The organism is Nonomuraea soli (assembly GCF_013761175.1).
Taxonomy (GTDB): Bacteria; Actinomycetota; Actinomycetes; order Streptosporangiales; family Streptosporangiaceae; genus Nonomuraea; species Nonomuraea soli.
In genome coordinates, this window is the sequence record NZ_JACDUR010000008.1 from 257546 (window position 1) to 368459 (window position 110914).

The window sequence follows — 110914 nt, forward strand, 5'->3', positions numbered from 1 at the left end:
CATCGCCATGGGCCTCATGGGCAGCCCGAAGCTGATCGTCGCCGACGAGCCGACCACCGCGCTCGACGTGACCGTCCAGGGCCAGATCCTCAAGCTGCTGCGCGAGGTGGTCGACCAGACCGGCTCGGCGGTGCTGTTCATCTCGCACGACATCGCCGTGGTGGGCGAGCTGTGCGACCGCGTGGTGGTGATGTACGCGGGCCGGGTGGTCGAGGAACTGCCGGTCAAGGAGCTGGCCGCCGGAGCCGCCCATCCGTACACCCGCGCGCTGATCGCCTCGCTGCCCGACATGGAGACCGACCGCTCGCGGCCGCTGGCGAGCATTCCCGGCCGCCAGCCGGCGCCCGCCGACGTGGGCGAGGGCTGCGCCTTCGCGCCCCGCTGCGCGCTGGCCACCGAGCGCTGCGCCGCCGAACGACCCCCGTTGACCGTGTACGGCCCGGCGCACCGGGTCGCCTGCTGGGAGGCCTGATGCGCATCGAGAACTTGACCGTCCGCTACGGCTCCTTCGTGGCCGTGGACGATGTCAGCCTGGAGATCCCCACCGGCTCCATCGTCGGGCTGGTGGGGGAGTCGGGCTCCGGCAAGTCGACGCTGGCACGCGCGGTCAGCGGGCTGGTGCCGTACACCGGAGCGCTGACCGGGGCCGAGCGGGTCCAGATGGTCTTCCAGAACCCCTACGCCTCCCTGGACCCGCGCATGACCGTGGGCGGGTCGGTGGCCGAGGCGCTGCTGCGCCTGCCGTCAGGCAGGCGCGCGGCGGAGGTCGAGCGGCTGCTGGACCTCGTGGCGCTGCCCGGCTCGGTGGCCGGGCGCTACCCGCGCGAGCTGTCGGGAGGTCAGCGCCAGCGCGTGGCGATCGCCCGCGCCCTGGGCGCCGAGCCGAGCCTGCTGGTCGCCGACGAGATCACCAGTGCGCTGGACGTGTCGGTCCAGGGAGCGGTGCTCAACCTGGTCCGGTCGCTGCGCGAGGAGCTGGGCCTGTCGATCCTGTTCATCTCGCACAATCTCGCGGTCGTGCGCTACGTGTGCGACTCCATCGCGGTGATGCACCGCGGCCGCGTGGTGGAGGCGGGCCCGACGGATCAGGTGACCCTCGAGCCCGCCCACGACTACACCCGCTCGCTGCTGTCTGCCGTGCCGCGGCTGACCACGTAGAACTGCTTGGCGTGGAAGCCGGTCACCCGGCCGCCTTCCGCGATCAGGCCGCCGAGCACCTCACGCACGGCCAGGCGCCAGGCCTTGGCCGTGCCGGGCTCGCTCCTGCGCAGGCTCTCGATGTCCTCGGGCACCGCCACGAGCACGGTCGGGGCGTCGGAGCCGAGCGTGACGGGCCTGCCGCCCTCGTCGGCCAGGACGACCGCGGCGTTCTCCAGTGACATCTCCGGCTTGCGCCCGCGCAGCTCCCAGACGGCGAGCAGCCGGTCGGAGTCGTCGCCCTGGTTGATCGAGTCGGCCATCTCCCCGTAGAAGCTGGGCAGGTACTCGTGGGGCAGGGCGCCCAGCTTGGCCAGGTTGAAGTGCGCGTTGCGCCGCACCAGCGGATCGTAGGTCCACGTGATGCGCGCCAGGCCGCGCTCCAGCGCCCATTCGCGCTGGTGCAACTTGAGCTCGTGGCCGATGCCGCGGCCCACGCGGGCGCCGGTGATGTGTGAATGCAGCGCGTTCCCCGTCGCCAGGAAGCCCACGGAGCCGCCCACGAGGCGGCTGCCGTCGAAGGCGCCTGACACGTAGCCGCCCGCGTGAGACAGGGCCCGCATGAGCTCCGGGGTCACCGGCATGCTGTCGGCGTCGAAGTGCCAGATCGCCTTGAAAAGCTCGGTGACCTCGGCGAACTCCTGAATACTGCGCAACTCTCGCACGTTCACAGCGCGACGCTATGCCAGTGCGGCGGGGCCCGGATTCGTGCGGCTTCACCAAATGCCGGGCCCCTCTTTGTGGTGCCGCTAGAGGGTGATCCACTCGCTGGAGGTCGTGACCTCGTCGAGGATCGCGGGGATCGGCTCGACGCCGAGGCCGGGGCCGGTCGGCACGTTCAGGTGGCCGTCCTGGAGCTCGAACGGCTCGGTGATGTCGGTGGCGTAGTAGCGCCGTGATCCCGAGGTGTCGCCGGGCAGCGTGAAGCCGGGAAGCGCCGCCAGCGCGACGTTGGCCGCGCGGCCCAGGCCCGTCTCCAGCATGCCGCCGCACCACACCGCGATGCCGTGCGCGCGGCACAGGTCGTGGATGCGGCGCGCCTCCAGGTAGCCGCCGACGCGGCCGGGCTTGACGTTGACGATCGAGCAGGCGCCCATGGAGATGGCGGCGGCCGCGTGCTCGGCCGACTCGATCGACTCGTCGAGGCAGATCGGGGTCTTGAGCTGGGTGGCGAGCTGGGCGTGCTGGGCCATGTCGTCGTTGGCCAGGGGCTGCTCGATCAGCAGCAGCCCGAAGTCGTCGAGCTTGGCCAGATGACGGGCGTCGGCCAGGGTGTAGGCGGCGTTGGCGTCGACCTGCAGCAGGATCTCGTCGCCGAACCGCTCGCGCACCGCGCGGACCGCCTCGACGTCCCAGCCCGGCTCGATCTTCAGCTTGATCCGCACGTAGCCTTCGGCGAGGTAGCCCTCGACGGCGTCGAGCAACTGCGGGATGGCGTCCATGATGCCGACCGAGACGCCGCACGGCACCCGGTCGGCCGCCGCGCCCAGGAACTGGCCGAACGACTCGTTGTTCGCGCGCAGCTGCGCGTCGAGGATCGCGGTCTCCAGCGCCGCCTTGGCCATGCGGTGGCCCTTGATCGGCTCCAGGTGCCGGGCGACCGCCTGGGCGTCGACGTCGCCGGGCAGCGAGGGCAGGAGGAATCGCTTGATCACCGCGGCGGCCCCGTCGACGTACTCGGAGGAGTACAGCGGTTCGGACATGGCCACGCACTCGCCCCAGCCCTCCGCGTCGGGGGTGACCACCCTGACCAGCAGGACGTCGCGGGACGTCTCGGTGCCGAAGGAGGTACGGAACGGCGCCACGAGCGGCATCGCGATGCGGCGCAGCTCAACTCCAGTGATCTTCACGCTTTCTCACTTCCCGGGTTGGAGAACCTCATTCCCCGATGACCATATGGCGACGTTATGTCAGCAGAAATCGTCGAGCACGCCGAATCGCCGACGCTGTCTTGTTTCCGGCTCCAGCTGGAAGTTAGGAAAGGTTCCTAAAAAATGGGCCTCCCTTTCATGTCCGACCTCATGACAACCTGTGGGCACCTGGAGCAAGGCACCCCCTCCCACCGAGGAGCATCATGTCCTTACGAAGGTCACTGACCTGCGCTCTGGCCCTGGTCGCCGGCCTCATGGTCCCCGCCGCCGCCCACGCCGCACCCACCCGCCACGAGGCCGAGAACGCCACGATCGTGCAGGGCGCCGTCGAGTCCAACCACGCGGGATTCTCCGGCACCGGCTTCGTCAACGGCGAGAACGTGGCCGGGCCGTACGTGCAGTGGACGGTCAACGCCCCGGCGGCGGGCACCGCCACCCTCACGTTCCGTTACGCCAACGGCACCACCTCCCCGCGGGTCGCCGACCTCGCGGTCAACGGCGCCGTCGTCGCCGACGACCGGAGCTTCGCCCCGACGGGCGCCTGGTCGACCTGGGCCACGGCGACGATCACCGCGCCGCTGAACGCGGGCGCCAACACCGTGCGCGCCACCGCGTCCGCCGCCGGCGGCAGCCCCAACTGGGACTACCTCGACGTCGAGGTCGCCGCGCCGGTCACCTCCTACCAGGCGGAGAGCGCCACGATCTCGCAGGGCGTGGTGGAGTCGAACCATGCCGGCTACACCGGGTCGGGCTTCGTCAACTACGACAACGTCGCGGGCGCCTACGTCGAGTTCGGCGTCAGCGCCGCTGCCACCGGCCCGCAGACGCTGACCTTCCGCTTCGCCAACGGCACCACCACCGACCGGCCGATGTCGATCACCGTCAACGGAGGCGCCGCGGTCACCCGGAGCTTCCCCGGCACCGGAGCCTGGTCGACCTGGCAGGAGATCGCCGTGCAGGCCACCCTGCAGGCGGGCGCCAACACCGTGCGCGCCACCGCGACGACCGCCAACGGCGGCCCCAACCTCGACCGGCTCTCCGTGACCGGACCAGGAGACACCCAGGCGCCCACCCCGCCGGGACAGCCCGCCTGCGACCAGTTCACCTCCAGCGGCATGCGCCTGACCTGGCCCGCCTCGACCGACGACATCGGCGTGGTCGCCTACGACATCTTCCACCTGGGCACGCAGATCGGCACCGCCGCCGCCTCACCGCACACACTCACGGGCCTGCAGGCGAACTTCACCTACACGATCTCGGTGTTCGCCCGCGACGCCTCCGGCAACGTCTCGGCCAGCAGCCCCGAGGTGACCTGCCAGACCCAGCCCGCCCCGCCCGACAACCCGCCCACCGCGCCCGGCCAGCCCGCCGTCAGCGGCGTGCAGCCCACCCAGGCCACCGTCACCTGGGGCGCCTCGGCCGACGACAACGGCGTCAGCGCCTACCGGATCGTCGACCAGTCGGGCTTCCAGCTCAAGCAGGTCGCGGGAGACGTCACGAGCACCGGCGTCGCGCTGCAGTGCAACACGACCTACCAGCTGCGCGTGATCGCCGTCGACACCGCGAGCCAGACCTCCGCGCCCAGCGCGGCCTCGGCCTCCTTCACCACCGGCGGCTGCGGCACCGTGCCGCAGACCCCGGCGACCGTCGCGGGCTCGTGGGACGTGCCGTGGGACGTCTCCTGGGCGCCCGACGGCTCCTTCGCCCTGGTCACCGAGCGCGACACCTTCCGCGTCTTCAAGCTCACCCCGTCGGGGACCAAGACCCAGGTCGGCACCGTGCCCGGCACCGTGACCACCGACGGCGAGGGCGGCCTGATGGGCGTGGCGCTCTCCCCGACCTGGAACGGCGGCTCCGACCAGGAGGTGTACTTCATGCACACCGCCTCGGAGGGCAACCGTGTGGCCAGGATGAGCTTCAACGGCACCACGCTGTCCGGATACGCCTCGGTGCTGCAGGGCATCGCCAAGAACCGCTACCACAACGGCGGGCGCCTCAAGTTCGGCCCCGACGGCTTCCTCTACGTGACCACCGGTGACGCCCAGCAGACCAGCCACGCGCAGAACCTCTCCTCGCTCAACGGCAAGATCCTGCGCATCACCAGGACCGGAGCGGCCGCCCCCGGCAACCCCTTCGGCACCCGCGTCTACAGCTACGGCCACCGCAACCCGCAGGGCATCGCCTGGGACTCGGCCGGACGGCTGTGGTCGTCGGAGTTCGGCAACGCCACCGCCGACGAGCTCAACCTGATCCTGCCAGGACGCAACTACGGCTGGCCGACCTGCGAAGGCACCTGCGCCGTCTCGGGCATGACCAACCCCAAGCGCACCTGGACCACCGCCGAGGCCTCCCCGTCGGGCATCGCCATCGTCAACAACACCGTGTTCATGGCGGCGCTGCGCGGCCAGCGGCTGTGGCGCATCGTGCTCAACGGCGAGAACGTCTCGACGGTCAACTCCTACTTCAACGGCACCTACGGCAGGCTGCGACTGGTGGAGAAGGTGCCGGGGGCCAACGCCCTGTGGTTCGGCTCCAGCAACTCCGACAACAACGGCAACGGCAGCGCCGACGTGATCAGGCGCTCGGCCATCCAGTGAACAAGACGCCTCTCACAGGTTTCTCACGTTCGTCCAGGACACTCGGGGCGTGCATGACACCGTGACGGGGGAGAGCGTCGCGCCCGCGCGGCCGTCGAGGCGGCGGCGCGGGCGCTGGTTCTCGTGGACGATCGTGACATTCCTGGCGGCGTGGGCGCTGGTGCGCCTGCTCGGATGGGAGACGGGCAGCTTCCTCACGCAGCTGATGACCATGACGCCGTACGCGGCCGCCTTCGCCCTGGTCATGGGCCTGTTCCTGCTGGTCAGGAGGGCCTGGCGCCCGGCGGTGGCGGCCCTGGCCGTCTGCGCGGCGCTCGCCGCGGCCGTGCTGCCGCGCGCCGTGACAGGGAGTACGGCAAGCGGGACGGAGCTTCGTGTCCTCGCGCTCAACATGTTCGGCCGTGCCGACCCCGAGGCCGTCGTCGACCTGGTGCGCCGCCACCGGCCCCACGTGCTCAGCGCGCTGGAGCTCACCCCGGGCCAGGTCGAGCGGCTCGACGAGGCCGGGCTGAAGGAGCTCATGCCGCACCGGGTGCTCGAGCCCGAGTACAGCGCCTCCGGCAGCGGCCTGTACTCCACGCTGCCGCTGACCAGGCTCGACGGGCTGTTCACCCCGATCGGCCACCACATGCCCGCCGCCTCGCTGGCGCTGCCGGGCGCGGGAACGGTCCAGGTCGTGGCCGTGCACCCCAATCCGCCGCTGGGCCGGATGACGGCCGAGTGGAACGCCTCGCTCGCCGCCCTGCCGCCGCCGTCGGCCTCGGAGATCCGGGTGCTGGCCGGAGACTTCAACGCCAGCCTCGACCACCGCGCCTTCCGCGACCTGCTCGCCCGCGGCTACGTCGACGCCGCCGACCAGGCGGGCAAGGGGCTGGTGCCGACCTGGCCCAACAGCAGGCGCCTGCCGGTGCCGCCGTTCATCACCATCGACCACGTCGTCGCCGACGCGCGCGTCTCGGTGGCGGGCGTGGAGGTCCACGACGTGCCGGGCACCGACCACCGGGCCGTCTTCGCCGATCTGCGGCTGCCGCGCGGGTGATCGCCAGGGCAGGATGTCGGGAGACGTCCCCCTGAGGAGAGGCACCCCCATGCAGGAGACCCAGGCTCCCTGGCCGCCCCGAGACAACCTCACGATCACCCGGGTGCGCGCGATCGTGACGGCGCCCGAGGGCATCCCCCTGGTCGTGGTGCGCGTCGACACCTCCGACGACGGCCTGTACGGCCTGGGCTGCGCCACCTTCACCCAGCGCTTCCACGCGGTGGCGGCCACCGTCGACGAGCACATCGCGCCCATGCTGGTCGGCCGCCATCCCGCCGACATCGAGGACATCACCCGGCTGATCCACCTGTCGTCGTACTGGCGCACGGGGCCGGTGCTGAACAACGCCCTGTCGGGCGTGGACATGGCGTTGTGGGACATCGCGGGCAAGCGGGCGGGCATGCCCGTCTACGAGCTGCTCGGCGGGCGGGTGCGCACCGGCGCGCCGCTGTACCTGCACGCCGAGGGGGCCACGGTCGAGGCCACGCTGGAGCACGCCACGCACCTCATGGAGCAGGGTTACACGCACGTGCGCCTGCAGACCGGCCAGCCTGGACTGGGCACCTACGGCGCGCCGGGGAGCGCGGGCGCCTACCCGCGGGCGCCGCATCCCGACGGATGGGACAGGCGGCAGTACCTGCGCACCACGCCCGCGCTGTTCGAGCGGGCCAGGCAGGTCCTGGGCGAGGAGGTCGAGCTGCTGCACGACGTGCACAGCAGGCTGACGCCCAAGGAGGCGGTCGTGCTGGCGCGCTCGCTGGAGCCGTACCGGCTGTTCTTCCTGGAGGACGTGATCGCGCCCGAGAACTACGACCGGCTGCCGGAGGTGCGGGCGGCCTCGCCGGTGCCGCTGGCCGTCGGCGAGCTGCTGGTGTCGGCGCAGGAAGCGGCCAGGATCGTCATGGACAGGGGCGTCGACCTGCTGCGCTGCCACATCTCCGCGATCGGCGGGCTGACCCCGGCACGCAAGCTCGTGGCGTTGTGCGAGCTGACCGGCACGCGCACGGCCTGGCACTCTCCCGGCGACGTCTCGCCGATCGGGGTCGCCGCCAATCTGGCTCTCGACGTGAGCACCAGCGCGTTCGGCATCCAGGAGGCGCACGTCTATCCCGACGAGGTGTGCGAGGTCTTCCCCGGCACGCTCAACCCGGTGGGCGGCTACCTGTACCCGTCGGACCGGCCGGGCTGGGGTGTCGAGCTGGACGAGAAGCTGGCGGCGCACTACCCGCCGGAGACGCACCGTCACGAGCGGTGGGCGGCCCGCGTGCGCCGCCCCGACGGCGGGCTCGAGGTGCCGTAGGGAAGAGCGGCGGCCCCCGCGCTGTTGCCGCCTGTGTGACCGTGGAGATCGAAGCCGTCGTGATCGGCGCCGGGCAGGCGGGCCTGTCCAGCGCCTTCCACCTGCGCCGCCTCGGCGTGCCCGCCGTCGTCCTCGACGCGGCCGACGGGCCCGGTGGCGCGTGGCGTCACCGTTCTCCCTCGCTCACCATGGACAAGATCCACGGGATCTTCGACCTGCCGGGCGTCACGTGGGAGGAGTCGGGGCTGCTGGAGCCGGGGGCCGCCGACGCGGTACGGCAGGCGGGCCACGGGCCGCTGCCGCGCGAGCAGGCCCGCGTGGTCGTGCCGCGCTACTACGGCGACTACGAGCGGCGCACCGGGCTGGAGGTGCTGCGGCCCGTGACGGTCTCCTCCGTCACGCGGACCGGGAGCGGGCTGCTGGTGAGCGCCGACGCGGGGCAGTGGGCGGCGCGCGCCGTCGTCAACGCCACCGGCACCTGGAGCCGCCCGCACTGGCCGTACTACCCGGGCCTGGCGGACTTCCGCGGACGGCAGCTGCACTACGCCGGCTACGACGGGCCTGACGGCTTCGCCGGGCGCAGGGTCGCGGTGGTCGGCGGGGGAGCGTCGGCCATGCACGTGCTCTCCGAGGTCGCCGGGGTGGCCGCCACCGTGCTCTGGGTGACCAGGCGCCCACCGGTGTGGCGCGAGGAGTTCGGCGAACAGGCCCGCCGCGAGGCGGTCGCCAGGGTCGAGGCCCGGGTGCGTGCCGGACTGCCGCCGACCAGCGTCGTCGGCGTCACCGGGCTCGGCTCCACCGTGGTCGTCCGCGAGGCGCTGGCCAAGGGGGCGCTCGGCCGCCGGCCCATGTTCAGCAGGCTCCTGCCGTACGGCGTGGCCTGGGCCGACGGGAGCGTCGCCGAGATCGACACCATCGTGTGGGCCACCGGCTTCCGCTCCGCGCTCGACCACCTCGCCCCGCTCAAACTGCGCGAGCCGGGCGGCGGCATCAGGGTCGACGGCACCGCCGTGGCCAAAGAGCCGCGGCTGCAGCTCGTCGGCTACGGCCCCTCGGCCAGCACCGTCGGCGCGAACCGGGCCGGACGGGCCGCCGCGCGGCGGGTGCGCGACCTGCTGAGAGCCGAGGCCCTGCCCGCCGCGTGATCGCGGTCAGTGGTAGGCGTGGACGACGGCGTGGCCTTTGCCCTTGCTGATGATCCACTTGTTGATCGGCCAGGTGACGAGGAAGGCCACCACGAAGGCGAAGGCGAGCGCGCCCCAGAACAGGGCGCTGGCCAGGCCCGCCTCCATGGCGCCCGGCACGACCAGCATGACGCCGTTGTCGACGATCTCCATGATCGCGATGGAGATGGTGTCGGCGGCCAGGGCGACCTTGAGCGCCTGCTTGAAGCCGAGCCCCGCCTTCATCACGCCGCGCATCGTCAGCGCGTAGCCGAAGACGAACGCCAGGGCGACGGCCAGCACGATGGTGGCCAGGTTCGACCAGCCGAGCGCGGTGCCGATGACCATGCCCAGGACCTCGCCGATGGCGCAGCCTGTCAGGCAGTGGAGGGTCGCCGAGGCGGCCATGCCCCAGGTGGTGCCGCCATGAGAGGCGTGCTGGTCATGGTGCTCGTGATGGTGGTGCTCATGCTGTTGTGACATCGGTCTTTCACTCCTGCTTTCGATTCATGGGTCACCGTATACCCCTATAGGGTGTGTTGCGCAACCGGCAAGATCCGGTTAGCGTCCTGACATGCTGCTTCCTGGCTACACGGAGATCCGGGAGCTCGGCCACGGCGCGTTCGGCACGGTGATGCTGGCCACGCGCGACGCCGACGGCGCCCAGGTGGCGATCAAGCACCTCGGCCGCGACGCCGGCTTCCTGGAACGCTTCCGCGAGGAGGCCTCCGTGATCGCCGCCCTGGACAGCCCCCACGTCGTCAGGCTGCTGGAATACGCGGAAGGCCCCGGCGGAGCCGCGATCGTCATGGAGCTCGTCGAGGGCGTCACGCTGAGGCGATTACTCCAGCAGGAGGGGCCCACCGGGCCGGAGGCGGCGCTCGCCGTCCTCAAGGGCTCGCTGCTCGGCCTGGCCGAGGCCCACCGCGCCGGGGTGGTGCACCGCGACTTCAAGCCCGAGAACATCCTGGTCACCGGCGAGGGATGCAGCAAGCTCGCCGACTTCGGCGTCGCCGTGCGCACCGGCGACGACGGGCACCTGGAGGGCACGCCCGCCTACATGGCGCCGGAACGCTGGGAGGAACTCCCGGTCGGCCCCGCGAGCGACATCTACGCCGCCGCCGTCGTCTTCTTCGAGTGCCTCGCCGGACGCAGGCCCTTCACGGGGGCGAACGTCGCCGCCCTGGCCTACCAGCACCAGCATGCCGAGCCGCCGCTGGAACTGGTCGACGAGTCGATGCGGATCCTCCTGGCCCGCGGCCTGGCCAAGGAACCCGCGGCGCGGCCCGCCTCGGCCGAGGAGTTCCTGGAGGAGCTGGAGGAGCTGGCCGTCGCCGCCTACGGCACCGGATGGGAGGTGCGGGGGCGCGCCGGGCTGTCGGCACTCGCCGTGCCGTACGCCGCGCTGGTCCGCACGGGCGAGCCCGTCGCGCGCACCGGCACCACGCTGGCCCGCAGCCTGATCACCGGCGGGATGGTCGCCGCGACCGCCGCGGCCGTGGCGACCGCGTTCACCGTGTGGCGCGACGCGCCCGCGCCAGTGGAGCGGGCGCAGCCGCCCGTCCCGGCGGTCACGGTCGTGACACCGGCCCCCGCCGTGACAGCGACCGTGACGCCGGTTGAGACGCCGGCTGTGACGCCCGCTGTGACGATCACGCCCGGCCCGGTCGCTGAGGCGCCGCCGAGTGTGCGGCCGGTGACGCTCGTGCAGGCGGGGGAGCCCAGTCCGGCGGGCACGACCACGGCGCGGCCTCCCGCTCCTGAGCACACCCCGACGAGGGCGCCCGCCAAGCCCACGGGTGAACCGGCCAAGGAACCCGAGCCGTCGCCAGCCCAACCCTCTTCGCAGCAGCCGCCGCCGCCGGACAGTCCCCCCGCGACCGAGGCTCCCTCGAAGGAGCCGCTGGTGGACATCACGCTCGACGTCGACCTGCTCGACGACGACGAGCTGGTGGGCGTCGACATCGGCGTGGACGTGAACCTCGGCGGGATCCTGTAACGATCAGACGGACCGGGTAGTCCGGGCATAACCTCTCCAACTGACCGCTACTATCGTCCATCGGACAGTCAAGTGCGGGCAAAGGAGAAGCGTGGCGGTTGGGTGCCTTCGAGCGCTCGTCGCGGCCGTGGTCGCCATCTCCCTGCTGGCGGGACCCGCGCAGGCCGACCCGAAGCCGTCGCTGAAGAAGCTCAAGAGCGAGCTGACGGCGCTGCAGAAAGAGTCCGACCGGCTGATCGAGGACTACTACCAGGCCCGGATCCAGCTGGAGAAGGTCGAGCAGGCCGACAAGGACGCCCAGGGGCAGCTCGACGAGGCGCAGGCGGTGCTCGACCACGAATCCGGACAGCTCAAGCGCATGGCCGTCGAGCACTACATGAACGGCAACGGCGAGACGGCCGCGCTGACCATGATCTCCGGCGGCGTCGACCCGCAGACGCACCTGCGGCGCCTGACCATCAACCAGCACATCCTCGAGGAGGAGGCCGACCGGCTGGCCGGCTTCAAGGCCGTGCGCGACAGGCACCAGGCCGCCCAGACCGAGGCCTCCGAGCGCGGCAAGGCGCTCAAGGACTCGATGAAGGACCTCGACAAGCGCAAGAAACGCGCCGAGAAGCTCATCGAGCAGATCCGCGACAAGATCGACCTGGCCCACGACGCCCCCGGATTCCGCAGGTCCGACGGCACCTGGGTGCCCCAGCTGCCCACCGGCTCCGACCACATCACGCCGCGCATGCGCCTGGTCCGCGACCTGATCGTCGACCGCTTCGGCACCGGCGGGTACGGCGTCGGCTGCTACCGCGCCTTCAACGACGGCGGCGAGCACCCTCTGGGACGGGCGTGCGACTTCATGCTCAGCACCGGCGGGCAGATGCCGTCGAAGGAGCAGGTGGATCGCGGCCACCGGATCGCCGCCTGGGTCGTCAAGAACGCCAAGCGGCTGGGCATCATGTACGTGATCTACCGCCAGCGCATCTGGCACGTCCGCACCGGCCAGTGGCGCGTGATGTCCAACCGCGGCGGCAACACGGCCAACCACTACGACCACCCGCACGTGTCGGTGTACTGATCACACCTGGCCTCCAGGTGGGGTCGCGGTTCTGCAAGCCCGCTGCAAGGAGGAACCGCATAATCCAGGCATGCCGTCGTATACACCGCGCAGGCCGGAAGACCCCGAACGCCTCGGAGGCTACGAACTCCGCGGCCGGTTAGGCGAGGGCGGCCAGGGTGTCGTCTACGTCGGCGCCGACGAGCGAGGGGAGCTCGTGGCCATCAAGTGGCTGCGCCCCCACCTGTCGGGCGACACCGTCGCCGCCGAGCGGTTCGTCCGCGAGGCGTCGGTGGCCCAGCGCGTCGCGCCCTTCTGCACGGCACGCTGCCTGTCCACCGGCATGCAGGACGGGCGGCCCTACATCGTCAGCGAGTACATCGACGGGCCCACGCTCCACCAGGTCGTCACCCAGCAGGGCCCGCGCAGCGGACCGGCGCTGCACCGCCTGGCGATCGGCACGGTGACCGCGCTGGCCGCCATCCACCAGGCGGGCATCGTGCACCGTGACTTCAGCCCGGCCAACGTGCTGCTCGCCTCCGAAGGGCCCCGGGTGATCGACTTCGGGATCGCGCGAGCGCTGGACATGACGTCCATCACCTCCTCGCCGGTGGGCACACCCTCCTACATGTCGCCCGAGCAGATCATGGCGCATCCCGCCGGGCCGCCCTCCGACATGTTCGCGTGGGCCTCGACGATGGTGTACGCCGCCACCGGGCGCGGGCCGTTCCCGGGGGACTCCGTCCCGGCGATCATCCACCAGGTGCTCAACAACGAGCCCGACCTGTCGGGGCTGAGCGGGACGTTGCGTGAGCTGGTGGGGGCGTGCCTGAGCAAGGACCCGGCGCGGCGGCCGACGGCCGAGCAGGTGATCATGGCGCTGGTGGGGCAGCCGATGCAGCTGTCGGAGGCGGCGTCGGTGGCCAGCGGGCAGGGGCCGCTCCCGGGCGCGCCGATGGTGCCGCAACACCACTCGTGGCCGCCGTCGGGCACGGGGCAGCCGTCGCCGCAGCAGGCGCCCCAGTCGTGGCCGCCGTCGGGCGGCGGCCCGCAGGCGCCGCACACCTGGCCGCCCGCGGGAAGCGGGGCCCAGGCCCCGCACACCTGGCCGCCGGCCGGGGGCGGCCGGCCCGCACCCCAGTCGTGGCCGCCCGCCGGGAGCGGGCCCCAGGCGCAGCAGGCATGGCCGGGCGCGGAGGGCGGCGGGCAACCGGCGCAGCAGGCCTGGCCCTCGCCCTCCGGGGGAGCGCAGCAGCAGTGGCATCAGCCCGGGCACCAGGAGCAGGCGTGGGCCTCGCCCGGTGCCACCGCGGCAGGGAACGCGCCCTGGTCCGTCCCGTCCGTCCCGGAGCGCCGCAGCCGCGGGCCCGTGGTGGCGGGCATCGCGGCGAGCCTGGCCGTGGTGGCCACCGTCGTGGCGGTCGTGGTCGCCGTCCAGAGCAACCGCGGCACCCCCACCCCGAGCCCCAGCCCGATGGCCGCCGGCTCCCAGGCGACGCCGTCGCCCTCCGAGACCACGCAGGCCACCCCCAGCCCGTCCCCGACGCCGCAGCGGATCAGCACCACCGGCCTGGTCACCGTGGACCTGCCCGACACCGGCGTGAAGATCTACGAGCACCCGTCGGACGCCGTGCGCCTGACGACCTACACCGTGCGCGACTCCGTCAGCAAGAACGCGATCTACTACCCGCGCGAGTCGCTCACCGGCGGCTTCACCCGCCGCGGCGACGACTGGGAGGCGCTGCTGTCACCCGACGGCCGCTGGGAGGCCTCGCGCGGCAAGCAGTACACCCAGAACAACCGCGACAGCGTGAAGATCACCGACAAGGCCAGCGGCGAGAGCTTCGTCGTGGAGACGGCCAAGAAACCGCAGAGCGGTTACCTCGAGATCTGGTCGAAGGACAGCGGCAAGCTGCTGGTCAACATCGGCAAGCCGGTCAAGGACGGCTGGCAGTCGACCGGCTTCGCCATCGTCGACATCGAGTCGCGCACCGCCCAGGTCGCCACCCTGCGCGAGAGCTCGCTGCGCGACATCCGCTACGGCTTCGACGGCGAGCAGGACGGCGTCGTCGCCCTGCACCCCGACACCGACACGCAGGCCCTGCGCTTCTTCGACAGGAGCGGGCAGCGGGTGCGCCGGGTGCCGAACGTGGGCTCGTCCGTGGCCGGGTTCCTGTTCTCGCCGTCGGGCAGGCTGTTCCAGACGACCTGCCCGGGGCTGGGCTCCAGCGACCACTGCGTCTACGACGCCGCCACCGGCGGCGAGGTCGAGCGCTTCGCCTCCGCCTGCACCGGCGACTCCTGGTGGTACGACGAGCAGCACCTGGTCTGCTGGGCCGGGCTCAGCGGCGGCGGCTCGGAGATCCGGGTGATCGACTTCACCGGCGAGAAGGTGCGCGTGCTCGCCGAGCTCTCCAAGACCGACGACAACGTCTCGGTCTTCTACACCTTCCGCTAGCTAGCCCAGGCGCCCCCGCGCCTTCAGCCGGGCGTTCGGCAGCGCGGGGGCCGGCAGCCGGTCGCCGTCGAACCCGTCGACGGCGCCGAACAGGCTGCCCTCGGCCCACTCCTTGCGGTAGGCGGCGATCTCCTCGTGGGTGCGGGCCACGAAGTTCCACCACATCACCAGCTGCTCGGCGAACGGCTCGCCACCGATGAGCAGCACTCGTCCGGACCCGGCCAAAGTCAAGGAGGTACGGCCGGGCGCCAGGTAGCGAAGGCTGTCCATCAGGCCGGGCTGACCGGTCGGGCCGGTCTGGCTGTGCGGGCCGGTCTGGCTGTGCGGGCCGGTCTGGCTGTGCGGGCCGGTCAGCCACAGCACGCCGTGCTCGAAGGCCGGGTCCAGCGGCACCTCCAGCTTCCCGTCGACGGCGATCTCCGCGCACACCAGCGGCGTGTAGGCGGTGGCGGGGGAGCGCAGCCCGCCCAGCGCGCCCATCACGACCCGGACCCCGCCCTCGTCGGGCAGCGCGGCGTGGTGCTCGAAGTGCGGCGCCACGTGCCGGTCGGAGCCGGGCAGCGCCACCCACAGCTGCACGCCGTGCAGAAGGGTGCGCGGCGACTCCTCCGAGTGGGAGATGCCGCGTCCGGCGGTCATCAGGTTGAGCTGCCCCGGCAGGACGCGCTGCACGCTGCCGACGCTGTCCTGGTGCAGCACGTCGCCCTCGACCAGCCAGGTGACCGTCTGCAGGCCGGTGTGCGGGTGCGGCGGCACGCGCATGGTGCAGACCTCGGGGCCGTAGCTGTCGAGGAAACACCAGGCGCCGACCATGCGGCGGGCGCGGTTGGGCAGCACGCGGTTGACGTTCATCATGGCGCGCGGGCCGCCGAGGGCCACCCGGTGCCCGGTGAGCACCTCGCCTTCGCCGCCTGCCGTACAAACCAGCTCTTCAGGGTGGTCGTCAACATTGCTCACGTATTCGAGGGTAGTGGTCCGACTCATGGCAGATCCCATAGAGAGCCGCCGTGGGGAGCTCATCGCCTCCGCACAGGCGCGCTGGATCTCCGCCCTCACCGACCTGGGCGGACGCAACACGCTGCTGTACTACAAGGACCGCCGGGCGGGCACGCTCGACCTGGCGGCTGCCGAGCCCGCGATGCTGGAGCGGTTCCTGCGCACCGGCTCCATCCGCCTCTCGCGGCTGTTCACCGACGCCGACGAGCGCGCCGACGCCATCCGCCGGGTGCAGACCATCCACCGCAAGGCGCGTGAGCTGCTGGAGGAGCGCGGCATCAGGGCCGCCTACCTGGCCGTCGGGCTGGCCCGCTGGGACGAGCTGTTCCTGCAGCCCGCCGCGCCGGTGCTGTTGCGGGGGCTCACGATCACCCCGACGCGTGCCCGGCACGACGACTTCGAGCTCGGCCTCGACGACGAGAGCGAGGTCAACCCGGTGCTGCTGCACAAGCTGGCCACCGTGTTCGGCGCCGTCGCCGAGCGCGCCGAGGACCTGCGGGCGGCGGCGACGGCGGCCGAGGTGCCGGGCTTCGCGATCGAGGACCGGCTGGTCATCGGGACGTTCACCTACGCCAAGCTGCCGATGGTGCGCGACATGCAGGCGGCGGGCGACCTGCTCGCCGACAGCGACGTGGTCGCCGCCATCGCGGGCGACGCCGAAGCGCAGGAGCTGCTGTCGGCCGACGGCGGACACGTCGCCGCGCTCGACTCCCCGCAGGACGACTACTCGGTGCTCGACGCCGACTCCTCCCAGCGCAGCGCCATCGCCGCCGTGCTGTCAGGGCGCAGCCTGGTCGTGCACGGGCCGCCGGGCACCGGCAAGAGCCAGACCATCGCCAACCTGGTCGCCGCCCTGGTGGCCAGGGGACGCAAGGTGCTGTTCGTGGCCGAGAAACGCGCCGCCATCGACGCGGTGCTCTCCCGGCTCAAAGGGGTGGAGCTGGGCGACCTCGTCCTCGACATCCACGAGGGCACCCGCGACAGGGCGGGCATCGCGCGCGACCTGGGCCAGACGCTCGACCTGGCGCAGAGCCTGGCGGCGGGGCCCGCCGAGGACCTCGACGACCGGCTGGTCGACCGGCAGCGGCGGTTGTCGGACCACGTCGCGGGCCTGCACGAAAAGCACCCGCCCTGGGGGCTTTCGGCCTTCCAGATCCAGTCGTCGCTGCTGGGCATCCCGGACCAGGCCCGCACGCCCGTGCGGCTCGTCCCGCCCGACCGCATCGACCGGGCGGCGGCCGAGCTGTTACGCGACGAACTGCGCGAGTTCGCCCATCTGGGCGGCTTCTCGCTGCGGCCGCGGGCGACGCCCTGGTACGGCGCGGCGCTCCGCGACCCCGAGCAGGCGCGGCAGGCCTGCGCGCTGGCCTCCCGTCTGCACTCGCACCTGCTGCCGCTGCTGGCCTACCGGGTGGACCGCTCGTGCGCGGAGGCGGGGCTGACGCCGCCCTCCGACCATCCGTCGAGGGTCGAGCGGGTCAGGTTGTTCGCCGGGATCGCCGCCACGCTCGCGCGGTTCTCGCCCCGGGTGTTCGGCAGCGACCCGGACCTGCTCGCCCAGGCCACGGGAGGGGCGGGGACGTTCGGTCAGCGGGCGGCGCGCAAGCAGGCCCGCGCCTTGTGGCTGGGCCAGGACAAACCGGAGCGGGAGCACCTGCACGCGGCGTTGTCGCAGGCCGCCGATCAGCTGCGGGAGTGGAACAGGCTCCGCGCGGACGGCCCCGCGGAGACCGCGTCGCCCGGCGGGGGACACGCCACCGGATCCGCGCCGTCGCCGCCGCCCGACCTGCCCGACCTGCTGCGCCTGGTGGGCGAGTGCGAGGCCCAGCTCACCTCCCTGCGGGCCTACGTGCGCCTGCCCGACGACCCGGCCGACACCCTGGCCGCTCTCACCGCCGACCAGGACACGGCCTGGAAGCTGCCCAGGCTCTACCAGCTCGGCACCCGCTTCGACGCCCTCGGCCTCGGGCAGCTGCTCGACGAGCTGGCCAGGCGCGAGGCCGGGGCCGACCTGGCGGCCGCCGCCTTCGACCACGCCTGGTACGCCGCCATCCTCGACCACATCCGCGTCCGCGACCCCCGCTACGCCGCCCACCGCGGCGAGGCCCTGGACGAGATCTCCGGTGACTTCCGCGAACGCGACGTGCGGCACCTGTCCGCCAACCGCACCCGGGTACGGCACGCGTGGGCGGCACGCCTGCGCGAGGCGGAGGACCGCCATCCCCTCCAGGCCAGGGTCATCCGCAAGCAGGCCGCGCTCAGGCGAGGCCACCTGCCGCTGCGCCGCCTGCTCGACCAGAGCGGCGACGTGCTGTTCGCGCTCAAGCCGTGCTGGGCCATGTCACCGCTGATCGTCAGCCAGGTCCTGCCCGCCACCCGGCTCTTCGACGTGGTCATCTTCGACGAGGCCTCGCAGATCGTGCCCGCCGACGCCGTGCCCGCCATCATGCGCGCCCACCAGATCGTCGTGGCGGGCGACGACAGGCAGCTGCCGCCGACCAACTTCTTCCGCCAGGTCGGCGACGGCCTGTCCGAGGGAGAAGAGGACGAGGACGACCTGGTGTCGTTCGGCGCCGGCTTCGAATCCGTCCTCGACGCGCTGCGGCCCCTGCTGCCCACGTGGCCGCTGACCTGGCACTACCGCAGCCGCGACGAGCGCCTGGTGGCCTTCTCCAACACCCGCATCTACGGCGGCGCCCTGACCACCTTCCCCGGCGTCTTCCGCGGCGACTGCCTGCGCCACGTCGTCGTCGCCCAGACCCCGGGACCCGGCCAGGAGACGTCCGTCACCGCCGAGGTCGACAAGGTCGTCGAGCTCATCCTCGACCACGCGCGGGCCCGTCCCGGCGAGTCGCTCGGCGTCATCGCCCTGGGCATGCGTCACGCCGACCGCATCGACGCCGCCCTGCGCCAGGCGCTCGCCGTCCACCACGAGCTGGAGGACTTCTTCGCCGAGGACGCCGCCGAACCGTTCTTCGTCAAGAACCTCGAACGGGTCCAGGGCGACGAGCGCGACGCGATCATCCTGTCCATCGGGTACGGCAAGCATCCCGACGGGCGCATGCGCTACCAGTGGGGCCCACTGCTGCGCGACGGCGGCGAGCGGCGGCTCAACGTGGCCGCCACCCGCGCCAAGCACCGCCTCACCCTCGTCAGCTCCTTCTCCAGCCACGACGTCGACCGCGACCGCGTCACCAAGGCGGGGGCGCGGCTGCTGGCCGACTACCTCGAATACGCGGGATCCGGCGGCACCCCCGTCGACGCCGGCGGCGCGTCGGCGCTCGACCCGTTCGAGGCCAGCGTGCGCGACCGGCTCGCCCTGTTCGGGATCACCGTCGTGCCGCAGTACGGCGTGGGCGGCTTCCGCGTGGACTTCGCGGCCACCCATCCCCGTGACCCGGGGCGCATGGTGCTGGCCATCGAGGCCGACGGGCCGTCCTACCGGGACTCGCGCAGCACCAGGGACCGGGACCGGCTGCGCAAGGAGCACCTGGAGCGGCTGGGGTGGAGCTTCCACCGGCTGTGGTCGACGAACTGGTTCCACAATCCGCAAAGGGAGATCGCCAAGCTGAGGGCGGCGTACGAGCGGGCGGTGGAGGAGACGCCGATGGCCGCGCCGGGTACGGACCTCGAACGCCGCCCATCACCCCCAGGAGGCCCTTCCGACCCCTGACCTGGTGCGGGTGAGCAGGGCCGCCGCGCTCGACAGGAGGGGCGGCCCCACCACGACGGCGAGTACGAACAGCCACGGGACGGCGATCGTGGCGGGGTCGCCGGCTCCGTGCGTCGTCATGGGCCGGGCCAGCGCCACCCCCATCACGGCTCCAGCACCCAGGCCGACCAGCGCACCGAGCCCGGAGATGTAGAGCGCCTGCCCGGCCACGACCATCCGCAGAGTCCTGCGCGGGGCGCCGATGGCCGTCATCGTCGAGCGCTCAGGGCGCATGTCGGCGGCGGCCAGGCCGGTCGCGGCGAGTGTCCCGCCGACGACCAGGATCAGGGCGCCCGCGAGCCAGCCCCACAGACCGGGATCCGGCAGGTTGCGGTAGCCCTCCTCGGAGGCGACGGTCACGCGCGGGCTCACCTCGGCCAGGTCGCCCGCCAGCGTCGATCCGGCGGGCGGCCGGTGCATGGCGTAGAGCTGACGCTCCACCGTCGAGAATCCCGCCTGCTCGACCAGGCCGCGCGGCAGCACGAACCCTCCCTGGTGCTCCTCGGCGGGCGTGGCCACGACCGCCGGCACCTCCAGGGTGCGCGCGGGTCCCGAGGTGGAGCCGGCCCGCAGCCTCAGCCTGCCGTCGCGTACCGCGGACGGGTCGAACACCACGGCCTTGCCACTGGCCAGGGCCGCGGCGGCCCGCGGGTCGTGGCGTCCTTGCAGGAGCCTCAGCAGGTCCTGGCCGCCGACGGCGGCCGTGCGGCGGGTGCGGATGCCGTTCCACCGCACGGTGTACCGCAGGGCGTAGCGGTGGCGGCCCGTGGTGTCCCGCACCTGGTAGCCGGAGGCCAGGGAGACGCCGGGCAGGCGCCGCACCGCCTGCGCCCTCAGCTTGTCCCACGTCTCGTCGGCCATGGTCCCGCCCCAGATCGCCAGCATGCCGGTCGGGCGGGCCGAGGTGTAGGCACGCTGCCGGTCCAGGTGCTCGCTCTGGGCGCCGATGCCCACGGCGACGACCGTGGCCGTGACGCCCATGACGGCGGCCACGGCGCTCGCCGTACGGGCGCGGTGGCGGACCGCGTCGCGCACGGACAGCCGCAGCGGCAGGCGCAGCCGGGCGGCCGCGCGGCCGGTGAAGCGGACCAGCCACGGGGTCAGCATCACCAGCCCGACCATGATCACAACCGCCGTGGCCCACACCCACGTGGAGCCCTCCTGGCGGCGCGCGACCGCGATCGCTCCCAGCCCGGCCAGCACCAGCACGAGGCCCGCCAGCGGCAGGGCGCGCCGCTCGCTCCGGGCGGCCACGGAGGGTGCGCGGCCCGCCAGCACGCTGACGGTGTCCTGCCGCGCCGCCTGGACGGCGGGCACCAGCGCGGCGGCGAGCCCGGAGAGCAGCCCCAGCGCCGCCACGCCCAGCACCGGCGCCCACGGCACGTCGGGAGGGCCGACCTGCCCGCCCCATCGCGCCACGATCGAGGCGCCCAGGACGCCGGACCCGATGCCGGCCGCCGTCGCCAGGACGGTGGCAGCACCGCCCAGGACCAGGCCGTCGGCCAGCACGATCATCCGCAGGTGGCGGGCGGAGCCGCCCTGAGCCGCGATCTCGGCCAGCTTGCGCCGCCGCCTCCGGAGGCCGACGGCGAAGGCGGGCCCGGCCAGCAGTGCGGTCTCCAGCACGACCATGATCACCATGGTGCCGAGGCCGATCGCGTGCTGGACGTTCGCGGGGGAGTACCGCGACCCTGCCGCCTCCTCGAACATGGGGCGGGAGGTGACGTGCAGGCCGGCCGCGTTCAGAGCGGGCACCTCGCTCCAGGTCACCGGCCGGGTCGTGGCGGCCAGCCAGCCGGGGCCGAACTCGCCGGGCGACCAGAACCGCTTCGGCTGGACGAGCGGAAGGTCGGGGCCCACGACCTGCCGGAGCGAGGGCCGGTGCGGATGCTCGACCACCCCGACCACGGTCAGCGGCGCCGCGCCCACCGGCCGCAGGACGTCGCCGGGCCGCAGGCCGGACGCCGGCGTCACCGCGACCTCGCCGGCGGAGGGGAACCTGCCCTCGGCCAGGGTCCTCACGCCCGCGGTGAGGGGGTCGCGCAGGTCGGTGCTCAGGGCTTCGACGGGGCCGGTGGGCAGGTGGAGCTCGCCGGTGCCGAAGGGTGTCAACCGTGCGCCGGGCGGCAGTAACCGCGCCACCTCGGCGGCGCCGAGCGCGGGTCCGCCGTCGTCGCGCCCGCCCGTGGACCAGCCGCCCCCGCGCGGGTCCTGGTGGAGCTCCGTGCCCGCGGGAACCCGCGTCAGGCGGGCGTCGGCCGCGCCGAGCTCGGCGACCAGGCCCTCCCGGCCCGTGACGGCCATGGTCTCGACGAGGGTGAACATCGCCGTGATGACCAGCACCGGCAGGCCGATCATCACCATGATGAGCGCGCTTCGCCCCCGGGACCGCCACGCGGTACGGCGCGCGATGCGCAGCGCGGCGCGGGCGGCGCTCATCGGGCGCTCTCCGTGAACACGGGCGTGTGATCGGCGATCATTCCGTCGCCCTTTCGCCGTGAACCCCGGCCACGTCGGCCAGCCGTACGAACGTCATCGTTCCTCCATGAGAACGGCCCCGGAGCACGAACCGCTCGCGCCGCGCTCTGCCGCTGGGTGATGCGTCGTGCCTGGCGGCGACGGCCGTGGCCGGCTTGATGACCGGTTCGTCCCGCGGCCGGTCGGAGTGGACGACCGCTCCACTTCCGTCCGGCCGGCCCCTGTGATCGTGCGGACGATCCGGCATGAGTACTCAGTATGCATACGCAGTATGCACAACTCAAGGGGCTATGCCCGTTCCGTGCGGAGGGCGGCGGGGCTCGGCTCGCCGGCGCGGCGGCGCGGTGCTCCTGCGGGCTGATGCCGTACACGCGCTTGAACGCTGCCCCACGTGCGCTCGCCGAGCGACATGCGCTCGCGCAGGTCGACCCCGTTGAGCGTGACGCACACCAGGCACGACCACGGACGAGCACATGACATTGGTCCTCGGCGGCACCGGCAGGATCGGGCGCCGGGTGGCCAGGCGGCTGGTCGAGCGAGGCGTGAACGTGCGGGTCGGCTTCCGCGCGGGCGAGCCGCCGTTCGACTGGGAGGATTCCTCGACCTGGGCCGGCGCCTTCGCCGGGGTCAGGTCGGCCTATCTGATGTACTACCCCGAGGTCGAGTGGCCCGGCGGGGCTCGCGGTCGAGGCCGGGGTGCGCCGCCTGGTGCTGCTGTCGGCCCGGAACCAGGACGAGGCGACGCGGTGCGAGGAGGCGGTGACGAGCCTGCCGGTGGAGTGGACCGTCGTCGCCCCCGCCTCGTTCAACCAGAACTTCGACGAGGGCGTGTTCCTGGAGCCGCTGCGCCAGGGGGTGCTGGCGCTGCCCGCCGGTGACAACGCCGACCCGTTCGTCGACGCCGAGGGCGGCCCGCGCGCGTTCGCCGAGCCACGCTGATCTCGGAGTTCTTCGACGGGCGCAACAGCTCGCTGGCCGACGGCGTCGAGCGGGCGTTGAAGCGTCGGCCTCGCGACTTCGCGGACTGGGTGGCGCAGATCGCCCCCAGCGGCGTGTGGGGCTTTGCGCCGACGTGGTCCGGGTGCCGACGCGGCCCGGGTTGGCCGGGGCCGCGGCGGCCGCCTGGGCTAACCGGGGGGCCGCGGTAGCCGCTCGGGGCGGGACCAGCCGCCCCAGCCGCGCTCGCGCAGCAGCTCCAGCAGCCGCCGCGACCGCGGATCCGCCTCCACGAGCAGCGAGTCGATCAGATCGTGCGCCACGTCGTCGCCCCACTCCTCGCTGGAAGGGGGCGCCCGCTCGGCCAGCGCGGCGAGGATGTCGGCCAGTTCCACCAGGCGCGGATCGTCCACCGTGCCGTCCTCCAGCAAAGCCGACCCCACCTGGTAGAGCCGCACCATGAGCGGGTCGTCGAGCTGGGCGTGCTTGGCCGGCATGATCTCGCCCAGCTGGTCGCGCCAGCGGGCCGCGATCAGGATCCACCCGTCACGCTCGGCCTCGACCATGCGCTCCGAGGCCCCGATCTCCCGCAGCCGGTCGAGGAAGGCGACCACCTCGGGCGGCAGTGCCAGGCTGTCCCCGGCTGCGAGCTGCGCGATCTGCTTGCGGCTGGCCTCCAGCCGTTCGATCTCGTCGCGCAGCCGGTCGTCGATCTTTTGTACGGCCTGCGCGAAGCTCGCCGCGTCGGCCCCGAGCATGTGCCCGATCTGCGACAGCGGCACCCCCGCTTCGGCCAGGCTGCGGATCTTGATGAGGGCGATGACGGCCGTCGCGCCGTACTGCCGGTAGCCCGCGGCGTCCCGCTCGGGCTCGGGCAGGAGCCCGATCTGGTGGTAGTGGCGCACGGCGCGGACGGTGACGCCGGTGTAGGCGGCCAGTTGACCGATCGTCAGCATGCTCCGATCATGCCTCCTACGCCACCTTGCGGCGGTACACCACCGTGGCCAGGACGTAGGCGACGGCGAGGATGCCCGCGCACCAGGCCAGGGCCGTCCACAGCCCTGGCCCGGCCGGCTGCCCGGTGAGCAGGTTGCGGAGGGTGTCGATGACGGAGGTCACCGGCTGGTTCTCCGCGAAGGCGCGCACCGGCCCCGGCATCGTGGCGGTGGGGACGAAGGCCGAGCTGATCACCGGCAGGAAGATGAGCGGGTAGGAGAATGCGCTCGCGCCGTCGACGGTCTTGGCGGTGAGGCCGGGGATGACCGCGATCCAGGTCAGCGCCAGCGTGAACAGGACCAGGAGGCCCGCGGCCCCCAGCCACCCCGTCACCCCGGCGTCCGGGCGGAAGCCGATGAGGAAGGCGACGCCGACGACGAGCACGAGCGAGATCACGTTGGCCGCCACCGAGGTCAGCACATGCGCCCACAGGACCGACGAGCGGGCGATCGGCATGGACTGGAACCGCTCGAAGATGCCGCCCTGCATGTCCGTCATCAGGCGCATGGCCGTGTAGGCGATGCCGGAGGCGATGGTGATGAGCAGGATGCCGGGAAGCATGTAGTTCACGTAGGGGACGGGCCCGGTGTCGACCGCGCCGCCGAAGACGTAGACGAACATCAGCATCATGGCGATCGGCGTGATCGCGGTCGTGATGATCGTGTCGAGGCTGCGCGTGACGTGGCGCAGGGTGCGTCCGGTGAGGACGGCGGTGTCGCTCAGGACGTGCGTGGCCATGATCGATCTCCTCAGTTTCCGACGACGGCGAGGAAGACGTCCTCGAGTGAGGGCTGCTTCTCGACGTACTCGACCTTCGCGGGCGGCAGCAGTCGCCTGAGCTCCTCCAGGGTGCCGTCGACGATGACGCGTCCCTGGTGGAGGATCGCGATCCGGTCGGCGAGCTGTTCGGCCTCCTCCAGGTACTGCGTGGTGAGCAGCACGGTCGTGCCGCCCTGGGCGAGGGTTCGTACGGCCTGCCACACCTCGATGCGCGCCTGCGGGTCGAGCCCGGCGGTCGGCTCGTCGAGGAAGACGACGGGCGGATCGGCGACGAGGCTCATCGCGATGTCGAGGCGGCGGCGCATACCGCCGGAGTACGTCGCCGCCCTGCGGGATGCCGCCTCGGTCAGGGAGAAGCGCCGCAGCAGGTCGTCGGCCACGGCGCCCGGGTTCTTGAGATGCCACAACCTGGCCACCAGGACGAGGTTCTCGCGCCCGCTCAGGATGCCGTCGACGGCCGCGAACTGGCCGGTCAGGCTGATGGAGCCACGCACGCCGGCGGCCTGGGCCGCGACGTCGAAGCCGTTGACTTTGGCGGTGCCCGCGTCGGCCTTGAGGAGCGTCGACAGGATCCTCACCAGGGTGGTCTTGCCCGCGCCGTTCGAGCCGAGCAGGGCGAAGATGCTGCCGCGCGCCACCTCGAGGTCGACGCCGCGCAGCACGTGCAGCTCCTTGAACGACTTCTCCAGGCCGCGCACGTGGATCGCCGTGGGTGTTGGGGGATTGCTCATGGCGCCAGCATGAGGGGTTGACGCTGCGTCAGGGTCAAGCCCCGGTGTCGCCCGGCATACTGGACTAGCCCGGTACTGGACTAGTCCAGTATGGTGCCTTCATGACCGCGACCGCCTACCTTGACGCAGCCGCCCGGATCATCGACCGGACGATCTCCACCCAGCTGGAGGCCATCGAGGCGGCCGGCGCCCTGATCGCCGGCGCGCTGGCGGGCGGGCACCGGCTGTGGGCCTTCGGGACCGGCCACTCCCATCTGCTGGCCGAGGAGCTGTACGCCAGGGCGGGCGGGCTGGCCGACGTGCACGCCGTGCTCGAACCCGCCCTCATGCTGCACGAGGGCCCGGAGAAGAGCTCCGCTCTGGAGCGGCTGCCCGGCCTGGCGCGCGTCCTCATCGAGACGCGCGACATGCGCGAGGGCGACGTCGTCGTCATCGCCTCGAACTCCGGGCGCAACGCCGTACCCGTCGAGTTCGCCGAGGAGTGGCGGGCGCGCGGCGGCACGGTCGTCGCCATCACCTCGATGGCCCACACGGCCTCGGTGCCGTCGAGGGCGCCGTCGGGGCGGCGCCTGTGCGAGGTCGCCGACGTGGTCATCGACAACGGGGGCGTTCCGGGCGACGCGCTCGTGCCGATCGGCGGACGGAGCGCGGGCGCCACCTCCACGGCCATCGGCGCGCTGATCGTCCAGGCGATCGTGTGCCACGTCGCCGCGCTGCTGGACGCGCGCGGGCTCGACCCCGGGCTCCTGCGCAGCTTCAACCTCGACCCGCGGGAGGATGAGCCGGCTGCTCAGCGCCAGACGTCGGCCGTGACGTCGTAGCGGTCGCCCCGGTACAACGACCGGCTCGACTCCATGATCACCCCGGCGGCGTCCCTGGTCGGCCCCTCGATCTGGAAGCACGGCTGCGCGCCGCGCACCCCGAGCAGCCCGGCCTCCTCGGGGGAGGGCAGCACCGCCGAGATCCGCACCTGCGTGCTGCTCGGCCGCATCCCCCAGCGTGCGCCCAGTTCCTCGTAGAGGGAGCGGTCGGTCCAGTCGAGGGCGTCGATGCCCGGGTAGCGCTCCATCGGCAACGTCGTGCGCTCCACCGCCATCGGCAGATCGTCGGCGGTGCGCAGCCGCACCAGCCGCAGCACCGGCGAGCCCGCCGCGACCCCCAACCTCGCGGCGAGCAGCGGCGAGGCGCTCTCCGTCGAGCACTCCAGCACCCGCGCTCCCGGCCGCATGCCGCGTGCCCGCATGTCCTCGCTGAAGGAGGTCAGCAGGTCGGCCTCGACCTGCCGCGGCTCGGCCACGAACGTGCCCAGGCCGCGTCTCTGGACGACCAGCCCGTCGGCGACCAGGCGGTGGATCTCCTGCCGCACGGTCATGCGCGCCACGCCGTACCGCTCGGCCAGCACCCGCTCGGAGGGCAGCAGCGTGCCGGGGCCCAGGGCGGCGACGAGCGCTTCGAGGATCTCGCGGAGCTGGTCGCCCTTGGGCCGGTCGCCGATGAGCTCGTCGGGGACGGTGGCCGACGCGTCGACCTCGTGCTTGAACCGCGGCATGGGCCCAAAATACCGGGCTAGCCCGCCTCCTCCGAGGAGGTGGCGGCTCCGGTCAGGAACAGGGTGACGATCGCCGACGCGGCGTCCTCGACGCCGAGCGACACCAGCGGCTCGTAGGTGAGCGATCCGGCGATGAGGGTGCCGAGCAGGGCGCCGAGCTGGTCGGCGGGCAGGTCGGTGCGCAGTGAGCCCGCCTCCTGCGCCCGGGCGACGAACTCCTGGATCCACTGCCCCACCTGCTCCTCCTCCGGCCACAGCGAGGCGTGGCGCGGGCTGAGGGCCCAGTAGGCGCGGCCGGTGGTGAGCAGGGCTCGTACGGCGCGGGCGAGGGTCTCGGGCAGCGGCAGGTGCGGGGAATCGGCGCCCGCCTCGTCCAGCACCCGCAGCGACTCGGAGGCGGAGAAGCGCGCCAGCTCGGACAGCAGTTCTTCGCGGGTGGCGAAGTAGCGGTAGAGCGTGGCCCGGCCGATCCCGGCGGCCGTGGCGATCTCGGCCATGCCGGCCGCGGGATCCAGGCGCAGGGTGGCGGCGGCTCCGCGCAAGATCGCTTCCCGGGTGAGCTCGGAATATCTCTGCGCCATGAGACGTATAGTACTCATAGTGAGACAGAGATGTCTCGCTTCACCGGAGGAACGCCATGGAGCACATCTACGACGTCGTGGTGGTGGGATCGGGAGCCGCCGGGCTCACCGCCGCGCTGACGGCCCGGCTGCGCGGGCTGACCGCGCTCGTGATCGAGAAGACCGGCAGGTACGGCGGGTCCACCGCGATCTCCGGCGGCGCCCTGTGGGTGCCGGGCAACCACTACCTGGACCACCAGGGGCTCGGCGAGTCGCGCACCAAGGCCGAGCAGTACCTGGAGGCGACCGTCGGCGACCGGGTGCCGTCCGAGCTGAAGGCCGCCTACCTCGACCGCGGGCCGGAGATGCTCCGCTTCCTGCGCGACAAGACCCGCCACGTGCGCTTCCAGTACGCCAAGGGCTACTCCGACTACTACCCCGAGCGCCCGGGAGGCTTCGGCGCCGGGCGCTCCATCGAGCCGCCCGTCTTCGACCTGCGCAAGCTCGGCCCGCTGCTCGGGCAGATGCGCCGCTCGGAGCTGCCCACCTACGGCATGGTCATGACCTCGACCGAGTTCAACAAGGTCAACATGATGATGCGCACCTGGGCCGGCAAGGGCACCGCCGTCAAGATCGGCCTCAGGGCGGTGAAGTCGCTCCTGACCGGGGCCAGGCCCGCCTCCCTGGGCGAGTCGCTGGTCGCCCGCCTGCGCCTGTCGCTGGCCGAGGCGGGCGGCGACGTGTGGGTGTCGACGCCGCTCAAGGACCTGCTCGTCGAGGAGGGCAGGATCGCCGGGGTCGTCGCCGAGCGCGAGGGCAGGCCGGTCACGATCCGCGCCCGCCGCGGCGTGGTCCTGGCCTCGGGAGGGTTCTCGCGCAGCCAGGAGATGCGCGAACGGTTCCTGCCCGCCCCCACCGACGCCTCCTGGACCTCGGCCGCGGAAGGCCAGAGCGGCGACGTCATCGACGTGGCTCTCGCTCAGGGCGCCGCCCTCGACCTGATGGACCGCGTGTGGGGCATGCCCTCGGCGGTGCCGCCCGGCGAACGGCCGGTCTTCCTGGTCACCGACCGGGCCGTGCCCGGCCTGATGATCGTCAACGGCCAGGGCGAGCGTTACCTCAACGAGGCCCTGCCGTACGCCGAGTTCGTCGACCGCATGTACGCCGCGGGCGCCGTGCCCTCCTGGATGATCATCGACAGCCGGACCAAGAGCCGCTACCTGGTGCTCAACCACTTCCCCGGCCAGCCGTTCAAGAAGGCCTGGCTGAAGAGCGGCTTCGTGAAGAAGGGCGGCAGCGCCGAGGACCTGGCCGACCAGATCGGCCTGCCGGCCGCAGCCCTGCGCAAGACCTTCGACCGCTACAACAGCCTCGCGCTGCGCGGCAGGGACACCGACTTCGGCCGGGGCGACAGCGCCTACGACAACTACTACGGCGACCCCACCCTGCCCAACCCGAACCTCGCGCCGCTGGACAAGCCGCCGTTCTACGCCATCCCGCTCGTGCCGGGCGACATCGGTACCAAGGGCGGGCTGGTCATCGACGCCCGCGCCCGGGTGCTGCGCGAGGACGGCTCGTCCATCGACGGGCTCTACGCCGCGGGCAACGCCTCCGCCTCGGTGATGGGGGAGACCTACCCCGGCGCAGGAGCCACCATCGGACCCGCCATGACCTTCGGCTACATCGCCGCCATGGACCTGTAGGAGATCATCGTGAAGCGTTTCGCTGACAAGTCCGTCCTGCTCACCGGCGCCGCCACCGGCATCGGACGGGCCACCGCCGTGCGGCTGGCGTCCGAGGGGGCGAGCGTGTTCGCCGTCGACGTCAACGCCGAAGGCCTGGCCGAGACCGTCAAGGAGGTCGAGGCCGGAGGCGGCACGATCATGACGCGGGTCGTCGACGTCACCGACGAGGCCGCCGTCTCTGCGGCCGTGCAGGCCGCCGTCACCGCCTTCGGCGGGCTCGACGTGCTGGTCAATGTGGCCGGCATCCACCGGGTCACGCCGCTGCCGTCGCTCACCGTCGCCGACTTCCGCAAGCTGCTCGACGTGAACATGATCGGCACGTTCCTGTTCGTGCGCGAGGCCATGGCGCACCTCGTGGAACGCAGGGGCGTCGTGATCAACACCGCGTCGACGTCGGCCACCCACGCCCACCCGTGGATGACGGCCTACGCGGCCAGCAAGGGCGCGGTGTTGTCGTTCACCCTCAGCCTCGCCGCGGAGTACGGCGCGCAGGGCGTGCGGGCGGTGGCGGTCTCGCCCGGCGGGGTGGCGACCCCGCTGACCCAGGCCGTGTCCTTCCCCGACGGCACCGACCAGGCCTGGTACGGCCGGATCATGCCGCAGGTCGGCCAGGAGTTCGGGCCCTACAGGTTCGGCCGGCCCGAGGACGTGGCGGGGACCATCGCCTACGCCGCCTCCTCGGACGCCGCCTACCTCACGGGTGTGGAGCTGCGCGTGGACGGCGGCTCACACAACTAGATGGAGTGCGGGGCCGCCCGGCCCCGCACTCTCACGTTCAGCCGAGGGTCTCCCACCAGCCGTCGACCTCGGGCGCAGAGCCGGCCTCGACCAGCTCGCCCGGCCGCGGCACCACGATCGACACCTCCCGCGCCTTCGCCTCGCTCCACAACCTCCTGACCGGCTCCGCCCACGGGTGCAGGGCGAGCGTGAAGGTCGCCCAGTGCACCGGCAGCATCAGCTTGCCGCCCAGGTCGAGGTGGGCGTTGACCGCCTCCTCCGGGTTCATGTGGATGTCGGGCCAGGCCGGGGAGTAGGCGCCGATCGGCATCAGCGTCAGGTCGAACGGGCCGTGCGCGGACCCGATGCCCTTGTAACCCTCGAAGTAGCCCGAGTCACCCGCGTAGAAGACCTTGTGCGCGCGCCCGGCGACGACCCACGAACCCCAGAGCGTGTCGTTGCGGGTGAGGGAACGCCCCGAGAAGTGGCGCGCGGCGGTCGCGACGAAGCGCAGCCCCGCCACCTGGGCCTCCTCGTCCCAGTCGAGCTCGATGATCCGGTAGGCGGGCACGCCCCAGCGCTCCAGGTGGGCGCCGATGCCCAGCGGCACCAGGAACGGCGCCTTCTGGGTGCGGGTCAGCGACTGGACGGTCACCATGTCGAGGTGGTCGTAGTGGTCGTGGGAGATCACGATCGCGTCGACCTGAGGCAGCCGCGCCAGCTCCACCGGCAGCGGATGATGCCGCTTGGGGCCGAACAACTGCGACGGGGAGACCCTGCGGCTCCACACCGGGTCGAACAGCACCCGCTTGCCCTCGATCTCCACCAGTGACGACGCGTGGCCGTACCAGACGACCGAGAGGCCGTCGGGGTCCGGCTCGCGCACCGGCGGCACCAGCAGCGGGATCATGCCCTTGGGCCTGCGCGCCTCGCGGTCCCTGGCCAGCTCGCGCAGCAGGCCGGGGGAAGGGGCGCCGACCTGGGTCGGCTCGGGCATCGGGTTGTAGAAGACGCCGTCCTTGAACTGCGGCGAGGCCTTGATCCGCGCCTCGCGCTCCGGCCCCGACCCCAGGGGCCGCACCCCCAGCTCGGCCGGTACCTTCCGCGCCGCCCACGCGGCTCCCGCCAGCGCCGCACCCGCCACGATCAGTGATTTCCGCATTCCGCCCCCTGCACCATCAGTTCACTCTCTGAGTCAACTGCCCGGATACTCCGGCATGTTCCCGGATCGGGCCCACTGACTGGGCGGCGACCCGGACCATTTGGTGAAGGCATGGGTGAAGGCTGCGGTTTCGCTGTACCCCAGCCGCCTGGCGGTGGCCTCGACCGTCATGCCGCAACCCAGGTACTGCTCGGCCAGGCCGCGCCGAACCTCGGTCACCAGGGCGCGGTAGCTGGTGCCCTCCTCCTCCAGGCGGCGGCGCAGCGACCGGGCCGAGGTGTGCAGCGCGGCGGCGGCCCGCACGATCGTCGGCATGTCCGCCGGATCCTTCAGCAGCAGCTCGCGCACGTCGGCCCGGCCGCCGGGACGGCGGTGGCGGCGGGCGCTGAGCTCCATGCAGCGCTGCGCCGCGATGGCGTGCATGGCCGCGTCGGCCTGCGGCAGCGGCAGGTCGGCCAGGTGCTCGTGGTAGACGATGCGGTTGGCCTCGGCCTCCCACGACACCGGCACGCCCAGGACCTCCGAGACGTGCTCGGCGTACGGCCCGCGCGGCAGCGCCAGCTCGATGCGCTCGACCGGCGAGGAGCTGACCAGCAGTTCCCATCCGAAGGCCGCCGTCGCCACCATGTCACGCCACAACACCAGCTCCCGCACGTCCTCCGGCAGGAGAGAGGCGTCGAACACGAGCGCGGCCCTGCCCGGCTCGACGGAGACCGCGCAGAAGCCGAAGGTGAGCCCGAGATGGTCGGGGCCGAACGTGATGGCCCGGCGCAACGTCGGGCTGGTCGCGATCGCCCAGCCCCACACGCCGTGCGTGCCCAGGTGGTAGCGCAGCCCGGCGGCCAGGCCCAGCTGGGTCTCCCCGGGTACGGCGGCCGCCAGCGCGCGCAGCGCCTGCAGCTCCTGCTCCCCGGTGATCTCCGCGCCCGGCCTGCGCGCGCTCTGCTCGTCGAGCCCCGCGGTCGCCAGCAGCCGCTCGCGCGGCACGCCGTACTCCTCGCCGAGCCGCGCCATGATGAGCAGGCTCGTGGTCGCGCGGCGGTCGTCGGGCATGCGGGGCGCCTCCTGGGTGGATGCCGGCCCTTGAGTGGATGTCGGCCTTGGGTGGATATTGGCCGAAAGTATCAAATCCCTGGCCGTGTAACGCCTGGGTTACCCACCGGTCACACTCCTACTGTCTGGCCATGAGCCTGACTGACGCGCAGCGCGAGGTGCTGCGAGCTCTGGTCGACACGGTCGTGCCGGCGCTGGAGCACCCCGACGACCCCTCAGGGTTCTGGGCCACCCCGGGCAGCGCGCTGCCCGTCGCCCCGGCCATCGAGGAGATCCTGGCCCAGGCCGAGCCCGAGCAGCAGGCCGGAGTGGCCCAGCTGCTCGACGCGCTGCGCATGGTGGGCTTCGTGCACGGCTCGCCCGCCGTACGGGAGTCGCTGCTGGCCACGGTCGCGCGCCTGTCGCCCGAGGCGGCGCAGGGCGTGGCGACGCTGCGCTCGGGCGCGGCGCTGTACGCCTACTCGATGACGGGCGACGACGGGCGCAATCCCTTCTGGGCGGGCGCCGGCTTCCCCGGACCCCAGGCCGCGCCGTCCGGTCCCGTCCACGAGGTGCTGCCGATCACCGAGCCGGACGGAGACCTCGAGGCCGACGTGGTGGTCGTCGGCTCGGGCGCGGGCGGCGGCGTCGTCGCGGGCGTGCTGGCCCGTGCGGGCCGCCGCGTGGTGGTGCTGGAGGCGGGGGAGTACTTCCACGAGGGGCACTTCGCCCAGCAGGAACGCTGGGCGAGCGAGAACATGTTCTACCGGGGCGGCGTCGCCGGGACCTTCGACGGCAACGCCGCGCTCCTGGCCGGGCGCACCCTCGGCGGCGGCACCACGATCAACTGGCAGAACTGGATCAGGCCGCGCGACCACGTCGTCGCCGAATGGGGTCTCGACCCGGCCGAATGGGACAGGCAGGTCACCGAGGTCAGCGCCCGCGTGCTGGCCAACGCCGGCTGCTCCGACCTCAACGGGCCGCACCAGCGCATGACGGCGGGAGCCGCCGCGCTCGGCTACTCCTTCCACGGCACCACGCGCAACGTCGACCCCGGCCGCTACGACCCGAAGATCGCCGGGTACACGCAGTTCGGCGACCAGGGCGGCTCCAAGCAGTCGACCGTCGTCACGTTCCTGCGCGACGCGGCCGACGCGGGAGCGCGGATCGTCACCGGCGCCACCGTACGGCGTGTCCTGGTCAGCCAGGGACGCGCCGCAGGCGTCGAGGCCGACGTGCGCGGCGCGACCGTCACCGTGCGCGCCCCCGTCGTCGTGCTGGCGGCCGGAGCGCTGGAGACGCCCGCCGTGCTGCTGCGCAGCGGCATCGGCGGACCCGCCGTCGGGCGCCACCTGCGGCTGCACCCGTCCTCACCCATGTTCGGCGTCTACGCCGACGAGCTCGACCCCTGGTGGGGGCCGCCGCAGGCCGCCGTCGTCGACCAGTTCGCCGACCTCGGCGACGGGCACGGCTACCTGGTCGAGGGCTCGCAGTACTACCCGGGCATCTTCGCCCACCAGTTCACCGCGCAGTGCCGTACCGGGCGCGAGCACAAGCGGGCCATGGCCGCCCTGAACAGGACCGCCGACTTCCTGTTCATCCTGCGCGAGCACGGCGGCGGACACGTCGACCTCGACGCGGCCGGCGAGGCCCGCCACCACTACCTGCTGTCCGACCCGCGCGACGTGGCGAACTTCCACCACGCGCTGGGCACCCTGGCCCGCCTGCACGAGGCCGCGGGAGCCGTCGAGATCAGGAGCGCCGCCCCGCAACTGCGGCCCTGGCGGCGTGGCCAGAACCTGGAGGCCTGGATCGAGGCCCACCGCGCCGTCCCGATTGACGCGAACGGCATCAAGATCGGCTCGGCCCACCAGATGGGCACCGCCCGCATGGGCGCCGACCCCGCCACCTCCGCGGCCGACCAGGACGGCCAGCTGCACGACACCCCCGGCGTGTGGATCGGCGACACCAGCGCCTTCCCCAGCGCCTCCGGCAGCAACCCGATGCTGTCCTGCATGGCCCTGGCCCACCGCACCGCTGAGAGGATCCTCGCGTGAGAACACCCGTCAAGAGCTGGGACTCCCACTGGATCGACGGCCGCTGGGTGCAAGGCTCCGGAGCCATCGAGGTCACCGACTCCCACACCGAGGAAGTCATCGCGACCGTCCCCGAGGGCACGGCGGCCGAGGTGGACCTGGCCGTCGACGCCGCCCGCCGGGCCTTCCCCGCCTGGAGCGCCACCCCCACCAAGGAACGCGCCGCGATCCTCCAGGCCGTCGCCGACGGCATGCACGAGCGGCAGACCGAACTGGCCACGCTCATCAGCCGCGAGGTGGGCACCCCGTTCATGCTCGCCAACCTCGTGCAGACCGGGCTGCCCAACGTCTCCTTCTCCTCCATGGCCGAGCTCCTCGACGGCTGGGAGCCCGACAGCAGGCAGGGCAACTCGATCATCACCCGCGAGCCCGTCGGCGTCGTCGCCGCGATCACCCCGTGGAACTACCCGCTCCACCAGATCGCCGCCAAGATCGCCCCCGCGCTGGCCGCCGGATGCACCGTCGTGCTCAAGCCGAGCGAGGTCGCCCCGCTCAACGCCTTCGTCCTCATGGAGATCCTCGACGCCGCCGCAGTGCCCGCGGGCGTCGTCAACCTCGTCTGCGGCACCGGACCCGTCGTCGGCGAAGCCCTCGCCGCCCACCCCGGCGTCGACATGATCACCTTCACCGGCTCCACCGCCGCCGGACGCCGCGTCGCCGCCGTGGCGGCGCGGACCGTCAAGAAGGTCGCGCTGGAACTGGGCGGCAAATCGCCCCTGGTGGTGCTGCCCGACGCCGACATGGGCAACGCCGTCCTGCGCTCGCTCACCGGCTGCTTCATCAACTCCGGCCAGACCTGCTCGGCGCTGACCCGTCTGGTCGTGCCCGCCTCCCGCGCCGCCGAGGTCGAGGAACTCGCCGGCGGATTCGCCGCCTTCGCCACCGTCGGCGACCCGTTCGACCCCGCCCACCAGCTCGGCCCGCTCGTCTCCGCCCTCCAGCGCGACCGCGTGCGCGCCCACATCAGCCGCGCACTCGACGAGGGCGCCAGGCTCCTCGCCGGAGGCGTCGAACCTCCCCACGAGAGCGGCTTCTACGTCCAGCCGACCGTCCTCGGCGGCGTCACGCGCGACATGGCCGTCGCGCAGGAGGAGGTCTTCGGACCCGTCCTCGTCGTGCAGTCCTACGACGACAGCGGCACCGAGCAGGAGCAGGACGACGCCGCCGTCGCCGTCGCCAACGACACGGTGTACGGCCTGGCGGCAGGAGTCTTCGGCGGCGACCCCGAGCGTGCCCTGCGCGTCGCCCGCCGCATCAGGGCAGGACAGGTCGAGGTCAACGGCGGCGCGTTCAACCCGGTCGCCCCCTTCGGCGGCTACCGCCAGTCGGGCGTCGGCCGCGAACTGGGCAGCTTCGGATTCGAGGAGTACCTGGAGGTCAAGGCGATCCAGCTCTAGGCCGCGCTCCTCGGGTAGGGCCACGGGTTGGGCCGGCAGCCGCCGAGCGACTTGCTCTGCTGCGCCATCACCGGCGCCTTCGCGCCCCTGCGAGGGCACGAACGGTGACCGTGGCCCAGGCCGTGGCCCACCTCGTGGCTGATCACGTACTGCCGGTAGGCGCCCAGGTCCGCATACTGCGGCACCCCCTTGGCCCACCGGACCGCGTTGATCACCGAACGGGAGCCGTTCCAGCACGACAGGTCGCCGCCGGTGTTCAACGGCAGGCACTGGCGGTTGGTCGTGGCCGGGCTCGACAACGCCACGCTCAGCCGGACGGGGCCGCTGTCGACGCGGCGGAAGCGGCCCCAGCCGCGCGGATCGTTCAGCGTCCTGTGCACCTGGGCGGCGAACTCCTGGCCGCGGTACGGCAGGCCGCGCTCGACCTCCACCCGGTAGCGGATCACCGGCCCGCGCCCCGCCCGCGGCGCGTCCTCGCCGCGCACGGTGACGTACCGCCCCGAGGCCTCGTACGGCACGCGCACCCTGGCGGGCTTGCGCGGCGTGTCGGCGGCGGGCCTGTCCACCCGAGGCACCACGGGCTCATCGCCGACCTGACGGGGCACTTGGGTGGTCGCCTGCTTGGGGGCCTGCTTGGTCGCCTGCTTGGGAGCTGCCGTTGGAACCCCACATCCCGCGACCAGGACAATCGCCACCAAAACCCCCGGTGCGCGCATGACGCTTCCCCTCATGATCGTGCCGGGGGAGCGGCTAGATCATATACGGCTCCGGATCGATCGGCGGACGCTCCCCGACAACGATCGCCGCGGCCATCAACCCGGCGTACGGCCCCGCCGTCAGCCCATACGCGCTGAGCCCGGTTGCCACGACCACCCTGTCGCCGACCGCCGCGATGAGCGGCCGCCGCCCGTCGCCGTACACCGGCCGCAACCCCACCCGCGCCTCCACCACCGTCGCCCCGGCCAGCCCGGGCGCCACCCGCAGTGCCCCACCCAGCACCTCGGCCAGCCCGGCGGCGGTGACACGCGGATCGAAGCCGACCCTCTCAACGGTCGCCCCGACGACGAGCCGGCCACCCTCGAACCCCACCATGTACGGCCCGGCCTGCGGGAGAACCATCGGCCACTGGGCGGTGTCGTGGCCTTGGAGCTGCAGGTGGAGGATCTGGCCACGCCTGGGCCACACCTCGAGCCGCACGCCCAGGGGCCGGCACACCTCACCACTCCACGCCCCGGCGGCAACCACGACGCCGTCACACGGAATCACCCGACCACCGTCACCGCGCCCACCGCCGACGCCGTCGTCCTCGCCTCCCCGGTCGCCGTCGCTGTCGGTCCCGCTGCCTCCCAGACCCACCTCCATCGGGCGTGGGTGGTGACTGACGACAACCTCGCCATCGGGCCGCAGGGTCGCCTCGCCGGGCATCACCGTGGCGCCGAGCCGTACGGCCTCGGCGAGCAGGGCGTCGCGGACCACGCGGCCGTCCACCCGCGCGGCGCCGGGCACGTACAGCGCGGCCAGGCCGGGAGCGAGCACCGGGACGCCACGCCCGCCGAGGCCGGGCCGCTCGACGTCGACGATCTCGCCCATCTCGGGCGCTCCGGCGCGTCGCCGTTCGAGCAGCTCGCGAACCCGACGCAACCCCTCGCTGCCACCCCGTCCAGCGCCGCCGGACAGCTCAGCGGCGCCGGTCGTGGAGCCGTCGATGGCAAGGTCGTCGCCCACCACCAGCGCCCCTGCACGCGCATACCCCCGGCCCAGCAACCCGGCCAGCTCGCCGTAATACGCCGCCCCAGCCCGAGCCAGCGCGTACCAGCCCGCATCGTCCTCGTGGTCGACCCACGGGCACACGATGCCCGCCCCCGCGGCCGTCGCCTGCCCGGTGTGCCCGCCATCGACGACCGTCACCTCGACGCCGCGCCCAGCCAGATGGAACGCGGCGCTCGCCCCGACGATCCCGCTCCCGATCACTACAACACGCATGCCCGACATGATCGCACTTGTCCGATCGCGGGTGACGCTGCGACCACCTGGAGCGAGGCAGACCTCAGAGGCTCGTGCGGCGCGACACGATCACCGGGGCCGCTCGCTCAGGAGTCCCGAACCTCCGTGCGCGCCTGCTCGATGTCCCCACCCGCCGCGATGGCGCCGCGTCCCGGCGCGCTGACGGTTGGCCCGCTGGTTCCCGACGCGCCGGTGCCGGGTGCGCCGGTGGTCGGTGCGTTGGTTCCCCGCGCGTCGGTGCGTGGTGCGGGGTCGACGGCCTGCGAAGCCCGCGGCGACGTCGTGCTCTCGACCCGTGTGCTGACCCCCGTGATGTTCCCCGCCGCCGCGATCGATCCGTCGCCGGAGGCCGTCACCCGGTGTCCCTGCTCACCCTGCTCACCCTGTCGCGGGGTGAGCCACCACTGGAGGCCGAACCCGGTCAGGGCGAGGGCCAGCGTGCCGCCGGCCGCCCACCACCCTGCGGCGCGGTCGTCGGTGATCAGCGAGGTGGCCACGTTCACCGCCGCCGCGACGGCCAGGGCGGCGCCCGCTTTCGCGGCGCGGGCCAGCGCGGGGGTCATGCCTCGTCCCGCAGGAACGGCAGGGATTCGCGGAGCGAGCGTGCGGACGGGTGGTCGGGGCCGAGAGTGAGATCCAGGTCGAGGTCGATCCGGGCGCCCAGCGGCCGCAGGCGGTCGGTGTCGCCGGTGGAGACGCAGGCCAGGACGAGCTGGGAGCGCACGGTGATGGCGCTGTCGTGGTCGAGGCCGAAGCGGCCGGCCTTGTGGGCGTGCTCCTCTTCCAGGAGCGGGATCGCGGGCGTGAAGTCGCGTGCTCCCATGTAGGCGTCGATGAGCCGGGCGCGGGCGGTGCTGGTTCTGGGGTCGTCGGCGCCGTGGTCGCGCAAGCATGTGGTGTAGGCGTCTTCGAGCAGCGGGATCGCGGACGATCCTGTCGTCCGCGGACGAAGCTCGGCGAGCTTTTCCGTGATCCGCTGGAGCAGGTGGTGGCCGGGTCCGAGAACCGGCGCGGCTTCGGCGATGATCCGTTCGAACAGGGCGGCGGCCTCATCGGACCGCCGGGCCGCATGAAGGGCGTCGGCCAGGTTCACCCGCGCCTCGATGGCGAGCGGAGCGTCGGCGCCGAATTCGGCGGCGTAGCGGGCCATGCGCTCCCTCAGGAACGCGAGCGCGGACTCATGGTCACCCAGGCAGCCGTGGGCGACGGCCAGGTTGTTCTCCAGCTGGAACAGGACCTCGCGCGACTCCTGGTCCACCCAGGTGTGACCGGCGTCCAGGGCGCGCTCGAAGACGACGATCGCCTTCTCGTGCTGGTTCCAGACGAGGAACTGGGAGCCGACGATACCGAGCAGGAGCACCATGTCCGAGGTGTCGTCCTCGGGCGGGAAGTGCTCCAAGAGCGCCTCGGCGTGCGGGACGAACGGGTTGAGCAGGCGGAAGGCCTGAGGTTCGCCCATGAGCGGCTCCGTCGCCTCCCGCAGGAGGTGGAGCGCCTGGTCGCGGGCTTGGGCGATCTCCTCGGGGCTGCGGCGGGGACCCGGCGTGCGGGCGAGCGCCTGCACCCGCCTGTGCACCGAGATGGTGCCGTCCGCGAGAGAGATCAGGCGGTAGTCGGCGAGCGTGTCGAGCGCGGCACCGAGCACGGGTTCGGGAAGGAGCGGGGTGAGGAGCGACCGGGGGATGTCGTCGGGGCTCCACCACGCGAGGACCCGCAGCAGGCGGGCGGCCTCCGGGCTGAGCCGGTCGAGGGTGATGTGCCACAGGCGGGTGACGGCGTGTTCGGCGTCGCTGTCGAGCGGCTCGGAGGTGTCGAGGAGCCGCAGGGACTCCGCGGGGCTCAGACCGGTCTGCAGCAGGTACGCGCCGACCTGTTCGATGGCGAGCGGCAGGTAGTCCAGGTCGGCGCACAGATCGGCCGCGCCGGCCAGGTCGGTGACGTCGGAGACCCGCCGGAGTAACTCCACCGCCTCGTCCGGCCGGAGGACGTCGAGCCTGACGGGGACGGCGATCTGCCGCCAACCTCCGGTGCGCTGCGTGGTGATGAGGAAACGGCCGTTGCGGGCGGTCGCCAGGAGGGCACGGACGTCGGCCTGGTCGGCGACGTTGTCGAGGATCAGGAGCCACTCGTCGTGGCTGGACAGCCAGCTGGTCGCCCAGGACGCGGCGCTCTCCTCGGGCCACTCCGCCAGGGCGGGCTGCAGGGCGACGGCCAGATCGGCGAGGCCCGTGGCCAACGACGCGGGCGAGTCGGCGGTGATCCACCACATGATGCCGGGGTCGGTGCGCCGCCGGTCGGCCCAGTGGGCGGCCAAGGCACTCTTGCCGATGCCGTCGAGGCCGTGCGCGGCGTAGATGACCGCACTTCCCGGTCCGGCGAGCGCCTGGTCGAGCAGGGCGAGTTCTGCGGTGCGGCCGACGAAGGTCCGCAGATGGAACGGCAGCCGCACCAGTCGTTCCGGACCGCGGACGTCACCGGCCGCCCGGACGGAACCGGGGGAGAGGTCGTAGTGGACGCTGGTGCTCACGTCGGTGGCCTTGGCCGCCACGACGCTGGCGGGCCCGATGGCGGCGAGGTTCTGTGGCTTCGGCTTCCTGCGAAAGATCATGCACCACCCCTTGGTGTCGGACCCGCTGACGCCAGTATCGCGGGATCCGCCTCGGGCCGCCCTTCTCTTCGGCATCCCACCTCGCTTCGGCATCCCACGTGTCCCACGCGTCCCATGTGCCCCCGCGTCCCAAGTGGTCCCGAGGCATCCCCCGGACCGCCGCAGCCCTAGTGGTACGGCACGGCGCCCGCTGGTGGGTGACGCCGGGGCACGCGTTGTCGGTTGCCGAACTCTCACCCCGAAGTCTCAGGCCGAAGTCTCAGGCCGAAGTCTCAGGCCGAAGTCTCACGCCGAAGTCTCACGCCGTCGGGCCTGCGTCACGGGCTGCCGAAGCCACACGCCGCCGCGCCGCCATCGCGGGGCCGCTGATTCCTACGGCGACGGCTTGCCTCGCGGGCTGCTGGGCTGAGGGCGTCAGCGATCTTCATGCGCGCCGCTCGCCCGTCATCACAAGCGAAGGGGGCGTCGGCTAGCCGTCGGCGGCCCAGCCGTGGGTGCGCTTGAGTCGGGCCGCGACACGGGCGAAGCGCTCGGGGTGCAGGACCGCGCCCTCGCGCCTGATGTCGTCCTCGTCGAGCACGAACACTCTGTCTAGTCGCAGGTAGGAGACGCGGCCGTCGTTGCCCCAGGAGCCCAGCTCCAGCCAGTCGGGTCCGTCGTCGCCCTTGCTGGACAGCATCATGCCCAGCAGCCTGCGCCCGGCGCGGCCGACGATGAGGAGCGGGCGGTCCTTGCCGCGCGCCGGGTCCTCCTCGTAGGGCACCCAGGCCCAGACGACCTCTCCCGGGTCGGCCATGCCGTCGAGGTCGGGCGTGTAGGCCAGCGAGGCGGCGCGGTCGATGGAGTAGATCTCACGGACCGCGCCCCGCTGCGGCCGGGGATCGTCTTCGTAGAAGCCCACGGAGGGAGCCTAAGGGTGATCAGCCGTCGATCTCCAGCGGGAGGGGGTGGTGGGGAGGTGAGGGTGCGGGGGTCAGGAGGCGGCGCAGGGCGGTGGGGGTGTGGCCGAGGTGGTGGCGGACGGTGCGGGTGAGGTGGGCCTGGTCGGCGAAGCCGAGGTCGGCGGCGAGCAGGGCGAGGCTGGGTTCGCCCTGCTCCAGGCGATCGAGGGCGCGACTCACGCGCACGCGGTTGCGGTAGTGGGTGAGGGAGACGCCGAGCGTGTGGGTGAAGGCGCGGCTGAGGCGGAAGGGGGAGACGTGGAGGTGATCGGCGAGGGGGAGGAGGCCTTCGGCGGCGGGGTGGCCTTCGATTAGGGCTTCGCGGGCTCGGTCGACCAGGCTCGCCGTCGCCGTCGCCGTCGCCGTCGCCGTCGCCGTCGCCGTCGCCGTCGCGGTCGCCGTCGCGGTCGCCGTCGCGGTCGCCGTCGTCGCGGTCGCCGTCGTCGCGGTCGCCGTCGTCGCGGTCGCGGTCGTCGCGGTCGTCGTCGCCGCATGCGTCGTCGCGGTCGATGCTGTCGATCCCGATGGCGACCGTGTCGATGCGGGTGATGCTGGAGGCGTGGACGAGGTGGGTGGCGCGGATGGCCCTGGCGATGTGACCGGTGACCCGGACGCAGTGGATGAGGCGGGCGGCGATGCGGGCGGCGATCCGGGCCGCGTGGATGACCTGGCTGGCGCCGATGACCTCGGCGGCCGGGTGCCTGATCCCCCAGAGCCGCCCGAACTCCCCGGCGTCGGCCCGGTGGCCGTCTGTTCGAGGGTGTGCTCCAGGAGCCCCAGCAACGCCTCCACCAGCCCGTAGGACACGTCCCCAGAACCCGCCGCCCGCAGCAGCCGCCGGTGGGCCAGCTCCAGGTGCCCGTCGACGTAGAAGGTCGGCAGCGTGGGCCCCTCCCCGGCCAGGCGCCGCCACAGCTCGGGTGACATCGCCAGGGACGTGCACACGTCGCCCCCGCATGGGTGCGCGAAGCGTTCCTCCTCGCCGGGCAGGCTGAGGTAGCCCATCGTCGTGTCGAGGTCGGCGGGGCGGGTGCCGGTGAGGCGGCGGAAGCGGCCGCGGCGGACGAGGACGAGCTGGTGGTCGCCCGAGGATTGCGCGGGCGTGGACCAGCCGCGGTGGTCGTCGACACACGTCACCGCGTGGAGGCGGAAGCCCGGCCCGGAGGCCAGGGGTACGGCGGAGCGCACAGCAGGGAACCTACGCCCGCCCACCGACAGTTTCGCGGCCGCAAGGATGTTCAAGACCGGGCGCGCCCGCCGGGGCGAGGCTGGGGGCATGAACACGATCTCAGCGTTGGTCATCGACTGTGCGGCTCCCGACCGGCTCGTGACCTTCTACCAGAAGGTGCTCGGCGGAGAGGTCAGCAGCGACCCGGACTTCTCTTCGCTCAACACCGGCCGGATGAGCCTCAGCTTCCAGCGGGTCGACGGCTACGAGCCGCCGGCGTGGCCGGGCGGGGGCAAGCACGCCCACCTGGACCTGGCGGTCGACGACGTGCAGGCGGCCGTCGACGAGCTGGTGAGCCTGGGCGCCAGTAGGCCGGAGCATCAGCCGGGCGGCGACGGCTGGGTGGTGCTGCGCGATCCGGAGGGGCATCTGTTCTGCGTCGCGCAGAATTCCTGAGCGGGAGACGGAGTCCGCGTTCTGCCCTGGATGAGGGGCTCACACTCTCCGCTTAGATGGAGGGGTGATCGACGAGCTGGAGTCCCTGTCGCACCCCGACCGCTGCCGTCGTCTGTCCGAGCTGGCCAGGTCCGGGGAGCCGCTGCCGCTCGGCGAGCTGGCGGGCGGCGGGCCGTACGAGCGGGGCATCGCCCTGACCCTGGCCGTCCACCGTGCCAGGACGGGGACGGGCGGCACGGACGTGGTCGTGGCGGCCGTCAGGGATCCGGATCCGCGCATCGCCGCCAGGGCGATGCGCGCCGCCGCGGCCCTGGGCAGGATGGACGCGCTGTTCGAGGTGGTGGCGACGGGTTCGGCCGCCGCGCGGGAGACGGTCTACCGCGTGGTGCGCGGCCGCCGCGACAGCGAGGCCGCAGGCGCCCTGATCGATGTGGTCAGACCCCGGTGGGGCGACGGCGAGGCCGCCGTGCTGCTCCCGGCCTGCGACGGGGACCGGGCCGGGCGGCTCGTGGACGAGCTGGCCCACGCGGTTCGTAACTGGGGCGCGGTGGCCAGGGCGCATCCCGACGTGTTCCTCGATCACGCCGCCCGCACGCTGCGCGTCCTGCCGGGCAGCCTGCTCCGGGAGTGGTGGGAGCGTCACGGCGCGGCCGTGCAGGTGGCGGCGAGGTCGCGTCCGTCCGCGACTCTGGAGCTGATCGAGGCGTACTGGGTGCCTGAGGCCTGGCCGCGCGATCCCCGGCCGCTCGTGACCGCGGAACCGGACCGGGTGATCGCCTTCCTGACGCACCCGGACAGGAAGGCGTTCCTGACGCGTACGGTGCGCGACCGGGGGGTGGTCAGGCGCCTGGCCGTGCTCGCCGATGACCGGCTGGCCCCGGTGGCGCGGGCTCTCGCCGACGACCCCCACGTTCTGGCGCGGCTGCTGGCCGGGATCGCGCCGAGCCGCCGCGCGCACCTGTTCGACGTGGCCATGACCGGCCGCGACCTGTCCGAGGCGCACCTGATCGACGAGATCATGGACGTCCTGCCGTACGAACGCAGGAGTGCCGAGGCGCGCAGGATGGCGGGCACGCGCGCGGTGGCCGACCGTCCGCAGAGCCGGGTCGCCGTGGCGGCGTTCCTGCCGTACGCCGAGGCCGAGACGGTCGTGCGCCCCTGGACCCGCCGTCCCGACGCGGAGGAACGGGCACTCGGATACCGAAGCCTGATCGCCGCGGCGGGGCGTCAGCGCGACCCGGCAGTCCTCGCCCGGCTGCTGTCGTCAATGGACCGCCTGCGCAACGAGCAGGATCCGGTGCGCCAGGCGGCGCTCGACGAGCTGACGAGGGTGCCGCCGAGCCTGTTCGGCCCCGAGCACCTGCCGGCGCTGGAGCGCCTGACGCGCGACGCCCTCGGCGCCCGGGACCTGTCGTATGGCACCAGGTACAGCCTGACGCGCCTGGGCGACAGGATCTTCGCCCAGGGGGCGGCGGGCGGCCACGGTGAGCTGGTGGAGTTCGCCCTCCATGCCACCGAGCTGCTGACCGAGCACGCGGGCAGGCTGACGATCGGCGATCTGCGCCCGCTGCTGCGGCGCGGCCAGGAGGCCGGACTGGTCGGGCGCCTGACCCCGTGGCTGCGCTCCCAGGCCGCCCGCGACGAGCACGAGCTGGCGCTGAGCCTGGCCAGAGGCCTCGGCAGGCGCGGCCACGGGCTGGCGCCGCTGCAGGAGGCGCTGGAGCAGGCCACCCGTTCCCGCCACGACGGCGTCGCCAGGGCGGCCGTCAGGGCGTGGCTGGAACCGCCGCACACCCGCGAGCCGCGCGCCGAGGCATTGATCGCGCGCGATCCCTCGGCGGCCGTCCTGCCCGAGGTCTTCGCCGTCCTGGCCCATCGCCGCACCGACCTGCTCGGCGTGGTCCTCGGCGCGCAGGCGCCCACGGGACGCTTCGCCAAGGTGCGCGTGCTGCCCGTCGCGAGCGACGTGGCGCTGGCGCGCTGGACGGCCCGCCAGCGCGCCAGGTACGCCGAGCTGCTCGTCGGCTTCGCCACCCGGCGCGCCGTCCCCGACACCGAGCGGGCCGCCGCGATCAGGCGGCTGGGCGAGGTCGAGGCGCTGCGGCCCTTCCTCGACTCCGGCCACGACCTGCTGCGCCGCGCCGCCCTCACCGCCCTGCCCTGGACCTCGAGCCCGCAGGACGCGCTGACGCTCCTCCTGGAACGCATCGCCGGCGTCGACGCCCACGTGGCCGCCTCCGCCGCCGCCCGCGCCGCGCGGTTCGTGCCACCGGCCGACCTGGCCGCCCCGCTGGCCGCGGTGCTCGCCGGGGGCAAGGTGACCGCCCGCAAGGAGGCCGTACGGCTGGCCGCCCGCTTCTCCGTGCCCGGCGTGGTGACCTGGGACGACTCCCAGCACATCGACGTGCGCAGGGCGATGGCCTCCTCCGCCGCGCAGTACCTGCTCGACCGCGACGAAGGCTGGCAGGTGCTGCGCCGCGCCACCGAGGAGGGCCTGGCCGACGTCCTGGGCGAGCGCCGCCCCCTCGACCTGCCCCCTGCCGCCCGCGAGCGGTACGCCGACCTGCTGGCCGCGGCCGTGCGCGAGCAGCCGGAGAAGGCCGAGGTGCTGACCGCCCTGTCGAGGTTCGCCCCGTTCGCCCCGCGAGCGCTGGAGATCCTGGGGACCCTCGCCCGCGACCTGGAACGCTCGCGGCTCCCGGAGTCCGCCCTGCTGGCCCTGGCCGGGCTGGCCGCCGGGGGAGTCGGCGGGCGCGAGCTGGTCGAGACGATCGAGGCCCTGGCCGGGGCGCATGACCAGCCCGACGCGGAGCCGGGGCGCGACCTGCCGGCCCTGCGGCGCCTGCGCTCGCTCGTCACGGTGTCGATCCAGCTGATCCACAACCGGCCGTGGCCGATCGCCGGGCTGATCGCGCCCGCGCTCCCCGCCGACCTGGGAGCCGAGCTGCTGGCCGCCTCGGTGCGCTGGGAGGCGCCCGACCTCGACGCCATCCGCCCCAGCGGGGTGCTGGCCGCGCTGGAGGTGGGCGGCGCCCTGGCCGGTTCCGCCGGACGCGTCAGCCCCTCCCTGGTGCTCCCGCACGCCAGGCGGCTCGCCGAGGGGCCGGCGACGACGGCGTTGCTGGCCTGCGCCCTGGTCGAGAGCTGCGGCCCTCGCGTGTCGTGGCCGCGGCCGTGGCGCGACCTGCTCAGGACCCTGCGCGCGCACCCCGATCCCGAGGTGGTCTACCGGGCCCGCCAGATCTTCACCGCCGCCGAGGTCTAGCGGCGCGAGAAGCCGGCGAACGTCCCGCCGGAGCCGTGGGCGAGCGAGACCCCTATCCCCAGGAGAGTGCCCCGGTCGGGCAGCCGGTCACCGCCCGCCGTACCTCGGGCACGCCTGACGCCTCCGCCAGGAGGATCACGCGGCCGTCGTCGGGATCCTGGCCGAAGAACCGCGGCGCCCAGGTGACGCACTGGCCGGCGGCGGCGCAGCGCTCGCGGTCCACGACGATCACCACGTCACCTCCAGCCGGTGCACGCCGTAGATGGCCATCTGGTCGCGGAAGGGCACGCTCGACAGCGGCACCGCCAGGCGCAGCTCCGGCAGCCGCCGCAGCAGCGCGGGGAAGGCGATGTCCAGCTCCATGCGGGCCAGGTTCTGCCCGAGGCACTGGTGCGCGCCGAACCCGAACGCCAGGTGGTGGGTGCGCGGCCGGGTGACGTCGAGTTCCTGCGGCCGCTCGCACACCGACGGATCCCGGTTGGCGGCCCCCAGCGACGAGGTGACGAACTCGCCCGCGGCCACCTGGCGCCCGCCGATCTCCACCGGCTCGGTGGCCAGCCGGTACAGCCCGACGTCCACCACCGACAACCATCGCAGCAGCTCGTCGACCGCGTCCGGGGCCTTGCCCTCCCTGACCAGCTCCAGCTGGGCGGGATGCTCCAGCAGGGCCAGCGTGCCCAGGGCGAGCACGTTGGCGGTGGTCTCGTGCCCGGCCACCAGCAGCAGGACCGCCAGCCCGACCAGTTCCTCCTCGGTCAGGCCCGTGCCGATCATGTCGGCCAGCAGGCCGGGGCCGGGCGGCCGGCGCAGCAGCTCGACCAGGTACGCCGACAGGTCCAGCAGGGCGGCGTCGCTCTGCTCGGCGGTGGTGTCCATGCGCATCAGCTCGGCGCCGGCCCGCTGGAACCGCTCCCGCTCGGCGTACGGCACGCCGAGCAGCTCGCAGATCACCAGCGACGGGATGGGCAGCGCGAAGTGCGTGACCAGGTCGGCGGGCCGGGGCTGGGCGGCCAGGTGGTCGAGCTGGTCGGCGACGATCTGCTCGATCCTGGGCCGCAGCGCCTTCATGCGCTGCACGGTGAACCGCCCGGTGACCAGGCGGCGCAGCCGGGTGTGGCGGGGCGGGTCCATCTGGATGAACATGCCGGGGATCGGCTCGGTCCTGTGCAGCGGGACGCCGTGCGAGCCGCCGTCGATCTCGGAGCTGAACCTGGCGTCGCCGTACACCTGCCTGACCAGGTCGTGACGGGAGACGAACCAGATCTCGTCGCCGGTGTCCAGCCGTACCTTGGTCATCGGCTCGTCGGCGGCGCCGTCGGGCGGGCCGAACGGGCACGATCGTGTGGTCGGAAGCTCTCTCATGCCTCAACGGTGCGCCGCGGCGCTGGCACAGCCCGCACGCGGCGCTGACACGAGTCGCACGATCTGCGCACGCGACATCGCCGCGCCCCTGACGTAGGCGTCGTCGGTGCGTGTGCCCGGCACGCCGCGCAGCGCCGCCGCGGCGCCTTGGAGCAGCGCGGCCCGCTCCCCGGCGGGCTCCAGCGCGGCCAGGCCCTCGACGGCCTCGGCCGCGGCGGGCAGGTCCAGCGTGCGCATGAGCACCGCGAAAGCCTCCCTGTGCAGTCCCGCGTCGCCGGTGACCTGGCCCAGGCCGATGAGGATGCGGGCGCGCACCTCCTCGGCGCCGACCCACAGGGTCTCGCACCCGGCCAGCGCCTGGCCGTACAGCTCCAGGGCCTGTTCGGGCTCGCCGCCGAGCCTGGCCACCTCGCCCAGCCCGAACAGGGCGATGGCCAGCATCTCCTCGGTCTCGCGGGTCCGCGCGACCTCGGCCGCCTGCAGCAGGTCGCGTCGTGCGCCGTCGAGGTCGCCGCACCGGGCCAGGGCCAGGCCGCGGCTCGACAGCGCGCCAGAGGTGTCCTCGGTCGCCCCGAACGGCGCCGTGAGCGCCAGCGCCTGGTCGGTGATGGCCAGCTCGGTCCGGTGGTCGCCGCGCAGGCCCGCGATCAGGGCCTGCTGCAGCATGGCCTGCGCCGCGCCCCAGCGGTCGCCGGCCAGCCGGAAGGCGGTCAGCGCGCTGTCGAGGTGCCGGTCGGCCCGGGCGAGCTCGCCGCCGCCCGAGCGCAGGAGCCCGAGCATGAGCTCGGCGAAGCCGCGCAGCCACGGCTGAGGTTCGGTGCTGGAGCGCAACAGGGCGGGGATCAGCGCGGCGTAGTCGCCGTCGATGATCGCCGTCATCGGGTGGACCATCCGGACCAGCGGGTGGTCCAGCCCGGCGGCCAGGCGTTCGGCCACCTCCATCAGGGGCCTGATCACCGGCTCCGGAGGTCCGGCCGAGACCACCTGCAGCACGCTCATCACGTAGTGCTCGCCGCACTGATCGGCGCCGGGCAGGTCCAGCGCCCGCAGCGACAGCCGGGCGCCGTGGTGGCGCAGGCCGCGCAGCCACCAGTAGAACCACAACGAGCCGGTCATCCTCAGCGCGATGCCGGCGTGCCCGGCGCCGATCGCCCAGTGCAGGGCGGCGTTGAGGTTGTCGTGCTCGGCGGCGAGCTCGGCGAGGGCGGCGAGCTGGCGGTGGTTGCGCAGGTACGGCTCGGCCTCCTCGGTCAGGCGGGCGAAGAACTCCGCGTGCGCCTGCCGTACCGGATCGTCGCCGAGCTGCTCGGCGCAGAAGGCGCGCACGGTCTCCAGCATCCGGTAGCGGCCGCCGTCGGCTTGGACCAGCGATTTGTCGACCAGGGCGGCCAGCAGGCCGGGCGTCGCACCGCACACCTGCTCGGCGGCGGCGAGCGTGGCGCCCGACGGGAAGATCGACAGGCGGGCGGCCAGCCGCCGTTCGCGCGGGCACAGCAGCTCCCAGCTCCAGGAGACGACCGCGCGCAGCGTGCGATGCCGTGGCGGCGCCGTACGGCTGGCCAGCAGGTCCAGGTCGAGCCGGTCGGCCAGGTCCTCGGCGCTCAGCGCGCGCAGCCGGGCGGCGGCCAGCTCGATCGCCAGCGGCAGCCCGTCGAGCGAGCGGCAGATGCGCGCCACCGCTTCGGAGGGCTCGAAGTCCGGACGTACGGCACGCGCCCTGTCGACCAGCAGGCTCTCGGCGACCCGCGCGGGCAGCGGCTGGACGGGCAGCACGCTCTCCCCGTCGAGCCCGAGCGGTTCCCTGCTGGTGGCCAGCACCCGCAGGTCGGGGCAGCCGTCGAGCAGCCGAGCGACCAGCCCGGCCGCCTCGGCGAGGACGTGCTCGCAGTTGTCGAGCAGCAGCACCCCGCTCTCGCCCGCCAGCGCGTCCACGGGATCGCTGCCGCCGCCGGCGGCGGCCAGCACGGCCGGTGCCACCTCGGTGGCGGGGGCGAGCTCGACCAGCACGACCCGGCCGCCGGAGCGACCCCCGCCCGCCTCCAGGCGCCTGGCCGCCTCGACGGCCAGGCGCGTCTTGCCCGCGCCTCCTGGGCCGGTGAGCGTGACCAGCCGCCGCCGCGCGAGCAGGTCGCCGAGCGTGGCCAGCTCGGCGTCGCGGCCGACGAAGCTGGTCAGCGGCGCCCGCAGCGACGGCCGCCGCCCGTGCTCGCCGCGCAGGATCTGCACGTGCAGCCGCTGGAGCTCGGCCGACGGATCGGCGCCCAGACGCTCGCCGAGGAGGCGGCGGCCCTCCTCGAAGGCGCTCAGCGCCTCGGCCTCCCGGCCGTCGCGCGCCAGCGCCCGGATCAGCAGCACCCGGGGCCGCTCGCGCAGCGGGTGCTCCCGCACCAGCTCGCGCAGTTCCTCGACGACCGGCGCGCCCAGCCTCAGGTCGGCTTCGACGCGGTGTTCCATGGCCCGCTGCCTGGCCTCGTTGAGCCCGTCGAGCGCGGCCTCGCCCCGCCACAGGTCCAGGGCTTCGCGCAGCAGGCCGGCGGCGTCGGCGGGGCGGCCCGCCCGCAGCGCCCGCTCGCCTTCCGCGGCCAGGCGGGTGAAGAGGTGGGCGTCGACCTCCTCGGGGTCGGCGGGCAGCCGGTAGCCCGCCGGGGTGCGCTCCACCGGCACGAGCTTGCGCAGCCGGGAGATCTGCGACTGCAGGGCGTTGGCGGTGGCGCCGTCGTGGCGCAACCGCTGCTCGGGGACGGCGGCGCCGCCCGCCATGAGCAGCTCCGACAGCAGCATCTGCAGGCCGCGGCCGGGGACGGGTTCACCCGCCACCTCGGTGGTGCCCAGGATGCGGAAGCGCATGGTTCGATTCTGACCTTCGCCAGTAGAATAAGGTTCTGTGACTGCCTTCTTCACTCTCAAGGCGGGGGAGCTCGTCCCGGCGCCCCACGCCCGTGGCCCCTGGTCTCCCGACATGTTGCACGGCCGCCTGCTCGGCGGGCTCGCCGCGCGGGCCGTCGACGAGCACACCGAGCCCGGCTTCCGCGCCGCCCGGCTGACCGTCGACCTGTTCCGCAACAGCCCGCTGCTGCCGCTGACCGTGGCGAGCACGGTGGTGCGCGACGGGCGCAGGATCCGGGTGGTCGACGTCGAGATCGGCTCCGCGCACGGGAAGGTGGCGCGGGCCTCGGCCGTCCTGCTGAAGGAGAGCACGCAGCCGCCGGGCGAGGTGAGCGCCACGCCCGCCTGGGACGCCGGGCCGCCCACCGGGGAGCCGGTCGGCTCGGGGGAGTGGTTCCCGCCGTTCGAGTTGTGGCAGCTGACCCAGTGGGGCGAGCCTGGGCCGCACCGCGCCTGGATGCGCGAGCGGTTCCCGCTGGTCGAGGGGGAGGAGCACACGCCGCTGGTCCGGGCGGCGCTCGCGGCCGACTTCGCCAGCCCGATCTCCCATTTCGGCACCGCCGGGCTGCAGTTCATCAACGCCGACTACACCCTCACCCTCAGCCGCCTGCCCTCCGGGCCGACGCTGGGCCTGGAGGGCACCGGTCACGTGTCGGCGGACGGCATCGCCGCCGGGCAGTGCACGATGCACGACGAGAGCGGGCCGATCGGGTTCTGCGTGGTCACCGCTGTGGCGAATCCGGGGGATCGGCTCGCGAGGTGACCCGGCTGAGGTCGAGGCGGCAGCGGGCGCCGCTGACCCAGTGGGTGGCCTGGGGGCGTTCGCCGCTGTCCTGGATCACCCACGACGCGCCGGTGTCGGCGCCGTCCCTGAACAGGCGGGCGGCGCCCGCACTGTCGACCACCACCTGCCAGGTGGCGGTCCCGCCGGGGTGATCGACCAGGCGGCTCCACCGCGCGGAGCCCTTGGCCATGACCCAGACCGCGTCGTGCTGGACGGTGAGCATCAGCCGCTTGGCGCCGTTGGCCACCTTCACCCCCATGCTCACTCCCTGGCCGGTCGCCGGGTCGAGCCGGGCGAAAGCCAGGACCTCGCCGCGGAACTCGACGGCGAAGTCGCAGCGGGGGATCGGCTTGGAGATGCTGCCGCGCAGGTCGAGCGGCCCTTCGAAGGAGGCGAGCAGGCCGGGTACGGGCGTGTCGAGGTCGAGCGTGACCACCTTGACGTTGGTCTGGTTGTGCTCCCAGACCACGACGAACCGGCCAGGCTCGTACTCGTCGGCGCTGGCGTAGACGTCCCAGCCGCGCGCCGCCTGCCTGGTCAGCCGCCCGCCGTCGGCGAACAGCAGGCCGGGGCTCCACGGCTGACCCGGCCGTTTCGTCTTGTAGTGCAGCACCTCCCGGTAGCGGTCGGGCCGCTCGCCCTGGAAGGGGCCGCCCAGCGTGTTGTAGATCGCCAGGTAGCGGCCGTGGCTGTCCTTGCCGAGGAAACCCTTGACGTAGAAGTTCGGGATGTCGGGGTCCAGGACCATCGGTGACCAGGTCGTCCCGCCGTCGGTGCTCGTCGCCGTGGCCGCGTAGGCGGCGTGAGTGCGGTAGCGGCGGTCCCTCTCCTCGGGCGTCCCGCCTCCGCGCAGGTCCAGGGTCCTGGCCATCATCAGCAGCGTGCCGGGGTCGTCCTGCGAGACGACCACCTGCGGCTCCTCGATCATCATCTGCCGTGGCGGCCTGGCCAGGCCGCCACGCCTCCAGGTGACCAGGTCCGCCGACCTGAGCACGCCCGCGCCGCCCTGCTGCCAGTACGGCAGCAGCCACAGGCCCTGGTACCTGACCGGGCGGGCGGCCAGCACGACGCCCCGGCTGTTGCGCGGCACGTCCACGCTGACGGGCACGTCGCTCCAGTTCGCCCCGCGGTCGCGGCTGCGGCGGGCGACGAGCTCCACGGGGAAGCCGTCGCGGTCGGGATCGTCGACGACGCGCCCCAGGAAGGCGTGGAGCGTGCCCGCGTCGTGCAGCAGGATCACGTAGTGGTAGCGGCCCGAGGCCAGCGTGGAGACCGTCCAGGTACGGCCCGCGTCGTCCGAGCGGGCGCACAGGATCGAGCCCTGGTCCTTGCCCGGCACTCCCGCCCGCCAGGCGGCCACGAACGTGCGCGGGTCCAGCGCCACGACGTCGGGCACCCGGTTGCCCTCGTGGGCGAGCTCGCCGCCGGGGCGCCTGGAGACCTTGCCGTAGATCGTGACCGGTGCGTCCATGCGCGACAGGCAAGTGGATCGGGGCCGGGTACGGCAAGGCGTTTCACCCGATGTTCACCCGTAATCTACATTGTAAAGGTGACCTTCCGGGAGATGACCGTCGCCGACCTCCAGCGCATCGTGGCCGACCACCCCCGCTACTGGGGCGAGCGCGACCTGCGCGCCCTCCACCTGACCGCCCTGGTGCAGGAGTTCCCCTCCACCTGCCTGGTCGAGCGGGAGCTGCGCGGCTACCTGATCGGGTTCGTGACCCCGGCCCTGACGGGGTACGTGCACCTGATCGCCACCCGCGACGACGCCCGTGGCCAGGGCCTGGGCAGGCGGCTGTACGAGGAGTTCACCGGGGCCGCCGCACGCCAGGGCGCGAGGCGGCTGAAGGCGATCACGTCCGTGGCCAACACGGGCTCGATCGCCTTCCACCGCGGTCTCGGCTTCCAGGTCGACCTCGTCGACGACTACAACGGCCCGGGCGAGACCCGCGTGGTCTTCACCCGGGACCTGTGACCGGTCCGCCCAGGAGCCGCCGCCCGAGGTCCGGCCCGCCCGCGATCCGCCGGCCTTAACCGGCCCGCCCGCGATCCACCAGCCTTAACCGGCCCGTTCGGGATCCGCAGGCCGCGGTCCGGCGCGCCCGGGATCCGCAGGCCTTGGACGGGCGCGCCGGGATCGGTGCCGGGCGTGGGGTCCGGCGCCGGCGGTTCACGCCGGGTGCTCGGCCCGGTCGCCCGACCAGTCGGTGTGGAAGGCGCCCTCGCGGTCGACGCGGTGGTAGGTGTGCGCGCCGAAGAAGTCGCGCAGCCCCTGCACCAGCGCGGCGGGCAGCCGGTCGCGGCGCAGCGCGTCGTAGTAGGCCAGCGCGGAGGAGAAGCCCGGCGTCGGCACGCCGATCGACACCGCGGTGGTCACCACGCGGCGCCACGACTCCTGCGCCACGGCCAGGGCGTCGGCGAAGTACGGGTCGGCCAGCAGCGTGGGCAGCTCGGCGCCGTCGTAGGCCTGGCGGATGCGGTCGAGGAAGCGGGCGCGGATGATGCAGCCGCCGCGCCAGATGGTCGCCATCGCGCCGGGGTCGACGTCCCAGCCGTACTCCTTGGACGCGGCGGCCATCTGGTCGAAGCCCTGCGCGTAGGCGACGATCTTGGAGGCGTACAGGGCTTGCCGCACGTCCTCGATCAGCTCGCGGCCCGCCACGCCCGACACCGACGGGCCCTCCAGGCCCCGGGCCGCGGCGCGCTGCTCCGGGTGGCCGGACAGGGCGCGGGCGAAGACCGCCTCGGCGATGCCGGTCACCGGCACGCCCAGGTCGAGGGCGCTCTGCACGGTCCAGCGGCCGGTGCCCTTCTGCTCGGCCTGGTCGACCACGACGTCGACGAACGGCGCGCCGGTCTCGGCGTCGACCTGCGCGAGCACCTCGGCGGTGATCTCGATCAGGTACGACTCCAGCTCGCCGGTGTTCCACTCGCGGAAGATCTCGGCCAGCTCGGCCGGGGTGGCGCCCAGCCCCTGGCGGAGCAGGTCGTAGGATTCGGCGATGAGCTGCATGTCGGCGTATTCGATGCCGTTGTGCACCATCTTGACGAAGTGGCCGGCGCCGTCGGGGCCGACGTGGGTCGCGCACGGCACGCCGTCGACCTTGGCCGAGATGTCCTGCAGGATCGGCCCGAGCGCCTCCCACGACTCGGCGGAGCCGCCCGGCATGATCGAGGGCCCGTTGAGCGCGCCCTCCTCGCCGCCGGAGATGCCCGTGCCGACGAAGTGCAGGCCGCGCTCGCGCAGGGCGGCCTCGCGGCGCCGGGTGTCGGTGAACAGCGCGTTGCCGCCGTCGACGATCATGTCGCCGGGTTCCATCAGCTCGGCGAGCTGGTCGATCACCGCGTCGGTGCCGGCCCCGGCCTTGACCATGATGATCGCCCGGCGTGGCCGCTTCAGGCTCGCGACGAAGTCCTTCAGCTCCTCGGCCGGCAGGAACGTGCCCTCGCCGCCGAAGGTCTCGACCAGCTCCTTGGTACGGCCGGCACTGCGGTTGTGCACGGCGACCGCGTAGCCGTGCCTGGCCAGGTTGCGCGCCAGGTTCCGGCCCATGACCGCCAGGCCGGTGACGCCGATGTCCGCAAGCTCCATATCTGCTCCTACGCAGGCTGGTGGGTTCAGGTTCAGTCGAACCGGACGCCCAGCTCGTCCAGGCGATCAAGCATATCGGCAGGGTCCGCGTACACGCGGAAAGCGCTTGCCCGCTCCAGTTCGTCCCGCCCGTAGCCGCCCGACAGCAGGCCGATGCCCAGCGCTCCGGCGCGCCTGGCGGCCAGCAGGTCCCAGACGCTGTCGCCGACCACCATCGCCGAGCGCGGGTCGATGCCGAGCAGCGCCGCCCCGGCCAGGAACAGGTCGGGATCGGGCTTGGCGCGGCGCACCAGGTCGCGGGTGACCATCGGCGTGTCCTCCGGCAGGCCGAGCATGCCCAGCGCCAGCCGGGCCGTACGGGCGTAGCCGCTGGTCGCGATCGCCCACGGCACGCCGCGCGAGGACAGCTCCGTCAGCAGCTCGACCGCGCCGGGCAGCGGACGGACCGACTCGACCTGGTCGGTGTAGGCGTCGGCGTGGGCGCTCTGCAGATCGTCGATCTGCGCCTGGCTGAGCTTGAGCCCGGTCTCGCGCAGGAGCGCGGTGACGAACAGGCCTCCGCTCATGCCGATGCGCCGGTGGATGCGCCACACCGACAGGTCGATGCCCATGCTCGACAGGGCCGTGCGCCAGGCGATGACGTGCTGGTACACGCTGTCGATCAGGGTGCCGTCGAGGTCGAACAGGAACGCCGGTGCGGGCGGCTCCGGAAAGTGGCTCATCGTCCCATTGTGAGCCGAGCCCTTCCGGCCACCTGGAGGAGGGTGGCGGCCGGTGGGAGGGCGACCGCCGGGCGCGGCCGGGTCATGCTGGTGGCCATGACAGAATTTCGCTTACTCGGACGCACCGGACTCGAGGTCAGCCCGATCTGCCTGGGCGCGATGATGTTCGGCTGGTGGGGCGAGCACGACCCCAAGGAGTCCGCCCGCATCATCGGCCGCGCCCTGGACGCGGGCGTGAACTTCGTCGACACCGCCGACATCTACTCCCAGGGCCAGTCGGAGGAGCACGTCGGCCAGGCCCTGGCCGCCTCCGGCAGGCGCGACGAGATCGTCCTGGCGACCAAGTTCTTCGGGCGCATGGGCGAGGGCCCCAACCGCGGCGGCGGCTCGCGCCGCTGGATCGTGCGCGCCGTCGACGACAGCCTGCGGCGCCTGCGGACCGACTGGATCGACCTCTACCAGATCCACCGCCCCGACCCCGGCACCGACATCGAGGAGACCCTGGGCGCCCTGACCGACCTGGTACGGCAGGGCAAGATCCGCTACCTGGGCAGCTCCACCTTCCCGGCCCACCGCATGGTCGAGGCCCAGTGGGCGGCGGCCAGGCGCGGCGGCGAGCGGTTCGTGTGCGAGCAGCCGCCCTACTCCCTGCTCGTGCGCGGCATCGAGGCCGACGTGCTGCCGGTGGCCCAGCAGTACGGCATGGGCGTCATCACCTGGAGCCCGCTGGCGGGCGGCTGGCTCACCGGGCGTTACCGCCGCGACGCCGTCCCCGAGAGCCGCAGGAGCGCCCTGCTGCCCGAGCGCTACGACCTGAAGCTCGCCGGCAACCAGGCCAAGCTCGACGCGGTGGAGCGGCTGGCGGCGCTGGCGCAGGAGGCCGGGCTCACGCTGATCGAGCTGGCGCTGGCCTTCACCCTGCGCCACCCGGGCGTCACCTCGACCATCGTCGGGCCGCGCACGATGGAGCACCTGGAGAGCCAGCTGACCTGCGTGGATGTGCGGCTCGGCGACGACGTGATGGACCGGATCGACGAGATCGTGCCGCCCGGGACCACGCTCAACCCCGCCGACCGCGGCTACCAGCCGCCCGAGCTCACCACCGCCGCGCTGCGCCGCCGCGCCTGACGATCGGCGGATCAGCGGGGACGGAAGGTGGTGCGCAGGCGGTAGCGCTCCCCGCTGTACTGCACGGTCGACAGCAGCACCGCCTGCTGGTCGGCGCTGTAGATCACCTGGTCGAGGACGAGCACCGAGGAGCGTGGTTCGATGCCGAGGCGCCCGGCGAGCGCCTCGTCGGCGCCGCGCGCCTCGATGGTCGCCTCCGACCGGTCGAGCTCGACCCCCGCCGTGCGCAGGTGCTCGAAGAGCGAGGCCGAGGAGAAGTCCACCTGATCGAGGCCGGGCGCCAGTCCGGCGACGACGAGGGTCCTGTCGACGGCGATGCGCACGTCGTTGAGCAGGCGCACCCGCTCGAGGTCGAACAGGGGGGCTCCGGCGGGCAGGCCGAGGCGCTCGGCCTCGTCGAGCGTGGCGGGCCGTACCTCCTGGGTCAGCACGAGCGAGCCTGGGCGCAGGCCCTTGCGCAGGGCGGTGGCGGTGAAGGACTCCAGGTCCTTGGGCCACTCGCGCACCGAGGCGGGGGCGGCCACGAACCAGCCTCGGCCGTGCGAGGCGGTGACGACGCCGCGCTCCACGAGGCGGGCCAGGGCCTTGCGCAGGGTGACGCGGGAGATGTCGAGATGGGCGCACAGCTCGCGCTCCGGAGGCAGCTTGGACCCCGGCTCCAGGCCGCGGCGCCCGATCTCGTCGAGGATCAGGTCGGCCGTCTGGGACCAGAGCGGGTCGGGGCCGGTGTCACGCCGGGGTGGCTGCATGGCAGAAAGATACCACTCAGGACCACTGCTGCTGTTGAGTAGACCACTATTGACCAATTCCAAACCACTGCGTACCTTGTGTCGGGACTTCGAGAGAGGGACCGCTCATGTGGGCAAAGCTGAAAATCGGCGTCGCCGGCGCCGCCGCCCTGGCACTGGCCACGGCCTGCGGCGGCGGGGAGACCCCCGCCGCACCGACCGGAGGGGAGACCCTCACCCTGCAGACCAACTGGACCACCGCGGGCACCGAGAGCGTGCCGCTCAAGAAGGCCCTGGCCGCCTTCACCCAGAAGACCGGGATCCAGGTCAAGGTCCTGGAGAACGGCGACGACCTCAACCAGGTCTACGAGACCGCGCTCCTGGCCGGCCAGGAGGCCGACGTGCTGCTGGTCGGGCTGCTGGAGAAGCAGCTCGACTGGGTCAAGAACGGCGCCGTGGTGCCCGTCGAGGACTACGTCGGCGCCTGGGGCCTGCAGGAGGAGATCCCCGCCGAGGCCCTGGCCGACTGGAAGGACGCCCAGGGCCACCTGCGCGGCCTGCCGTACGCCGGCTTCACCTGGCCGTGGTGGTACAACAAGGCCCTGTTCGACAAGCACGGCATCGCCCTGCCCGCCACGGCCGACGACCTCGTCGCGGCCGCGGGCAAACTGCGTAAGGCGGGCGTCGGCCCGGTCGCCATCGGCGGCAACGACTGGTCGGGACAGAAGGTCTTCATGCAGATCATGGAGACCTACCTCGACGCGGAATCGGCCAAGAAGGTCTTCGCCGAGGGCGAGACCTGCGCCTCTCCCGCCGCCATGAAGGGCATCGAGCTGTTCGTGAAGCTGCGCGAGGCCGGCGTGTTCGTCGACGGCGTCGAAGGGCTCACCGCCGACCAGGCCGGCGCCATGTACCAGGACGGCAGCGCCGCGATCGCGCCCCTCGGCTCGTGGTCCTACGTCTCCACCGAGCCGGCGCTGGCCGAAACCACGGTCCTGGGCGGCTTCCCCGTCGCGACCGGCGGCACCTACGGCAAGCCGACCGCCTTCCGCGGCTCCACCTCGGCGGGCTGGTGGATCAGCCCCAACGGCAAGAAGAAGATCGACGCCGTCAAGCAGCTGATGCAGCACATGTACTCACCCGAGGTGCTGCAGTCGATGGCCGTCGACGGAGGCGTCGTCATGGCCACCGCCACCGAGGTCGACACCGCCAAGATGACCTCCCCGCTGCTCGCCCAGTCGGTCACCGCCCTGCCCTCCGCGGTGGACTTCGCCGTCATGCCCGACCTGTACGTGCCCGCCGACGTCGGCAACCCCCTCTACCGGGCCACCTCCATCGCCTACACCAAGGGCAACGACGCCAAGAAGATCTGCGCCGCCGTCGACGACGTCTACCGGGCGGCGAAGTAGGTGAGCACTCGGCGCTGGCGCGACCTCGCGCCACTCGGATTCACGCTGCCGGCGCTCGGGTGGTTCCTGGTGTTCACCGTCGGCCCGCTGGTCAGCCTGTTCTACTTCGCCCTGACCGACTGGCGCGGGCTCATCGCCCCGCGCACGTTCGTCGGGCTCGGCAACTTCACCCGGCTGGCCGGCGACCCGGTCTTCCACCACGCCGTCCGCAACAGCCTCGTCCAGCTGGTCGTCACGCTCCCCGTCGTCATCGCGGGCGCGTTCATGATCGCCTACTACCTGTCGCTCAAGCCGCGAGGCCACCGGTTCATCCGGGCGGTGCTGTTCACCCCCGTGCTGCTGTCGGCGCCCGCCCTGGCCATGGTCTTCGTGGGCGTGTTCGCCCCCTCCGGCCTGGTCAACGGCCTGCTGAAGGGAATCGGGCTCGACGCGGCGGTACGGCCGTGGCTGGCCGCCGAGTCGACGGCCTCCATCGCCATCCTGGCCGTCATCGTGTGGTCGTCGATGTCGGTGTCGGCCGTCATGCTCGCCGCCCGTCTCAACAACGTGCCCGCCGAGCTGTTCGAGGCGGCCGGGCTCGACGGCTGCGGGCACTGGCGGCGCATGTGGACCATCGCCTGGCCGATCTGCCGCGACTACGTCGGGGTGGTGACCATGCTGCAGTTCCTGTGGACGCTGTTCTCCTCGGCGGCCGTGGTGCTCCTGCTCACCAGGGGCGGACCCGGCACCTCGACCGTCAACCTGTCCTTCCTCGTCTACGACTACGCCTTCAACCAGTCCAAGGTCGGCTACAGCCAGGCCATCGCGGTGATGCTGTTCGTCGTGGGCGTGCTCGGGCTGCTCGGCATCCGCCGGCTGTTCCGGCAGAACTACTGAAAGCAGGTCCCCGATGCGACGCTCCGGCCCGCTCATGTACCTCGCGCACGCCGCGGTGTGGCTGTACGTCCTGCTGCTGCTCGTGCCGGTCTACTACCTGCTCGTCTCGGCCTTCAAGGACAACGTCGGCATCCTGTCGGCGCCCTTCTCGCCCTTCACCGGGCTCGAGCTGGGCAACTTCGCCAAGGCCATGGAACACGCCACGCTCGGCCCCGCCCTGCTCAACCAGGGCTACGTCACGGTCGCGGCCAACCTGCTGACCCTGGCGCTGGCCGTACCGGCGGCCTTCGCCCTGGCCCGCGCCAGGGGCAGGATCGGCGTCCTGGTGGAGCGGGTCTTCGCGCTGGGGTTCCTGGTGCCGGGCTTCGCCGCGCTGGTGCCGACCGTGATGCTGTCGATCATGCTCGGCCTCTTCCACACCAGGGAGTTCCTCATCGTCTTCCTGCCCGCCAGCGCGATGCCGCTGTCGGTCATCCTGCTCACCCAGGCGATGCGCGCGATCCCGCGCGACCTGGAGGAGTCGGCCGTGCTCGACGGGGCCGGCAGCTGGCACCTGCTGCGCTCGGTGTACTTCCCGCTGTCGATCCCGACGCTCACCGTGGTGCTCATCCTGAACTTCCTGTCGTTCTGGAACGAGTACTTCTTCGCCCTGGTGATCACCGGGCCCGACACGGCGGTGCGCACCGCGCAGGTCGCGCTGCCTACGCTGTCGCTGGCCAACGCCTCGCAGTACGGCGTGCTCGCCGCGGGCATCGTGATCACCCTCGTCCCGGTCTACGTGCTGTACGTGTTCTTCGCCGACAAGATGGAAAGGGCGGTGCTCGCCGGTGCCCTCAAGGGTTGACGTCCACCTCGCGCACCTGGGGTACGGCACGGCCGCGGCCAAGGCCGTCGTGCTGCGCCTGCCGCAGGGCGCCCCTCCCGAGGCGCTGTCCCTGGTGCCAGGGGAGATCCCCCTGACGGCAGGACCCGTCGCCGAGGTGCCCGGCTGGAGCGCCGGGCCGTTCGCCAGGGTCGAGCTCCCCGGCGGCCTGCCGCCCGGCCGCTACGCCGTACGGGCCGGCGACGCGCTGTCCGAACCGTTCGACGTCGGCCCCGGCCAGGTGCAGCGCCAGACGCTCTCCGACGTGCTGGCCTACTTCAAGGCCATGCGCTCCAGCGGCGAGATCGACCGCAAGGACCGGCGGGCCGCCTTCTGGGGCGACACCTCGGGCACGACGCTCGACGCGCGCGGCGGCTGGCTCGACGCCAGCGGCGACACCAGCAAGTTCCTCAGCCACCTGACCTACACGCGCACGATGAGCCCGCAGCAGATCCCGCTGTGCGCGTGGGCGATGATGGCCGCCCGCGACGAGATCGCCGCACGCCACCCCGCGCTGAAGACCGCGGTAGGGGTACGGCTGCGCGACGAGGCGCTGTTCGGCGCCGACTTCCTGATGCGCTTCCGCTCCCAGGACGAGGGATTCTTCTACACCGGCATCTTCGACGCGCTCACCAAGCGCCTGGAGGAGCGGGTCGTCACCGCGCCGCTGCCCGAATGCGTGCGCACCGACCGCTACCGCGCCGGTTACCGGCACGGCGGCGGGCTGGCCATCGCCGCGCTCGCCCGCGCCTCCACCCTCGACGACGAGGGCGACTTCGGCCGCGACGCCTACCTGGCCGCCGCCCGGCAGGGCCTGGCCCACCTGGAGGAGCACAACCGCGCCTATCTGCACGACGGCGCCGAGAACGTCGTCGACGACTACACCGCGCTGCTGGCGGCCACCGAACTCGTCGCGGCCGGGGCGGCGGAGGCCGAGCCGGCGGCCAGGCGGCGCGCCGCGGCGCTGGCCGGCCGCTACACCCGCCCCGGCGGCCCCGGCTGGTTCGTGGCCGACGACGAGGGCCGGCCGTTCTTCCACGCGGCCGAGGCCGGGCTGCCGGTGCTCGCGCTCGTCAGGTTCGCCCAGGTCCTGCCCGACGCCCCCGAGGCCGCACGCGCGCTCGACGTCGCCCGCCAGGCCATGCTCGACACCCTGGAGCGCACCCACGCGGTGCCCAACCCCTTCGGCTATCCACGCCAGCGGGTCCAGCCCGCGGGCGGGCAGCCCGCCGACGCCTTCTTCTTCCCGCACGCCAACGAGACCGGCTACTGGTGGCAGGGCGAGAACGCCACCATCGCCTCCCTCTCGGCCGCCGCCTCCGCGTGCGCCGGGCTCGACGGCCTGACCGCCGGGGAACGGGAACGCCTGGCGTCCTTCGCCGACGACCAGGTGGCCTGGATCACCGGCAGGAACCCCTTCGACATCTGCATGATCCAGGGGCGGGGGCGCAACAACGCCGACTACGCGAGCGACTTCCCGAACCTGCCCGGCGGGATCGTCAACGGGATCACCTCCGGCTGGGACGACGAGGCCGACATCGCCTTCCTCCCGGCCGGCGCACCCGAGGGCGACGCGTGGCGATGGGCCGAGCAGTGGATTCCGCACACGGGCTGGTTCCTGCTCGCCGTCGCCTGCGCCCGCTGACCACGCACTCTCGTTAGGAAAGATCACCATGACCTCCCGCATCACCTTCCGCGAAGGCCAGGCCCGGCAGGGCGCGGCGCTGCGCGACATCGCCGAGCGGGTTCGAGCCCTGCTCGACGGGCCGGGCGCCGCCCTCGTGCGCGGCGCCCGCAAGCCGCTGTTCACCGGCATCGGCGCCTCCCACGCGGCGCTGGCGGTGCCGGTCGAGCTGCTGCGCTCGCACGGGATCGCCGCCCAGCGCGTCCTGGCGCCCGAGATCGGGCCGGGCGGGGCGGGCTTCGACTGCGACCTGGTGATCGGCGTCTCCCAGAGCGGACGCAGCTCGGAGACCGTCGAGGCGTTCCGGCGGCTGGACGGGATCGCGCGCGTCGCCGTGCTCAACGTGACCGGGTCGCCGCTGGCCGAGCTGGCGGAGGCCACCGTGGACCTGGGCGACCGGCCCGACTCCTACGCCTCCACGATCGGCTACACGGGCACGATCGTCGCCCTCGACCTGCTGGCCACCGCCATCGCCGGGTCCATCGCCGGGTCCATCGCCGGGGGAGACCCGTGGGACGGGATCGAGGCCGCCGTCGGCCGCACGCGCGAGCAGGCCGCGAGCGTCCTGGCGCCCGTGGTGGCGCGCGCCGCCGGGTGCGTGGCGGCGGACGCGGTCGGCGCGGGACCGTCCCGGGCCAGCGCCGAGGAGGCCGCCCTGCTGCTGCGCGAGGTCGCCCGCATGCCCGCCGCCGCCTCCGTCACCCGCAACTACCTGCACGGCGAGATGGAGTCGGCCGGCCACACCCTGCACCTGGTGCTCGGCGACGGCCGCGAGGTGGAACTGGCCGCCTCTCTGGCGGGCGCGGGCCATTTGACGGTGCTGGTGACCTCGCGTGCCGTACGGCAGGCCGAGAACCTGGCCGTCGTCCGGCTCACCCCGGAAACCCCGGCGGAGCGCGTGGTCCTGGAGACTGTCGTCATCCAGGAACTGGTGGCCGCCCTCGCCGACGAGCGCGGCATCCCCATCGAGTCCTTCGTCTTCGCCAACGACGACACCAAGGAGGGCGGCGTGGACCCCGCCGACTTCGCCATCGCCTCGCCGGAGCTCCCGCGATGACCCCGCCGCTCGTGGCCGGGATCGACGTCGGCGGCACCAAGACCCACGTACGGCTGACCGCCGGCGACCTCGTCGTGCACGACGAGGTCGTCTCCTCCGGCGGCTGGTCGGCCACCCCCGTCGAGCCGGCCGCCGCCTGGCTGGCCCGGCTGCTGCCCTCCGGCGCCCGGCCAGCGGCGCTGGCCGTCGGGGCACACGGCTGCGAGGAACGCGAACACTGCCTGCGGCTCCAGAAGGCGCTCCAGCACCGCCTGGAGCCGCCCGTGCTCGTGGTCAACGACGCCGAACTGCTCGTCCCGGCGGCCGGGCTGGAGCAGGGCATCGCGCTGATCGCCGGCACCGGCGCCATCGCCGTGGCCACCGGCGGCGACGAACTGCTGCGGGCGGGCGGCTGGGGATGGGTGCTGTCCGACGACGGCAGCGCCTCCGCGCTGGTGCGGGAGGCGGCCCGCGCCGTGCTCGCCCGCGCCGACGCCGGCCACGGCCCCGACGCCCTCGGCCGGTTGCTGCTGGAGTCGACGGGCTCGCCCGGCATCGCCGCCCTCGCACACACGCTGAGCTGGGGCGACGGCCCTGAGCACTGGGGACGCCACGCGCCCGCCGTGGTGGCGGCGGCCGAGGCCGGTTCCGCCGACGCCCGGCGGGTGCTCGACCAGGGCGCCCGCGCCCTGGCCGCCCTCGTGCGGACCCTGACCGGGCGCGGCGCCCGCGGACCGGTCGTGGCCGCGGGCGGTCTGGTCACCCACGTGCCCGCCTACTGGGACTCCGTGCGCCGGGCGCTGGACGACCTGGTGCCGGGCACGCGGGCACTGCTGCTGGACCGGCCCCCGGTCGAGGGCGCGGTCGCCCTGGCCCGCCGCCTGGTCCCGTAGGCCTACAGGTGCCTGCCCCACCAGTCGAGGATCGTCTCGAACCGTGCCACGCGGTGGCTGGGCAGGCCGGTCCGCGACATCTCGTGGCCCTCGCCGGGGACCAGCAGCATCTCGGTCTCGACGCCGCGCAGCCTGAGCTTGACGAACAACCGCTGCGCCTGCTCGACCGGGCACCGCCAGTCGTGCTCGGAGTGGATGATCAGGAACGGCATCTCGATGCGGTCGGCGTGCGTCAGCGGGCTCTGCTCGGCCCATCCCTCGGGCTCGCCGTACAGGTCGAACGCGAACGACCAGCCGATGTCGCTGCTGCCGTGGAAGCTGTCGATCGCGTTGACCGCCCGCTCGCTGATGGCCGCCTTGAACCTGTCGCCGTGGTGGGCGGCCAGCCAGGTGGTCATGAAGCCGCCGTGCGAGCCGCCCAGGACACCGGCACGCGAGCCGTCCAGGTCGTCGCGGGTCAGCGCCTCGTCGAGCAGGGCGAGCAGGTCGACCGCCGAACGGCGGCCGACGTCGCCCTTGATCGCCCTGCCGTGCTCCTGGCCGTACCCGGAGGAGCCGCGCGGGTTGCCCATCACGACGGCGTACCCGGCCCCGGCGTAGACCTGGGCCTCGTCGAACACGGTCCAGCCGTACTGCGCGAACGGCCCGCCGTGGATCATCAGCAGCACCGGGTGCGGCCCCTCGCCCTCGGGGCGGACCAGCCAGCCGTGCACCGGATAGCCGTCAGGGGCGGTCGTGACGATCTCCTCGAGCGGCAGCACGTCCAGGCCGGAGGCGAACGCCGTCAGCGTGGTCTCCTTGCCGTCGCGCACCGCGACCAGCTCGCCGCCGCTCAACGGGTCGCTCACGGCCGCCACCGTCGTGCCCTTCGCGTGCGCGAAGCCGGTGACCTGGCGCCGTCCCTCGACGACCGCCTCGGGCTCGCCTCCGCCGTACGGCACCAGCAGCAGGTCGACCGCGCCCCGGTTCTCCACGGCGCACAGCACCCCCTCGGGCGTCGGCACCGGCGCGCCCGTCACCTGCAGGCGCTCGGCGTCGGTGAGCCTGACCGGCTCCCGCGAGCCGTCGAGCGGCACCGACCACAGGCCCAGGTGCGAGGCGACCAGCGTGCGGCGGTTCTCGCCCGCGTCGGCGCCAAGGAAGCACAGCGTGCGGCCGTCGGGGGCGAAGCGCGGAGCCGCGACCGCCAGGTTCGTCCCGGTCACCTGGCGCAGCCCCGACCCGTCGGGCGCGCACACCCACACGTCGTTGACGAGCACGGCGTCGCCGCCGTCGTGCCGGGCCGCGGCGAACGCCAGCAGCGTGCCGTCCGGGCTCCACGCCACGCCGCCGTGGTCGGCGTCGCCCTCGGTGATCCGCGTGGCCTCGGCCGTGCCGCCGGCGGCGGCGAACGGGTCGGTCACGAACACGTGCGCGCGACGGTCGAGGACGAACCCGATGTTGTCGACGCGGTAGCGCAGGGTGGTGATGCGCCGGGGGCGCTCCTTGCCCGGCTCCGTCTCGCCGTACCTGCCCTCCTCCGGCACCCTCGCGACGAAGGCGACGCGCGTGGAGTCGGGACTCCAGCAGATCTGCGACACGCCCAGCGGCTGGTCGGTGACCCGCCAGGGCTCGCCGCCCGCCGTGGGCATCACGTGCAGCTGCGGCTTGGCGCCCTTCCCGCCGCGCACGAACGCCAGCCACGCGCCGTCCGGGGAGTACACGGGCTCGCTGTCGTTCTGGCCCGCGGTGAGGCGGCGCGGGGCGCCCGATCCGTCGGCCGCGACCAGCCACAGACCGGCGTGGTACTCGTCGGCCTCCAGGTCGGGACGGCTCACGGCGACGACGGCGTGAGCTCCGTCGGGGGAGATCGCGGGGGTGCCCAGGGTGTGCAGGAGGGAGATGTCGGCAGGCTTCATACGGTCCTGCTTACCACGATCGTCCGCTTTGCCGGACCCGAGGAGGTGCCGGTGAGCCCCCCTTTACCGGCCGGAGGGCTTGATCGGCGGGCGACACGGAAAGGTCGCCGGGGGTGAAGGATCTTCCCACGGCCGACCTGGCCCGCCGGGCCGACCAGGTGCAGAAGGGCGGCGCCAGGGCCGCCGTGCTGGGCGTCAACGACGGCCTGGTCAGCGTGCTCTGCATCATCCTCGGCCTGGCGGGCGCGGGCGCCGGCGCCGCGGACGTCCGGCTCGCCGGCCTGGCCGGTCTCGTGGCCGGCGCCGTGTCGATGGCGGCGGGAGAGTGGATCTCCGTCACCGCCCAGGTGGAGCTGTTCAAGGGGGTCCTCACGGAGCTGCGCGGCTTCGTCCGCGACGCGCCGCAGGCCCTGACCGAGGAACTCGCCGGCGCGCTGCGCCGCTCCGGCTTCTCCGACCGTACGGCCCGCGCCGCCGCGGGTGAGGCGGCGCAGGACCAGGAACAGCTGTTCACCGTCTCCGCCCGCCGCATCGTCGGCATCGACCCCCACGAGCTCGGCTCACCCTGGACCGCGGCGCTCTCGTCGTTCGCCCTGTTCACGGTGGGCGGGCTCATCCCGTGCGTGCCGTGGTTCCTCGGCGGAGGTCCTGGCGCGGTGACGGCGTCCATCGCGGGCACCTGCCTGGCCGCCCTCGGCGTCGGCGCGGTCGTCGCCCGCTCCAGCGGGCGCAGCCTGGTGTACGGGGCCGTAAGGCAGCTGGCGATCGTGCTGATCGCCGCGGCGGTCACCTATTTCGCGGGCACGCTCGTGGGCTGAGGACGCGTATAAGCAGCCGTGTAGACGCCTTTCCTACAGTCGGCGATCAAGGGGGTCTCTTCGGTCCCCCTTCACGGCGAGAGGAGGGGCCGATGACGCGCGGTTACGAGTGGGGCTGAGATGACGTGCCCGCCGCCGCACCAGCGTGACGGAAGGAGCCACCCATGACCTGCGGATACGACTGGACCTGATCCGCGGGCGGCGCCGGTACCCAGCCGGCGCCGCCAACCTGGCCGATCAAGGGCGGCATCTCTCTTCCGGACGCGGGCTGCTCGGCATCCGCCGACTCTGGTAGGAATGGACGGATGCGCGTCAAGCCCCTGATCGCGGTCGTCCCCCTCGCCGCCGGACTCCTGGTGGCCGCCTCGGCCTCCCCGCCTGCCGCTGCCGCCGCGGCTCCGCCGAAGATCCCCGCCGGCACGGCCGCGGGATATGTGCTCTTCGACCGCCAGGCAGGCAAGATCATCGCCTTCCGCAACGTGCACAGGAAATTCCGCTCCGCCTCCCTCAGCAAGATCCTCATCGCCATCGACTTCCTGGAGCGCACCCCCAAGGTCACCCAGGCGGACGCCGGGCTGCTGCGCGTGATGTTGCGCTCCAGCGACGACTCGGCGGCCACGACGTTCTGGAACCGGGGCGGCAAGGGGAAGATCGTGGAGCGGATGGTGCGCAAGCTCCGCCTGGCCGACACCACGCCTCCTCCCGCCACCAAGCCCGGCTTCTGGGGCTACGTCACGCTCAGCGCGCATGACCTGGTGCTGACCTACCGCTACCTGCTCGACACGGCCAGGCCCGAGGTGCGCGACCTCATCCTCGGCCACCTCCGGCGGGCCACCAAGTGCGGGACGGACGGGTTCGACCAGTCGTTCGGCATCCCCGCCGCCGTCCCCCGGCCGTGGGCGGTCAAGCAGGGGTGGTCGGGCTTCGGCACGGTGCCCGCGGTGAAGTGCACGACAACGGCGACGAACCGCACGAGTAGGACGAGCACCGCGAGCACGACGAGTAGGACGGGCACGACGAGTAGGACGGGCACGACGAGTAGGACGAGCGCCATGAGCACGATGAGCGCCATGAGCACGATGAGCGCCATGAGCGCCATGAGCGCCACGAGCGGCCGGGCGGCGTGGCGGGCGTTGAGCGGTGGTCAGATGGCGGCCCAGCCCTCCACCATCACCGCCGTCGCCACCACGACCGGCGTGCCCGACCTGGGCAGGCCCGTGCTCCACACCAGCGGGCTCGTCGGCCCGAAGGAGCGCTACATCCTCGTCCTGCTCACCGCCCACCCGGCGGGCGGGCGCTGGAACGACTCGGTCAAGCGCACCAACCGCATCACCGCCGGCATCTACAAGGCCGCCATGTAGGCGGCGTAGACCTTCTTCGGCACGCACATGCGCCACGCCTCGACCACGAGCTCGCGCATCTCGGGCTCGTCGAGGGCCGCCATGCGCGCCTGCACCCACTGGTAGCGCAGGTCCCGCTCCTCGGGCATGAGGAACTTGTCGGGCTCGGCGGCGACCAGGGCCTCGCGTTCCTCCTTGGGGAAGCCGAACCCCATGATCGTCTCGTCGCGGGAGAAGGCGACGTAGACGATGCTGCCCACGCGGAACTTCACCCGGTCGCGGATGAGATGCTCGGAGGAGCGCGGCAACCTCGAGGCGAGGCGGCGCACGTCGTCGACGGTGACCATGCCGCGGACTCTAACGACCGCCGCCGACAGTTTCGCCCGCCCGGCCGCATACCGCCGATGACTAGCGCCGTTCACCCAGGGCAGCCGTCACGTATGAGAGTCGTCGTCGTGGGTGGATCGGGCAACGTCGGCACCAGCCTGATCGCCGCCCTGGAGCGGGACCCGGGCGTCACCGAGGTGGTGGGCCTGGCCAGGAGGGTGCCGACCTGGAACCCGGGTGCCAAGACCGTCTGGCGCCGGGCCGACGTGGCCGAGGCCGACTTCGCCGGGTTGTTCGCCGGCGCCGACGCCGTGGTGCACTTGGCCTGGCTGATGCAGCCGACCCGCGACCCGGTGGCCACGTGGCGTGCCAACGCGCTGGGCAGCGCGCGGGTGTTCCGCGCGGCGGCCGAGGCGAAGGTGCCCACGCTCGTCTACGCCTCGTCGATCGGCGCCTACTCGCCGGGCCCGAAGGACCGGGCGGTGGACGAGTCGTGGCCGGCGCACGGCTGGCCGAACGCGGCCTACGCCAGGGAGAAGGCCTACGTGGAGCGCCTGCTCGACTCCTTCGAGCGCGATCACCCGGACATGCGGGTGGTGCGCATGCGGCCGGGCTTCATCTTCAAGCGGGAGGCGGCCAGCCATCAGCGCCGCCTGTTCGCGGGGCCGTTCCTGCCGAACAAGCTGATCGGCGCGCTGCCGTTGGTGCCGGACGTGCCGGGCATGCGGCTGCAGGTGGTGCATGCCGACGACGCCGCGGAGGCCTACCGGCTGGCGTTGACGGCTGACGTCAGGGGGCCGGTGAATTTGGCGGCCGATCCGGTGCTGGGCGCGGCCGACCTGGCCTCGCTGCTGGACGCCCGCACGGTCAGGGTGCCCGCCTGGATGGCGCGCACCGCGCTCAGCGCCGCCTGGCGTGCCCGCCTGGTGCCCGCCTCGCCCGGCATGCTGGAGATGCTCCTGGGCCTGCCGGTCATGGACGTCACCAAGGCCAGGACCGAGCTCGGCTGGCAGGCGCGCCACAACGCGCTGGCCACCGTGCGCGAGCTCCTGGAGGGTCTGTACGGCGGAGCGGGCATGGACACCCCGCCGCTCGAAGCCCATCCCAGCAGGGTGAGTGAGTTGTCGACCGGCGTGGGCAGGAGGCCCTAGCAATCCAGTGAGCCCCGGGAAGCCATGGTCCGGGGCTCACCCGTCGTTCAGGGCTTGAGCAGCACCTTGATGGCGCCGTCGCGCTTCTTCTGGAACATCTCGTAGGCCTGGGGCGCCTCCGACAGCGGCATGCGGTGGGTGGCCAGGTCCATCACGCCGAGCGGGTCGGACTCGTCGAGCACGAGCGGCATCAGCGCCGGGATCCACCGTCTGACGTGGGCCTGTCCCATGCGCAGGGTGATGCCCTTGTCGAACATGCGCAGCAGCGGCATCGGGTCGGCCATGCCGCCGTAGACGCCGACGACGGAGACCGTTCCGCCCCGCCGTACGGCGTCGATGGACTCCAGGAGGGCGGCCAGCCGGTCGACGCCGGCGGTGCGCATCAGGGGCGCGGCGAGCGCGTCGGGCAGCAGCCCGGTGACCGCCTGGCCGAGCTTGGCGACGGGGGAGCCGTGCGCCTCCATGCCGACGGCGTCGATGACGGCGTCGGTGCCGCGGCCGCCGGTCAGGTCGCGCACCTTGTCGGCGACGGAGCCCGAGCGGGCGTCGATGACCTCGGCGCCGTGCCTGCGTGCCATCTCCAGCCGCTCCGGCACGCCGTCGACGGCGATGACGCGGTGGCCGCGGTGGCGGGCGACGCGGCAGCACATCTGCCCGATGGGGCCGAGGCCGAAGACGGTGACGCTGCCGGACTCGCCGAGCGAGCAGTACTCCACGGCCTGCCAGGCGGTCGGCAGCACGTCCGACAGGTAGACGAAGCGCTCGTCGTCGCCTTCTGCGGGCAGCGGGATCGGGCCGAACTGGGCCTGCGGCACGCGCAGGTACTCGGCCTGGCCGCCGGGCACCTGGCCGTACAGCTTGGTGTAGCCGAACAGCGCCGCGCCCGAGCCGTACTCCTTGACCTGGGTCGTCTCGCACTGGGCGTACAGCTCCTGCTGGCAGGGCACGCAGTGGCCGCAGGAGATGTTGAACGGGATCACCACCCGGTCGCCCGGCTTGATCTGCCCGACCTGGGAGCCGACCTCTTCGACGATGCCGATCGGCTCGTGCCCGAGGACGTCGCCCTCGCTCATGAAGGGGCCGAACAGCTCGTACAGGTGCAGGTCCGAGCCGCAGATCGCGGTCGTGGTGATCTTGACGATGGCGTCGGTGGGTTCCTTGATGACCGGGTCGGGCACCTCCTCGACCCTGACGTCGCGCTTGCCGTGCCAGGTGAGAGCTTTCACGATGTGCTCCTTGCGGCCGAGCGGAGTGAGCGGGCGAGGGTCGCGCCGTAGACGAGGTGGGCGGCGATCATGACCGCCTGCCGTCCTGGCCGGTCGCGGTGGGCGGGCGGCATCGCGCCGATGGCGGGCACCCAGCCCTGGTAGGAGGCCAGCCAGATGGCCATGCCGTAGCCGGCGCCGAGCCAGGTGGGCACGCCGTGCCCGCGTGACAGGGTGCTGAGCAGCGCGCCTCCCGCGGCCCCGAATCCGAAGTGGCTCGCGATCGCCACCGGGGTCTCGCCCTGCCGGCCGAACAGGCGGCGGGCGACGCGCTTGGGCGGCTGCTCTCCCATGAGTCCGAGCTTGTCGCCCGCGAGCATCACGGTGCTCATCGCCGTCGTGGCCATGCCTCCGGCGGCGGCGCCTCGCAGCAGGTTGCGTATCATCCGACGCCCCTGCCCTGGTCTCCGGAGGCGAAACCGCTCGGCGCACGGGGGCGCCCGCTCGGCCGTTACACACGGTTACCGGATGTCGCGCGGGGGGAGGGCCCGGCACGTGAGTCTCTCCGCGATGGTGCTGGCGCTGACCATGACCGTCTCATACGGCCCGCAGAGCATGGACGTGCTGCCCGGCGACGGCGGCAGGCGTCCTGGAGTCTTCCTCGTGCACGGCGGCTGGTGGTCGGAGGGCGACAAGTCGGCGCTCGCCTCGGTCGCCCGCCGGTTCTCCGCGCTCGGTTACGCCGTCTTCAACCTCAACTACCGCCTGTCGGGAACCGCGCGCTGGCCCGCGCAGCGTGACGACACCATCGGCGCGATCGAGCACGCCCGGCGCAACGCCGCCCGCTACCGCTTCGACCCGTCCCGCTACGTGCTCGTCGGCTTCTCGGCCGGCGGCCATGTCGCCGCCTCCGTCGGGGTGGACGACAGGCGCCCGCCGGGCCTGCGCGGGGTGGTGGGTTTCTCGCCGGTCTCCTCGCCGCGGCTGGCCTATGACACCGGCGGACGGCTGGGACGCTCGGCCCGCGCCCTGGCGGGATGTTCGCCGCGCGTGTGCCCGCGCGTCTGGCGGAGCATGGAGGTGGCCGAGCACGCCGATCCCGGCGACCCGCCGATGCTGGCCTTCCACGCGGCCGGCGAGTTCGTGCCGCCGGCCCACAGCCTGCCGCTGCGCCCGCTGGCCGAGGTGCGGGTGCTGCCGGGCGCCGGCCACAGCACCCGGCTGTACGGCATGCGTTCGGTCTCCCGAGCTGCGGAGAAATGGATCAAATCCATTATATGATACAAAGCTTCTCGAAATATGGAAGATCCGATAGCGTCGTCCCATGACGTACACCCACGGGCACCACGAATCGGTCCTGCGCTCGCACCGCTGGCGCACGGCCGAGAACTCCGCCGCCTACCTGCTGCCGCACCTGAAGCCCGGCCACACGCTGCTCGACATCGGCAGCGGCCCCGGCACCATCACCGCGGACCTGGCGGGCCTGGTGGCGTCGGTGACCGCGTCGGAGGTCAAGGCGGAGGCCCTGGAGCTGGCCCGCGCCGAGATCGAGCGCCGGGGCGTGGGCAACGTGGAGTTCGAGGTGGCCGACGTGCACGCCCTCGACTACGCCGGCGGCAGCTTCGACGTGGTCCACGCCCACCAGGTGCTGCAGCACGTCCAGGACCCGGTGCGGGCGCTGCGCGAGATGGGCAGGGTGGCACGCGAGGTGGTCGCGGTGCGCGACAGCGACTACGCCGCCTTCGCCTGGTATCCGCTGCTGCCGGAGCTCGACGAGTGGATGGAGCTGTACCAGCGGACCGCGCGCGGCAACGGCGGCGAACCGGACGCCGGGCGGCGGCTGCTGGCCTGGGCGCGCGAGGCGGGCTTCACCGACGTGAGCGCCACCTCATCGACCTGGTGTTTCGCGACCCCAGAAGACCGGCAGTGGTGGGGCGGCATGTGGGCCGAGCGCATCGTGTCGTCGGACATGGCCAGGCAGGTCCTGGAACGCGGCCTGGCCACCGAGGCCGACCTGCGGCGCATCTCGGAGGGCTGGCTCATGTGGGCTCAGGACGAGGACGGCTGGTTGTCGATCCTGCACGGCGAGATCATCTGCCGAGTGTCCTGACACGCTGCCAGCGGGGGTCGTTGTAGAGGAAGGTCGGCACGTCGTCGATCAGCTCGTCGGGCGCGGAGACCATCACGATCTCGCCCCACTGCTGCAGCTGAAGGAGCACGTCGCGCACCCGCGGCCCGACCGGCAGCCGCCCGACCTGCAGGCTCAGGCCCCCGCGCACGGCGTCGGCGATCTCCGACAGGTGAAAGGGGCCGTCGAAGCCGGCGATCACGGTGCGGACCAGGCCGACGGTGATGACCTGCTCGGCCTCGGCGTGGGCGAGCTGCCAGTGGATCTGCTCGCGGCGCCGGCCGGTGCCGGCGCACGACGAGCAGCCCCGCAGCAGGCCGGGGGCGATCTCCTCCTGCTTGCCGCCCAGGCACACCGTGCACAGCCGGCTCTCGGCCGCGTGCACCTCGGCGGTCATGCGGTCGGCGAGGGACTGGCCGCACTCGCAGCCGTACGCCTCATCGCCGAGGAAGGCGCCGGACCGCCGGGTGATCACATGCATGGTCATAGACCCTACCCGTCGGCCAGCCCCCGGTGACGCCGCAGGGCCTTGCGGGCGGCCGCGGCCACCTTCGGGTCGGGGTGGCGCTCGACCAGCGTGAGCAGCACCTTCTCGGTGTCGGGGTGGCGGCCGAAGGCCAGGATGGCGATGCTCTCCGCCTGCTCCTCCGGCGCCATGCCCATGGCCATCGCCTCGACCACCTGCTCGCTGTCGCCGCCGTACTCCAGCAGCGAGGCGGCCATGTCGACCAGGACCCAGGCGATCTCCTCGGCCGACGACTCCCGCTCGGCGCCCAGCCGGGCGGCGACCAGGGCGCCCACGCGCGGGGTGGCGAGCAGGCCGCGCAACGCCTCGCGCCCGTCGTCGCCGAGTTCGGCGTCGAGCACCTGCAGGGCGACCGTACGGCCCAGCGGGCTGGCTCCGGCCGCGGCGGCGGCGATCTCCTCGGCGGCCTTGGCCCGGTCGCGCCCCGACAACCAGCCGGCCAGTTCCTCGCGCCGTTCGTCCTCGGCGTAGGAACGCAGTCCCTGCAGCAGGGTGGCCGCGTCCTTGCCGGCCAGCGAGCCGAAGACGGGCACCTGCTGGCCGGTGATGCTCGCGAAGACCCGGCGCGCGACCCACTTCCCGAGCGGCGTCAGCTCGCTCGCGCCACCGGCGGCCTCGGCCACCAGTCCCAGCTCGTCGAGGATCCCGGCCTCCACCGGCCGGGGCTCGCCCGACAGGAACAGCTCGGTCAGCGTCACCGCCTCCTCCTGGCTGCCCAGCTCGGCCGGGTGGACGGCGACGAAGCACACTTCCGACCACAGCCGCAGCACCTCCTCGGCGGAGCCGTCGCGCAGCACCTCCACCTCGCCGTCCGGCGTGTCGAGGCCGGTGCGGGCGGCCAGCTCGGCCGGCGCGCTCTGGTCGAGGAATCGCGCGGCCATCGGGGTGGCGCGCACGGCCGCGGCCAGCTCCGCGTCGCCGGGCAGGTGCAGCGGCGGGAGCAGAGGCATCGGCAGGTCGTCGAAGGAGTCCATCGGACCATCTTGGCGGAAAACAGGGTGACACCGAGACAGCCCCACGCTAGAGTCCCACGTGCCCGATTAGTCGAGTGAAAGGAGTAGATGCCATGCTTTGCCGCTTTGAGGCATCTAATGCCTCTAATTTCGCTTTTCGGAGGAAATGTGCTTTTCCGTCCCACGGTCGAGGCTGATCTCGACCGGCTGCTCGACGTCGTCGTCGACGAACCCGTCAGCTGGGCCCACCCCGAGCGTATCCGCGCCGAGCTGAAGCTGGGAAACTACCGGCCCGAGTGGATGTGGATCGCCGAGGACGACGGCGTCATCCTGGCCCGCGTCGTGTTCTGGGGCATGCCCGCCGACGCTGAGCCGTACTCCATCGACTGCCTGTCCGTGCACCCGTCGGTCGCCGACCGGGCCGGCCTGGCCGCCGAGCTGATGAGCGCCGCGATCGAGCGGCTCGGCACCAAGCCGGAATACCACCTGTTCCTGCCCAACGCGTGGCGTGAGCGGCCGGACGTCGCGGCCGCCGTCGCCTGGCGCGCGGAGGTCATGGCCAAGGTCGGCATCGCCCACCGGCTCGAACGTTTCCGCTACGAGTGGACCCCCGCCGCACCGGTGCCCGAGCCCTCGCGACGCCTGCTCTTCCGCCCCGAGCCCGACGACGAGGTCATGGCCGACGCCTTCCGCCGCGTGGCGCAGGGCACCCTGGACCACTCCACCCTCAAGGAGCTGGCCACCATGGACCCCGTCGCGCAGGCGCGCGGCGACGTGCGGATGTACCAGGACAACTTCCGCGGCGAGCGCGACTGGTGGCGCCTGGCCTTCACGCCCGACGGCGAGCTGGTGGGCCTGGCATTGCCCTCGGCCAACAACGGCGGGCCCATCGTCGGCTACATCGGCGTCGTGCCCGAGCACCGCGGCAAGGGCTACGTGAGCGAGCTGCTCGACGAGATCACCCGCTTCCACGCCGCCCGCGGCGCCGAGGTCGTGCGTGCCGACACCGACTTCGCCAACGTGCCGATGGCCAAGGCCTTCGAGCGGGCCGGATACGTCAACACCTCGGTGCGCCTGGTCCTGTCGGACGAGAGCTGAGCCGTTCGGGGCCCCGCCCGGCGAGGCCCCGAACAATTCGATGTTCACCGAAACGTTCCGGCTATAGCGTTTCGCCATGGATGTGGTCATCGAGAAGACCGACCGTCGCGCCCTGCTCGCGGCCGCGGTCACCGTGGTGTTGTGGGCGTCGGCGTTCGTGTCGATCCGTGCGGCCGTCGAGTCGTACTCAGCAGGAGCACTGGCCCTGGGGCGCCTGGTCGCCGGGACCGTGGCGCTGGTGGCGATCCTGCTGATCAGGCGCGAGGGGTGGCCGGCCCGCCAGGCCTGGCCCGGCATCGCCGTCTCGGGCGTGCTCTGGTTCGGCGTCTACATGGTGGCGCTCAACTGGGGTGAGACGCAGGTCGACGCCGGGACGGCCGCGATGGTGATCAATACCGGTCCGATGATGATCGCCCTGCTGGCCGGGTTCTTCCTCAAGGAGGGGTTCCCCCGGCCGTTGCTGATCGGCATGGCGGTGGCCTTCTGCGGCGCGGTGGTGGTCGGGATCTCTATGTCGGAAGGCGGCGCCGCCTCCATCCTCGGGGTGGTCGCCTGCCTGATCGCCGCCGCTTCCTGGGCGGTGGCGATCATGGTGCAGAAGCCGGCGCTCCAGCACGCCTCGGCGCTGCAGGTCACCACCTTCGGCTGCGCGATCGGCATGGTGGCCTGCCTGCCGTTCACCGGCCAGCTGATCGACGAGGCTGCGCGGGCGCCGCTTTCGGCCACGCTGAACGTGATCTACCTGGGGGTCTTCCCGACCGCGCTGGCCTTCACCACCTGGGCCTACGCCCTGGCCCGCACCACCGCCGGCCGCATGGGCGCCACGACGTACGTGGTGCCCGCGCTGGTGGTGCTGATGGCCTGGGTGGCGCTGGGGGAGGTGCCAGGCTGGCTCACCTTCGTCGGAGGGGCCCTGTGCCTCATCGGCGTGGCGATCTCCCGCCGCAAGTAGGCCGGTGCGGGTACGGCGGCGCGGGCCGTCCGGGCGGCGGACAGGCCGTTCGAGCGGGGGCCGCGCCGTTCGGGCCGGTCAGCGCTTGGCCTGCTCCGGCCGCTTGGCGCCGGTGATGGCCGTCAGCCACGCCACCAGGCGAGGCGTCACCCACGCCTGCCCGAGGATCAGCCGCAGCGTCAGCGGAAGGGCCGTGCGCCGGCGGCCCTTGCGCGTGGCGTTGACCAGCGCCCTGGCCACCTGCTCGGGCGTCACCTCGGGAATCAGCGCGCTGATCGTGGGGATACGCTCCTCCGACCCCGGGTTGCTGGCGAAGTAGTCGCTCGACACCTTGCCCGGCAGCACCTCGGTCACCCCGACCCCGGTGCCCCGCAGGTCGGCCTGGAGCGCCTGGACCAGGCCGCGCAGCGCCCATCGCGCCGCCGCGTACCCGAACGCGCCGGGCCAGGCCACGCGTGACACGGGGGAGTTGACCACCACGATGCGCCCGCTGCCCCGCCGTACCATGTCGGCCGCGAACGCGGTCGTCACGTAACCCGCCGCCAGGTACGGCACGGCGGCCTGGCGGAGGAAGTCGTGCGGCGTGGTCTCGTCGGCGAACTGCCAGGTGCCGGCGCCGGCGTTGTTGACGATCACGTCGGGCGTGCCGAGCTCGGACCTGACCCTCGCGGCCATCGCCACCACCGCGTCGGGATCGCCCAGATCGGCCGGATAGACCCAGGCGAGCTCACCGATCTCCAGGGCCAGAGCCTTGAGGCGCTCCTCGCGCCGTGCCACCAGAGCCACCTTCGCGCCCGCGCGGGCGAACTCGCGGGCGGTCGCCTCGCCGATGCCGGACGAGGCCCCGGTGATCAGCACGACCTTGTTCCACAATTCCACGGCGAACTCCCGAGGCGACAGGTGATGGTAGCCGCCTCATGCTAGCCGCGATCACGCACCCGCATTGACCTCGGCTCTCGTGCCCGGCGCCGGTCCTCGGGCGAGGGTCACCCGAGGTTGACATCTCCGTTTCTTGGTTTCACCGTCGTAAGACGGGCATATATGGGGCTGACATTCGCCCAGATGCATCCGTAGTATCCGAAATATCCGGAGCGTTGGGGGCTTCACGTGGCGGGACGTGGCTCGAGTGTGGTAGTGAACCCGGAGGTGTCTCCGGAAGTAGCGACGGTTCTGCGTGCGAACGCGCCCTTATTAGCCCGGATGCGCAACGGCTGGGTGCCCTCCCGTGACCGCCGCCGCGTGCTCGCCCGCACCGGCTGGAAGATCGCCAGGGTGATGGCGGCCCTGGGCGCGCTGGTGATGGCCCTGATCCTCTTCGACGCGACGATCCTGGCGCCCTTCGCGCTGGTCATGCTGGGCCTGTCGCTGCTGTTCTTCGGCTCGCTCGTCAAGGGCGACCCCGTCAGCGAGGGCGACCGGCGGGCGGCGGCCGAGTGGAAGGTCTACGAGCAGGCGCGCGACCACCAGGGCAAGTACGTCCTGCTGGACCGTTTCGACGACGCCTCCATCCGTCTCATGCGCCGCGCCCAGATCGCCGTCGACTCCGTGATGAGCTCCACGGTCAACGAGGAGGGCCTGCTCGACGACGCCCGCAACGCCGTGATGCTGCCCGCGCAGGAGTGGGAGATCGCCCGCCTGCTGTCGAAGTTGTCCGGCCTGCGGGTCGAGCACAAGGAACTCGTCGCGGGAGAAGTCACCCCCGAGGTCAAGGCGGTGGCCGAGCCGCTGTCGCGGGCGCTCGACAGCAGCGAGGCGGCGGTGATCGCCCGCGTGGAGGCGCTGGAGAACTACGCCCTCCATGTGGCCGAGGCCGAGCGTGCCTACCGCGCCCAGCACCAGATCGAGCAACTGCGGGCCAAGCTGCCGCGCTACGAGGAACTGCTCGCCGAGTCCGGCGCCGAGGACTACATCGAACCCGAGATCGCCCGCCTGTCCGACGACGCCGACCGCCTGGAGCAGGCCCTGAGACGCAGCGTGCTCTCGGCCCAGGACGCCTTCCGCTACCTGGAGAAATGATCGGCGATGGACCTCGTGGTCGACCCGCGGACACCGGAGACGCAGGCCCGGTTCCTGCGGGAGAGCACGGCCACGCTGGAGCTCATGCGGCACGGCTGGGTGCCCGCCAGGACCCATCCCGACCACGGCGCGGCGGCCTACCTGGTGCTGCTGTTCGTACCGCCCGGCCTGCTCCTGATGAGCGACCTGACCCTCCTGCTGCCGTTCGTCCTCTTCGTCACGGTGGTCGTCCTCGCCTTCTGCGCCGTGCCCTGGAGCGAGGGCCGGATGACCGACCACGCCCGCTACGAGCGCCTGCGGGTGCTGGCGGGCCACTACGTCCTCGTCGACGGCCTGGACGCCGACTGCGCCCGTCTGTGGGCCAGGACCCGGGCGGCCCTGGCCGTGGCACGCGGCAGCACGGCGCTCGACGCCGGCGGCGAGCTGGCCCTGGGCCACCTGGAGTGGCAGGTCGCCCGCCTGCTGACCAGGCTCTCCGACCTGCGCGCCGAACACGCCCAGCTGGTCACCCCCGAGATCGAGGAGGTCGCCAGACCCCTGACCTCGGTGCTGGAGCGCAGCAGGGCGGGTGTGGAGGCCAGGGTGGCGTGCCTGGAACGCCTCGCCGAGGCCGAACGCACCCGCGCCTGGCTCGGCCGCCTCAGCACGGCCGTGCCGCGCTACCAGGAGCTGCTCGACGACGCGCTCGACTACCAGGGGAGGTGAGGTCCGATGGACGTCGTGGTGGATCCGGAGGTGCCGGAGGAGGACGCCAGGGTCCTGAGGGAGAGCACCGGGCTGCTGGCCCGCATCCGTAACGGCTGGGCGCCCCGCAGGTTGTCGTCGCGCCGCCTCGGCCTGGGCAGCGCGCTCATCATGGGTCTGATGGGCTTCCTGGCCGTCTGCACTCTGATGATCTTCATCGGGCTCGCGAGGACCGGTCCCGGCCTGACGATCCTGGGGTTCGTCGGCTTCATCATCTTCACCGCCGCCTTCATCAACCAGCCGGTCGACGCCGAGGACGAGGAGGAGGCCGCCGACCGTGAGATCTACGAGCGCGCGCGCCGCCACCACGGCCGTTACGTGCTCGTCGACGACCTCGACGAATCCTCCGCCCGGCTGCTGAACCGCACCCGCGGCGCCATCCGCGCCATCACCGGCGCCGCCGTCAACGCCGACGGGCTGCTCGACACCGCCAGCAACGCCGTCACCCTGCGCGCCCAGGAGTGGGAGATCGCCCGGCTGCTCGCCAAGCTCTCCAGCCTGCGCGGCGAGCACCGGCGCACCATGGCCAAGAACCTGGCCCCCGAGGTGGCGGCGATCGCCGAACCCCTGGGCAGGGCCCTGGAAGCCAGCGAGAACGCCGTGGTGCGGCGGGTCGAGGCCCTGGAGGGTTACGCCGCGCACGTGGCCGAGGCCGAGCGTGCCTACCAGGCCCATCTGCAGGTGGAGGAACTGCGCGCGCGGCTGCCCAAGTACGAGCAACTCGTGGCCGAGGCGGGGGCCACGGCCGTGCCCGAGCTCGAACGCCTGTCCGACGACGCCGAGGCCCTCCAGCGGGCGCTCGGACGCACTCTGGAGTCGGCCCGTGACGCCTTTCGCTACCTGGATGGCTGACAGCCCGGCGAATCCCGCCATAGGATCGCGCAGTAATGGATGTCGTAGTTGATCCAGGAGTGCCGGAAGAAGAGGCGCGGCTGCTCCGAGAGAACGGTGACCTCTTAAGAAGGTTCCGCACGGGCTGGGTCCCCGACGGACGGCGAAAGCGCCTCATGGGCAAGGTCCCCGACCTGGCCGTGATCGGCGTCGTGACGGCCGTCCTGTTCATGGCGGGCGTCGCGATGGACGGGCCGCTGATCCTCGCGTTCGTGGGGCTCCTGGCGTTCCTCGCCTACTACATCCGGCTCAGCGCCCAGCAGGAGGAGTCGCGGGCCCGCGAGATCTACGACCAGTCCCGCTGGCACGAAGGCCGCTACGTGCTCACCGCCGACCTGGACGAGGCGTCGCAGCGCCTGCTCAAGCGCGCCAGGGACGCGATCACCACGGTCACCGGCTCGATGGTCAACGCCCAGGGGCTGCTCGACGACGTGCGCAACGCCGTCATGCTGCCCGCCCAGGAATGGGAGATCGCCCGGCTGCTGGCCAAGCTGTCGGACCTGCGGGGCAAGCACCGCGAGACGGTGTCGCACGGGCTCAGCCCCGAGGTGGCCGCGGTGGCCGAGCCGCTGGCCAAGGCGCTCGACAGCAGCGAGGCCGCCGTGGTGGCGCGGGTCGAGGCGCTCGAACGCTACGCGATGCACGTGGCCGACGCCGAGCTGGCCTACATCGCCCATCACCAGGTCGAGGAACTGCGCAGCAGGCTGCCGCAGTACGAGGAGCTGGTGGCCGAGGCGGGCGCCACGGCCGTACCCGAGCTCGACCGGCTCACCGACGACGCGGGGGAGCTGGAGCAGGCGCTGCGGCGGAGCCTCAGCTCCGCCCACGACGCCTTCCGCTACCTGGGCCAGTGACGCCCCGACCCTGGCGTCTTCCGCTACTCGGGCCTGCGCACGGCTACTCGGGCTTGCGCACGGCTACTCGGGCTTGCGCACGACGCCCGCGTGCGCCTGGGCCGCCGTCTGCAGCAGCAGGTCGGCCAGCGCGTCGGCCGCGTCGACACGCCCGATCTTGCGCGCCGCCTCGCCCATCGACGCCCGCAGCGCCGGATCGGCCAGCAGCGGCATCAGCTCGCCCAGCAGGTCGTCGGCGGTGGGCTTGGGCTCCAGCAGCGCCCGCGCCGCCCCCGACTCGGCCAGGTAGCGGGCGTTCTTGCGCTGCTCGTCGCCCCCGGTCGGGATCAGCGGGATCAGCACCGACGGCTTGCCGATGGCGGTCAGCTCCGACACCGTGCCCGCCCCGCTGCGCGAGATGACCACGTCGGCGGCTGAATAAAGGTCGGGCAGCTCGGCGCCCACGTAGGGCAGCGGGTGGTAACGCTCGGCCAGCTCGGGCGGCAGCTGGATGGCTCGCATCCGCTCGATCCAGGCCGGCCCGCACTGGTGCACGACCTGCGCGTGCGGCAGCAGGCGCGGCAGCAGCTCGGAGATGAGCGTGTTGATCTGCAGGCTGCCGGTCGCGCCGCCGGTGACGTAGATGACCGGCACCTCGAAGGTGAGCCCGAAGTAGTCGTAGGCCGCGGCCCGGTTGCCGTGGAGCAGCTCGGGGCGGACCGGGTTGCCCGTGACCACCACGCGGTCGCGCACGCTCTCGGGCAGGTGCGCCATCGACGAGACGTGGCTGACGGCGATGGCGGTGGCGAACCGGGCCAGGATGCGGTTGGCCAGCCCCACGACGGTCGTCTGCTCGTGCATGACCAGCGGCCGCCGGATGATCTTCGCGGCCAGCCCGATCGGCACGGCGACGTAGCCGCCGGTCGACAGCACCACGTCGGGAAGGTAGCGGGCGGCGTGCCCGATGGCCTGCCCGACGCCGAGCGGGATGCGGAACATGTCGGCCACGTTGGTGCCGAGCTCGCGCAGGTTCGGCCGGCGGCGCAGCTTGCCGGTGGTGATCGCCTTGAACGGGATGCCGTGCTCGGCGGTGATGCGGGCCTCCAGCCCGCCCGCAGTGCCCACCCACAGGACGTCGTGCGGGATGCCCCGCTTCTGCAGGGCGGACAGGGTGGTGAGCGCCGGATAGGTGTGTCCTCCGGTGCCACCGCCGGTGATGAGCAGTCGCATGCGATCAGATTATGGCCGGGAGCCGTGGTGTCGTGACTCCCGGAGGGGGTAGTCGGCAGGAATGTCGACCATCTCCCGCATCGCCGAACTGCGCCATGGACGAGCTCTGCACACGATTGGCAGCCTGTTCACCGGTGAGCTGGAGCCGCTCGGCCACGAGCCGCTGGGCGTGCCCGTGCTCGACGGCGGAGGCAGGCGCGAGGTGATCGTGCGATTGTCCAAGGGCCTGTCGTTGCCGGGCGGCATGCCGGACGTCCTCGGCATCGCGATCAAGATCCCGGGAGGCGGCGCCGACGGGGGCGATTTGGACCTGCTGCTGTCGAGCAGCGGCCCGTTCCGCCGCCTGCCGTTCCCGCTGCCCGGCTTCACCAGGGGACGCTTCTCCACGCTGATGCGTCCGCGGCTGACCGCCGAGCCGCTCGACACGGGCCACGACGACGGCGCCGATCCTCGCGACCTGGCCCTGCCGCTGGCCTTCGTGATCAAGCGGGGCCGCACGAGGCTCGCCCTGCTGCGTGTCGTGGAGCCCCGCGAGGGCGAGGCCGACTTCGACCCGGCCGTCAACCAGCACCCGGTGCTGCGCCCGCGCGGCGTGCTGGCCCGCCTGCGCCGGGTGGCCTACGCCCGCTCCCGCGAGGGCCGCAAGGGCCTGCCCAGGGCGAGCGTCGTCGACACCGTACGGCTCGGCGCCCAGGTCCTGGTTCCGACCCTGCTGCAAGGGGTGATCCTGCGGCGGCGGGCGGGCAGCGCCCTGGCCGGGCTGATCGACGCCGACGGCCGTGCCACCCGGCTGCTGCGCCGCCTGCGCGCCAAGCACGGCGACGGCCCGCTGCTGGTGCGCGTGCCGATGCGCGGCTGGCTGCTGCTGCCGCTGACCGAGGCCGACGTGCGCCGGGTCCTGAACGATCCGGCCTTCCACCCGGCCACCAGGGAGAAGCGCGGCGCGCTGTCCCACTTCGCCCCCGAGGGCGTGCTCATCACCGTCGACCCGGAGCTGCGCGGCCGCCGCAGGCGTTTCAACGAGCAGGTGCTGGCCACCGGTGAGCCCGAGCACCCCTTCCACGCGCGCTTTCGCCGGATCGTCGCGGAGGAGATCGCCGAGCTGCCCCGCGAGGGCACGCTGACCTGGGACGCCTTCGGCGCGGCGCACTGGCGGATCGCCCGGCGTATCGTGCTGGGCGACGCCGCCCGCGACGACGAGGAGCTCACCTGGCTGCTCAACCGCCTGCGCGGCGACGCCAACTACTCCTACGTGCGCGGCCACCGCACCGATGTGCGCGCCCGCTTCGCGCGACGCCTGTCGCGTCACCTCGACCGGGCGGAGGACGACAGCCTGGCCGCGCTGGTGCGGTCCACGCCCGCCGCGCCCGACGTGGACCCGGACGGCCAGGTGCCGCACTGGCTGTTCGCCTTCGACGCCGCGGGCATCGCCGCCTACCGGGCCCTGGCGCTGCTGGCCGGGAATCCGGAGGCCGGCGCTCGCGAGGCCGTGCGCGAGTCGGTGCGCTTGTGGCCGACGACCCTGGTGATCCTGCGCGACAGCCCGCGCGGCGCGATGGTGGCCATTCACAGCCCTTACGCCAACCGCATCGAGGGCGACGACTTCCAGCCGGGCTCGTCGGCCGGCGTTCCCTTCAGCGACGGCCACGGCCGCTGCCCGGGTGAGGATCTGGTGATGCTCGTGGAGAGCATGGTCGTCGAGGAGTACCTGCGCTCGCGCGATATCGAGGGACCCGATCTGCCGGTGGCACTGCCCGGCAGCCTCGACCACTTCACCCTCCGCTTCGCCGTCCGCCCGGCCGAGCGGTAGCGTGCGGCCATGCGACTCGGAGTACTCGATATCGGCTCGAACACGGTCCATCTGCTCGTCGTTGACGCCCATCGTGGGGCCAGGCCGTTGCCCGCGTACTCCCACAAGGAGGAGCTGCGCCTGTCGGAGCTCCTCGACGACGGCAACAAGCTGGCCAAGCACGCCGTCGAGCGGCTGAGCGAGTTCGTGGCCGAGGCCCAGCAGCTGGCCGAGGACAAGGGCGTGGAGGACTTCATGGCCTTCGCCACCTCCGCGGTGCGCGAGGCCTCCAACGGCGAGGAGGTGCTCGCCGAGATCAACGCCCGGTGCGGTCTCGACATCCAGGTGCTCAGCGGCCACGAGGAGGCCAGGCTGACGTTCCTGGCGGTGCGGCGCTGGGTGGGATGGTCGGCGGGGCGGCTGCTCGCCTTCGACATCGGGGGCGGCTCCCTGGAGATCGCGACGGGGATCGACGAGGAACCCGACGCGGCGATCTCGCTGCCGCTGGGCGCCGGGCGGCTGACCCGCGCCTGGTTCACCGCCGACCCGCCCTCCGCCGACGAGGTCCGCAAGCTGCGCAGGCACGTGCGCGCCGAGATCGCCCGCACGGTGGGCGGCGTGGCCCGTTACGGCCAGCCCGACCGGGCGGTGGCTACCTCCAAGACCTTCAAGCAGCTGGCCAGGATCGCCGGGGCCGCCCCCTCCGGCGACGGGCTCTATGCCCCGCGCACGCTCACCCGCGAGTCGCTGGCCGACTGGGCGCACAAGCTGCCCAGGCTGAGCGCCAAGGAGCGGGCGGAGCTCTCGGGCGTGTCGGCGGGCCGCGCGCTGCAGTTGGCGGCCGGGGCGATCGTGGCCGACGCCGCGATGGACCTGTTCGAGGTGGAGCGCCTGGAGGTCTGCCCCTGGGCGCTGCGCGAGGGTGTGATCCTGCGCCGTCTCGACGCGCTGCCCGATCAGAAGACCGACAGCGGCGCGCCCGGCTCGTAGCTCAGCTTCTTCTCCAGGCAGACCACCGCGCCGTTCTCGTGGCGGTTGTCGAAGCGCACGTCGTCGGCGAGCGCCCGCATGATCTGCAGCCCTCGCCCGCTCTCCGAGGCGGGCGAGGGGGCGGTCATGGCGGCCGGGTCGAAGCCGTGGCCGGTGTCGACCACCCTGATCGTGCACAGATCACGCTGGACGGCGGCGCTGACGGTGTACTCGTCGGCCGGATCGGCGTGTTTGATCACGTTGGAGCAGGCTTCGGTCAGCATGAGCTCGATGTCGTCGCGGATGGTCGACACGACGCCCAGAGACGCCAGAGCGGCGTCGAGCATCCGGCGGATGAGCGGGACACTGGCGGCGTCGCGGGGGAGCCGCAGGGCGATCGTTGCCTCCATGAGCAACCTCTTGCCCCATATCCGCTGCCCCAATCGCCCCTTCAGCGCTCTACGAGGTCGAGGGCCACTTCCAGCGCGGCGGCCTGACGCTCCTGAGCGCTCAGTTCGCGGTTTTCGGCCAGGAACAATCCGGCGTGCAGGGTGAACAGCGCCATCGCCCTGCGCAGCCGTACGGCATGCGGCTCGTCGGGCTCGCTCAGCTGCTCCACCAGCGCGATCATGCGCTCCTTGATGCCCCTGGTGGTCGGGTGGCCGCGCAGGGAGGTCTGGTTGCGCTCCAGGAAGTGCATGACCGTGCTGTGGCGGCCGGTGTAGAGCTGGTCGGCGTAGCGTTCGACCAGCTCGCGCCGCGTGTGGGCGTCCTTGGGCCGGCTCTTGGCCCATTCCAGCAGTCTGTCGAGCTCGGCGACGCGCTCTTCTATGAGGCTCAGGACGATGTCGTCCTTGGTCTTGAAGTGGTAGTACAGCGCCGCCTTGGTCACTCCGAGCTGCTCGGAGATCTCGCGCAGCGACGTGGCCTCGTAGCCCTTCTCGATGAACAGCTCGAGGGCGATCTGCTGGATCCGCGTCCGCGTGTCTTCCCGCACGGTGCTCCATTGTCCTGGAAGTCGGAACTTACTTGACGACCGGCTAGGGGGAAATCTACTGTTTCATGGAACTAGCCGGTCGGCAAGTAAGGGGGAATCCGGTACATGGCCAGAAATCGTGAGGTCATGGTCGTCCTGCCAGGACTGATGCTGGCGATGGTCCTGGCCATGCTCGACAACATGATCGTCGGCACGGCCATGCCGCGCATCGTGGGCGAGCTCGGCGGGCTGACGCACCTGTCCTGGGTGGTGACGGCCTACGTGCTGGGCGCCACGGTCTCCACCCCCATCTGGGGCAAGGTCGGCGACATCTTCGGCCGCAAGACCATCTTCATCATCTCGATCGTGCTGTTCATGATCGGCTCCGTGCTCTGCGGCATGAGTCAGGACATGGGCCAGCTCATCGCCTTCCGCGCGATCCAGGGCCTGGGCGCCGGCGGCCTGATGGTCAACGTGATGGCGATCATCGGCGACCTGGTGCCGCCGCGCGAGCGGGGTCAGTACCAGGGCATCATGGCGGGCGTCATGTCGCTGGCCATGATCGCCGGACCGCTGGTCGGCGGCTTCATCACCGACCACCTCGACTGGCGCTGGGCCTTCTACGTGAACCTGCCGGTCGGCTTCGTCGCCCTGGCGCTCATCGTGGCCAAGCTCCACCTGCCCCAACGCTCGGCCACCGTGAGGATCGACTGGCTGGGCGCGATCGTGCTCACCATCGGCGTCACCGCGCTGGTGCTGATCACCTCGTGGGGCGGCAACGACTACGCGTGGGGCTCCTGGCAGATCCTGTCGCTCGCGGCCGTCGCGGTCGTCAGCCTGGGCCTGTTCGTCGCCGTCGAGCGCCGCGCCGCCGACCCGATCCTGCCGCTGACGCTCTTCCGCGACCGCAACTTCACGCTGATCACGATCATCGGCTTCCTGCTCGGCTTCGCGATGTTCGGCGCGATCAACTTCCTGCCGCTGTTCCAGCAGACCGTCCAGGGCGCCTCGGCGACCAACTCCGGCCTGCTCCTGCTGCCGATGATGGCCGCCGCCATGGTGATCTCGATCTTCGTCGGCAAGCGGATCACGGTGACCGGGACGTACAAGATCTACCCGATCATCGGCGGTGTCGGCATGGTGGCGGGCGTGTGGCTGCTGTCGCTCATGGACATCAACACCCCTGCCTGGCAGACCGGCCTGTTCATCGCCGTGCTGGGCGTGGGCATGGGCTTCCTGATGCAGACCACCATGCTCATCGCGCAGAACAGCGTCGAGCCCAAGGACATGGGCGTGGCCAGCAGCACCTCGACCTTCTTCCGTTCCATCGGCGGGTCGTTCGGCGTGTCGCTGTTCGGCGCGATCTTCAACAACCACTTCCTCGACGGCCTCACCCAGCACTTCGGCGCCCAGACGGCCGACCAGCTGGCCAAGGGCGGCGGGCAGATGAACCCCGCGGCGCTGGCCGCCCTCGACCCGTCGGTCAAGCAGGGCGTGCTCGAATCGCTGGCGACCGCCATCTCCGGGCTCTTCTGGTGGGCGATCGTCTTCGCCGTGGCCGTGCCGGTGCTGGCCGTCTTCATCAGGGAGATCCCGCTGCGCGGCGCACCGGAGCAGGTCAAGGCTGCGGTGGCAGAGTGAACATGCGGTCGAGCGCCGTCATGCGCAGCAGGTTGCGCAGGTAGGGCGTCAGGGCGGTGAGCTGGAGCGCCGCCCTGGCCTCGGCCGCCCGATGGTGCAGGCGGATCAGCGCCGCCAGGCCCGAGGAGTCGATGAACGACAGGCCGCCCAGGTCGAGGTCGATGCGGCTGAGGCCGGGTTCGAGCGGGACGTCGCCGAGCTGGGCGGCGGAGGTGTAGTCGAGGTCGCCGCTCAGCACCATCAGGACCGTGGCCGTCTCGGGAGTCTCCAGGTCGATCCGCAGCATTCTTCTCAGTCTAGTGACCTGCGAGAAAACCTGAGGCGTCAAGGGCCACTCGCTGTGCACAATCGGGCCCATGGATACCTACGAGCTCCGCAGACCGCGTGTCGAGGACGCCCAAGAGATCTTCGAGCTGGCCGCGGCCTGCACCGTCGAGTCGATCGGCTTCGCCGACGTGACGCTCGACGACATCGCCGACGAGCTCGTCGAGCCCGGCTTCGACCGCGAACGCGACGGCTGGCTCGCCTGGCGCGACGGCACCCTGGTCGCCTGGGCCTGGGCCTGCCGCAAGGGCGACAGCGACAACGTCGACATCGAGGTGCTGGTCCGGCCGGGCACGCCGGACGACCTGGCGCCCCGCCTGTGGGAGCTGGTCCTCGGGAGGGCCCGCGAGATCGCGGCCGAGCTCGGCCACGACTCGGTCACCACCGACATCGGCATCTACCGTCCCGACACGGCCCAGCGCGAGCTGGCGGCCCGCCACGGCTTCGCGCCCGCCACCTCCTTCCACCGCATGCGCATCGACTTCACCGGCCCCGTCGAGGCTCCCGAGCTCCCCGCGGGCCTCACGCTGCATCGCGGCGAGAGCGAGGAGGTGCTGCGCGAGGCCCACCGGGTGCAGCAGGAGGCCTTCGCCGAGCACTTCGGCTTCGTCAAGACGAGTTTCGAGGAGTGGTTCGCCCGCCGCGACGCCTCGGCCAGCACCGACTGGTCGCAGGCGCTGCTGGCGCGCATCGACGGCGAGCCCGCCGCGCTCGTCATCGGCACCGACCAGTTCGCCGAGGACGAGGACTGCGGCTACGTGCTCACGCTGGCCGTACGGCCCGCCTACCGCGGTCGCGGCCTGGGCAGGTTCCTGCTGCGTACGGCTTTCGCCGAGGACCACGCGCGCGGGCGCAAGGGCACGCTGCTGCACGTCGACTCCAACAACACCACCCCGGCCCTGGGCCTGTACACCTCGGCCGGCATGCGGCCGGTCCTGGTGATCGACGTCTGGCGCCTCAGCCTGAAGGTGCGAACGTGAAGTGCTCGACGACCACGAGGTCGTCGTCGGTGAGCGGCTCGTTGAGGTAGGGCGCCCAGAAGTCCTCGTGCGCCGCCCGCCAGGCGGCGGCGTCGGCGAAGCCCTCGCCCTCGGCGTGGGCCACGTCGTCGCCGACCTGGCCCAGGGGGACCAGCTCGACCCTGACGACCTCGACGATGCCGCGCACGCCCGAGCTGTCGGCCAGCAGGAAGCGCCCCGGCTCGGGCAGCGGATCGCCGTCGCCGTAGAAGAGCTTCAGGCTGGAGGTGGCGCTCTTGACACCGCTCACCACCGCGGCGACGAGGCGGTCGCGCATCTCGCCGGGCACCCCGAGGTCGTAGATCTCCACCCGCCCATTGTGGGCCATCGGTCAGGCGAGCGGGTGGACGGCGCGGTTGGGCGTGAGGCTGGAGGTGGCCTGGGCGCACAGGCGTCCGTCGGCGCCGGTGACGGTGGCCTGGGCCAGCAGCCGGGTGCGTCCCCGGTGGGTGACGGTCCCGGTGACCAGGTAGGTCTGGCCGACCTGGACCGGGCGCAGGTAGTCGACGTTGAGGTTCATGGTGAGGTGCAGGGTCGGCTGGGGTGCGGCGCTGCCGCAGGCCATCCCGCAGGCGTCGTCGAGCGCGGTGGCGATGTAGCCGCCGTGGACGACCCCCGAGCGGTTGGTCAGGGCGGCGCCCGGCCGCCACTCCAGGTGGACGCTCCCCGGTTCGACGCGGCTGAGCCGCAGGCCGAGGTGGGCCAGATGGGGGGAGGACTCGACGGTCCCCTCCGCGATGGCGCGCAAGAAGTCTGCTCCGGTCACCGACACGCAGGCCAGCGTAATGGAATCTTGTTCTGATGCGGTCTGGCGGGGTGCGCACCGGGCAGGTTATACGTATAAACGTGTACAAGGACAAGAATCGCCCGGTCGCCGAGCGCGTCGAGGACCTGCTGGCCAGGATGACCCTGGAGGAGAAGGCCGGCCTGCTCTTCCAGACGATGGTCTTCTTCGGCGGGCCGGTCGACCAGATCGACGAGCACGCGATGACCCACTTCAACATCCTGGGCAGCGGCTCGCCGCGCGAGATGGCCGAGTGGCACAACACCCAGCAGGAGCGGGCCGCCGCCACCCGGCTGGGCATCCCGGTGACCTTCTCCACCGACCCCAGGAACTCCTTCTCCAGCAACCCCGGCGCCGCGATCATGGCCGGGGCGTTCTCGCAGTGGCCGGAGCCGACGGGCCTGGCGGCGATCGGTGACGAGGCCCTGGTCGAGCGCTTCGCCGACATCGCGCGGCAGGAATACCTGGCCGTCGGCATCAGGCTCGCCCTGCACCCGCAGATCGACCTGGCCACCGAGCCGCGCTGGGCCAGGGTGAACGCCACCTTCGGCCAGGACGCCGACCTCACCTCGCGCCTGGTCAAGGCCTACATCCGGGGCTTCCAGGGCGAGCGGCTCGGACCTGGCAGCGTCGCCTGCATGACCAAGCACTTCCCCGGCGGCGGCCGCAGAAGGACGGCGAGGACCCGCACTTCTCCTACGGCCGCGAGCAGGTCTACCCGGGCGGCAACTTCGACTACCACCTCAGGCCCTTCGAGGCCGCCTTCGAGGCGGGCACCAGCCAGATCATGCCCTACTACGGCATGCCGGTCGGCACGCAGTACGAGGAGGTCGGCTTCGGCTTCAGCAAGGGCGTCATCACCGGCCTGCTGCGCGAGCGCTACGGCTTCGACGGCATCGTCTGCACCGACTGGGGGCTGCTCACCGACGCCGAGATCATGGGCCAGGAGATGCCCGCGCGTGCCTGGGGCGTGGAGCACCTGACCCCGCTGGAGCGCGCACGCAAGGCCCTCGAGGCCGGAGTGGACCAGTTCGGTGGCGAGCAGTGCCCCGAGCTGATCGTCGAGCTCGTGCGCGGCGGGGCGGTCGGCCAGGAGCGCATCGACGCCTCCGTGCGCCGCCTGCTGCGCGAGAAGTTCGTGCTGGGCCTGTTCGACGACCCCTACGTGGACCCCGGCAGGGCCAAGGAGATCGTCGGCCGCGACGACTTCGTCCAGGCCGGGCTCGAGGCCCAGAGCGCCTCGCTGACGCTGCTCAAGAACGGCCCGCTGCCCCTGGCGGAGGGCACCGCGATCTACGTCGAGGGCATCGACGCCGCGACCGCCTCCGCCTACGGCAAGGTCGTGGCCACCCCCGGAGAGGCACAGGCCACGCTCGTCCGGCTGTCCGCGCCGTACGAGCCGCGCGAGGGCGGCTTCGAGGCCTTCTTCCACTCGGGCAGCCTGGCCTTCCCGCGGGCGGAGATCGACCGGCTGGAGCGGCTGAGGCCCACGGTGCTCGGCCTCCACCTGGAGCGTCCCGCGGTCTTCCCCGAGATCGACCAGGCCTGCCAGGCCGTGCTGGCCGACTACGGAGCCCGTGACGACGCCTTCCTCGACGTGGTCTTCGGCCGCAGGTCACCGCGCGGGCGGCTGCCGTTCGAGCTGCCGCGCTCGATGGCCGCCGTGGAGGCGAGCAGGCCCGACGTGCCGGGCGACACCGCCGACCCGCTCTACCCGTACGGTCACGGCCTCGCCTACTGACCGGCGGGTACGGCACGCAGCCAGGTGCGGTCCTCGGTCAGGAACCGGTCGCGGACCAGCCCCGCCGTTCCCAGCTCGGCGGCCAGCTCCTCGTCGGTGAACTGGCGCGACTCGAAGGACTGGGTCCAGGCCCGCTCGCCGTGGGTGTAGCGCATCGTGGCGGAGAACAGGTGCGGCTCGACGCGCTCCACCCGGTCCATGACGATCCCGATCGGGCCCGTCGTGCGGCCCATGCCGGGCGCCCACCGCTCGTGCGTCTCGTACGGCTGCCACTGCACGAGCACCGAGCCGCCGGGCGCCACGTGCCGGGCGCACGCGGCCAGGAAGGCGCGCCTCAGGCCGTCGTCGGGAGTGTTGAGGAGGAAGGAGGCCAGGACCACCCCGTCGAAGCGGCGGCCCAGATCCAGCTCCTGCACCCTGGCCTGGACGGTCTCGGCGCCTCGCACGTGCGCCAGCATCTCGGCCGACTCGTCGACCGCGACGACCGACAGGCCCTTGGCCAGCAGCGCGTGGGTGACGCGGCCGACACCGGAGCCCAGCTCCAGCAGGGACGCCCCGGCGGGCACGGCCGAGGCGATCACCTCGGCCTCGTCGTCGGCGTCGAGAAGGAGGTAGAACTCCACGGGGGAGCCGTCGGGCGTGATCGCGCCAGGACCGGTACCGGTGTTCATGACCGTGACCCTAGGCTGTGCGCGTGCCGTCCGCGCTGCGTCATCTCCTGGGAGCCGCCATCGGCCTGCTCGCCGCTCCGGTGGCCTTCTACGTGACCGAGGCGGGGGCCAGGGCCCTGCGCGCCGCGCTCGCCGGGTTCGTCCCGGGGTGGACCGGCCTGGCCTGCCTGTCGGCGGTGGCGGTGCTCGGCGCGGCGCTGACCTGCTGGCCTGGGCTGTCGCCGCTGGCCGCGGCGTGCTGCGGGGTGCCGCTGGCCGTGGTGGGGGCGCTGTTCGCCACCGAGCCCGAGGTGGCCACCGCTCTGGCCCGCGGCCTGCCGTACCCGCCGATCCTGCCGGACCCGGGCGAGCCCGCCGGGGCCGTGGCCGGTCTGACCGGGCTGTACGTGCTGCTCGGCGGCCTGCTCACGGTGTCGGCCGCCCGGCTATGGTGGCGTCGTGAGTCGTAGCCCCGATCGGCGCAGAGCCCTGCTTGACGCGGCCGACAGGGTGATCCTGCGGGAGGGGCACGAGGCGTCCATGGCGCTCATCGCCACCGAGGCGGGCGTCACCAAACCGATCCTCTACCGCCACTTCGGCGACAAGAGCGGGCTGTACGAAGCGCTGGCCGACCGGCACGTCCGCACCGTGATCGCGCACCTGCTGCCCGAGCTGGCCGGCCCCGGCGACCTGCGCCGGCGCACGCGCGCGACGATCGCCGTCTACCTCGACCTGATCTCGGCCAACCTCAACCTCTACCGGTTCCTGTTCCACCGGGCCAGCGCCGAGGACAGCCGCATGCGCTCCCACATGACCTCGCTGGTGCGCAGCCTCGGCGAGGAACTGGGACGGCTGCTGGCCGCCGAGGGTGTGGTGCGCGACCCGGTGCGCGCCCAGGTGCTCGGCCACGCCTTCGTCGGCATGGTGCAGACCACCGGCGACTGGTGGCTGGAGCACCCGGAGGTGGAGCGTTCCGCGGTGGTCGACGGCCTGGCCGACGCCATCGTGGCGGCCTTCACAGCAGGTTGAGCAGGTCCCACTCGGTCTCGCACACCCGCCGCCCGATCGCGGCCAGCTCGACCGACCTGGCGCCGCCCTCCAGGTGCCGCATCGCCTGCATGACGCAGATGACGCCCCACTTGAGCACGCCGAAGGTCTCCCACCAGCGCAGCGCCGCCGGATCCACCCGCCGCCCGCCCGCCTTCTCGTAGGCCGCGACCAGCGTGTCGTAGTCGCCGAACCCGCCCACCGGGCGCGGCGAGCCGAACCGCCAGGCCCTCACGCACAACCAGCCCAGGTCCTCGATCGGGTCGCCGACGTGGGCCAGCTCCCAGTCGAGCACCGCGCGCAGGCCCTCCGGGCCGACGACGAGGTTGCCGTTGCGGAAGTCGCCGTGCACGACCGCGATGCCGCCGGGGTCGGGACGGGTCTCGTCCAGGCGGCGGAAGGCCAGCTCGAAGGCGGGATGCGCCCGGCCGGTGAGGTCGAGCACGTCGCGCCACTGGCGCAGCGGGTCGGGGGGCGGGTCTTCGGCCACGGCGGTCAGGGGCATGCGGTGGATCGCCGCCAGGGCGGCGCCGCACTGCTCGGTCAGGCTCTCGCGCGCTCCGGCGAACTCCGGGTCGCGAAGGATCTTGCGCGGGATGGTCTGGCCGTCGACGCGGCTCATCAGAAGGTAGGGCCGCCCCGCCGTGCCCTCGGCGACGATGCGGGGGACCGGCACGCCCGTCTCGGCGGCCGCGCGCATCAGCCGCGCCTCGGCGGCCAGCCCGGATCCCGCCCCCGTCTCCAGGGCCGTTCCCGGGCCGTCCATCCTGAGCACCAGCTCGTGCGTGACGCCGCCCGCCCGCACGTCGAGCGACCAGGTCTCGCGCGAGGCGCCGCCGGGCAGCCGGACCGCCGACGAGACCCGCGCCTGATCGCCGAAGACCTCGTGAACGACGCCGGCGGCCGGGTCGCCCGCGCTCGTCATCGGGCGAACTCCCACGAGCCGCCGGCGGCGTAGGTGCCCAGGACGCGCCGCCCGACCGAGTCGATGTGCACCTCGTCGGGTCCGTCGTAGATCCGGCCGGCCCGCGCGTGACGGTACATCCGGTCCAGCGGGGTGTCGGGCGTCAGTCCCGCCGCGCCGTACACCTGGATGGCCCGGTCGATGACGGCGTGCAGCATGCGCGCGCCCACCACCTTGATCGCCCCGATCTCCACGCGCGCGTCGGAGCCGCCGTCGACGGCGTGGGCGGCCTGCAGGGTGAGCAGCCTGGCGGCCTGGATGTCGGTGTAGGAGTCGAAGACGTGCTGGCGCATCAGCTGCTTGCGCGCCAACGGCTCGCCGAAGGCGGTGCGCTCGTGCAGCCTGCGGCACATCAGGTCGAAGGCGCGCTGCGCCTGGCCCAGCCAGCGCATGCAGTGGAAGATGCGGCCGGGGCCGAGCCGCTTCTGGGCGATGACGAAGCCGTGGCCGCGCGGCCCGAGCAGGTTGCCAGCGGGCACGCGCACGTCCTCGTAGCGCACCTCGCAGTGCCCGCCCGACAGGCCCAGCACCGGCGTCTCGCGCACGATGCGGTAGCCGGGCGTGCCGGTGGGGACCACGATCATGGAGAAGGCCAGGTGCGGGGGAGCGTCGCTCTCGGTGCGGCACATGACGGTGGTGTAGGCCGCGCGGGAGGCGCCCGTGGTGAACCACTTGTGCCCGTTGATCACCCATTCGTCGCCGTCGAGCACCGCGCTGGTCCGGATCTGGGTGGGGTCGCTGCTGGAGACCGCCGGCTCGGTCATCGCGAAGCTGGGCCAGATGTCGCCGCGCACCAGCGGTCGCAGGTAGCGCTCCCGCTGCTCGTCCGAGGCGTGCTCGTGCAGCATGAGGGAGTCCTGCAGGGTGAAGGTGCCCAGGGCCAGCTGGCCGTACTCACTGCGTCCCTGCACCTCGTTGACGTAGACGTAGTCGAGGAAGCCGAGCCCGCCGCCGCCCAGTTCGCGCGGGTGGCCCAGCGCCCACAGGCCCTCCTTCTTGGCCTCCTCCTGAAGTTCGCGCAGAATGGATGCGTCGCCGGAGTGCAACGCCTCCTCGGCGGGTTCGACTCGTTCGGTCATGAAGGCCAGCACGGCCTCACGGACGGGGCGGACACGGTCGGGTACGGCAAAGCTCATGCTCCGGATCACAACGCAGAACCGTTGCACGGTCAACATCCTGTAATTCCTACCAAAACTATGGGATAATTGGGACGTGAACACCCCGCTGAGCGTGGCCGTACGGGCCGAGCGCCTGATCGGGCCGGGACCGGGCCTGTCCCTGTATTCGGGCGAGGCCGGGATCGTGCTGTTCCAACTCGACCTGGCGACCGCTACGGGCAGGGCCGACCACCTGGCGCGAGCACGCGAGGGTGCGCGGCGCCTGGTCGCCGCCTGGCCCGAGCACCGCGACGACCTCACCCTGTACAGAGGGCTCGCCGGCGTCATGATCGCCCTCCTGGAAGCGGGCTGGGTGCTGGGCGGCGGCGAGTTCGAGCAGGCCGCCGCCGACATCGCCGAGCTGATCGCCGCCCGGGCGGGCGCCGGGGGCCTGTCCGGGGACTGGTTCGGCGCCTCCGACGACTACGTCGGCTGGACCGGCGAGCCCGCGCTGCGCGGCGACGGCGGCATCGTCCTGTCGCTGCTGCGCGCCGGGGCCGAACTGGGCCTGCCCGCCTGCACGGCGATCGCCGTCGAGGTGGGCCGCCGCATCGCCGGCCGTCCCGTGCCCGGCCACCGGCTCGGCGCCCGCGCCGGACTGCCGGACGACTCCGTCACGCCCGGCTTCCTGTCGGGCACGGCGGGCACCGTGTACCTCCTGGCGCGCCTGCACGCCGTCACCGGCGACGAGTCGTTCCTGCGCGCGGCCCGCAGTGGAGCGGCCTTCATCCGTGAGGTCAGCACGCTGACCGACGGCGCCGCCGTGGTGCCGCACCACCTGCCCCAGGGGCGCGACCTGTTCGCCGTCGGCTTCTGCTCGGGATCGGCCGGGGTGGCGCGGGCCTTCTTCGAGCTCTATCGCTCCGGCGGCGACTCGCGCGATCTGGAGTGGGCCGAGCTCCTCGCCCGCGGGATCGAGCGCCACTGCCGCGAGCAGGGCATGCCCGACGCCTCCTGCCAGTGTTGCGGGGTGGCCGGGCTGCTGGAGCTGTTCGTCGGCCTGTGGGCCGGCACGGGCAGATCCGCCCACCTCGACACGGCCCACCGGCTGGCGGGCGAGCTGGTGAGCCGGGCCGGCGACCCCGACGGCGCGGGCCTGCGCTGGCCGCGCACGACCAAGCCGGGCTACCTGCCCGGACCCGCCGGCATCGCAGCCGCCCTGCTGCACCTGCACGCGGCCGGCCAGGGGGAGCGGGCGGCGCGGTTGCCGCTGCTGCCCGACAACCCCTTTCCCGCCATACCCGTCCCCCTGAGCGTCGGGCACTGACCCTCAGACCTTCGTCCCGGCCAGCAGGGCGGTCGTGCGCTTCTGCTCCTCGGGCGTGCCGATGGGGACGGCCAGCAGTTCGGTCGCGCCCGCGCCCGCCAGCCGTCCGAGCTGCTCGACGACGTCCGCCTCGTCGCCGGCCACGATGACGTCGGCGGGTCCGCGCGCGCCGCCGCGCTCCAGGATCGCCCGATAGGCGGGCAGCTCGCCGACCACCGCGAACCGCTCGGCGACCATCGATCGCACGCCCGCCTCGTCGCCGGTGACGCACACGCAGACCGTCGCCACCACCCGAGGGGCGCCGCCGCTCAGGGCGGGGACCACGTACGACTCCAGCGCCTCCGGTCCCGCCCAGGTGGTGACCACGCCGTCGGCCAGCTCGCCGGCGATGCGCAACGACGCCGGTCCCAGCGCCCCGACCAGCAGCGAGGGTGCCGTCGTGCTCACGCCGACCGCGCCTGACGCCTTGAGGGTCTCGCCCTCGAACGCCACGCTCTCGCCGCGCAGCAACGGGGCCAGCACCGACAGGTACTCGCGCAGGTGGCGGGCGGGACGCTCGTACGGCAGGCCGAAACGTCCCTCGACGATCGGCCGGTGGCTGACCCCCACGCCGAGGGTCAGCCGCCCGCCCACGGCCTCCTGCACCGTGAGCGCCTGGGCGGCCAGGGCGAGGGGGTGGCGCGGCTGAGTGGGCACGACGGCGGTGCCGAGCGCCGGGCCGTCCACCGCGCGGCCGACGACCGCCAGCGCGGTGAGGGCGTCCCTGCCGTCGCGCTGGCCCGCCCAGAGGCTGTCGAAGGCGGTGTGGGCGTGGGCGAAGGCGATCATGTCGTCCAAGGACGGGGCGAGCTCGTCGATCCAGAGTCCGATGCGCATCGGCGGGGCCTTTCAGCGGGTGACGGTGACGACGGAACGGGCGGCGGGGCGGTGGACCGCGGTCCACCGCTGGGCGGGCGGATTCTCCGGGCGCAGCAGGCCGCGGTCGATCAGGGTCAGGACCTCGCCGAGCGCCGGGCCGGAGGGCCACTGGCCCCAGAAGGTCTCCAGGGTGCGGCGGGCGGGGGTGACCAGGCCGGCGGGGTCGAGGACCAGGGGGTCGCCTCCCATCGTGCCGACCGCGATCGCCCGGCCGCCGTCGGCCAGCAGGGCGAAGGCCCGGCCCAGCACCGCGCCGCCGACGACGTCGATCACGCCGTCCACGGGCTCGGTGACCTCGTCGAGTGACGCCACCACCTCGCCCGCCCCGGGCGGCAGCGGCGTGGGGGAGGGCGGCTGGGCGCCGGAGGGCCGGGCTGGGGGTGCCTGTGTGGAGGGCGGCTGGGCGCCGGAGGGTTGGGCCAGGGGCGCCTGTGCGGGGGAGGGCGCGTGGGTGGCGGGTGGCGGCGCGGCGGTGCGGGTGGCGGCGATCACGTGGGCGCCCGACAGGGCCGCCAGCTGGACCGCGTACCAGGCGACCGCTCCGGAGGCGCCCGTGACCAGGACGCGGCGGCCGAGCACCGGACCGAGCCGCCGGACGGCCTGCAGCGCGCTGAGCCCCGGCACCGCCAGGGCGGCGGCCTGCTCCAGCGTCACCGACTCCGGCACCACTGCCAGATCACCCGCGCGGAAGGCGGCCAGCTCGGCCCAGGCTCCTGGCCGGTCGCCCAGCGCGACGACCCTGGCGCCGGGCGCCGGGCCGGAGCCGTCGGCCGCCTGCCGTACGACCACGCCCGCCGCCTCGAACCCCCACACGCCTCCCTCGCCCAGCACCGCCGGCGCGTGGACGGCGTCACGTCCGGTGACGACGACGGCGTGGACCTCGACCAGCGCCTGGTCGGGTCGTGGATCGGCGGCGGGCCGCTCGGCCAGGACGAATCCGTCCCCGGAAACCGTGAGAGCACGCATAATAAAACCCCCTGAACGACAAGGTTTGAAAAATTGAACCGAGTAGTTCAGTGAAGCTAACATGTCCGTATGCACGACGGCAATCGGCCCAGAGGCCGCATCGACAAGCGCGAGATGATCGTGGAGGCGGCCTTCCGCGTGTTCGCCCGCGAGGGCTACGCGCAGGCGAGCGTCGACGTGATCGCGGCCGAGGCGGGCGTGGCCAAGCCGACGATCTACGCCCATCTGGGCGGCAAGGAGCAGATGTTCCGGGAGGTCATCAGGTCCACGGCGGCGCGCGGGATCGCCAAGTCGTCGGCGGTGCTCACCGAGCTGCCCGCCGACCCGCCCGACCTGCGTGAGGCGCTCATCGCGGTCGCCTGGGGCCTGGTCGGCTGCTTCCAGGACGAGCGCTCGGCGGCCCTGCGCAGGCTGCTGAACGCCGAGATCGTGAGATTTCCGGACCTGTTCGACCTGATCCGCGCCGACGCCGTCGACCCGTTCAACGAGGCCCTGGCCGGGCGCCTGGCCAGGTTCGCGCACGCGGGCAGGCTCACCCTCGACGACCCGGTGCGGGCGGCCAGCCAGTTCGTGGCCCTGATCACCGAGGAGCTGCCGATGTTGTCGGCCTTCGGCACCCGCCCGATCCCGCGCGAGAAGCTGGAGGAGATCGTCGTGTCGGGGGTCGACCTGTTCCTGCGCGCCATGCGATAAAGGCGGGCATGGAGCCTCACGACGCCCCCACGGCCGCGCAGCTGCTGGCCGCCGTGCGCGACTTCCTCTCCGACGACGTGCTGCCCGCGGTCGACGGGCGGGTGCGCTTCCACACCAGGGTCGCGATCAACGTGCTCGGCATGGTCGAGCGCGAGCTCGAACTCGGCCCCGAGCAGGCCGCCGAGCACCGGCGGCGGCTGGCGGAGCTGGGCGTGGCCGACGACGCCGAGCTGGCCGCCGCCATACGCGAAGGCCACCTCGACGGTCCTGAGAACCGGGCCGAGGTGGCCGAGCTGGTACGGCAGGCGGTGCGGGCCAAGCTGCAGGTGGCCAACCCCGGCTACCTGGACTGACCGGCGTCGCCTGCCGTACGCCTCTAGTGGGTCAGGTCGAGATCCTTGACCCGCGGGTCGCCCTCGTCGGCGAAGTACTCGTCGCGCTTGGTGGCGTCGACGCCGTCGGCGACCTTGAGCGCGCGCAGCACCACGGTGCCGAGCGCGGCCGCGATCAGGTTGACCGCCAGGGCCAGGATGCCCGCGTAGATGGTCATCTTGGTGTCGAAGCCGAGGTTGCCCAGCGAGAAGGCCGAGCCGCCGAAGTGCAGCTTGCCGCTGGCCGGGTTCGGGATGGTGTAGAGCATCCACATGCCCGCGGCCATGCCCAGGGCCCAGCCGATGAGCAGGCCGCCCTTGTGGAACCACCGGGTGTACAGGCCGAGCGCCACCGCCGGCAGCGTCTGCAGCATGATGACGCCGCCGATGAGCTGCAGGTCGATGGAGAACTGCGGGTCGAGCAGGAGGATGCACAGCACCGCGCCGACCTTGACGAGCAGCGAGACGATCTTGGAGACCTGCGCCTCCTGCTTGTCGCTGGCCTGCTTGTTGATGTACTCCCGGTAGATGTTGCGGGTGAACAGGTTCGCCGCGGCGATCGACATGATCGCGGCCGGCACCAGGGCGCCGATGGCGATGGCGGCGAAGGCGACACCGGTGAACCAGTCGGGGAACATCTGGTCGAACAGGTTCGGCACGATCGTGTTGCCGATCGGCTTGCCGTTCTCGCCGACCGTGGGCTTGGTGCCCGCGGCGATGGCCATGTAGCCGAGCAGGGCGATCAGGCCCAGCAGCAGCGAGTAGGCGGGCAGGGCCGACATGTTCCGCTTGACGACGTTGCGGTTCTTGGCGGCCAGCACGCCGGTGAGGCTGTGCGGGTACAGGAACAGCGCCAGCGCCGAGCCGAAGGCCAGCGTGATGTACTGCAGCTGGTTGCCGGCGTTCAGGATGATGCCGTCACCGGGAGCCGGGGTGGCCGCGAACTTCTCGGCCGCCCTGTCGAAGACGATGTCCCAGCCGCCCAGCTTGACCGGGATGTAGATGATCGCCACCAGGATCACGACGTAGATGAGCGTGTCCTTGACGAAGGCGATCAGCGCCGGGGCGCGCAGGCCCGACTGGTAGGTGTAGGCGGCCAGGATCAGGAAGGCCACCACGATCGGCCAGTGGCCGGTGATGCCCATCGACTGCAGCACGGCCTCGATGCCGACCAGCTGGAGCGCGATGTAGGGCATGGTGGCGACCAGGCCGGTGATGGCGATCACCAGGGCCAGCATCGGCGAGCCGAAGCGGGCGCGCACGAAGTCGGCCGGGGTGACGAAGCCGTGCACGTGCGAGACCGACCACAGGCGGCACAGCACGAGGAAGACCAGCGGGTAGATGATCACCGTGTACGGCACGGCGTAGAAGCCCATCGCGCCCGCGCCGAAGACGAGGGCGGGCACGGCCACGAACGTGTAGGCCGTGTAAAGGTCGCCGCCGACGAGGAACCAGGTAATCCAGGAGCCGAAATTGCGGCCACCCAGACCCCACTCGTCCAGGCTGTCGATGGAATCGGGCCGGCGCCACCGGGCGGCGACGAAGCCCATTCCGCTGACAAGGGCGAACAGGACGACGAAGACGACGATCTCAGTGGTCATTTCGTCATCCTGTAAACGATCGTGGTGCACGCGACGCCGAGCGCGATGAAGGCCAGCTGCAGCCAGTAGAACAGCGGGAAGCCGAGCAGGCGCGGCTCGTCGGAGTTGAACAGGAACGTCAGCAGCGGTACCACGATGGGCACGAACAAGAGCCAGTTCCACCGGCTCTTGTCAGTCCGGGTGGTCATCTTTTCTCCGTGGAGTCAGGGGGTGTGACGGGGTCGGAGCGTAACGTTTCGGGGGATTTAATCCCAATGGCCTCTGTATTACAGTTCGGCCAAATCGTCCCAGCTCTTGAGATGGAAGCCGCTTTACGGGCGTGACATTCGGGTCTAGCGTCGAAGTCAACTGATCGTCAGGAGCCCCCATGTCCTCGATCACGCTCACGCCGGCCGCCCTCGACGCCCTGCGCGGGGACGAGGTCGTCTACTTCGACTGGCACGTGACCGGACTGTGCTGCGCGGACGCGGGGGAGTTCTCCGTGCGGGCGCTGCGCCGTACCAAGGTCCCGAGAAGAGCGCGGCGGCTCGGCGATCAGGTCTACGCCCACCCCACCGCCTGGGTGCACCTCGCCGAACTGACCGTCGCCGTGGACTGCCGGCCGCTGGGCCGGTGGCGGCGCTTCATTAGCGACCTGCCACCCGACGCGGGCCTGCGCAGTTGCCTAGGGAGGCTGACTCGGTGAAGGTGCGCTCCATCATCGTCTGGACGGCGGTCGCGCTGGTGGGCGCGGCCGGGTGGGCGGTGCTCGCCCTGTCCAGAGGTGAGAACGTCAACGCGGTCTGGCTGCTGGCCGCCGCACTCGGCTCCTACGCCATCGCCTATCGCTTCTACGCCCGGTTCATCGTCAAGAAGGTGCTGCGCGCCGACGACAGCCGGGCCACCCCCGCGGAACGGCTCGACAACGGCATCGACTTCCAGCCCACCGACAGGCGCATCCTGTTCGGACACCACTTCGCCGCCATCGCCGGGGCCGGCCCGCTCGTCGGCCCGGTGCTGGCCGCCCAGATGGGCTACCTGCCCGGCACCATCTGGATCGTTGCCGGCGTGATCTTCGCCGGCGCGGTGCAGGACATGGTGATCCTCTTCTTCTCCATGCGCCGCAACGGCCGCAGCCTCGGGCAGATGGCCCGCGACGAGATCGGCCCGATCGGCGGGGTCGCCGCGCTGATCGCGGTCTTCGCCATCATGATCATCCTGCTCGCCGTCCTGGCCCTGGTGGTCGTCGGCGCGCTGGCCCAGTCGCCCTGGGGCGTCTTCTCCATCGCGATGACCATCCCGATCGCCCTGTTCATGGGCTTCTACCTGCGGGTCATCAGACCGGGCGCGGTCGTCGAGACCACCCTGATCGGCGTGGCCCTGCTGGTCCTGGCCATCGTCGCGGGCGGCTGGGTGCAGGAGTCGTCGTGGGCTCCGGTGTTCACGCTCAGCCCGTCGGCGTTGTCGCTGTGGCTCATCGCCTACGGCTTCGTCGCCGCGGTGCTGCCGGTGTGGATGCTGCTGGCGCCGCGCGACTACCTGTCGACCTTCATGAAGATCGGCACGATCGTCCTGATGGCGATCGGCGTCGCGGTGACCATGCCGGTCATGCAGAACACGGCCTTCACCGACTTCGCCTTCAACGGCAAGGGACCGGTTTTCGCCGGATCGCTCTTCCCGTTCGTCTTCATCATCATCGCCTGCGGCGCGCTGTCGGGCTTCCACTCGCTCATCTCCAGCGGCACGACGCCCAAGATGATCCAGAAGGAGACCCAGGTACGGATGATCGGCTACGGCTCCATGCTGATGGAGTCGTTCGTCGCGGTCATGGCGATGATCGCCGCGTGCATCCTGAGCCCGGGGCTGTACTTCGCGATGAACTCACCCGCCGGGGTCATGGGCGCGACCGTGGAGACCGCGTCGCAGGCCGTCGCCAACCTCGGCTTCGTCATCACGCCCCAGGACCTGCAGGCCGCCGCCGCGGCGGTGGGGGAGTCCACCCTCGTCTCCCGCACCGGCGGCGCCCCGACACTCGCCGTGGGCATCTCGGAGATCTTCTCCGGATTCCTGGGCGGTGACGGGTTCAAGGCCTTCTGGTACCACTTCGCGATCATGTTCGAGGCGCTGTTCATCCTCACCACGGTCGACGCGGGCACCAGGGTCGGGCGCTTCATGCTGCAGGACACCCTCGGCAACGTGTGGAAGCCGATCGGGCGCGTGAGCTGGTGGCCGGGCCTCGTCGCCGCCAGCGCCGTCGTCGTGGCCGCCTGGGGGTACTTCCTCTACCAGGGCGTCAACGACCCGCTCGGAGGGATCAACCAGCTCTTCCCGCTGTTCGGCATCGCCAACCAGCTCCTGGCCGCCGTCGCCCTGACGGTGGCCACCACGCTGCTCATCAAGAGCGGGCGGCTGAAATGGGCCTGGGTGACGGCGGTACCCCTGGCCTGGGACGCCGTGGTGACGCTGACCGCCAGCTACGAGAAGGTCTTCTCCCCGGTGCCGACACTCGGCTTCTTCGCCCAGCGCGACCGCTACCAGGCGGCGCTCGACCAGGGACAGCTGCTGCCTCCGGCCAAGACGCCCGAGGCGATGCAGCAGATCGTGATCAACTCGACGGTCGACGGGATCCTGGCGGCGCTGTTCGCGGTGCTGATCATCATCGTGATCCTCGACGCGGCCAGGGTGTGGGTGAAGGCGATCAGGTCGCCGGCGCCGCTGCCGTCCACGGAGGCGGAGTACGTGGAGTCGAAGATCGTCGCCCCCTCGGGGCTGCTCGCGACGCGGGAGGAGAAGGAACGCATGGCCGCGGCGCCGTAGCCCCGTCGCTATCGTGCGGGGACCCTTGGAGGTCGCCAGTCGGCGCGGCGCACCCGGAGTGCGCCGCGCTGGTGCAGCGCCTGGACGGCGCGCCGGGCGAGCATGTCCAGCTGGGTGTCGGTCAGGAAGACGTGGGTCTCGGCGAGCTCCTGCCGTACCAGCGCCTCGGCGTACCCGAGCGTGGTCTGGTCGCCGGGTTCGACGGCCAGCCCGCGGATCTCGCCCTCGTGCAGGCCAGGGTCGGCGGAGCTGACCCGGAACCCGCAGACCACGCAGGTGCCGGGCTCGGCGAGCTCCTCGTCGGAGCTGGTCCTGGGCCGGTGAGTGAAGTCCACTTTGGCGGGCATCGTGCACCTCCCTGTCGGGCGGGTATCGTGCACCTCCTTGCCCTCCAGAGTAGATCTCATCGACGCCGCCCGTCAGGGGGCGGTTCTCGACTCGTAGGCGGTACGGCTGGCCTCGATGTGCGGAACGTGCTCGATCGCCCATCCCGCCAGCGCCAGCGCGGGCGGGATGAGGCTCTTGCCGGTGGCGGTCAGGGCGTACTCCACACGCGGCGGCACCTCCGCGTGGACCGTGCGCGACACCAGTCCGTCGCGCTCGAGGTTCCTCAGCGTCAGGGTCAGCATGCGCTGGGAGATGCCGGGGACCTGCTGGTGCAGATCGCCGAAACGCAGCCGCCCCTGGTCGAGGGTCGCCACGATCAGCAGCGTCCACTTGTTGCAGATGCGGTCGAGGATGGCGCGGATCGTGCGCCCTCCGTCGCCCCTGATCATGCAGGTGTGCTCGTAGTCCGACATGACAATCCCCTGTGGGTAACGCACACGCGTGTGCCTTTTGTATGCCTCTCAATAGTGACGCATCATGTGGCTACTTCCTGTCAGTAACCATTGCATTCGAGGTGCGGCTCATGGAGATCTCCTACTGGATCGTCGCGGCGCTGCTGGCGCTCTTCTTCCTCTACGCGGGCGGCAAGAAGGTCGTCCAGAGCCAGGAACGGCTGCGGCCCATGATGGGGTGGGTCGACACCGTGCCCATGCCGTTCGTGCGCGCGATCGGGGTCCTGGAGGTGCTCGGCGCGGCAGGGCTGATCCTGCCTCCGCTCACCGGGATCGCGCCGTGGCTGGCGGTCGCCGCCGCGATCGGGTTCGCGGTGATCCAGGTCTCGGCGACCGTGCTCCACCTGAGGCGCGGGGAGGGGAACGCGATCTGGCTCAACCTCGTGCTGCTGGCGCTCATCGGCGTCACCCTGTGGCTGGCCATCGCGAACTGACCAGAATGACCAATTCGGTCAGTGTGTTGGATATCGTGGTGTCCATGGACGACGACACGACCCCGCAGCACGGCGGCCGCGCCCTCGTGGTCGGCCTCGGCATCGCCGGCATCGCCACGGCCCTCCGGCTGCGCGAGATCGGCTGGGACCCCGTGATCGTGGAACGGGCGCCGTCCCGTCGCGCGGGCGGGTACTTCATCATGCTGTTCACCACCGGCGTCGCCTCGGCGCGCAGGCTCGGCGTGCTCGACACGATCGGCGACCGCACCCCGTCGCCGCTGGTCAACCACGAGGTCAACCGGGCAGGCAGACGACGTCCCGGCATGAGCCCCGCCGGCCTGCCCGGCAGGCCGCGGCAACTGCTGCGCGGCGACATCGAACAGGCCCTGTTCGCCGCCCTGCCGTCCGACGTCGAGATCCGCTACTCGACGGTCCCCACCCGCATCACGCAGGACCCGGCCGCCGCCGAGGTCACCCTCCACGACACCTCCACGGGCGCCTCGGACACCGAGCGCTTCGACCTGGTCGTGGGCGCGGACGGCATGCGCTCCGCCGTACGCGAGCTGGCCTTCGGCGGCGGCTACCTGAGCCCGCTCGGCTACGTCATCGGCGCCACCGTCCTCGACGGGCCCGTTGACGGCTTCTGCCAGGACGAAGGCCTCACCCTCGCGGAGCCCGGACGCTCCGCGACGGTCTTCCCCTTCCGCGACCACCCGCCGAGCCTGCTGTTCTCCTACCGCACCCGCGACCTCGACGCCGAATTCCGGCGCCGGCCCATCGAGTCCATCCGCGCGGCCTTCGGCCCGCGGCCACCAGGACCCCTGCTGGAACACCTGTTCACCCGGTTCGAGCAGGCGCCCGAGCGGCTCTTCGACTCCGTCAACCAGGTCAAGATGCCGAGCTGGCACCACGGCCGGGTCGTCCTGATCGGCGACGCCGCCTGGTGCGTCACCCTCTACGCGGGCATGGGCGCCTCCAGCGGCATCGCCGGAGCCGAACTCCTCGGCACCATGCTGCGGCTCCACCCCGGCGACCTGCCCGCCGCGCTCGGCGCATGGGAGGCCAGGATGCGGCCCTTCATCGCCACCGAACAGGACAGCGCCCTGTTCATGCGCAAGATCTTCACCCCGCACGACCGCAGGGAGCGACTCGCCCGCGCCGTGATGCTGCGCACCCCCGCCCTGGCCAGGGCGATGGGCAAGATAATGGGAGGTCCCGACATGAGCAACAAGGAGCTGGACGTCGCCGCAGCCTGAGACGCCCGGCCACGGAGGAGGAACGATCCCGGTGAGCCGGCTCGTCGAACAGCACTCGCGCAAGGCCGCCCGCATCCTCGACAGCGCGCGCGAGCTGGTCGCCGACCACGGCGCCGCCAAGGTCACCGTCTCGGAGATCAGCCGCGCCGCCGGCGTCGGCAAGGGCACCGTCTACCTGTACTGGCCCACCAAGGAAGACCTCATCCTGGGCCTGTTCGCCCGCGAACTGCTGACCTTCCTCGACGAGGTGATCGCCCGCATCACCGCCACGCCCGACGCCGTACGGCCACGGCACCTGGCCCCGCTGCTCCTGCGCACCGGGCTGCGCTCCCCGCTCGCCCACCGCCTCGCCGTCGACGTGCTCCACCTGCTCGCCGTCGAAGGCGGCGACCGCGAGCTGTTCGCGCGCACCCGGCCCGGCGCCCTGTGCGAGGCGGTGATGCCGATCCTGCGGCGGCACGGCCTCATCCGCCAGGACCGGCCGCTGGCCGACCAGTCGTACGGCATGCACGCCGTCCTGGCCGGGTTCGGCACCGCCCTGGCCGACCCGGCCTCGGCGCCGTCGAGCTCGGCGGACCCTGGCGACATCCTCGCCGACACCGTCGGCCTGCTGCTCGAACCCGCCTCACCGCCGGGCGGCCAGGCCGTGGCCTGGGCGGCGGAGGAGACGGTGGCGGTGTTCCGCCGGACGCGTGAGGCGGTGCTGGCCATCATCGAGCGGGGGCAGACGCCTCGTGAGTGAGGTGTGAGGCTGAGCGCCGGGCTTCGCAGGCGTCTTGGGGGCTCGGGTGCTTGCATCGGCGAACCGGCTCCCGCGACCGTCACGCGTCCCCCGGGGCCCCTCTCACTACCCGGTCGTCAAATGACCCCACCCCCCACTGAGCCCCCACTTGCGCCCGCACCGGCGTCCCCGTTTGTGCCCCCGCCTGCGCCCCCTTTCGTGCCCCCGTCTGCGCCCCCGTCTGCGCCCCCGTCTGCGCCCTCGTTTGTGCCCCCACCTGTGCCCCCACCTGCGCTCCCACCTGCGCTCCCACCTGCGCTCCCACCTGCGCTCCCACCTGCGCTCCCACCCCCACCCGGCGGCTCAGCCAGCCCGAACGCATGCGTGACGACAGCGCGACGGCTGCGAAGCGAAGTCTTGTCGAACACCGACTTGAGATGATCCTGAACCGTGTGCTCCGACAGGAACAGCCGCGCAGCCACCTGCCGCGTGTCGCCACCCGTCGCGAGCTGATCGAGCACCTGCGTCTCCCGCGGGCTCAGCCCGAACGCCCGAGCGAACACGGCGGCCCGCTCCACCGCCGAGGCCTGCTCGATGGTGACCGCGATGTTCGCGTCAAGCCGTGCCGCACGCAACATCAGCCACACGCCGTCGGCCAGATGCACACGAGCCCCGGCCGGCCGCGCATCGACACCCGCCTCCCAGGCGAGCAACTGGGCCGCGACGTTGTAGGCACTCGCCGGAATCGGCGCCCGCTCGGCCGCGGTCGGTACAAGAGTACGCAGGTACGCCTGGGTCTCACCCGTCTGCCCCAGCACCCGCAGCCCGGGGGAGAGCAGCACCACCAGGGGGCCGCTCCGAGGCTGCTGGACCGGGGCGGGCATGAAGGTCGCCGCCTGCGCCGTACGCAGCGCACGTGTGATCACCGGCGCCACGGTCGCGAGCCGCGCCACCTCTTCGGCTGTGAATTCTCCGGGCCCCGAGCGCCACAGATCGAGAAACCCCCAGCACCCCCAAGCGTCGCGGAAGACGGTGGAGAGGATGTCACGCACCGCAAAGCGGTGGAGCAGCTCGCGCCACATCAGGCTGCGCGCCGGATCGCCCAGCGACGCCGAAGGCGGGTCGCCGAGCGCCGTCCACCGATTGACGGGCGTCAGGTACTTCAACCGGATCAACTCAGGCAACTCGTCCACGCACGGCACGTCGGCCAGCGGCGCCACCCCGACCGCCGTCTCCGGATCGGTGAGCACAAAAGCGTAGGCGTCGAAGCCCATCGTCCGCCGCAGCTCGTCGACGATCGCCACCCGCAACGCCGTGGCGTCGCGCACCGACCCGCAGATCCTGCCGAGGCGTTCCACCTGTCCAGCGTAGGACGACCCCAGACTTCTGGGATGGCTGGCACCTGGGCAGGTGGGGAGCATGGAGACATGACGACGACACTGCACATCGAACACGCGATCACCGACTACGGGGTGTGGAAGACGGCCTTCGACCGCTTCGCCGACGTCCGGCAGCGGGCCGGGGTCCTCGGCCATCGCATCGCCCAGCCGGTCGACGACGCCCGGTACGTGGTCATCGACCTGGACTTCGCCACCGTCCAGGAGGCGGAGGCCTTTCTCGAGCTCCTACGGACGAAGGTGTGGGCGTCACGGGAGACCGCTCCGGCGCTCGCGTCCACCCCTCACACGAGAATCCTCCGTCCGGCAGCCTGACCCCGCCGCTCCCCACACCGAGCCGAGCCTCCACCTACACCACAAACAGGCGCACGCCCCAGCCCCGCCCTGGCCCAGCCCAGCCCCGCCCTGCCCCAGCCCTGCCCCAGGTCAGCCCTGCCCCAGGCCAGCCCCGCCCTGCCCTGCCCCAGCCCTGCCCCAGGTCAGCCCTGCCCCAGGCCAGCCCCGCCCTGCCCTGCCCTAGCCCAGCCCCGCCCGCTGGCCTGGCCCCGGCTATATGCCCTGCCCGCCCCCTCAGCCGCGGCAGGCCGACTCCTGGCCCCCCGCGACAAAGCGACAGGCCCCACCCGCCCTCTCAACCGAGCTGCTGAGCCAGCCCGACGACGATCCCCTCCGGCCCCCGCACGTAGCAGAGCCGATAAACGTCCTCGTAGTCCACCACCTCACCGACAAGGTCGGCACCGTGGTTACGCAGCAGCCGCCCCACAACCTCCTCGATGTCATCGACCGCGAACATGACGCGACGAATCCCCAGCGTGTTCGCCGGCGCGTCCTTCGGCTCAGGCCTGACCACCTCGGGTGCGTGGAACATCGCCAGCTCGACCCGCCCATGCCCGTCCGGCGTCCTCAGCATCGCGACCTCCTGCCGCACACCCTCGAGCGCGATGACCCGCTCCACCCACCGCCCCTCGGCCGGCCCCCTGCCCTCCAGCTCCATCCCGATCTCGACGAAGAACGCGATGACAGCGTCGAGATCGTCGACCACGATGAGAACGTTGTCCATCCTCCGCAGCGCCATGCCGGCCTCCTTCACGTGGTGCGGCCCACCACCGGGCCACCTCTGCCCCTTGGACGGAGCCGACACCCCATTCTCGACATCCCCATCGCACCAAATCTCAGGAGCCGGCCGGTCCCCAGGGCACTCAGCGCAGGTCCCATCCCTCACACGAGGGACCCCATCCCTGACATCAGGGAGGCAGAAGATCGCTCCCCGGCGTGACGCCCACGGCAGCCCCCGCTGCCTAATCTGCCACCCATGAAACCCACGCCCGACCCGCCCCCCACCCCCAACACCGAGCCCACCACCACCTCGAACACCCAGCCGTCCACGGCTGCGAGCGCCCAGCCATTCAGGGTCGCGAACACCCGCCCATTCGCCCCCTCGAACGCCCTGGCTCCCCTCGCCTCGACCGCCCAGCCTCCCGCCCCATCAGGACGGCAGTCGCCGTGATTCGCACAGCGTGGACCACCCTCACAACAAGCCGCGCCCGCCTCATCGGCCTGATAACGGCAACCATGATCACCCTCACCGCAGGCCTCACCCTCGCCGCCACCGCCACCGCCACCTGCGGCAAGTTCGACCTCAAAACCCGCACAGAAGTCCTCGAGCCCTGCCCCGCCCCCATCCTCGGCCCCGGCGGCCAAGCCGTCGAAGATAGCCTCTCCTTCGTCCACCAGCCATTGCAGGGCGACGGCACCATCACCGTCCGAGTCACCTCCATGACGGGCCGAATCAAGCAACCCCCACCCCCGGGCACGGGAGCGGGCCCACCCCCCGTCCCCGGCCTCGTGCCATGGGCCAAAGCCGGCCTCATGATCAAGGACGGCATCAACCAGGGCTCCCCGTACGCCGCCATCATGGTGACCGCCGAACACGGCGTCCGCATGCAGCACAACTTCACGGAGGACACCGCAGGCTCATCCACCAACGGCTACCCGCGCTGGCTACGCCTGACCCGCACCGGCGACACCCTCACCGGCTCCGAATCAGGCGACGGCAAACAATGGACCGAGGTAGGCAAGGCCAGCCTCGACGGCCTACCCGACACGGTGCAGATCGGCCTCTTCGCCGCCTCCCCAGGCGCCATCACCAACGGCGCGTCAGGCCCCGAATCACGCTTCGCCGAAGCCACCGCCACCTTCGACCAGCTCACCCCGCAAACGGGCCCCTGGAAATTCGACGACATCGGCGTAGAGATGGAACTCGACGGCGTCACTCCGCACCACCCAGGCGCCTTCACCCGCTCAGGTGACACGTTCACGGTGACCGGCGTCGGCGACGTCGCCCCCAGCACCAACGGCCAGCCCATCGAGCGCATGCTCATCGGCGGCTTCGCGGCCCTGCTCCTGATCATCGCCGTCGCAACCACCTTCGCCACGACCACCCGCCCGCACCGCTATGGCACCACCCTCACCGCCAAGGCGACCGTCATCGGCACAGCATCCTTCGCCGCCGGACTGATCC

106 protein-coding genes and 1 pseudogene (2 of these 107 cut by a window edge) are annotated in these 110914 nt (G+C 72.4%); 57 read left to right on the top strand and 50 right to left on the bottom strand.

The features are described from left to right. On the top strand, nt 1–472 hold the final stretch of the coding sequence (locus tag HNR30_RS37375; protein ID WP_181614860.1) for a dipeptide/oligopeptide/nickel ABC transporter permease/ATP-binding protein. The gene continues 1259 nt to the left of window position 1, outside the view; only the last 472 of its 1731 coding nucleotides appear in the window; its start codon lies beyond the left edge, outside the window; the stop codon is at nt 470–472. Further along, nucleotides 472–1158, top strand: coding sequence for an ABC transporter ATP-binding protein (locus HNR30_RS37380; RefSeq protein ID WP_181614861.1), 687 nt, complete (start codon nt 472–474; stop codon nt 1156–1158). Before HNR30_RS37375 ends, HNR30_RS37380 begins: the two co-directional genes overlap by 1 nt. Here the strand turns inward: HNR30_RS37380 and HNR30_RS37385 are convergent. Both HNR30_RS37385 and menC read right to left on the bottom strand, forming a co-directional pair. Further along, nucleotides 1113–1868: a GNAT family N-acetyltransferase gene (locus HNR30_RS37385; protein ID WP_312894923.1), complete on the bottom strand. Its 756-nt coding sequence runs from the start codon at nt 1866–1868 to the stop codon at nt 1113–1115. The two genes, HNR30_RS37380 and HNR30_RS37385, sit on opposite strands and share 46 nt — an antisense overlap. A gap of 78 nt (nt 1869–1946) precedes the next feature. After that, entirely contained in the window at nt 1947–3047 is a 1101-nt protein-coding gene (menC, locus tag HNR30_RS37390; protein WP_181614862.1) for an o-succinylbenzoate synthase, read from the bottom strand. A gap of 224 nt (nt 3048–3271) precedes the next feature. Here menC and HNR30_RS37395 point away from each other — a divergent pair, with 224 nt between their 5' ends. The 4 genes from HNR30_RS37395 to HNR30_RS37410 are packed head-to-tail and all read left to right on the top strand — an operon-like array spanning nt 3272 to nt 9149. Further along, a complete protein-coding gene (locus HNR30_RS37395) occupies nt 3272–5665 on the top strand; it encodes a PQQ-dependent sugar dehydrogenase (RefSeq protein WP_181614863.1) in 2394 nt (797 codons plus the stop codon). Nucleotides 5666–5714: 49 nt separating this feature from the next. Next, entirely contained in the window at nt 5715–6704 is a 990-nt protein-coding gene (locus tag HNR30_RS37400; protein WP_312894924.1) for an endonuclease/exonuclease/phosphatase family protein, read from the top strand. 49 nt (nt 6705–6753) lie between these two features. After that, nucleotides 6754–8004: an enolase C-terminal domain-like protein gene (locus tag HNR30_RS37405; protein WP_181614864.1), complete on the top strand. Its 1251-nt coding sequence runs from the start codon at nt 6754–6756 to the stop codon at nt 8002–8004. A 41-nt stretch (nt 8005–8045) separates the two neighbouring features. Next, complete coding sequence (locus HNR30_RS37410) at nt 8046–9149, top strand: NAD(P)-binding domain-containing protein (protein ID WP_312894925.1); 1104 nt, start codon at nt 8046–8048, stop codon at nt 9147–9149. Nucleotides 9150–9155: 6 nt separating this feature from the next. Here HNR30_RS37410 and HNR30_RS37415 read toward each other — a convergent pair whose 3' ends face one another. After that, the gene (locus HNR30_RS37415; protein WP_181614866.1) at nt 9156–9650 is read right to left on the bottom strand and encodes a DUF4396 domain-containing protein; all 495 of its coding nucleotides are present in this window, start codon (nt 9648–9650) and stop codon (nt 9156–9158) included. A 91-nt stretch (nt 9651–9741) separates the two neighbouring features. Here HNR30_RS37415 and HNR30_RS37420 point away from each other — a divergent pair, with 91 nt between their 5' ends. From HNR30_RS37420 to HNR30_RS37430, 3 genes are all read left to right on the top strand, one after another. After that, entirely contained in the window at nt 9742–11166 is a 1425-nt protein-coding gene (locus tag HNR30_RS37420; protein WP_181614867.1) for a serine/threonine-protein kinase, read from the top strand. Between the two features lie 91 nt (nt 11167–11257). Next, nucleotides 11258–12235 carry a coiled-coil domain-containing protein gene (locus tag HNR30_RS37425; RefSeq protein WP_312894926.1) on the top strand — a complete coding sequence of 326 codons (978 nt, stop codon included), beginning with the start codon at nt 11258–11260 and terminating at the stop codon, nt 12233–12235. 70 nt (nt 12236–12305) lie between these two features. Then, nucleotides 12306–14672 carry a serine/threonine-protein kinase gene (locus HNR30_RS37430; protein WP_181614868.1) on the top strand — a complete coding sequence of 789 codons (2367 nt, stop codon included), beginning with the start codon at nt 12306–12308 and terminating at the stop codon, nt 14670–14672. Here the strand turns inward: HNR30_RS37430 and HNR30_RS37435 are convergent, their stop codons facing one another. Further along, nucleotides 14673–15629 (bottom strand): pirin family protein, encoded by a 957-nt coding sequence (locus HNR30_RS37435; protein WP_181614869.1) that lies wholly within the window; start codon nt 15627–15629, stop codon nt 14673–14675. It lies immediately after the preceding gene. Between the two features lie 25 nt (nt 15630–15654). On the opposite strand from HNR30_RS37435, the gene HNR30_RS37440 reads away from it, so the two are divergent. Then, a complete protein-coding gene (locus HNR30_RS37440; protein ID WP_181614870.1) occupies nt 15655–19341 on the top strand; it encodes a PDDEXK-like endonuclease domain-containing protein in 3687 nt (1228 codons plus the stop codon). Here the strand turns inward: HNR30_RS37440 and HNR30_RS37445 are convergent. Together HNR30_RS37445 and HNR30_RS37450 are read right to left on the bottom strand one after the other, a co-directional pair. Further along, on the bottom strand, nt 19312–21819 hold the full coding sequence (locus HNR30_RS37445; RefSeq protein WP_181614871.1) for an ABC transporter permease: 2508 nt from the start codon (nt 21817–21819) through the stop codon (nt 19312–19314). The genes HNR30_RS37440 and HNR30_RS37445 overlap by 30 nt on opposite strands. 327 nt (nt 21820–22146) lie before the next feature. Further along, nucleotides 22147–22338, bottom strand: a complete 192-nt coding sequence (locus HNR30_RS37450; protein WP_181614872.1) for a hypothetical protein — start codon at nt 22336–22338, stop codon at nt 22147–22149. A gap of 216 nt (nt 22339–22554) precedes the next feature. Between HNR30_RS37450 and HNR30_RS47035 the strand changes: the two genes are divergently transcribed. Further along, nucleotides 22555–22797 carry an SDR family oxidoreductase gene (locus tag HNR30_RS47035; protein ID WP_220134441.1) on the top strand — a complete coding sequence of 81 codons (243 nt, stop codon included), beginning with the start codon at nt 22555–22557 and terminating at the stop codon, nt 22795–22797. 188 nt (nt 22798–22985) lie between these two features. On the opposite strand, the gene HNR30_RS37460 is transcribed toward HNR30_RS47035, so the two are convergent. Genes HNR30_RS37460 through HNR30_RS37470 form a run of 3 tightly spaced genes read right to left on the bottom strand, consistent with a single transcriptional unit; the run spans nt 22986 to nt 25301 of the window. Continuing rightward, nucleotides 22986–23750 carry a MerR family transcriptional regulator gene (locus HNR30_RS37460; RefSeq protein ID WP_181614873.1) on the bottom strand — a complete coding sequence of 255 codons (765 nt, stop codon included), beginning with the start codon at nt 23748–23750 and terminating at the stop codon, nt 22986–22988. Between the two features lie 16 nt (nt 23751–23766). Beyond that, nucleotides 23767–24528, bottom strand: a complete 762-nt coding sequence (locus tag HNR30_RS37465) for an ABC transporter permease (protein ID WP_181614874.1) — start codon at nt 24526–24528, stop codon at nt 23767–23769. Nucleotides 24529–24539: 11 nt separating this feature from the next. Beyond that, a complete protein-coding gene (locus tag HNR30_RS37470; protein WP_181614875.1) occupies nt 24540–25301 on the bottom strand; it encodes an ABC transporter ATP-binding protein in 762 nt (253 codons plus the stop codon). A gap of 101 nt (nt 25302–25402) precedes the next feature. Between HNR30_RS37470 and HNR30_RS37475 the strand changes: the two genes are divergently transcribed. Continuing rightward, nucleotides 25403–26122, top strand: a complete 720-nt coding sequence (locus HNR30_RS37475; protein WP_181614876.1) for an SIS domain-containing protein — start codon at nt 25403–25405, stop codon at nt 26120–26122. Here the strand turns inward: HNR30_RS37475 and HNR30_RS37480 are convergent. Both HNR30_RS37480 and HNR30_RS37485 read right to left on the bottom strand, forming a co-directional pair. Next, nucleotides 26092–26850, bottom strand: a complete 759-nt coding sequence (locus tag HNR30_RS37480) for a GntR family transcriptional regulator (protein ID WP_181614877.1) — start codon at nt 26848–26850, stop codon at nt 26092–26094. The two genes, HNR30_RS37475 and HNR30_RS37480, sit on opposite strands and share 31 nt — an antisense overlap. A gap of 17 nt (nt 26851–26867) precedes the next feature. Further along, nucleotides 26868–27431, bottom strand: a complete 564-nt coding sequence (locus tag HNR30_RS37485; protein ID WP_181614878.1) for a TetR/AcrR family transcriptional regulator — start codon at nt 27429–27431, stop codon at nt 26868–26870. A 56-nt stretch (nt 27432–27487) separates the two neighbouring features. On the opposite strand from HNR30_RS37485, the gene HNR30_RS37490 reads away from it, so the two are divergent. Then, entirely contained in the window at nt 27488–29113 is a 1626-nt protein-coding gene (locus tag HNR30_RS37490) for an FAD-dependent oxidoreductase (RefSeq protein ID WP_181614879.1), read from the top strand. Between the two features lie 9 nt (nt 29114–29122). After that, nucleotides 29123–29893 carry an SDR family NAD(P)-dependent oxidoreductase gene (locus HNR30_RS37495; protein ID WP_181614880.1) on the top strand — a complete coding sequence of 257 codons (771 nt, stop codon included), beginning with the start codon at nt 29123–29125 and terminating at the stop codon, nt 29891–29893. A gap of 37 nt (nt 29894–29930) precedes the next feature. Here the strand turns inward: HNR30_RS37495 and HNR30_RS37500 are convergent, their stop codons facing one another. Then, complete coding sequence (locus tag HNR30_RS37500; RefSeq protein WP_181614881.1) at nt 29931–31034, bottom strand: MBL fold metallo-hydrolase; 1104 nt, start codon at nt 31032–31034, stop codon at nt 29931–29933. Between the two features lie 33 nt (nt 31035–31067). Next, complete coding sequence (locus HNR30_RS37505; protein ID WP_181614882.1) at nt 31068–32087, bottom strand: AraC family transcriptional regulator; 1020 nt, start codon at nt 32085–32087, stop codon at nt 31068–31070. A 131-nt stretch (nt 32088–32218) separates the two neighbouring features. Here HNR30_RS37505 and HNR30_RS37510 point away from each other — a divergent pair, with 131 nt between their 5' ends. Both HNR30_RS37510 and HNR30_RS37515 read left to right on the top strand, forming a co-directional pair. Continuing rightward, a complete protein-coding gene (locus HNR30_RS37510; RefSeq protein WP_220134442.1) occupies nt 32219–34123 on the top strand; it encodes a GMC family oxidoreductase N-terminal domain-containing protein in 1905 nt (634 codons plus the stop codon). Beyond that, nucleotides 34120–35559 (top strand): aldehyde dehydrogenase family protein, encoded by a 1440-nt coding sequence (locus HNR30_RS37515; RefSeq protein WP_181614883.1) that lies wholly within the window; start codon nt 34120–34122, stop codon nt 35557–35559. The genes HNR30_RS37510 and HNR30_RS37515 overlap by 4 nt, the downstream gene beginning before the upstream one ends. Here the strand turns inward: HNR30_RS37515 and HNR30_RS37520 are convergent. From HNR30_RS37520 to HNR30_RS37545, 6 genes are all read right to left on the bottom strand, one after another. Then, nucleotides 35556–36125, bottom strand: coding sequence for a DUF3152 domain-containing protein (locus HNR30_RS37520; RefSeq protein ID WP_312894927.1), 570 nt, complete (start codon nt 36123–36125; stop codon nt 35556–35558). The two genes, HNR30_RS37515 and HNR30_RS37520, sit on opposite strands and share 4 nt — an antisense overlap. Before the next feature lie 184 nt (nt 36126–36309). Next, complete coding sequence (locus HNR30_RS37525; RefSeq protein ID WP_181614885.1) at nt 36310–37542, bottom strand: NAD(P)/FAD-dependent oxidoreductase; 1233 nt, start codon at nt 37540–37542, stop codon at nt 36310–36312. A gap of 107 nt (nt 37543–37649) precedes the next feature. Continuing rightward, nucleotides 37650–38126, bottom strand: coding sequence for a hypothetical protein (locus tag HNR30_RS37530; RefSeq protein ID WP_181614886.1), 477 nt, complete (start codon nt 38124–38126; stop codon nt 37650–37652). Beyond that, entirely contained in the window at nt 38123–40171 is a 2049-nt protein-coding gene (locus tag HNR30_RS37535) for a tetratricopeptide repeat protein (protein ID WP_181614887.1), read from the bottom strand. Before HNR30_RS37535 ends, HNR30_RS37530 begins: the two co-directional genes overlap by 4 nt. A 469-nt stretch (nt 40172–40640) precedes the next feature. Further along, on the bottom strand, nt 40641–41072 hold the full coding sequence (locus HNR30_RS37540; RefSeq protein WP_312894928.1) for a type II toxin-antitoxin system PemK/MazF family toxin: 432 nt from the start codon (nt 41070–41072) through the stop codon (nt 40641–40643). Between the two features lie 19 nt (nt 41073–41091). Further along, entirely contained in the window at nt 41092–42300 is a 1209-nt protein-coding gene (locus tag HNR30_RS37545) for a helix-turn-helix domain-containing protein (RefSeq protein ID WP_312894929.1), read from the bottom strand. 88 nt (nt 42301–42388) lie between these two features. Between HNR30_RS37545 and HNR30_RS37550 the strand changes: the two genes are divergently transcribed. After that, nucleotides 42389–42736, top strand: coding sequence for a VOC family protein (locus HNR30_RS37550; protein ID WP_181614888.1), 348 nt, complete (start codon nt 42389–42391; stop codon nt 42734–42736). Nucleotides 42737–42800: 64 nt separating this feature from the next. Next, nucleotides 42801–46001: a hypothetical protein gene (locus HNR30_RS37555; protein ID WP_181614889.1), complete on the top strand. Its 3201-nt coding sequence runs from the start codon at nt 42801–42803 to the stop codon at nt 45999–46001. Nucleotides 46002–46053: 52 nt separating this feature from the next. Here HNR30_RS37555 and HNR30_RS48595 read toward each other — a convergent pair whose 3' ends face one another. Genes HNR30_RS48595 through HNR30_RS37570 form a run of 3 tightly spaced genes read right to left on the bottom strand, consistent with a single transcriptional unit; the run spans nt 46054 to nt 50210 of the window. Continuing rightward, a complete protein-coding gene (locus HNR30_RS48595; protein WP_181614890.1) occupies nt 46054–46236 on the bottom strand; it encodes a ferredoxin in 183 nt (60 codons plus the stop codon). Then, complete coding sequence (locus HNR30_RS48600) at nt 46230–47363, bottom strand: cytochrome P450 (protein WP_181614891.1); 1134 nt, start codon at nt 47361–47363, stop codon at nt 46230–46232. Before HNR30_RS48600 ends, HNR30_RS48595 begins: the two co-directional genes overlap by 7 nt. Nucleotides 47364–47366: 3 nt before the next feature. Continuing rightward, a complete protein-coding gene (locus HNR30_RS37570; RefSeq protein ID WP_181614892.1) occupies nt 47367–50210 on the bottom strand; it encodes an ATP-binding protein in 2844 nt (947 codons plus the stop codon). 37 nt (nt 50211–50247) lie between these two features. Between HNR30_RS37570 and HNR30_RS37575 the strand changes: the two genes are divergently transcribed. Continuing rightward, entirely contained in the window at nt 50248–51012 is a 765-nt protein-coding gene (locus HNR30_RS37575; RefSeq protein WP_312894930.1) for an acyl-CoA thioesterase domain-containing protein, read from the top strand. Here HNR30_RS37575 and HNR30_RS37580 read toward each other — a convergent pair. After that, nucleotides 50972–52504 (bottom strand): sialidase family protein, encoded by a 1533-nt coding sequence (locus HNR30_RS37580; protein WP_181614893.1) that lies wholly within the window; start codon nt 52502–52504, stop codon nt 50972–50974. The two genes, HNR30_RS37575 and HNR30_RS37580, sit on opposite strands and share 41 nt — an antisense overlap. Before the next feature lie 78 nt (nt 52505–52582). Between HNR30_RS37580 and HNR30_RS37585 the strand changes: the two genes are divergently transcribed. Continuing rightward, complete coding sequence (locus HNR30_RS37585; RefSeq protein WP_220134443.1) at nt 52583–53008, top strand: GNAT family N-acetyltransferase; 426 nt, start codon at nt 52583–52585, stop codon at nt 53006–53008. 195 nt (nt 53009–53203) lie between these two features. Here the strand turns inward: HNR30_RS37585 and gnd are convergent, their stop codons facing one another. Both gnd and HNR30_RS37595 read right to left on the bottom strand, forming a co-directional pair. Continuing rightward, nucleotides 53204–54625, bottom strand: coding sequence for an NADP-dependent phosphogluconate dehydrogenase (gnd, locus tag HNR30_RS37590; protein ID WP_181614894.1), 1422 nt, complete (start codon nt 54623–54625; stop codon nt 53204–53206). 32 nt (nt 54626–54657) lie between these two features. After that, complete coding sequence (locus tag HNR30_RS37595; protein WP_181614895.1) at nt 54658–55347, bottom strand: HAD family hydrolase; 690 nt, start codon at nt 55345–55347, stop codon at nt 54658–54660. A gap of 96 nt (nt 55348–55443) precedes the next feature. On the opposite strand from HNR30_RS37595, the gene HNR30_RS37600 reads away from it, so the two are divergent. Beyond that, nucleotides 55444–56475 (top strand): aldo/keto reductase, encoded by a 1032-nt coding sequence (locus HNR30_RS37600; protein ID WP_181614896.1) that lies wholly within the window; start codon nt 55444–55446, stop codon nt 56473–56475. 11 nt (nt 56476–56486) lie between these two features. On the opposite strand, the gene HNR30_RS37605 is transcribed toward HNR30_RS37600, so the two are convergent. Further along, entirely contained in the window at nt 56487–57224 is a 738-nt protein-coding gene (locus HNR30_RS37605) for a GntR family transcriptional regulator (RefSeq protein WP_181614897.1), read from the bottom strand. Nucleotides 57225–57331: 107 nt separating this feature from the next. Between HNR30_RS37605 and HNR30_RS37610 the strand changes: the two genes are divergently transcribed. Genes HNR30_RS37610 through HNR30_RS37635 form a run of 6 tightly spaced genes read left to right on the top strand, consistent with a single transcriptional unit; the run spans nt 57332 to nt 63963 of the window. Continuing rightward, a complete protein-coding gene (locus tag HNR30_RS37610) occupies nt 57332–58612 on the top strand; it encodes an ABC transporter substrate-binding protein (protein WP_181614898.1) in 1281 nt (426 codons plus the stop codon). Further along, nucleotides 58613–59488 carry a carbohydrate ABC transporter permease gene (locus HNR30_RS37615; RefSeq protein WP_181614899.1) on the top strand — a complete coding sequence of 292 codons (876 nt, stop codon included), beginning with the start codon at nt 58613–58615 and terminating at the stop codon, nt 59486–59488. A gap of 13 nt (nt 59489–59501) precedes the next feature. Beyond that, nucleotides 59502–60332 carry a carbohydrate ABC transporter permease gene (locus HNR30_RS37620; protein WP_220134444.1) on the top strand — a complete coding sequence of 277 codons (831 nt, stop codon included), beginning with the start codon at nt 59502–59504 and terminating at the stop codon, nt 60330–60332. Further along, nucleotides 60316–61995 (top strand): glycoside hydrolase family 9 protein, encoded by a 1680-nt coding sequence (locus HNR30_RS37625; protein ID WP_181614900.1) that lies wholly within the window; start codon nt 60316–60318, stop codon nt 61993–61995. The genes HNR30_RS37620 and HNR30_RS37625 overlap by 17 nt, the downstream gene beginning before the upstream one ends. Nucleotides 61996–62023: 28 nt before the next feature. Then, nucleotides 62024–63091, top strand: coding sequence for an SIS domain-containing protein (locus HNR30_RS37630; protein ID WP_181614901.1), 1068 nt, complete (start codon nt 62024–62026; stop codon nt 63089–63091). Further along, nucleotides 63088–63963 (top strand): N-acetylglucosamine kinase, encoded by an 876-nt coding sequence (locus tag HNR30_RS37635; RefSeq protein ID WP_181614902.1) that lies wholly within the window; start codon nt 63088–63090, stop codon nt 63961–63963. The genes HNR30_RS37630 and HNR30_RS37635 overlap by 4 nt, the downstream gene beginning before the upstream one ends. 2 nt (nt 63964–63965) lie before the next feature. Here HNR30_RS37635 and HNR30_RS37640 read toward each other — a convergent pair whose 3' ends face one another. Beyond that, the gene (locus HNR30_RS37640; RefSeq protein WP_181614903.1) at nt 63966–65861 is read right to left on the bottom strand and encodes a S9 family peptidase; all 1896 of its coding nucleotides are present in this window, start codon (nt 65859–65861) and stop codon (nt 63966–63968) included. A 113-nt stretch (nt 65862–65974) separates the two neighbouring features. On the opposite strand from HNR30_RS37640, the gene HNR30_RS37645 reads away from it, so the two are divergent. Continuing rightward, nucleotides 65975–66679, top strand: coding sequence for a VIT1/CCC1 transporter family protein (locus tag HNR30_RS37645; RefSeq protein WP_181614904.1), 705 nt, complete (start codon nt 65975–65977; stop codon nt 66677–66679). Nucleotides 66680–66984: 305 nt separating this feature from the next. Beyond that, a complete protein-coding gene (locus HNR30_RS37650; RefSeq protein WP_181614905.1) occupies nt 66985–68040 on the top strand; it encodes a hypothetical protein in 1056 nt (351 codons plus the stop codon). Here the strand turns inward: HNR30_RS37650 and HNR30_RS37655 are convergent. Then, nucleotides 68022–68366 (bottom strand): MmcQ/YjbR family DNA-binding protein, encoded by a 345-nt coding sequence (locus HNR30_RS37655; RefSeq protein WP_181614906.1) that lies wholly within the window; start codon nt 68364–68366, stop codon nt 68022–68024. The two genes, HNR30_RS37650 and HNR30_RS37655, sit on opposite strands and share 19 nt — an antisense overlap. A gap of 93 nt (nt 68367–68459) precedes the next feature. Here HNR30_RS37655 and HNR30_RS37660 point away from each other — a divergent pair, with 93 nt between their 5' ends. Next, nucleotides 68460–69497, top strand: coding sequence for an NAD-dependent epimerase/dehydratase family protein (locus tag HNR30_RS37660; protein ID WP_181614907.1), 1038 nt, complete (start codon nt 68460–68462; stop codon nt 69495–69497). 47 nt (nt 69498–69544) lie between these two features. On the opposite strand, the gene HNR30_RS37665 is transcribed toward HNR30_RS37660, so the two are convergent. Together HNR30_RS37665 and HNR30_RS37670 are read right to left on the bottom strand one after the other, a co-directional pair. Continuing rightward, nucleotides 69545–70723, bottom strand: coding sequence for a zinc-dependent alcohol dehydrogenase (locus tag HNR30_RS37665; protein ID WP_181614908.1), 1179 nt, complete (start codon nt 70721–70723; stop codon nt 69545–69547). Then, complete coding sequence (locus tag HNR30_RS37670; RefSeq protein WP_181614909.1) at nt 70720–71148, bottom strand: DUF6789 family protein; 429 nt, start codon at nt 71146–71148, stop codon at nt 70720–70722. Before HNR30_RS37670 ends, HNR30_RS37665 begins: the two co-directional genes overlap by 4 nt. Nucleotides 71149–71257: 109 nt before the next feature. Here HNR30_RS37670 and HNR30_RS37675 point away from each other — a divergent pair, with 109 nt between their 5' ends. After that, on the top strand, nt 71258–71983 hold the full coding sequence (locus HNR30_RS37675; RefSeq protein ID WP_181614910.1) for an alpha/beta hydrolase: 726 nt from the start codon (nt 71258–71260) through the stop codon (nt 71981–71983). Between the two features lie 43 nt (nt 71984–72026). Then, entirely contained in the window at nt 72027–72812 is a 786-nt protein-coding gene (locus HNR30_RS37680; RefSeq protein ID WP_181614911.1) for a class I SAM-dependent methyltransferase, read from the top strand. Here HNR30_RS37680 and HNR30_RS37685 read toward each other — a convergent pair. After that, nucleotides 72793–73311, bottom strand: a complete 519-nt coding sequence (locus tag HNR30_RS37685) for a hypothetical protein (RefSeq protein WP_246380018.1) — start codon at nt 73309–73311, stop codon at nt 72793–72795. The genes HNR30_RS37680 and HNR30_RS37685 overlap by 20 nt on opposite strands. An 11-nt stretch (nt 73312–73322) precedes the next feature. Next, a complete protein-coding gene (locus tag HNR30_RS37690; RefSeq protein ID WP_181614913.1) occupies nt 73323–74330 on the bottom strand; it encodes a hypothetical protein in 1008 nt (335 codons plus the stop codon). A 147-nt stretch (nt 74331–74477) separates the two neighbouring features. On the opposite strand from HNR30_RS37690, the gene HNR30_RS50445 reads away from it, so the two are divergent. Together HNR30_RS50445 and HNR30_RS37700 are read left to right on the top strand one after the other, a co-directional pair. Then, nucleotides 74478–75407: a GNAT family N-acetyltransferase gene (locus HNR30_RS50445; protein ID WP_220134445.1), complete on the top strand. Its 930-nt coding sequence runs from the start codon at nt 74478–74480 to the stop codon at nt 75405–75407. Between the two features lie 76 nt (nt 75408–75483). Continuing rightward, nucleotides 75484–76359 (top strand): DMT family transporter, encoded by an 876-nt coding sequence (locus HNR30_RS37700; protein WP_181614915.1) that lies wholly within the window; start codon nt 75484–75486, stop codon nt 76357–76359. A gap of 78 nt (nt 76360–76437) precedes the next feature. Here the strand turns inward: HNR30_RS37700 and HNR30_RS37705 are convergent, their stop codons facing one another. Continuing rightward, nucleotides 76438–77238 carry an SDR family NAD(P)-dependent oxidoreductase gene (locus HNR30_RS37705; RefSeq protein ID WP_181614916.1) on the bottom strand — a complete coding sequence of 267 codons (801 nt, stop codon included), beginning with the start codon at nt 77236–77238 and terminating at the stop codon, nt 76438–76440. A 321-nt stretch (nt 77239–77559) separates the two neighbouring features. Between HNR30_RS37705 and HNR30_RS37710 the strand changes: the two genes are divergently transcribed. The 4 genes from HNR30_RS37710 to HNR30_RS37725 are packed head-to-tail and all read left to right on the top strand — an operon-like array spanning nt 77560 to nt 80864. After that, nucleotides 77560–78375, top strand: coding sequence for a hypothetical protein (locus HNR30_RS37710; protein WP_246380019.1), 816 nt, complete (start codon nt 77560–77562; stop codon nt 78373–78375). A gap of 6 nt (nt 78376–78381) precedes the next feature. After that, the gene (locus HNR30_RS37715) at nt 78382–79080 is read left to right on the top strand and encodes a hypothetical protein (RefSeq protein ID WP_181614918.1); all 699 of its coding nucleotides are present in this window, start codon (nt 78382–78384) and stop codon (nt 79078–79080) included. 6 nt (nt 79081–79086) lie between these two features. Further along, complete coding sequence (locus tag HNR30_RS37720) at nt 79087–79971, top strand: hypothetical protein (RefSeq protein WP_181614919.1); 885 nt, start codon at nt 79087–79089, stop codon at nt 79969–79971. A 35-nt stretch (nt 79972–80006) separates the two neighbouring features. Continuing rightward, nucleotides 80007–80864, top strand: coding sequence for a hypothetical protein (locus HNR30_RS37725; RefSeq protein ID WP_181614920.1), 858 nt, complete (start codon nt 80007–80009; stop codon nt 80862–80864). A gap of 63 nt (nt 80865–80927) precedes the next feature. On the opposite strand, the gene HNR30_RS37730 is transcribed toward HNR30_RS37725, so the two are convergent. Next, nucleotides 80928–82073, bottom strand: a complete 1146-nt coding sequence (locus HNR30_RS37730) for a UDP-N-acetylglucosamine--N-acetylmuramyl-(pentapeptide) pyrophosphoryl-undecaprenol N-acetylglucosamine transferase (protein WP_181614921.1) — start codon at nt 82071–82073, stop codon at nt 80928–80930. Nucleotides 82074–82134: 61 nt separating this feature from the next. On the opposite strand from HNR30_RS37730, the gene HNR30_RS37735 reads away from it, so the two are divergent. After that, complete coding sequence (locus HNR30_RS37735; RefSeq protein ID WP_220134446.1) at nt 82135–83883, top strand: cytochrome P450 family protein; 1749 nt, start codon at nt 82135–82137, stop codon at nt 83881–83883. 9 nt (nt 83884–83892) lie between these two features. Further along, nucleotides 83893–84852 (top strand): Ppx/GppA family phosphatase, encoded by a 960-nt coding sequence (locus HNR30_RS37740; RefSeq protein ID WP_181614922.1) that lies wholly within the window; start codon nt 83893–83895, stop codon nt 84850–84852. On the opposite strand, the gene HNR30_RS37745 is transcribed toward HNR30_RS37740, so the two are convergent. Both HNR30_RS37745 and HNR30_RS37750 read right to left on the bottom strand, forming a co-directional pair. Next, nucleotides 84819–85241, bottom strand: coding sequence for an ATP-binding protein (locus HNR30_RS37745; RefSeq protein WP_181614923.1), 423 nt, complete (start codon nt 85239–85241; stop codon nt 84819–84821). The two genes, HNR30_RS37740 and HNR30_RS37745, sit on opposite strands and share 34 nt — an antisense overlap. A 41-nt stretch (nt 85242–85282) precedes the next feature. Next, nucleotides 85283–85828 (bottom strand): TetR/AcrR family transcriptional regulator, encoded by a 546-nt coding sequence (locus tag HNR30_RS37750; RefSeq protein ID WP_181614924.1) that lies wholly within the window; start codon nt 85826–85828, stop codon nt 85283–85285. Between the two features lie 105 nt (nt 85829–85933). Between HNR30_RS37750 and HNR30_RS37755 the strand changes: the two genes are divergently transcribed. Continuing rightward, a complete protein-coding gene (locus HNR30_RS37755; protein ID WP_181614925.1) occupies nt 85934–87448 on the top strand; it encodes an MDR family MFS transporter in 1515 nt (504 codons plus the stop codon). Here HNR30_RS37755 and HNR30_RS37760 read toward each other — a convergent pair. After that, on the bottom strand, nt 87426–87734 hold the full coding sequence (locus tag HNR30_RS37760) for an STAS domain-containing protein (protein ID WP_181614926.1): 309 nt from the start codon (nt 87732–87734) through the stop codon (nt 87426–87428). The two genes, HNR30_RS37755 and HNR30_RS37760, sit on opposite strands and share 23 nt — an antisense overlap. Nucleotides 87735–87804: 70 nt before the next feature. Here HNR30_RS37760 and HNR30_RS37765 point away from each other — a divergent pair, with 70 nt between their 5' ends. Continuing rightward, nucleotides 87805–88752 carry a GNAT family N-acetyltransferase gene (locus HNR30_RS37765; protein WP_181614927.1) on the top strand — a complete coding sequence of 316 codons (948 nt, stop codon included), beginning with the start codon at nt 87805–87807 and terminating at the stop codon, nt 88750–88752. Here HNR30_RS37765 and HNR30_RS37770 read toward each other — a convergent pair. Continuing rightward, nucleotides 88730–89101: an ASCH domain-containing protein gene (locus HNR30_RS37770; protein WP_220134447.1), complete on the bottom strand. Its 372-nt coding sequence runs from the start codon at nt 89099–89101 to the stop codon at nt 88730–88732. The two genes, HNR30_RS37765 and HNR30_RS37770, sit on opposite strands and share 23 nt — an antisense overlap. Nucleotides 89102–89122: 21 nt before the next feature. After that, nucleotides 89123–89563, bottom strand: a complete 441-nt coding sequence (locus HNR30_RS37775; protein WP_181614929.1) for a PaaI family thioesterase — start codon at nt 89561–89563, stop codon at nt 89123–89125. 257 nt (nt 89564–89820) lie between these two features. On the opposite strand from HNR30_RS37775, the pseudogene HNR30_RS49675 reads away from it, so the two are divergent. After that, nucleotides 89821–90192 (top strand): annotated as a pseudogene (locus HNR30_RS49675) (glycoside hydrolase family 3 N-terminal domain-containing protein); the annotation flags it as partial. 170 nt (nt 90193–90362) lie between these two features. Next, nucleotides 90363–91316 carry a glycoside hydrolase family 3 C-terminal domain-containing protein gene (locus HNR30_RS49680; RefSeq protein WP_220134448.1) on the top strand — a complete coding sequence of 318 codons (954 nt, stop codon included), beginning with the start codon at nt 90363–90365 and terminating at the stop codon, nt 91314–91316. On the opposite strand, the gene HNR30_RS37785 is transcribed toward HNR30_RS49680, so the two are convergent. Then, on the bottom strand, nt 91310–91987 hold the full coding sequence (locus HNR30_RS37785) for a class I SAM-dependent methyltransferase (protein ID WP_181614930.1): 678 nt from the start codon (nt 91985–91987) through the stop codon (nt 91310–91312). The two genes, HNR30_RS49680 and HNR30_RS37785, sit on opposite strands and share 7 nt — an antisense overlap. Before the next feature lie 23 nt (nt 91988–92010). On the opposite strand from HNR30_RS37785, the gene HNR30_RS37790 reads away from it, so the two are divergent. Together HNR30_RS37790 and HNR30_RS37795 are read left to right on the top strand one after the other, a co-directional pair. Next, on the top strand, nt 92011–92436 hold the full coding sequence (locus tag HNR30_RS37790) for a hypothetical protein (RefSeq protein ID WP_181614931.1): 426 nt from the start codon (nt 92011–92013) through the stop codon (nt 92434–92436). Beyond that, entirely contained in the window at nt 92426–92995 is a 570-nt protein-coding gene (locus tag HNR30_RS37795; RefSeq protein WP_181614932.1) for a TetR/AcrR family transcriptional regulator, read from the top strand. Before HNR30_RS37790 ends, HNR30_RS37795 begins: the two co-directional genes overlap by 11 nt. Here the strand turns inward: HNR30_RS37795 and HNR30_RS37800 are convergent. After that, nucleotides 92982–93938 carry a phosphotransferase family protein gene (locus HNR30_RS37800; protein WP_181614933.1) on the bottom strand — a complete coding sequence of 319 codons (957 nt, stop codon included), beginning with the start codon at nt 93936–93938 and terminating at the stop codon, nt 92982–92984. The genes HNR30_RS37795 and HNR30_RS37800 overlap by 14 nt on opposite strands. After that, nucleotides 93935–95113 carry an acyl-CoA dehydrogenase family protein gene (locus HNR30_RS37805; RefSeq protein WP_181614934.1) on the bottom strand — a complete coding sequence of 393 codons (1179 nt, stop codon included), beginning with the start codon at nt 95111–95113 and terminating at the stop codon, nt 93935–93937. Before HNR30_RS37805 ends, HNR30_RS37800 begins: the two co-directional genes overlap by 4 nt. Before the next feature lie 76 nt (nt 95114–95189). Between HNR30_RS37805 and HNR30_RS37810 the strand changes: the two genes are divergently transcribed. Further along, the gene (locus HNR30_RS37810; RefSeq protein ID WP_181614935.1) at nt 95190–96401 is read left to right on the top strand and encodes a lanthionine synthetase LanC family protein; all 1212 of its coding nucleotides are present in this window, start codon (nt 95190–95192) and stop codon (nt 96399–96401) included. 3 nt (nt 96402–96404) lie between these two features. Here the strand turns inward: HNR30_RS37810 and HNR30_RS37815 are convergent, their stop codons facing one another. Together HNR30_RS37815 and HNR30_RS37820 are read right to left on the bottom strand one after the other, a co-directional pair. Then, nucleotides 96405–97277, bottom strand: a complete 873-nt coding sequence (locus tag HNR30_RS37815; RefSeq protein WP_181614936.1) for a TIGR03564 family F420-dependent LLM class oxidoreductase — start codon at nt 97275–97277, stop codon at nt 96405–96407. Nucleotides 97278–97289: 12 nt separating this feature from the next. Continuing rightward, nucleotides 97290–98285, bottom strand: coding sequence for an MDR/zinc-dependent alcohol dehydrogenase-like family protein (locus HNR30_RS37820; RefSeq protein ID WP_181614937.1), 996 nt, complete (start codon nt 98283–98285; stop codon nt 97290–97292). Between the two features lie 69 nt (nt 98286–98354). Between HNR30_RS37820 and HNR30_RS37825 the strand changes: the two genes are divergently transcribed. Then, the gene (locus HNR30_RS37825) at nt 98355–98978 is read left to right on the top strand and encodes a TetR/AcrR family transcriptional regulator (RefSeq protein ID WP_181614938.1); all 624 of its coding nucleotides are present in this window, start codon (nt 98355–98357) and stop codon (nt 98976–98978) included. A gap of 8 nt (nt 98979–98986) precedes the next feature. Continuing rightward, nucleotides 98987–99331 (top strand): DUF6285 domain-containing protein, encoded by a 345-nt coding sequence (locus HNR30_RS37830; protein WP_181614939.1) that lies wholly within the window; start codon nt 98987–98989, stop codon nt 99329–99331. A gap of 23 nt (nt 99332–99354) precedes the next feature. Here the strand turns inward: HNR30_RS37830 and mctP are convergent, their stop codons facing one another. Then, nucleotides 99355–100950: a monocarboxylate uptake permease MctP gene (gene mctP, locus HNR30_RS37835; protein WP_181614940.1), complete on the bottom strand. Its 1596-nt coding sequence runs from the start codon at nt 100948–100950 to the stop codon at nt 99355–99357. Beyond that, nucleotides 100947–101138, bottom strand: a complete 192-nt coding sequence (locus HNR30_RS37840) for a DUF3311 domain-containing protein (RefSeq protein ID WP_181614941.1) — start codon at nt 101136–101138, stop codon at nt 100947–100949. The genes mctP and HNR30_RS37840 overlap by 4 nt, the downstream gene beginning before the upstream one ends. A 179-nt stretch (nt 101139–101317) precedes the next feature. Between HNR30_RS37840 and HNR30_RS37845 the strand changes: the two genes are divergently transcribed. Together HNR30_RS37845 and HNR30_RS37850 are read left to right on the top strand one after the other, a co-directional pair. Next, nucleotides 101318–101635, top strand: a complete 318-nt coding sequence (locus tag HNR30_RS37845) for a hypothetical protein (RefSeq protein WP_181614942.1) — start codon at nt 101318–101320, stop codon at nt 101633–101635. Further along, the gene (locus HNR30_RS37850; protein WP_181614943.1) at nt 101632–103746 is read left to right on the top strand and encodes a carbon starvation CstA family protein; all 2115 of its coding nucleotides are present in this window, start codon (nt 101632–101634) and stop codon (nt 103744–103746) included. Before HNR30_RS37845 ends, HNR30_RS37850 begins: the two co-directional genes overlap by 4 nt. A gap of 8 nt (nt 103747–103754) precedes the next feature. Here HNR30_RS37850 and HNR30_RS37855 read toward each other — a convergent pair whose 3' ends face one another. Together HNR30_RS37855 and HNR30_RS37860 are read right to left on the bottom strand one after the other, a co-directional pair. Further along, nucleotides 103755–104093 (bottom strand): hypothetical protein, encoded by a 339-nt coding sequence (locus tag HNR30_RS37855; protein ID WP_181614944.1) that lies wholly within the window; start codon nt 104091–104093, stop codon nt 103755–103757. A 72-nt stretch (nt 104094–104165) separates the two neighbouring features. Continuing rightward, a complete protein-coding gene (locus tag HNR30_RS37860; protein ID WP_181614945.1) occupies nt 104166–104546 on the bottom strand; it encodes a winged helix-turn-helix transcriptional regulator in 381 nt (126 codons plus the stop codon). Nucleotides 104547–104656: 110 nt separating this feature from the next. On the opposite strand from HNR30_RS37860, the gene HNR30_RS37865 reads away from it, so the two are divergent. From HNR30_RS37865 to HNR30_RS37875, 3 genes are read left to right on the top strand one after another with little or no spacing between them, the layout of a single operon-like run. Continuing rightward, entirely contained in the window at nt 104657–105019 is a 363-nt protein-coding gene (locus HNR30_RS37865; protein ID WP_181614946.1) for a DoxX family protein, read from the top strand. Between the two features lie 44 nt (nt 105020–105063). Then, on the top strand, nt 105064–106275 hold the full coding sequence (locus HNR30_RS37870; protein WP_181614947.1) for an FAD-dependent monooxygenase: 1212 nt from the start codon (nt 105064–105066) through the stop codon (nt 106273–106275). Between the two features lie 31 nt (nt 106276–106306). Then, a complete protein-coding gene (locus tag HNR30_RS37875; RefSeq protein ID WP_181614948.1) occupies nt 106307–107017 on the top strand; it encodes a TetR/AcrR family transcriptional regulator in 711 nt (236 codons plus the stop codon). A gap of 116 nt (nt 107018–107133) precedes the next feature. Here the strand turns inward: HNR30_RS37875 and HNR30_RS50450 are convergent, their stop codons facing one another. After that, nucleotides 107134–108354, bottom strand: a complete 1221-nt coding sequence (locus HNR30_RS50450) for a LuxR C-terminal-related transcriptional regulator (RefSeq protein WP_312894934.1) — start codon at nt 108352–108354, stop codon at nt 107134–107136. A 69-nt stretch (nt 108355–108423) separates the two neighbouring features. Between HNR30_RS50450 and HNR30_RS37885 the strand changes: the two genes are divergently transcribed. Then, a complete protein-coding gene (locus HNR30_RS37885) occupies nt 108424–108708 on the top strand; it encodes a hypothetical protein (protein ID WP_181614949.1) in 285 nt (94 codons plus the stop codon). A gap of 316 nt (nt 108709–109024) precedes the next feature. On the opposite strand, the gene HNR30_RS37890 is transcribed toward HNR30_RS37885, so the two are convergent. Next, nucleotides 109025–109468, bottom strand: a complete 444-nt coding sequence (locus HNR30_RS37890) for a VOC family protein (protein WP_181614950.1) — start codon at nt 109466–109468, stop codon at nt 109025–109027. A 237-nt stretch (nt 109469–109705) separates the two neighbouring features. Between HNR30_RS37890 and HNR30_RS37895 the strand changes: the two genes are divergently transcribed. Both HNR30_RS37895 and HNR30_RS37900 read left to right on the top strand, forming a co-directional pair. Then, nucleotides 109706–109900, top strand: coding sequence for a hypothetical protein (locus tag HNR30_RS37895; protein ID WP_181614951.1), 195 nt, complete (start codon nt 109706–109708; stop codon nt 109898–109900). Nucleotides 109901–109965: 65 nt separating this feature from the next. Continuing rightward, nucleotides 109966–110914, top strand: partial view of a DUF1349 domain-containing protein gene (locus HNR30_RS37900; protein ID WP_220134450.1) — the 5' portion only. The gene runs 455 nt beyond the window's last position; the window shows 949 of its 1404 coding nt (coding positions 1–949); its start codon is at nt 109966–109968; the stop codon falls past the right edge of the window.

What these genes read in the sequence shown, in the direction of transcription:
- HNR30_RS49680 (WP_220134448.1), top strand. Translation starts at nt 90,363, where the DNA reads ATGCCCTACTACGGCATGCCGGTCGGCACGCAGTACGAGGAGGTCGGC.
- HNR30_RS37475 (WP_181614876.1), top strand. Translation starts at nt 25,403, where the DNA reads ATGACCGCGACCGCCTACCTTGACGCAGCCGCCCGGATCATCGACCGG.
- HNR30_RS37470 (WP_181614875.1), bottom strand. Translation starts at nt 25,301, where the DNA reads ATGAGCAATCCCCCAACACCCACGGCGATCCACGTGCGCGGCCTGGAG.
- HNR30_RS37505 (WP_181614882.1), bottom strand. Translation starts at nt 32,087, where the DNA reads ATGCCCGACGACCGCCGCGCGACCACGAGCCTGCTCATCATGGCGCGG.
- HNR30_RS37685 (WP_246380018.1), bottom strand. Translation starts at nt 73,311, where the DNA reads ATGCATGTGATCACCCGGCGGTCCGGCGCCTTCCTCGGCGATGAGGCG.
- HNR30_RS37395 (WP_181614863.1), top strand. Translation starts at nt 3,272, where the DNA reads ATGTCCTTACGAAGGTCACTGACCTGCGCTCTGGCCCTGGTCGCCGGC.
- HNR30_RS37380 (WP_181614861.1), top strand. Translation starts at nt 472, where the DNA reads ATGCGCATCGAGAACTTGACCGTCCGCTACGGCTCCTTCGTGGCCGTG.
- HNR30_RS37535 (WP_181614887.1), bottom strand. Translation starts at nt 40,171, where the DNA reads ATGATCTTTCGCAGGAAGCCGAAGCCACAGAACCTCGCCGCCATCGGG.
- HNR30_RS37460 (WP_181614873.1), bottom strand. Translation starts at nt 23,750, where the DNA reads ATGCTGACGATCGGTCAACTGGCCGCCTACACCGGCGTCACCGTCCGC.
- HNR30_RS37885 (WP_181614949.1), top strand. Translation starts at nt 108,424, where the DNA reads ATGACGACGACACTGCACATCGAACACGCGATCACCGACTACGGGGTG.
- HNR30_RS37720 (WP_181614919.1), top strand. Translation starts at nt 79,087, where the DNA reads ATGGACGTCGTGGTGGATCCGGAGGTGCCGGAGGAGGACGCCAGGGTC.
- HNR30_RS37445 (WP_181614871.1), bottom strand. Translation starts at nt 21,819, where the DNA reads ATGAGCGCCGCCCGCGCCGCGCTGCGCATCGCGCGCCGTACCGCGTGG.
- HNR30_RS37740 (WP_181614922.1), top strand. Translation starts at nt 83,893, where the DNA reads ATGCGACTCGGAGTACTCGATATCGGCTCGAACACGGTCCATCTGCTC.
- HNR30_RS37605 (WP_181614897.1), bottom strand. Translation starts at nt 57,224, where the DNA reads ATGCAGCCACCCCGGCGTGACACCGGCCCCGACCCGCTCTGGTCCCAG.
- HNR30_RS37660 (WP_181614907.1), top strand. Translation starts at nt 68,460, where the DNA reads ATGAGAGTCGTCGTCGTGGGTGGATCGGGCAACGTCGGCACCAGCCTG.
- HNR30_RS37550 (WP_181614888.1), top strand. Translation starts at nt 42,389, where the DNA reads ATGAACACGATCTCAGCGTTGGTCATCGACTGTGCGGCTCCCGACCGG.
- HNR30_RS37580 (WP_181614893.1), bottom strand. Translation starts at nt 52,504, where the DNA reads ATGGACGCACCGGTCACGATCTACGGCAAGGTCTCCAGGCGCCCCGGC.
- HNR30_RS37895 (WP_181614951.1), top strand. Translation starts at nt 109,706, where the DNA reads ATGAAACCCACGCCCGACCCGCCCCCCACCCCCAACACCGAGCCCACC.
- HNR30_RS37890 (WP_181614950.1), bottom strand. Translation starts at nt 109,468, where the DNA reads ATGGCGCTGCGGAGGATGGACAACGTTCTCATCGTGGTCGACGATCTC.
- gnd (WP_181614894.1), bottom strand. Translation starts at nt 54,625, where the DNA reads ATGGAGCTTGCGGACATCGGCGTCACCGGCCTGGCGGTCATGGGCCGG.
- HNR30_RS37830 (WP_181614939.1), top strand. Translation starts at nt 98,987, where the DNA reads ATGGAGCCTCACGACGCCCCCACGGCCGCGCAGCTGCTGGCCGCCGTG.
- HNR30_RS37715 (WP_181614918.1), top strand. Translation starts at nt 78,382, where the DNA reads ATGGACCTCGTGGTCGACCCGCGGACACCGGAGACGCAGGCCCGGTTC.
- HNR30_RS37485 (WP_181614878.1), bottom strand. Translation starts at nt 27,431, where the DNA reads ATGGCGCAGAGATATTCCGAGCTCACCCGGGAAGCGATCTTGCGCGGA.
- HNR30_RS37825 (WP_181614938.1), top strand. Translation starts at nt 98,355, where the DNA reads ATGCACGACGGCAATCGGCCCAGAGGCCGCATCGACAAGCGCGAGATG.
- HNR30_RS37815 (WP_181614936.1), bottom strand. Translation starts at nt 97,277, where the DNA reads ATGCGCATCGGACTCTGGATCGACGAGCTCGCCCCGTCCTTGGACGAC.
- HNR30_RS37595 (WP_181614895.1), bottom strand. Translation starts at nt 55,347, where the DNA reads ATGAGCCACTTTCCGGAGCCGCCCGCACCGGCGTTCCTGTTCGACCTC.
- HNR30_RS37510 (WP_220134442.1), top strand. Translation starts at nt 32,219, where the DNA reads ATGAGCCTGACTGACGCGCAGCGCGAGGTGCTGCGAGCTCTGGTCGAC.
- HNR30_RS37500 (WP_181614881.1), bottom strand. Translation starts at nt 31,034, where the DNA reads ATGCGGAAATCACTGATCGTGGCGGGTGCGGCGCTGGCGGGAGCCGCG.
- HNR30_RS37745 (WP_181614923.1), bottom strand. Translation starts at nt 85,241, where the DNA reads ATGGAGGCAACGATCGCCCTGCGGCTCCCCCGCGACGCCGCCAGTGTC.
- HNR30_RS37755 (WP_181614925.1), top strand. Translation starts at nt 85,934, where the DNA reads ATGGCCAGAAATCGTGAGGTCATGGTCGTCCTGCCAGGACTGATGCTG.
- HNR30_RS37710 (WP_246380019.1), top strand. Translation starts at nt 77,560, where the DNA reads ATGCGCAACGGCTGGGTGCCCTCCCGTGACCGCCGCCGCGTGCTCGCC.
- HNR30_RS37635 (WP_181614902.1), top strand. Translation starts at nt 63,088, where the DNA reads ATGACCCCGCCGCTCGTGGCCGGGATCGACGTCGGCGGCACCAAGACC.
- HNR30_RS37620 (WP_220134444.1), top strand. Translation starts at nt 59,502, where the DNA reads ATGCGACGCTCCGGCCCGCTCATGTACCTCGCGCACGCCGCGGTGTGG.
- HNR30_RS37600 (WP_181614896.1), top strand. Translation starts at nt 55,444, where the DNA reads ATGACAGAATTTCGCTTACTCGGACGCACCGGACTCGAGGTCAGCCCG.
- HNR30_RS37760 (WP_181614926.1), bottom strand. Translation starts at nt 87,734, where the DNA reads ATGCTGCGGATCGACCTGGAGACTCCCGAGACGGCCACGGTCCTGATG.
- HNR30_RS37845 (WP_181614942.1), top strand. Translation starts at nt 101,318, where the DNA reads ATGTCCTCGATCACGCTCACGCCGGCCGCCCTCGACGCCCTGCGCGGG.
- mctP (WP_181614940.1), bottom strand. Translation starts at nt 100,950, where the DNA reads ATGACCACTGAGATCGTCGTCTTCGTCGTCCTGTTCGCCCTTGTCAGC.
- HNR30_RS37420 (WP_181614867.1), top strand. Translation starts at nt 9,742, where the DNA reads ATGCTGCTTCCTGGCTACACGGAGATCCGGGAGCTCGGCCACGGCGCG.
- HNR30_RS37630 (WP_181614901.1), top strand. Translation starts at nt 62,024, where the DNA reads ATGACCTCCCGCATCACCTTCCGCGAAGGCCAGGCCCGGCAGGGCGCG.
- HNR30_RS37805 (WP_181614934.1), bottom strand. Translation starts at nt 95,113, where the DNA reads ATGAGCTTTGCCGTACCCGACCGTGTCCGCCCCGTCCGTGAGGCCGTG.
- HNR30_RS37610 (WP_181614898.1), top strand. Translation starts at nt 57,332, where the DNA reads ATGTGGGCAAAGCTGAAAATCGGCGTCGCCGGCGCCGCCGCCCTGGCA.
- HNR30_RS37670 (WP_181614909.1), bottom strand. Translation starts at nt 71,148, where the DNA reads ATGATACGCAACCTGCTGCGAGGCGCCGCCGCCGGAGGCATGGCCACG.
- HNR30_RS37440 (WP_181614870.1), top strand. Translation starts at nt 15,655, where the DNA reads ATGGCAGATCCCATAGAGAGCCGCCGTGGGGAGCTCATCGCCTCCGCA.
- HNR30_RS37840 (WP_181614941.1), bottom strand. Translation starts at nt 101,138, where the DNA reads ATGACCACCCGGACTGACAAGAGCCGGTGGAACTGGCTCTTGTTCGTG.
- HNR30_RS37570 (WP_181614892.1), bottom strand. Translation starts at nt 50,210, where the DNA reads ATGCGCTTCCGCATCCTGGGCACCACCGAGGTGGCGGGTGAACCCGTC.
- HNR30_RS37765 (WP_181614927.1), top strand. Translation starts at nt 87,805, where the DNA reads ATGGATACCTACGAGCTCCGCAGACCGCGTGTCGAGGACGCCCAAGAG.
- HNR30_RS48600 (WP_181614891.1), bottom strand. Translation starts at nt 47,363, where the DNA reads ATGAGAGAGCTTCCGACCACACGATCGTGCCCGTTCGGCCCGCCCGAC.
- HNR30_RS37725 (WP_181614920.1), top strand. Translation starts at nt 80,007, where the DNA reads ATGGATGTCGTAGTTGATCCAGGAGTGCCGGAAGAAGAGGCGCGGCTG.
- HNR30_RS37690 (WP_181614913.1), bottom strand. Translation starts at nt 74,330, where the DNA reads ATGGACTCCTTCGACGACCTGCCGATGCCTCTGCTCCCGCCGCTGCAC.
- HNR30_RS37860 (WP_181614945.1), bottom strand. Translation starts at nt 104,546, where the DNA reads ATGTCGGACTACGAGCACACCTGCATGATCAGGGGCGACGGAGGGCGC.
- HNR30_RS37785 (WP_181614930.1), bottom strand. Translation starts at nt 91,987, where the DNA reads ATGAACACCGGTACCGGTCCTGGCGCGATCACGCCCGACGGCTCCCCC.
- HNR30_RS37530 (WP_181614886.1), bottom strand. Translation starts at nt 38,126, where the DNA reads ATGACCCCCGCGCTGGCCCGCGCCGCGAAAGCGGGCGCCGCCCTGGCC.
- HNR30_RS37735 (WP_220134446.1), top strand. Translation starts at nt 82,135, where the DNA reads ATGTCGACCATCTCCCGCATCGCCGAACTGCGCCATGGACGAGCTCTG.
- HNR30_RS37640 (WP_181614903.1), bottom strand. Translation starts at nt 65,861, where the DNA reads ATGAAGCCTGCCGACATCTCCCTCCTGCACACCCTGGGCACCCCCGCG.
- HNR30_RS37415 (WP_181614866.1), bottom strand. Translation starts at nt 9,650, where the DNA reads ATGTCACAACAGCATGAGCACCACCATCACGAGCACCATGACCAGCAC.
- HNR30_RS37655 (WP_181614906.1), bottom strand. Translation starts at nt 68,366, where the DNA reads ATGGTCACCGTCGACGACGTGCGCCGCCTCGCCTCGAGGTTGCCGCGC.
- HNR30_RS37430 (WP_181614868.1), top strand. Translation starts at nt 12,306, where the DNA reads ATGCCGTCGTATACACCGCGCAGGCCGGAAGACCCCGAACGCCTCGGA.
- HNR30_RS37680 (WP_181614911.1), top strand. Translation starts at nt 72,027, where the DNA reads ATGACGTACACCCACGGGCACCACGAATCGGTCCTGCGCTCGCACCGC.
- HNR30_RS37480 (WP_181614877.1), bottom strand. Translation starts at nt 26,850, where the DNA reads ATGCCGCGGTTCAAGCACGAGGTCGACGCGTCGGCCACCGTCCCCGAC.
- HNR30_RS37865 (WP_181614946.1), top strand. Translation starts at nt 104,657, where the DNA reads ATGGAGATCTCCTACTGGATCGTCGCGGCGCTGCTGGCGCTCTTCTTC.
- HNR30_RS37650 (WP_181614905.1), top strand. Translation starts at nt 66,985, where the DNA reads ATGCGCGTCAAGCCCCTGATCGCGGTCGTCCCCCTCGCCGCCGGACTC.
- HNR30_RS37800 (WP_181614933.1), bottom strand. Translation starts at nt 93,938, where the DNA reads ATGACGAGCGCGGGCGACCCGGCCGCCGGCGTCGTTCACGAGGTCTTC.
- HNR30_RS37525 (WP_181614885.1), bottom strand. Translation starts at nt 37,542, where the DNA reads ATGCGTGTTGTAGTGATCGGGAGCGGGATCGTCGGGGCGAGCGCCGCG.
- HNR30_RS37465 (WP_181614874.1), bottom strand. Translation starts at nt 24,528, where the DNA reads ATGGCCACGCACGTCCTGAGCGACACCGCCGTCCTCACCGGACGCACC.
- HNR30_RS37730 (WP_181614921.1), bottom strand. Translation starts at nt 82,073, where the DNA reads ATGCGACTGCTCATCACCGGCGGTGGCACCGGAGGACACACCTATCCG.
- HNR30_RS37490 (WP_181614879.1), top strand. Translation starts at nt 27,488, where the DNA reads ATGGAGCACATCTACGACGTCGTGGTGGTGGGATCGGGAGCCGCCGGG.
- HNR30_RS37450 (WP_181614872.1), bottom strand. Translation starts at nt 22,338, where the DNA reads ATGTCATGTGCTCGTCCGTGGTCGTGCCTGGTGTGCGTCACGCTCAAC.
- HNR30_RS37700 (WP_181614915.1), top strand. Translation starts at nt 75,484, where the DNA reads ATGGATGTGGTCATCGAGAAGACCGACCGTCGCGCCCTGCTCGCGGCC.
- HNR30_RS37870 (WP_181614947.1), top strand. Translation starts at nt 105,064, where the DNA reads ATGGACGACGACACGACCCCGCAGCACGGCGGCCGCGCCCTCGTGGTC.
- HNR30_RS37405 (WP_181614864.1), top strand. Translation starts at nt 6,754, where the DNA reads ATGCAGGAGACCCAGGCTCCCTGGCCGCCCCGAGACAACCTCACGATC.
- HNR30_RS37820 (WP_181614937.1), bottom strand. Translation starts at nt 98,285, where the DNA reads ATGCGTGCTCTCACGGTTTCCGGGGACGGATTCGTCCTGGCCGAGCGG.
- HNR30_RS37855 (WP_181614944.1), bottom strand. Translation starts at nt 104,093, where the DNA reads ATGCCCGCCAAAGTGGACTTCACTCACCGGCCCAGGACCAGCTCCGAC.